Genomic DNA, 94734 nt, shown 5'->3' on the forward strand with positions numbered 1-94734 from the left:
GACTGCGCCGACACCGGCCACGCCACCGGCCCGGCCGGCTCCAGCACCGCCACCGCCCCGGCCTCACCGGCCGGCTCGTCCAGGGCCTCCGCCTCGTCCGCGTCCTCACCGGAGGGCTCGTCCGTCCCCGTGGACTCGCCGTCCGCGGTCGGAGCCTCCTCCAGGATGATGTGGACGTTGGTACCGCTCATCCCGAACGACGACACGCCGGCCCGGCGCACGTGCTCGCCGGTCGGCCAGGCCGCCGCCTCGTTGAGCAGCCGGACCTCCCCGGCCGCCCACTCCACGTGCGGCGTCGGCACGTCCGCGTGCAGCGTCGCGGGCAGTTGCTCGTGCTGGAGGGCCAGCACCATCTTGATCACACCGGCCACACCGGCGGCCGCCTGGGTGTGCCCGATGTTCGACTTCACCGAGCCCAGCCACAGCGGCCGGCCCTCGGTCCGCTCCTGGCCGTAGGTGGCGATCAGCGCCTCGGCCTCGATCGGGTCGCCCAGCGTGGTCGCCGAACCGTGCGCCTCCACCACGTCGACCTCGTCGGCACGGACCCCGGCGTTCGCCAGCGCGGCCCGGATCACCCGCTGCTGCGCCGGACCGTTCGGCGCGGTCAGACCGTTCGACGCACCGTCCTGGTTGGCCGCCGAACCACGCATCACGGCCAGCACCCTGTGCCCGTTGCGCCGGGCGTCCGACAGCCGCTCCACGACGAGCACGCCGACGCCCTCGGCCCAGCCGGAGCCGTCCGCCGACTCGGCGAAGGACTTGCAGCGCCCGTCCACCGACGTGCCGCGCTGGCGGGAGAAGCCCACGAAGACGGACGGGCTGGAGATCACCGTCGCGCCGCCGACCAGCGCCAGCGAGCACTCACCGGAGCGCAGCGACTGGGCGGCCAGGTGCAGCGAGACCAGCGACGAGGAGCAGGCGGTGTCGACCGTGACGGCCGGGCCCTCCAGGCCGAGGGTGAACGCCACGCGTCCCGAGGTGACGCTGGTCGCGATGCCGGTGAGGAGGTGGCCCTCCGAGCCGCCGGTCTGCACCGCCGGGTCCGTGCCGTAGCCCTGGGTGTAGGCGCCGGCGAACACGCCGGTCCGGCTGCCGCGCAGCGAGGCGGCGTCGATGCCCGCCTGTTCGAGCGCCTCCCAGGACACCTCCAGCAGCAGGCGCTGCTGCGGGTCCATCGCGACCGCCTCGCGCGGCGAGATGCCGAAGAAGCCCGCGTCGAACTCGGTGGCGTCGTACATGAACCCGCCGTGGCGCGCGTACGAGGTGCCGGGGTGGTCCGGGTCGGGGTCGTAGAGGTTCTCCAGGTCCCACCCGCGGTCCTGCGGGAACGGGCCGATCGCGTCGGTCCCCTCGGCCAGGAGCCTCCACAGCTCCTCGGGGCTCTGCACCCCGCCGGGGAAGCGGCAGCCCATGCCGACGATCGCGATCGGCTCCTGGTTCCGCTCCTCGACCTCAGCCAGGCGACGGCGGACCTGGCGCAGATTAGCCGTCACGAGCTTGAGATAATCGCGGAGCTTTTCTTCGTTCGCCATGTGAATTCCGCCATCCCTGCTTGCCGAGGATATGCCAGTTCTGATCTGCACAGCCGCGGTGCGGGATTACCGCGGAAATTAGGCAAAATCGAGAGTTCTCAATACCTGCAAATGATCGAGCCCACCATCAACAGGAACGTATCCAGCCCCTGTTGGGCGGCGCAACGTGGCAGTTGAACACTTGAACCACGCCCGGGAATCGAGGAATCCAGCACTCGTTCCACCGGTGCGCGCGGGTACCGGACACCATTGAATACCATCGCCCGGCTATTCGGGTCCAGGGCGATGCGTGCGCGCTCGCACACCTTCCTCGCACAACGCAAGGGGCGGTGGCCGGCTCCTCCGAGCCGACCACCGCCCCCACCGGGACCACCGCCCCTCGCCGGACCGCGGTCCGACCGCTACCTCAGAGCGCGCTCTCCCCGCGCATCCACTGCCCGAGCGTCCGCCGCGGGTACCGCACCACCACGTCGCCGCCGCGCACCCGCCCGGTCACGTTCACCCGGAGCTCCGTCGGCTCGTTCCAGGCCGCCTTGGGCACGCGGACCTTGAGGTCGCCCACCCCGACGGCCAGGTCGTGGGTCGCCACCACGATGCCGGGCCTGACCACGATGACCAGGTCACCGCCGATGCTCAGGTAGACGTCGAGGTCGAGCGTGTCGTGAGTGATCACCGCCTGGGTGAAGTCGAGCTTGACGTCGCCCCCGTGCATGCGGACGTCCAGCCGGCGCGGGACCTCCCAGGGCCCGGACCGGCGCAGGGTGCCGAAGCGCTGGTTGATCTCCACGACGTCCTTGCCCGGCGGGCCCGTCCGCACCGGGGGCGCGGGAACGGGCGCGGGCGCGGGGACGACCGGAGCGAGGGGGGCGACCGGCAGATCGCGGGTCAGCCCGGCCAGTTCACCGAAGGTGCGGGCGTTCAGCGCCACCGTGAGGCGCTCGTCGAGTTCCTCGGCCGTGAGCCGGCCGTCCGCCGCGGCGTCGCGGAGGATCTCGACGACCTCGTCCCGGTCGGCGTGCGAAGCCCTGATGTCCTCCGCGGACACGTCCCCGGCCTTGCGACCGTTCGACGCCGTGTCATCCGTCATGTCTCCGGCCTGATCCTTCTCTGGGGAGTCACCTCGAATCGACGGTACATGACACCGGTTTGTCCCTTCGACCGCAAGCGGAACATTCGGCCGTGTTCAACTGGTGGCCCCCGCGCGCCGGACCGGATCCCCGGGCGCCGCCCGGCCCCGAACTCCCGTCTCGCGGCGGGGCAGTTGAACGACGCGACGCACGGCGCCTCCCCGCATTACCGTCGGCCGAACGAACCGTCATGCGCAACCTGCCGTCTAAGCCTAGGAAGTGAACGGGGCCATGGAAACGTCGCTGGTGAGTCTTGTCATGGGATCCTTGACGTCCGCGACGGTCGGCGCCGCGGCTCGGCTGGGTGTGGCCGACGCCCTCGCGGACGGGCCGGCCACGGCCGCCGAGCTGGCCAAGGCCGTCGACGCGGACCGCGACGCGCTGGTCTCCCTGATGACGGCCCTGACGGCGCTGGGGATCTTCGCCCGGGACGAGGACGGCCGCTACACCAACTCGCCGCAGTCCGAGCTGCTCCGCACCGACCACCCCGACTCGATGCGGCACCTGACCGCGCTGCTCTGCGGCCTCTACGCCCAGGCCGCCGCCGGCGGCCTGGCCGAGGCGGTCCGGACCGGCACCTCGGTCATGCCCCACGCCTTCGGCGTGTCGCTCTACGAGTACCTGGAGAAGGACCCCGAGACCGCGCGGATCTTCGACCTCGCGATGCAGGACTGGGCCCGGCCGATCGGCAAGATCCTGGCGGAGCACGTCCCGTTCGAGGACGTCCGCACGGTGATCGACGTCGGCGGCGGCAACGGCACGCTCCTCAAGGCGATCCTCACCGCCCACCCGCACCTCAAGGGCGTCTGCGTGGACCGTCCGGACACCTGTCGGCGGGCCGAGGCCGACCTCCGCGCCTCGGGCGACGCGGACCTCGCCGGGCGACTCACCTACCGCCCCGCCGACATCCTCCGCGAGGTGCCCGAGGGCGGCGACCTCTACATCCTCAAGAACGTCCTCCACGACTGGAGTTCCGAGAGCGGCATCCAGATCCTCGGCAACATCCGCCGCGCCATGAGCGCCGGCGCCGACGGCTCCCCGACCCTCCTGGTCATCGACCCCCTCGCGGAGCACGACTCCGGCGCCGCCTTCCGCAACGTCATCAAGATGATCGTCGGCGAGCCCAACACCCGCGAGCGGACCGAGGCCGACATGCGCCGCGAAGCCGCCGCCGCCGGCCTCCAGGTCGTCTCCCTCACCCCCTGCCCCGCCGACCTCACCGTCACCACCTGCACCCTCGCCTGACCGTCCCCCGGCCCGTTGGGCCGCCTCCCCGGGGAGGCGGCCCAACGGGCCGTCCCGGCCTCGTCCCCGGCGACACGACGACCACGGCGCGAGCGGAGTGACGGACTCCGGACGCGCTCCGGCAGGAGGCTGCTCTCCGGGCCGGTGCCCCGCGTGGGGGAGCAACTAGACTGGGGGCTCGGTTCGCGAGAGGTCGATCCGCGCACGGACGACGCGTGCGCCCGGGGTGAGGGAAGAGGTGTGCCGTGCCCGATGCGGACTCCGGTGCGTCCACGCTCGCGGCGAAGCTGGACCGGCTGTTCGACGTGGTCCGCCGTCCCGACCGTGAGCCGTACAGCCACGAGGAGGTCGCCCGGGCCTGTCGGGAGGCGACCGGCGAGAGCTTCTCGGCGACGTACCTCTGGCAGCTCCGGACCGGCCGCCGGAACAACCCGACGAAGCGTCACCTCGAAGCGCTGGCGCAGTTCTTCCAGGTGCCGCCGACGTACTTCTTCGACGACCGGCAGAGTGCCAGGATCGCCGAGGAGCTGGCACTGCTCGGTGCGCTGCGCAACGCGGGCGTACGGGACGTGGCGCTGCGCGCGGTGACGCTCTCCCCCGAAGGGCTCGGCACGATCAGCGACATGATCGAGGCGATCGCCCGCCGCGAGGCCGGCGGCCGGTAGCTGCCGCGACGGCTCCGAGATGGTGAAGCGGATTCCCTCGGCCTTGCCGCGTCCGTAGTATCACCTCCCGGTCGACCGCCAGGGGGGCGAATCGTGGGGTATCCGGGTGGGGTTGAGCAGGGGCTCTGGCAGCGATGTCGGGGGGTCGCGGAGTCGATACCGATTCCGGAACCGTTCGGCATACCGGCGCTGACCGAGGCGCTCGCCATGCGGCGCGGCAGACCCATCGAACTGATGCCGCTCTCCGGTCCGGAGCACTCGCCGTGCGGCGTGCTGATCACCACCGACCGGGCGGACTACATCGGTTACCCGGCCGACACCACGGCGCTGCACCAGCAGCACATCGTGCTGCACGAGATCGGCCACCTCCTCTGCGGGCACACCGGCGGCCCCGGGGCCGCCCCGGCCGTGTCGCCCGCGCTGACGACGCTGCTGCCGGAGGACCTGGTGCGCCGGGTGCTCGGCCGGTCCGGCTACACGCAGCGGATGGAGCAGGAGGCGGAGCTCGTCGCCTCCCTCGCGTTACAGCGCGCGCTGCACCGGCCGCGCTCCACCGCCGTCGGCCAACTCGCCGACCAGGTCGTCCGGTTACGGTACGTGTTCGGCCGGCCGCTGCGGCCCGGCGCGGCCCGCCGTGGGTGACCAGCTGGCCAACGCCGCCGGGTACTTCGCCGGTGCGGTCGCGCTGCTGGGCACGGTCTGGAAGATCCTGACGGACCGGGGACGCCGGTCCGATCCGGCGCTCCACCACGGCTACGCCTGCGGGGCGCTGATCGGCGCGGGGATGGCGGTGAGTGCCCCCGCCACCGGTCCGGCGCTGGCCGCCCTGCTCCCCGATCCGAGCCACCTCACCCTGCTGGCTGACCAGTTGAAGGTCGCGGCCTCCGGCGCGCTGGCCATGATGGCGTACTCCACCCGGCCGGCCGCGGCGGCGCGGCGCGCGGTACGGCGGCAGGCCGCCCTCACGGCCGGCACCGTCCTGCTGGGCGTCGCCCTCTTCCTCGCCGCCTCGCCCGTCCGACAGGGCGCCGAGGTCGGCGTCGACGCCGCGGGCCGGCCCGTCCTGGCGGCCTACGTCACGTTGTTCGCCCTCCACACCGCGTGGTGCCTGGCGGTCTTCGGCTTCCTGATCGGGCGCTGCGCGCGGTGCCTGCCGCGCGGAGTCCTCCGGCTGGGCCTGCGCCTGATGGCACTGAGCGCGCTCGCGGGCCTGCTGTGGACCGCGGACACCCTGCACGACCTGGCGAACATCCTCGCCACGGGCCACGAGAACGGCGCGGAGAGCAGGGTGTCCGCGCTGGCGGGCGCCGTCTGCGTGACGCTCGGCTTCGCCGGTGCGACCGCGTCCGGCTGGGCGGACTGGGCCGGACGCGTCCGGGCCTGGCACGATCACCGCAGGCTCGGTCCGCTCTGGTCGGCGATGCGGACGGCGCTACCGGAGGTCGAACTCGCTGCCCAGACCGGGCTGTTCGGCGGCGCCGGCGGGCCGCGTCGCCGCGACATCCAGTTCGCGCTGTACCGGCGGATCATCGAGATCCGCGACGGCCAGCTCGCCCTCCGTCCCCATCTGCATCCCGAGGTGCGGCACTGGGTGGCGGAGGCCGTCGGCCCCGCCGAAGCGGAGGAGTTGGCGGCCGTGGTGGAGGCGGCCGCCATCGCGGCCGCCCTGGAGGCGGCCCGGGCCGGGCACCGGTTCGCCGGGCACCCCGGCGAGGGGTGCGTGCCCCACCCGGTGGCGGCCGGCATCCACGAGGAGGCGGCCTGGCTGGTCCGGGTGGCCGCCGCCTACACCGGCTCGCCCGCCGTGGCGCACGTCCGCGCCCGGGTGCGCGACGAGCTGGGCCGCGCCGCGCTCCGGCACTGACGGCATGGGGCCGCCCCGCCGCCCGGCGTCCGCGGCGGGGCGACATCGGTGGGCGGGGCGGCATCTGCGGCCGGGGCGTCATCGGCGGGCCCGCTCAGGAACGGGCCGGATCAGGAACGGGCCTGCTCAGGAACTGGCCCGGCGCAGACCCGGCCCCGCTCAGACCCGGCCCCGCTCAGACCCGGGCCAGGTCGGGCATCAGCTCGTACACCTGCTCCGCGGACCCGGGGTCGGCCTCCAGGCAGGCGAGCAGGTCGGCCCTGGCGGTGTCCGCCCGGTCGAGCCCGATCAGGCAACGGGCCCGCTGCAAGCGGGCGTCCACGTCCTCGGTCGCGCCGAGCACCTCGTCGAGCAGCCCGAGGGCCTCGCCGTAGCGTCCGGCGTCGTGGTGGACCACGGCCAGGTTGAACCGCATGCCCGGGTCCGCCGAGAGCTCGACCGCACGGGCCAGGTCGGCACTCGCGCCGTCCAGGTCGCCCTCCTCGTAGCGGAGTTCGCCGAGCAGGGCCCACGCCTGGGCGTACTCGGGGTCGGCGGCGAGCGCGGCCCGCCAGGCCTCGGACGCCGCCGCGGGGTCGCCCTCGGCCGCCAGCAGCTGACCCTTCAGGCACAGGAGTTGCGGGCTGTCCGGAGTCGCCGCCAATCCGGTCCCGACCTCGCCCAGGGCACGTTCGTGCTCGCCCGCCTCGAACAGCAGGGCGGCCCGGTTGAGCCGGGCGTCGGCGAACGCCGGGTCGAGCTCCAGTACGTAGCCGAAGTCCGCCGCGGCCGCCTCGGTCTCGCCGAGCTCGGCCAGCACGTCGGCCCGGTTGAAGTACGCCTCCGGGAACGGCGGCGACAGCCGGATGGCGCGGTCGTAGTCGGCCAGCGCCTGCTCCGGACTGCCGAGGTCGCGCCAGAGCATGCCCCGGTCGAAGTAGTACTCGGCGTAGTTGGGGTCGCACTCGATCACCGCCGTGTAGTCGGCGACGGCGTCGGTGTGGCGGCCGAGGCCCGCGTACACCTGCGCGCGGTTGTAGCGCAGCACGGAGCGGTGCAGCGCGTGCTCGTGCTCCTCCAGGGTCTCGTCGAGCCGGGCGATGCAGGCGTCCAGCAGCTCCAACGCGGCGTCCAGGCGGCCCTGGTGGACCTCGATCAGCGCGAGGCCGTTGCGGTTGAACACGACCCGCGCCTCCCGCTCCTTGGGTTCGGGGTGCCACTTCGCGAAGGCGATCGCCTGGTTGACCCAGCTCCGGGCCAGCTGGTGGTCGCGCCGGTCGGCGCCGAAGTGCCGGGTGTGGAGCATGGCCGTGGCGTACGCGGCCTGCATGTGGACCTCGGGCGAGGAGCTGAGCGCCCGGGCCTCGTCGTACAGCGGCAGCGCCTGCTCGGCGAGGCCGAGCGCGGCGAAGGAGGTGGTCATCTTGGTGGTGAAGGCCCACCAGTGGGTGGGGTGGCTCTCGTGGGTGACCAGCCGCCGGCCGCGCTCGCCGAGGTCCAGGACGGCGTGGTAGTAGCCGAGGTCCATGCAGTGGTCGAGCGCGTGGCGCAGCGTGTCCGCCCCGACGCCGGACGGGTCGCTGCCGTGCTCCGCGTGCCAGGCGATGGCGCCGAGCCGCAGCGAGGACTCCCCGGCCGTCTCCAGCTCGGCCCGTCGCAGGTCGTGCAGCCGGGCTCGCTCGGTGGGCGGCAGGGCCAGGTAGGCGGCGAGCTCGTCCGGGTCGTCGCCCACGCCGTCCCCGTCGATGTGCCGGCGGCCGAGCACGGCGGCCGACGGCGTCCCGGCCGGGCCTCCTTCGCTCACCGCACCCGCCGGCCGCCCCTCGTCCGGCGCGCCGCCCTCCCCCGCCGGGGCGACCACCGAGGCCACCACCGGGCCGACCACCGTGCAGTGCGCGGCCAGCGCGGTCGGCAGGTCCTCGCTGCCGAGGCCGGCCGGGCTCGCGGGCGGCTCGGCGCCGGTGGTGACCACCACGGTGAGCAGCGCCGGATCGACGCGCCGCAGCAGGACGGCGAGGAACTCGGCGTCCGTGGGATCGGCCGCGTGGGCGTCGTCGACGATCAGCGTGCGCGGGGCGGAACCGGCCGCGCGCAGGTACGCCTCCAGGAACTCGACCAGGCCGTGGGCGATCCGCAGGGTGCGCAGCGCCGAGTAGAAGCGGGTGCGCTCCTTGGGCACCGCGAGCGAGGTCAGCGTCTCCCGGGTGGCCGGCACCAGGTCGCGCAGCTCCGGGGTGGTGGAGAGGATCTCGATGTCGTGCCCGGTGACGGCCTCGGGGCAGCGGGCGAGCGCGTCCGGGACGATCGCCCGCAGGATCGCGCCGACGGCGGTGTAGGGCCCCCGGAGCCGGCGGTTGGCGTTCACCAGGGCGAGCACGGGCGGCAGGTCGAGCCGCTCGCGGGCGTCGGCGCGGGCGGGACGCCCGGCGGCGCGGACCCAGTAGTGGCGGTGCTCGGCCATGACACAGCTGCCTTTCGTGCGGTGGCGCAGGAGAGAGGGGTCGGTTCGGGCGTCGGGCCGGGGCGGCGAGCCGCGCACGGGCGGGGGCGGGCGTCAGGCCGAGGCGGCGGCCCGCCGCTCGCGGGCGGCGAGCACGAGGACGGCCACCGTCTGCGCGGCGCTGAGCAGCATCAGGGCGAGCGAGTCGAGCCGGCCGGCGAGCGAGGCCTGGCCGGTCAGCCGCAGCCACATGTCGTGCAGCAGCCGGTAGGCCGTCGGCACGACGACCCCGGCGAACATCGTGAGCGTGAACACGTAGCCCGCCAGCATCAGCCAGGCGTACCAGCGCGCGACCCGGCGGTCCACCGGGTGGTGGACGGACAGGTCCAGCGGCGGCCGTCCGGTGCCGCGCCGAACGGCGTTGCGCAGCACGTCGGCCGCGGCGGCGTGCAGGTTCACGCAGCCCAGGACGGTGCTGAGCAGGACGTAGAGGTCGGTCCGCAGGTAGAAGAACCCCTGCCAGGCGAGGCGCAGTACGGTGGCGTAGGCCATCGCGAGGCAGATCGACGCGACGACGGCGTTCGCGTCACGGGTCAGGTCCGCGACGAGGGTGAGCACGGCGATCGCCAGGGTGTCGGCCAGCATGCCGGCCATGATGGGCAGGTAGCGCTTCCGGCGCTCCACGCCGACTAGCCCGTCGAGGGAGGTCTCCAGGACCAGGTAGACGAGCCGGCGTCCGACGGAGAGCCGCGAGCGCAGGCCGAGCCGCCGTCCGGCCAGCGCGTGGAAGGCCTCGTGCAGGGCGAGCAGCGGCACCTGGCCGACGAACAGCATCAGCACGACGAGGGTGTAGGACGAGCTGAAGAAGATGTGGTCGACGCGCGGGACCAGCCGGGGCACCCGGATCATCTCGGCGACGGCGAGGGCCGTCACGAGTGCGTAGCCGACGAAGGCCGGTCGGCTGAACACGAGCCGGCCCAGCCGCTGCCAGCGCACCGGGGTACCACCGCCCGCCGGTCCGTCCGGTCCCGCCGGTTCCCCGGCGGAGCGGACGAGGTCGAGCTCGACGAGGGCCTCGACCAGGTCGGCGATGTCGACGCTCTCGCCGTGCGCGGCCTCGTAGCGTTCGGCGGCCTCGCGGGGCGTGCGGCCGTCGGCCAGCATCCGGACCAGTTCGGCGCCGTCGGGCGGGAAGACAGCGTAGGTGTCGGTCTCCGGGCTGCCGATGGTGACTTCGTCGGCCTCCTGCAGATAGACGAGGCGACGCAGTGGCACCGCACGGTCCAGGTCGACGCCCGGGGCGGCGGAGCCGCTGTCCGTGGAGGAGTGCACGGATCCTCCTGCGGGAGGTAGGCGGAGGGGCGAGGCGGAGCGGTGCCGGCCGGCACGTGGGTCCGGCCGGCACCGTGTGCCCCCTTGCCCGGGGGGATGGATCAGTTCTGCACGGCGCAGGACCACGGCAGGTACAGCGCACGGGCCGCGCTGGTGAGGCGAACCGGGCCGGCCTTGCGGACGACGATCTTCTTCATGGCACACACCTCCTTCGATGACTGGCTGGCAACAACGCCATCAGCTGAAATGAATGACCATAAGTCAGTCGTCCACACCAGCTCGGCGATGGGCCAAGAGTGGTGACGTTGTGCCGATCGTGTCAAGGGACCGGACTCGACTGGCCGGAACGGTGGAGAAGGCCGTCGGACGGCCCGCCCGCCCGGCCCCGCAGGCCACCTCCGACCCGCCCGCCGCCGCTGGCCACCCGGCGTGACCGGGACCGCCCGGCCGGTTCGCCGGACGCCCCCGGGGCGCAGTGCGCGGGGGCGCACGACGGCGCATCGAGCGTGTACACCGCACTGTTGCCAAGAGATGTCTGAATCGTGTCCCAAACCGCGCCGCCCTTCCCGCGATCACCTTGCCGACCTGCCCGTTCGCCGTACGGCCCGGGCACCGCCGACTCCTCGCGGAGATGTCACACCAGCCTCGTGAATCCCTCCAGCACCACATCGCTCCCGTCGCGAGAAATTCGGCCAAATTCCTCCTCCGGCAGGTCTACGATCTCCCAACGTCGGAGCGGATCAAGACGGTTGGTGAGGACCAGGAGGTGACATGGGTCTGCTCGGCGGCGACCAGCCCTTCGCCCGAACACTCACCGCCCACGATCTCGAAGCCCTGGTCTCGCTCGGGGCCGAGCGGACGTTCCGGCCGGAGCAGCACCTGCTCTCCGAGGGCGACCGGTCCACGCACGTCCTGCTGGTGCTGGCCGGCTGGTCCATGGTCTTCACGGCCATCGACCGGGGGGCGACCCGGCTCGTGCTCGGCCTGCGCGGACCGGGTGAACTCATCGGCGAGCTGGCCGCGTTGGACCAGCGACCGCGCAGTGCGACGGTGCAGGCACTCGGGCCCGTCAAGGCCCTGGTGATCCCCGGCGACAGCTTCCGCCGGTTCCTGGCCGAAAGCCCCCGGGTCGGCAGCCAGGTGATGACCCAACTGGCCTCCCGGCTGAGGGACTCGGACCGCGAACGGTCCGCGCTCGCCTCGCTCACCGTGGTCCAGCGACTCGCCCGCCGCCTGGTGGAGCTCTCCGGCACCGACGCCACCTCCCGGCCGGGCCGGGACGGCGCCGCCGCGGTCGTCCACCTCGCCCAGGAGGACCTCGCCGCGACCGTCGGCGCCACCCGCGAGGCGGTGGCCAAGGCGCTCAGACTCCTGCGCGACCAGGGCCTGGTGCGCACCGGCACCCGGCAGGTCGAGATCCTCGCCCCCGCCCCGCTGCTGCTGCTCGCGCGGGGACCGGCCGAGCAGCGGCCGGAGGCACGACGGCGCACATGAGGCGCGGCCGGGCGTCACCGCACGGCGCATGTAAACGGTCACAGACAACCCGGCGCGCGGCAGGCAATTCTGACGGTGCGGCAGAGACAACCATGGGGGTGGACGTGGACGACCAGGCAGTCGACGCGGTGTACGAGCTGGTCGTGGGCGTGGACGTCCGGCGGTCCGGGTCCTACGACGACCAGGGCAAGACCCGGATGCGCCGGCAGCTCTACGCCGTCCTCGACCGGGCGTTCGCCCGGGCCGGGGTGCCGGCCCGGCTCGTCCACCGCGAGGACCGCGGCGACGGCATCCTGGCGGCCATCGCCTCGACCGTCCCGCCGGCCCGGATCATCGGCGTCTGGGTGGCCGAGGTGCACGAGCAGCTGCGCCAGGACAACCGCGACCTGCGGATGCCGCTCGGGCTCCGGATCGGCCTGCACGTCGGCCCCGTCACCCACGACGCCCAGGGGATCAGCGGCCACGCCGTCGACCTCGCCTGCCGGCTCACCGACTCGGACGCCGCGCGCCGGCTGCTCGAACGCGACCGGGCCGACCTGGTGGTGGTCGTCTCCGACTCCCTGTACCGGGAGGTCGTCTGCCACGGCGGCCGCTTCGTCGACCCCGAGCACTACGCTCCGGCGCGACTGCGGCTCAAGGACGGCGGGGTGCACGCCTGGCTCCGGCTGCCGGGCAGGCCACGGCCCGTCCCGGTACCCGAGGGCGGCGGCACGACCGCCGAGGGGCCGCCCGCCGACGAGCCGACCACAGGGGAGCCGGCTCGCGGCGGGACGGCCGCCGGCGGCACGACGGGCGTACCGGACCACGCGGCCGGGAGCGCCCCGCACCGGACCGAGCCCCGCCCCGGGCCCGCCGCGGACCCGGTCGCCGCCGGTCTGCCCCACGGCACCACCGTCGCCGGGGACCTCTCGGTGCACCACGACAACACGTACCAGGCGCCGGTCCACATCGGCCGCACCACCGAGGGAGACCGCCGTGGCTGAGCCCGCCGGCACCACCGAGGCACCCGCCGAGCGCAGGGCGGAGGAGCCGCGCGAGCGCGCCGCCCGGCGGCCGGAGCCCCGCCCGGAGCCCCGGGCCGGCGGGCCCGAGAACCGCGGGCACCACGACCGCGGCCGCGAGCCGGGCGACCGGGACCGCCGCGGTGAGCACCGCCCCGGGCGCGACCGCACCGACCGGGAGCGCCCCGGGCCGGACCGCCCCGAGCGGGACCGCGGGCCGCAGCCGCCGGCCGGCGACGAGCCGGTGCGCACCGGGGACGAGCCACCGCGCGCCGAGGCGGACCGGGAGGAGCCGGGGCGCGCCGAACAGGACGGCGAGGAGCAGGAGCGCTCCGAACGCGAGCGCGCCGCCGGCCGCTTCCGCGAACGCAGCCGCGACCGCCTCCTGGACGAGCAGGAGGACGAGGGCGGCGCCGCCACCGGGATGGCCGCCACCTCCCGCGCCCACCGCTCGGCCCGGTCCTCCTACCAGGTCGGCGGCGACCACAACCTCTTCGACCGCTCGGTGTTCCACCGCGCCCACATCGGCGACGTCCACCTCAGCCTGGACGGCCGGCAGGCGGTCGGCGCGGTCAGCGGCCCGGTGCCGGAGGCGGAACTGCGCCGGGTCCGCCGGATCTACCGCGAGCCGGAGGGGTACGTGGGCCTCCAGCGGGCGCTGCGCCGCCAGCGCGTGCTGGTGCTCGCCGCCGCCCCGGGCACCGGCCGGACGTGCACCGCGCTGGCGCTGCTCGACGAACTGACCCAGGCGGGCCCCGCCCAGCCCGCGGCCGGGGCGGAGCCCGGCGGGGCGGCCGGCGAGAAGCCGCCCGCCCGGGTCTCCCGGATCGCGCCGGACACCCGGGTGCCCCGGCTGACCACCGTGGTCGCCGAGGGCGAGCACCGCGACCGCGGCTACCTGCTCGAACTCCCGTCCGGCGGGGGCCGCACGGTACTGCCGCCCGACGAGTTCGAACTCGACGCGCTCGCCGCTGCCCTCGTCGCCCGGGACTCCTTCGCGGTCCTGGTGGTCGCCGCCGGCCCCGCCGCCGCCCCGCTGCTCGCCGGGCGGTACGGCCTGATCTGCCCGCCGGCGCCCACCGAGGAACTGCTCAGGGCCCGGCTGGCCGAGCGCCTCGCGGCGGAGCCCGCCGGGGCGGGCGGCGAGCACCCGGACGCGGAGTCCGACGCCGGGTCCGCGGCAGGGTCCACCGGGTCCACCGGGTCCGCGGCAGGGTCCACCGGGGAGCCGTTCCGGACCGACCCCGACGCGTTCGGGCGTGCCGAGGAACTGGTCGACGACCCGGAGGTGCGCGCCGCCGTCGGCCTGGAGGACCTCCGCCCCGCCGAGGCCGAGCTGCTCGCTGACCTGGTCTCCGCCCACGTGCTCGGCCGGCTCACCCGCCAGGACCTGCTGGACGGCTGCGCCAGCCTCGCCCCGCAGCAGGCCCAGCAGTGGTTCGCGGGCGCCGACCGCGAGATCGCCGACACCGCCGGGGACCACGGACGCTCGGCCGCCACCGTGCTGCACCCCACCGCGTCCCGGATCGCCCTCGCCGTCCTGAACGGCTCGGCGCACAGCACCGTCGCGGAGGCCGCGCACCTGCTCACCTGGGAGTTCGCGGTCGCCCGCGATCCCGCCAACGCGCCCGCCCGGCCGCTGTTCTGCGACGACCCGGCCTCCGACCTCGCCTTCCTGCGGGCCGAGTTGACCGACGGCGAGGTCGAGACGGCCGGTGTCGGCGCACCCGCCCGGGTCGTCCGCTACCGGGGTGCCGCCCTGCCCGCCGCCGTCCTCGCCGAGGTCTGGGACCGCCACCACCCGGCCCGCGAACCGGTGATCCGCTGGATGCGGCTGCTCGCCGACGACCCGCGCCCCGAGGTCTGGGTCCGGGCCGCGCTGGCCTCGGGCGAGCTGTGCTCCCGGGACTTCGCCACCGGCTACGAGAAGCTGGTCCGCCCGATGGCCACCGCCCCCGCCACCCAGCGCCGCGCCTTCGCGGCCACCGTGCTCGACCAGACCGCCCGGCACGAGAGCCACCGGCCCGCCGTCCGGGCCCTGGTCCGGGACTGGACGAGGGCCGACTCGGTGCGGCTGCGCTGGACCGCCGCGATGGCCCTCGGCTTCGGCCACATCTCCCCGGTGGAGGAGGCGCTGGACAGGCTGGCCCGGATCGGCACCGACGAGCACGACGACCAGGCGCCGCTCGTCTCGCACAGCGCCGTCCGGCTGCTGTCCGGCCCCGACGACCGGGCGGTCCTGCGCCGGATCGCCGACTGGACGGCCGACCGCCGCGTGCCGCACCAGGACCTGGGGCTGCTCACCATCGTCCGGCTGGCGGTGACCACGGTCGGCGAGGTCTGGGACGGCGAGGCCTCGCCGGACCTCGCGGACCACCTGGACTGGCCGCTGCCGCTGGCCCTCGCCGTGACCCGGCCGGACCGGGTCCGGGCCCTGGCCGACCTGATGTGGACGGCGCTGCGCACCCCGCGCTCCCACGAGGCCGCCACGGACTGCCTGGAGTACTGGTTGCGCGGGGCCGTCCCCGAGGAGGACGGCGGCCTGGAGGGCGGGCCGGACACCCGGCGGGGCCTGGCCGCGCTGCTGCCGTCACTGCTCGGCGCGGACCGCGAACGGCAGCTCCTGGACTGGTTGTTGCGCCGGATGATGAAGGATCCCGACGCCCCGCTGGACAAGGCGGCGGCCCGCCGCCTCTGGCACCTCGCCACCGAGGGCCGCCCCGCCCCCGAGGCCCGGCCCGCCCCCGTCGGCCGTCCGGACCGGAGCCGCACCGCCCCCGGCCCGAACCGCACGGACCGGCGGCACACGGACGAACAGCGCACGGACCGGCAGCGCAGGGACACCGAGGAGGACGAACGATGACGGACGACCCGAAGGCGGGCCGGAAGTCCCCCGGCCGGGGCGGCGCCTCCTCGGTGCACCCGGCAGGCCCGCTGCTCAAGGAGTACCCGCGCCCGGAGGGCGGCCTCCCGCAGCCCGGTGCCGGCGTCGCCCAGGTGCTCTTCTACCGCAACGGCGGCCACAGCATCATCACCGCCCGGGGCAGCGAGCACGTCGGGCGCCCTTTCATGGCCCGCCCGGTGACGGTCTGCGAGGTGGCGCGGGGCACCCATATGACCCGGGTGTCGCTGCAGGTCCCGGCCGCGGGCGGCACCACGTTCTTCGAGGTCGAGGCCGACATCCAGTGGACGGTCACCGACTACCTCAAGGTGGTGGACGAGCAGGTCACCAACGTCGCCGTCCGGCTGCGGGCCCCGCTCACCGAGCGCCTGCGCGGGGTCTGCGCGGGCTACCCGATCACCGCCGCGACCGAGGCCGACCGCGCCGTCAAGTCCGCCTGCCGCAACGGTCAGTGGGACGACCTGGGCTACGACCTCGGCCTGCGGGCCGAGTTGTACATCCGCTTCACGGTGGACCGCAAGGCGATCGCGCAGGCCGAGCAGGTCCGGGACGACGACCACCGGGGGACGATGGCCGAGCGGGAGCACGCGCACGACCTGGCCGGCGAACACCACAGCGGCGAACTGCTCCAGCTGCGGATGCAGAAGTTCCGGGTGATGCTCGAAGGCGGCGAGTGGAGCCAGATCTGCTTCATGCTCGCCGACAACCCGGCGGAGGCCCGGGCCTTCATGGAGCTGCTGCGCCAGGAGGCCCGCCAGGACCGGCGCGAACTCCTCGACCACACCCTGGACCTGGTCGAGAAGGGGGTGATCCAGTCCGCCGAGCTGGAGAGCCAGGTCCGGGAGCTGCTGGGCACCGGGGCGTACCGGGTGGAGGGCAGCTTCGGCCGACCGCCGGTGCGGCCCGCACCGCCGCGCCGCGAGCTGCCGCCCGGCCGGCAGCACGACGACGGCCCGGACGACCGCTGGGACGAGCACCGGGACGACCGGTCGGACCGGTCGAACCGGTCGAACCGCCGGCACGATCGCGACGGCAGCCGAAACGACGACCGGAACGACGACCGGAAGGACGACCGGAACAGCGACTGGAACGACGGCTGGAACGACAGCCGGTGGGACGAGCGCCGCAGCAGCTGGGACGACCGGTCGGACCGCCACGACGACAACCGCCGCGACGGCCACCGGAGCGACACCAACCGGAGCGAGCGCCACCGGAACGACCGCCGGGACGATCGGATCACCAGGGCGGACGGCCCCGGCGACACCCGGCACGAAGGGGCCGCGCACCGGAACGACCGCCGTACGGAGCAGCGCGAGAACCGGTGGTCCGAGCCGGACGACCGCCGAACCGACCGGACGGACCGTCCGGGCGGCCAACGCCCCTACACGCCCTCCTGGTTGGAGGCCGACGCGGCTCCGCCGCAGCGGCCCGCCGCCGACACCCGGCTTCGACGCCGGCCCAGCGAGGCCTTCGACGACTGGGAACCCGCCCCGGCCCGCGACGCCCCCGGGCCCCGGACCGGCTCCCCGCGCACCGACGACCACGGCCCGGACCGCGACCGCGACCGGGGCCGGCGCCGCGATCACGCCCCCGACCACGCCCCCGACGACGACCGGCCCTGGTCGCCGAACGGCGGGTGGTGAGCCGTGCCCGACCCCCGCACCACCACCGTGCCCCCGATACCGCCCCCCGCCGCCACCTCGACCACGTCCCCGACCCCGACCGCATCCCCGCCCCCGTCCCCGCAGGCACCCGCCCCCGACGAGGCCCGCTTCGTCGCGGACCGCCTGCTGGCCGCCGTCCGCGAGGACATCGGCCGGGCCGACACCAAGGCCTCGATCCTGCTCACCGCCGCCCTCGGCCTGCCGGCCCTGCTGCTCGGCCGCAGCTGGCCGGACGGCCGGCCCACCGGCCTCGCCGCCGTCCTGCTCGCCCTCGGCGGCGCGCTCTGGGCGGCCGGAGCCGTGGCGCTGGTGCGGGCGATCCTGCCCCGCACCGGCACCCAGCGCGATCACGAGGGCGTCACCTACTTCGGTGACCTGCTGCCGGCCGTGGGCCGGACGGCGCTGGCCGACCGCGTCGCGGCGGCGGGCCGCGACCCGGTCGGCTGGCTGCTCGTCCAGGCCGTCGACGTCAGCACCATCCTCGCCGCCAAGTACCGCTGGATCCGCTGGGGCGTCGGCTGCCTCGCGCCCGGCGCCGCCCTCACCACCGCCGGGCTGCTGCTCGCCTGACCGCACCCTCCTGCCCCCACCCGCCGACTCCCCGGCCGGCCACACCCGTCGGCCGGGAGCACGCACCCTGATCCAGAGGAGATGACGGTGCACCACCTGTCCCTCGGGCCCTCCCGCAGGCGCGCCACGGCCGCCGCGGCCCGGCCCCGGCGGCCGCGCCACCGCCTCGGTCGCGCCGCGGCCGTCGTCGCGGCGGCGGCCCTGCTGACCACGGGCCTGCCCGCCGGTCCGGCCGCCGCCGACGATCCCCCGCCCGCGGCCGCGCCCGGCACACCGCCGGCGTCCATCGGCCCGGTCAACTACGCCGTCGCCGTCGACGAGTCCGGCAGCCTCAAGCCCGCCGACCTCGAACGCGAGCGCGCCGCGGCCGTCCGGATCGCCCTCGGCGAGGTGCACCCCGCCTCGACGGTGGGCGTGTTCGGCTTCGCCAGCGCGGACAACGCGGGCCAGCACCCGGTGGACGAGGTCTGCCCGCCGACCGTCCTCGACGCCGCCGGCCGCGACCGGATCGGCACCTGCATCGCCAAGCTGCACAGCCGCGCCCCCGACGAGGGCCAGGGCACCGATTTCCCGAACGCCGTCCTCCAGGGCGTCGGCCGGCTCGGTGACGGCACCGACCCGGCCGTCCCCCGGGTCCTGTTCGTCCTCACCGACGGCAAGCTGGACGTCAGCGACAGCCCCGCCTACGGGGACCCGGCGCACCGGGCGGCCGCCGGCGAGGAGGCGCTGACCAGGGCACTGGCCGCCGCCAAGGCCGCCAACATCCAGATCTGGCCGCTCGGCTTCGGCGCGGAGATCGACCGGGCCGCCCTGGACCGGATGGCGGCCGGCGGCTTCCAGGAGGGCTGCGTCAGCCTGCCCGGCGCCAGGCCCCGGGCTTCGGTGGTGCAGGACTCGGGCGCCGTCGGCACCGCGCTGGAGGCCGCCTTCGCCGCCGCCCACTGCCTGCGCGCCGAGCCCGGCAAGACCGGCCGTCCGCCGGCCGACCTGCCGGTGCGGATCTCCCCGCTCGCCACCGTCGGCAGCATCGTGGTCGACAAGGGCGACCCGCAGGTCACCGCGACGTACTTCGACCCCTCCGGGAAGCAGATCACCGGGCCCCAGTCCGACCCCGACTCGACGTTCGAGTTCTCCGGCCGCGACCAGAGCGTCGAGTCGCTGCGCATCACCGACCCGGTGCCGGGCGACTGGCGGGTCCACCTGGACGCCCCCGAGGGGCACCGGGACCAGCTGGCCAGCGTCAGCGTGCTCTGGCGCGGCGCCCTGAACAGCTCGATCACGCTGACCCCGCCGTCGCCGCGGGCCGGCGAGAAGGCCGTGGTGACGCTCAAGCTGCAGACCCGCAAGGGCCTGGCGATCACCGACCAGCAGGACCTCAAGGACCTCGGCGTCACCGCCGTCCTGGCGGGCGAGGGCTTCCCGTCCGTCCCGGTCCCGCTGGCCGACGACGGCGCCGCCCCGGACGCGAAGGGCGGCGATGCCACGTTCACCGGCACCGTCACCGTCCCCGCCGGCGCCACCGGCCGGATCACCGCCTCCGGCACCCTGACCGCCTCCGGCCTCGCCGCCGACGAGAACCGCCCGGCCGCCTCGGTGGTCTCCCCGGCGGTGCCGCTGGTCACCGCGTCGTTCTCGCTGGACGGGGGCGCCAGCGCCCACCCCGGGGACGGCGTCGGGGGCACCCTGACCCTGCGCAACGACGACGCGGTGCCGCACACCCTGCGCCCGGCCGTCACCGACCTCGCCGCCGGCCTGCTGACGGTGTCCCCGGGCTCGGTCACGCTGGCGCCCAAGGAGTCGCGCACGGTCGACGTCACCCTGACCGTGGGCAGCGCCAAGGCGTTCGGCCGGCTGCTCGGCGACGACGGCGTGACGGTGGGCGGCAAGGTCACCGTCGTCGACACCTCCGACCGGGACCGGGTGCTGGTCGACAGCCCGCTCTCCCTCACCGTCACCCCGCCGCCGACCTTCCTGGAGCGGTGGTGGTGGGCCCTGGCGCTCGCCGGCGCCGTCGTGGTGCTGGCCGTGCTGGGCCTGCTGGTCCGTCGCCGGATCACCCGCGACCGCAGCACCCCGGCCGGGCTGGAGCTGCTCCTGCTCGACGACGGCGGGCGCGAGATCGGGAAGCACACCGCGTCCGCCGGCTCCCGCGGCTGGTACGAGTTCGAGGTGAGCGGTGTCGGCGGGCCGCACCCGCGCATCGTCCGCCGGCCCGGCGGCACGTACCGGGTGCAGCGCAGCCAGGACGGCGGCGCGGTGCTGGAGATCCGCCGCCGGTCGCCCTCGCGGCTGAGCGCGGACACCCCCGTTCCGCTCGCCGACGGCCTGAGCCTCGGCCTCGGCGCGGGCCGCCGCACCGGGCCGACCCCGCCGCCACCGCGGTCCGACGAACGGCCGTTCGCGACGGGACCGTCCACGCCGTCCTCCGACTACCTCTGACCCGGGCGCCCGCCCCAGCCACGCCGACCCCGACCCACGCCCGACCCACGCACGTCCACCTCGCCCCACCCCACACCCGAACCGGCCGCACCGCGCGGCCGGATGGAGGCGGAACACATGAAGATCTTCCAGCCGATGCTCTTCGTCGGCCTGGGCGGCACCGGCGGCCTCGTCGGCGCCGAGCTGGACCGGCGGCTGCGCGCCGAACTCTGCGGGCCGGACGGCACGGCCCTGACCGGCCTCGGCGCCATGGCCCCCTACCAGCTGCCGGACTGCCTGCAGTTCGTCTACGCCGACTTCAGCGAGACCGACCTGTCGAGGCTGCCGCACGCCTCCGCCGCCCCGGCGCTGCGTCCCGTCTTCAGCCGCACCTCGCGCTCCACCCACGACCTGCTGCCGAACTTCGACAGTTCGCCCGACGTCACCAAGATGCTGCGGGCCAGCCTGCCCGACGAGACGGCCGCCTGGCTGCCGCCCCGCAACAACGAGCCGCGAGTCGTACCGCTGAAGAACGGCGCCGGCCAGCTGCCCACCGTCGGCCGCGCCGGGCTGTTCGGCACCCTCCGCGGCGGGCTGGACCCGGTCCTGGAACCGCTGATGCAGGCCATCGACGCGCTCGCCCGCTCCGGCGGGGTGCTCAGCCAGCTCGGCGGCGGCCCGGTCTCCGGCTGCGACGTCTTCGTGGCGTTCTCCGTCGCGGGCGGCACCGGCGCCGGGATCTTCCTCGACTACCTGTACCTGATCAACCACGCCTTCCGGGAGAAGGGCTTCGACGGCGTCAAGATCTACCCGCTGGTGGTGATGCCCTCCGCGTTCCCGGCGGCGAGCGGCGGCGGCCGGGAGGCGGAACTCAACTCGGCCCGCGCCCTGGTCGACCTCTTCCGCCTGGTCGACGAGCAGAACGCCCCGGTCGAGGGAGCCGAACTCGGCGACCTGGACGAGGACCTGACACTGCGCGTGCGCTACCCGCACACCCCCCCGATCCGGCTGCGCACCGGCATCCTGCCGACGGCCTTCCTGTTCAACCGCACCGCCGGCATCCGGCCGGACGACCTGCGCCGCTCGATGGTGTCGCTGGTGATGTCGCTGATCGGCACCGAGCTCGGCGACGGCCGCACCGCCCGCACCCGGGCCGACGACGACTACCAGACCTTCGCCGCGAGCTTCATCAACCGCGGCACGCAGCGCGCCGCCACCGCGCCGTCCGGCATCGGCCGCCGCGGCGTCTCCACCAGCCTGGTCGCCTCGATGACCGCACCGGTGGACGAGCTGGCCTCGCTCGTCTCCGGCCGCATCCTGCGCGCCTCCGTCCAGCAGCTCGACGACCGCACGCACCGCCCGGGCCACTCCGCCGAGGAGCTGGTGAAGCAGATGTTCACCGACTCCGGCCTGGAGGAGCTCCTGCTGCGGCCCGCCCTGGAGATCCAGCCGCCGTCCCCCGAGCCGCGCGGCAGCTCGGCCATCGAGGCCGGGCTGGCCGCCCGGCTCGGCGACATGCAGTCCGAACTCGCCAACCTGGCACGGCAGGTGGCGGTCCGCACGGCCGAGATGGCCAAGGACTTCGCACCCCGCAGGGCGGTGGACCGGCTGCTGGCGAAGGTCGACCCGTTCACCGTGCAGCGGATCGTGCGGGGCGTGCCGCAGGACGGCAACGACCTCGCCCGCCTCGGCTTCCTCGGCCTGCTCGACCAGCGCACCCACACGCCCCCGCTGCCGCCGGGCACCCGGGAGCAGCCGCCGTCCGCCCCGAGGATCCGGCGGCGCATGGGCGGGCTCGCCCAGCCGCGCTGGGGCGACGACGAGGTCCAGGCCGTGCTGCGGGCCCAGGACGCCTGGTACCGCTGGCGCAGCCGGCAGCTGTGGCACGAGGGCTGGAAGAGCCAGCAGCAGCGCTGGGAGCCGACCGCCCGCGCGCTGGAGGCCGAGGTCGGCCGGCTCGCCACGGCCTTCCGCAACCACGCCCGGGACGAGCCGAGGGCGTTCGCCGAGCAGTCCCAGACGCTCTACGAGGACCGCACCGGCGTCTCCTACCTGCTGCCGCCGCAGCGCGACCTCAAGCACTTCTACGACGACCTGGTGACCCGCCTCACCGCGCGCGAGGGACTGCCCGAGACCGAGGACGAGGCCGCGCTACTGATGCGCCTGGTCGGCGGCGAGGAGTGGCGCTCCGCCAACGCGCTCAGCCGGCGCAACCCCGGCAACGCGGTCGGCGAGGTGAAGACCGCCGTGGAGGCGGGCGTCAAGCGGCTCTTCGCGGAGAGCGGCGAGCAGCTGGAGGAGCGCCCGCTGCTGCCCGCCATGGGGGTGCTGCTGGCCGCGGCGGCCGGGAGCACGGAGGACGCCGAGCAGGTCAGCAAGGAGGCGCTGGAGCAGTTCGGCCGCAAGCTGGCCGGGCTGCTGCCGGCCGGGTTCGTGCCCGAGGGCACCGGCCCGCTCAAGGCCCTGGTGACGTACCCGCGGGTGAAGTCCGCGGACGAGGTGGAGGACTTCCTGCGCAAGGCGCTGCGGCTGCCGAAGGACGCCCGGGCGGAGTTCCGGGGCGTCGAGACGCAGTCGATCACGGTCGTGCTGTTCCGCAGCGAGATGAGCCTCACCCAGGTGCCGGAGGCCCGCAAGATGCTGCGCCAGTGGGCCAAGGCGAAGGAGAACGAGCAGAGCGACGACGTCCTGCGCTGGCGCCAGCGGCTCGGCCACCGCGACGACTGGCTGGTCTCCACCGAGGCCGACCGCCGGCTCATCCTGCACCGGCTGCTCAGCCTGCTCTGGAACGGGCAGGTGGACGTGCTGGAGGGGCCGGAGGACTCCCCGCACCTGATCCGGCTTCGGCTGTTCCGCGACCGCGGCGTGGACGTGCCGGGCGTGCGGCTGCGGCTCGGCGAGCAGCAGAACGGGGTCTCCAGCTGGGCCGAGCTGCTGCGCGCCTACGAGCGCTGGACGGTGCTGGACGACGAACGGACGGTCGAGGACTACTGCAGCCGGCTGATGGCGGCCCGCCCGGCGGGGCTGACCCGCTCCGCCAGCCGGCCGGACCCGCTGTTCGTCCGGCTGGTCGAGCAGATCGCCCCGCAGCAGCTGCGGATGCTCCGGTCCCGCCGGGAGATCGGCGGGGAGCGGGTCGACGGCTGGTTCCGCCCGCTCTGGCAGTTCTGGGCGGACACCCTGCCGGCCGCGCTGAAGCTGGAGTTCGGCGACCAGCGGGCCGTCCAGCCGAACCTGGAGGCGCTGCTGGACGTCATCCAGCGCGGGGAGCTGTCCCCGCGCGCCGTCGAGGACACCGAGGAGGACGCCTACGGCACCCGCGTCCCGCCGGTGCGGGAGGAGGACGACTTCGGCACCGCCCGGCCGGCCGACCGGCCCGACGGCCGGGGCCGCGCGCGCGGCTGGGAGCCCGCCCCGAAGCGCACCGGCGGCGAGCGGGACCCGTACGACGACGACCGCCACGGCACCGCCGGCGGCGAGCGGGACCCGTACGAGGACCGGGCCGACCGCGCCGACCGGGCCGGCCGCTCCGGGGCCGCGTACGAGGACCGGGCCGACCGGGCCGACCGGGCCGGCCGCTCCGGGGCCGCGTACGACGACGACTGGACGAAGCCCTCCCCCCGGCCGGCGGACCGGCGGGAGGAGCCCGCCCCGGACACCGGGTTCATGGGACGCCCCGACCGGGACACCGGGTGGGACACCGACCGCAGCGCCGACCGCAGCGCCGACCGTGGCAGCGACCGGGACACCGGGTGGGACACCGACCGCAGCGCCGACCGGTCCGCCGCCCGGGGCGAACCCCCGTGGGAGTTCCCCGACGAGCCGCGCTCCACCTCCTGGTGGGACGAGCCGGGCGAGCCGGGCACGGAGCGCCGGGGCGGTGAGCCCGCTTGAGCACTCCCCTGTCGCAGTCCGCGCCGGTCGTCCACCTCGATCTGCGCACCGCCGAACTCGCCGGCGAGGACCCTGCCGTGCTGCGGGCGGCCGTCTCGGCCCGGCTCGCGGCGCAGGGCCTGGTCCAACCGCACGACCAGCGCTTCCTGGTGGTCGACACCCCCGCCGGGCTGGACGAGCACCGCACCCGGTTCGAGCAGATCATGGGCTACCGCACGCCCGGCCGGGTGCGGGTGCTCTGCCTCCTGGTCGGCGGGCTCCCGGCCCGCTCCGACGAGGACCTCCCGGCGGAGCGCCGGCTGGTGCGTCCCGCCACCCTGCGCGCCCCCGAGGCGGGCCTGCTCTGGGCCGGCGACCTCCAGGCCGGTCACGGCGCCGCCGACCAGGCCGGGCCCGCCGACCCGCAGGCCCTGGCCGTCCTGGTCGACGTCCTCGCGATGCCCGAACTGTTCGACGAGACACTGGAGTTGCTCGGCTCGCTGCCCGACGGCGTGGCCGCCCCGGCCCTGCGCGTCCTGGAGCACGGCCTCTCCCCCGAGGTCCGCGGCCAGGCCTGGAGCGAGGCGCTGCTCCGCTTCGCCGGCTCGCCCACCTCCGGTCCGACCGTCCTGACCGGCGCCACCCTGCCCACCACCCTCGCCGGTCTGGTCGCCGGTTCCACCACCGGCGCCCCGGGGCGGCCGGTCGACGGCGGCGAGACCTCCCGGGTGCGCCACGAGGTCGTCGACGCGCTGGCGGACGCCGAGGCCGAACTGGTCACCCTCGGCAGCCCGGCCGGACTCGTCAACGGGGCCGGCCGTCGTGAGCTGGAGTCCGCGCTCGACCGGGCCCGGTCGGCGCTGGACCGCTACGGCAGTCTGATCGGCAAGGTGCTGCGCAGCGACGGCGGCACCGTCGGCGCGCAGTCCGCGGCCGAGTCCGCGACCAGGCTCGCCCGGCTGGGCGTCGCCGTGGATCCCGCCACCACCACCGGCGAGCAGATCGGCGAGAGCCTGCGCAGCCTCGCCCTCGGGCTGCTGCGCGACGGCCTGTCGCTGCGCTCGGTGGAGCAGCAGTTGTCGCTGCTCGCCGAGCAGGTGCAGCCGCTCTCCAACGCCCCGCGGATCGCCGAACTGGACCGGCTGCGGGAGGCCGCGCCACCCGACCGTCCGCTGCCGCCCGACCCGCCCGGCTCCGGCGTGCTGGCCCTGACCGGGCTGGCCGGCGCGCTCGGCGGGTTGTGGACCTGGCCGGCGCTGCCGGCCGCGCTCACCGTCCCGGTGCTGCTCGTGCTCGGCATGCTGCGGGCCGTCACCCGGCTGCCCGGCGGCCCGGGCCGGGCCTCCGACGCCGGCCGGTTCGGCGTGGCCGCCCTCCTCGGGGCCGCGGTGGCGGCCGCGGCCGCCGGCGCCGCCGGACTGCCGGTCTGGGCGGGCGCGCTCGGCCTGCCGGCCGGGCTCGGGCTCGGAGGCTGGCTGCTGGTGCGCACCTGGCACGACCACGCCCAGCGCTGGGGCCTGGAACGCGGGGTGACACCGCTGCAGGACGGACTGAACGGCCTGGACGAGCTCCTCGCCCGCGCCCTGCGCGAGTTCTGGGCCGTCGAGGAGCGCCGGTACTGCGCTGACGCGGCGCTGTCGGTGGTCGGGGTGCTCCGCGCCTCGGTCACCGCCGCCGAGGAGGAGGCCACCCGCGACCTCGGGGCCGACCCGCCCGAGGCCATGGCGGAGAGCGACGACGACTGGCTCGGCCGCACCGCCGACGACGATCCCGGGAACGACACGTCCACCCCGTACGGGCGGGGCGACCACCACCAGGGCGACGAGCCGGACGAACCCGACGAGTACGACTGGACCAGCGTCCCCTCCGGAGCCGGCAGCGAGCGGCGGGAGGAGGCCCGGACGGCCGACCCCGTCCGCCCGGCGGGGCCCCTGCCCGGCACCGCCGCCGCGGGCCCGCGCTGGCTGGAGCGCGGGGAGGCCAAGGGCGGTCCCGACCTGGTGCCGACCCTGGCCGGCGACCTCACCGACGCCACACTGACCGCCCTGGAGCCCTACTGGGGCGCGGTCGAGCGCGGCCACGCCGGCGACGCCGCCCAGGAGCGGATCGCCGAGCGGGTGCGCGAGCTGCTCGCGGTGGCCCGTGACCACCTGCGGCGCAACGACGTCCTGCCCGCCCCGCCGTTCGCCGCGCCGCACCGGGCCCGCAGCGGCCCGGCCGGGCTGCTCGGCATCGACATCCGCCGGGCCGCCGACGCGGCCGGCCCCGACCAGGACGGCCAGGGCCTGCTGCAGCTGAACTCGGCCGAGCAGTTGGACCTGCTCAGCCGCAACCCCGACGCCGTCGCCCTGATCCGGTTCGCCCCGGAGGCCGCCCAGGACGGCTCCGGCGGGCACCGGACCTCGCCCGGCCGCCCCGAGGTCCGGGACGTCCGGACGGCGGCCGGCCGCTACGCCGGGCAGCTGCGGCTCACCGCGCTGCGGGCCGGCGTCGTCGAGACCGTCCGGCAGCGGCACGTCTCGCTGCCCGAGGAGGAGGAGCAGTGGTGAGCACCACCGGGCCCGTCCGGCCGCGGAGCCCCGGCGACCCCGGCCGCCCCAAGGGCGTCGACCTGCCCTACCTGACGCCCGCCGGGCGACGTCTGCTCGCCACCGCGAGGTTCGGCCCCGACCCGACCGGGCCGGTGGTCCGCGACGCCCCCCTGATGCGGAACACCCTGCTCGACGGCGCGGTCAAGTGCGTGCAGGTCCGGGCGGCGGCGCCCCCCGGCACGGGGGTCACGGACGCCGCCCGCGACGCGCTCGACACCGAGGCGGCGACCGCCCTGCGGCTGCACCGCACGTTCGGGGACACCGAGTTCGCCCGGCTCTTCCCCGTGGTGATCGGCTACGACCTGGACGTCGCCGAGCCGTTCGTGCTCTACCGGCCGCCGCGCGGCACCCCGGCCGAGCGGCTGCACGGCCTCGCCGTCACCCAGTTGCGCACCGTCGAACGGGACCTCGTCGACGCCACCGCCCTGCTCGCCGAACTCGGCCTCGTCCACCACGGCATCACCCCCGCCGCCGTCCGCTGGGACGGCCGGGCCGTCCAGCTGTGGGGCCTGGACGCGGTGGCCCACACAGGGCGGCCGCGCACCCCGCGCGGCCCCGCGCCGTACGCCTCGCCGGAGGTGCGCGGCGGCACCGGGCACAGCGACCCGCGGGACGCCCTGTGGAGCACCGCCCAGGTGATGTACCGCCTGGTCACCGGGCGGCCCGGCGACCCGGACCGGGAGCCCGCCGACCTCGCCGACCACCGCTCGCTCGCCCACACCATGCGGTCCTCCTTCGCCCCCCGCGCCGCCGACCGGCCCGCCCCGGCCGCGCTCCTCGGCCTGCTCGCGCCCGACCGGCGCCCGGGCGCGGGCCGCACCGCCGGCGGCGACGGCCTCGGCCGGCACCGCGCCGAGTTCGACCGGGCCGTCGCCCTCAAGCACCCCGGCGACACCGGGCTGCCCGGGTACGCCACGCTCCCCGGGTACGGCGCCCCGGCGGCCGCCGACCAGGACGCGACGGCCGGCCCGGACGGCGCGCCGTACGGGTACCCGGCCGCCGACCCCGGCGGCGTGCTCTGCCCCTACTGCCTGGAACCCATCCGGTTCGACCCGAACGCCCTCTACGTGCCCGACGCCGTCCAGGACCTCCAGCCCTACCGGTTCGCCGACCAGCAGAACCCGCGGGTGCTCGCCGACGAGCTGCGCGGCGCCTTCCAGCTCTGCGAGGGCGGTCCGGCGACGCCGCCGCACCACATCCCCGTCCCCTACCTGACCAACGGGCGTCCGCTGACCGTCGCCATGATCGGCCAGTCGAACACCGGGAAGAGCCACCTGCTGACCCAGATGATCGCCGAGATCGCCGACGACCGGCTGAAGCCCTACGGCGTCAGCTGGCAGTCCGTCAACCCGGAGCAGCACGCCAGCTTCCTCAACGACCGCGTGGTGCCGCTGCGCGACGGCAACGTGCTCGCCCACACCGCCGGGCTCGGCGCCGGCGACTCCGCCCGCTTCGTGGAGTCCCTGCTGATCACCGACGCCCGCGGCCGGGTCCGCCCGCTGGCCTTCTTCGACCTCGCCGGCGAGGACCTCCTGCGCACCGACGCGCTGCTGCGGTTCCTCCTCGGCATCGACGCCCTGGTCTTCGTCGTCGACCCCACCCTCGCCATGCCGCTGCCGCAGCTCGACGAGATCCGCACCGCGCTCGGCCTGCACGTCAACCGGGACGGGGACCCGGCGTTCGCCACCGCCCTGGACCGCATCCCCCGCAACGGCCCGTACCTCACCGTCCCCTCGGCGGTCGTGGTCGCCAAGGCCGACCTGCTGCGTTCCGAGCCCCCCGTGGACCGCTGGCTGACCGAGCCCGGCCACCTTCCGCTGAGCCGCCGACGGCTCTTTGAGGAGAGCCGCGACGTGTACGCGCTGCTGCACCGCCACGCCGGGAAGGCCTGGCTGCGCCCCTTCGACACCGCCCTGCACTGCACCCTGCACATCTCCTCCGCCACCGGCGGGCGGCAGGAGGACAGCCGCTACCCGCGCGGCGTCCGGGCGCAGCGGGTGCTGGAGCCGCTGATCTCGCTGCTCGCCATGCACGGCATCATCGAGCTGGCCGACGGCCACGCCCCCGGGGAGGTGACCCGATGAGCGCCCCGGGCGCCACCGCCCCGGACAGCACCGTCGACCAGATCGTGTTCCGCTGGCAGGGCAATCTGGGGCGGCGCGGCGCGGGCATGGCCGCCGCCGCGTGGTCCTGCCCGCCGGAACGCGCCGAGGAGCTGGCCCGCGAGCTCGCCCCGCTGCTCAGGGTGGACGGCGCGCTGCGCCCCAGCCTGGTCCGGACGGTCACCAAGCGCGGCGAGGCGGCGGTCATCCGGCGGTGGCCGACCGCCGACCTGGGCGGGCGGCCCAACACCGCCTGCCACCTGCTGCTCGGCCACCAGGAGGTGCTCGGCGCCCGGCTCTCCCTGGCGCTGCGCGACTGGTCGTTCGGCACCAAGCGGTTCGCCGAGGAGGCCACCGACCACTGCCCGCCCGTCTCCCGGGCCCTGCTGCGGGACAGCGCCGAACAGACCTGGGCCGACACCCCGGCCCGGATCGCCGGGGTGACCGACGCGCTCACCGTCGCCACCGCGGCCCTGCTGCGCCGTCCTCGGCACCGCCTCTCCCTGCGCAGCGACGCCCTGCCGGGCTGGCCCGAGCGGAACCCGTCCGCCGCGGTGATCAGCGGCCTGCACGAGATCTTCGGCCACACCTGGCTCCAGCAGCCGTGGACCTTCGCGACCTACGACGTGACGGACCGCCACGACCTGCTGGTCACCTGGGTCGCCGACTGGGCGACCGACTCCGGGCAGCAGCAGCCCCGCTCCCGGGTGGACCCGCGCCGCCCCGAGGCCGACCTCGCCCACGAGCTGGCGGCCCGACTGGTCGAACGCTGTCTGGAGACCACCGGCCGCCGGGCGGCCGGTCTGCCCGAACTGACCGGCGAGCTGCGGGACGCCGCGACCTGGCCGGCCGAGGAGCGCCTACGGCGCCTCGCCCGCACCCTCGGCGTCCGGGCGGCCAGACCGGATCCCGCGCCGGGCCCCGCCCCAGTCCCCGACCCGGATCCCACCCCGGACCCCGCCCCGGACCCCGACGACCAGCCCGTCTACGCCCCGCCCGAGCGCCCCGCCCCGCCGGCGGTGCCGCCCACCGAAGAACTGCGCCGGGCCCTGCTCCGGCCCGGCTCGACCAACGACCTGCTGCCCTACCTGCTACGGCTCACCGACGGCATCGGCGACCGGCCCCTGCTCGACATCCTGCGCGAGGAGGACCTCCCGGACCCGGCCACCCGCCGCCTGCTGCTCGTCCTCCACCGCCGCAGCCCCCAGCGGCACCCGGAGGACGAACACCGCCTCTGCGCGGAGGTCCTGCACCAGCGGCTCTACCTCTACCGCACCGACCGGGGCCGGCCCGACCCGTCCGCCGAGTCCACCACCGAACTCGCCCGCCGCGCCGCCTGGCTGTTCCAGTGGGCCGTCACCCCGCACGTCCGCGACCGGCGCCACGCACCGGCCCTCGACGCCCTGCTGAGCGCGCTCCTCTACGAGGGCACCGCGGTCGAACACGAGCTGCTGCGCCACCTCGTCCCACCCCCCGGCGCCAAGGCCGCACCCCCCGACCTCCCACCCCGACTGTGGCAGCGCCTCCTCCACGAACTCCCCCCCGGCACCCTCACCCCACCCACCGACCCCCCACGCCCCTCCGCCCCACCCGACCCCCCACCACCCGACCGACGCCCCACCCCGCCCCCGGTCCCGTCCCCACCCCGCCGGCCCCCTCCGCCCCCACCCGACCCCCAGAGCCGGAACATCCTCATCCTCTGCGGCTCCGTGCTCGGCCTGGCAGTCATCCTCGCGGTCGCGATCTACCTCATCCTCTGACCCACCCACACCCGGCCGGAGCCCACCACCCCGACCCCACCCCGGGACGAGGCGCTCCGGCCACCCCGGGTCCGACAACCAGGTAAGCCGCCCACCGCGCTCAGCCCGGCGCATCCATCGGAGCACCCTGGTCCCCCAGGCCCATAGGGGCTCGCGAGGGGCTGCCTCTGCCCATTGCCATCGATCTCAGCCGGACCGGTCAGCCGTCTACCCGGCGCCGCCACGGGCGAGGCTGAGATGGACCGCTGGCCTGCTCAATCCGTTTGCCCGTCGATCTTTCGCTTGTAACAAAGATCAGGCGCGGGATGGGTCGGCTCATTCGCACGAGCGCGTGCCCAGAACTGGCCGTCCAGAGAGAACTTCGGTCGCTCATCGTCAGGTGAGACAGGAGCAAGGCGGGTGGAGATCCACTCACCTTTGACCGGTGCTGGCAGTTCGAGCGCACGGGCGACGTGCGGGTGCGAGCCCTGATGACCCAGGACGACGATGCCTTCCGGACGAAGATCATTGCGTGCGTCGCGGGCACGCTTAGGCGAGTCGTCCTGCTGGCCGACGGTCAACACGGTCTGTCGGCCGACAATCCGGTCCTGCACCTCGCGAAACAGCTGGTTCAGCCGCTGCTGGCCCGACGACGGCCGACGCGGCAGCGACGCTGCGAGGATTCGCTCGCGTGTACCGATATCCAGGCGGAGCAGCAGGTTCGTCGGCAGATCTGTCTGGAGGCCACCCCACAGCCAATACACGTCAGACTTGGCGTTGTCGGCAAGCTTGCGCTTGTTGTCCCGGTTGTACGCACGAACGCGGTCGCCGTTCGCATCCAGCCCCCTCCTCCAGCGCAGGCGCTCATCAGTGATCCGTACGATGCCCGCGGCCCACTCACTCGTGTCGTCGTTCATCCAGGTCACCAGTGCAGGATGGTCGGCGCGGCCGCCCCGCTCGCCGTGGTCAGCGCACTGGTACATCTCCATCGGAATCTCCCAGCCGCCGAGATCCTTAGAGAACTTGCAGTCAATGTCGACGTCGGCGATGGACCAGTCGAGGTCTTTGCCGTTGGCTATGTCGAACTCCTTCGTGAGGTTCACCTCGACGGCGGTCCCCAGATACGTCTTCTCGGTCTTCGTCAGGTGCTGGTACGCCCAGCGCCCCGTCCGCTGACCGTCGAGCAGCTCATCGAGGGAGTCGCGCAACGCCCATCGGAAGCGCTCCCGTGCCTCTGGCTGGCCGTCGAACCACCCGACGAACTCGGCAAGGTCATCGGGGACCTGCTGCACAATGCCGGGCTGAATCCGCCACTCACGCGGTGTCTTGCTCATGTCGTCACGCGGGACATCCCAGCTGCGGAACGTGTCGCGGCGGGAGTGCTTCGCTGCCAACGCCCGCGACTCCTGCATGCCAGCCTGAACAGCGTCCTTCGGGAACGGCAGACCCTCTTGTATCGTCACGCGCTGCAGTCTGGCATCAAGCACAGACAGCCTCAGCAAGGCGGCTGGCATCAACCCAGCCGTCGCCCTGCCTGCGTGTCCGGGTTATCCGGAGTGGAACGTGCGGAACTCGCCCCGGGCCGATTGCGGGGTACGGCAGAAGCGGTAGCGGGAGTTCTGCCCGGACGGCCGGAAACGGCGAGCTGCCGTCAGCGCGCCGCAAGTCACGCAAGCGACGGAAGAAGGCCAAGGTCCAGGAGGCCGGAGACGCCAGCCTGAAGACGCGCCCGTCTAATCACACCAACCAGCGGCACGCAGACGGTCACAGTCTCATGAAGTCGAACGGAATGGACTGGTCAGAGCACCGCTGCTGCTGCTTCCTCCTGTGGCTGGGGCAGACCGAAGGCCGCCGCAGCCACGTGCGCGGCTAGCAGCGGCGGGACGGCGTTGCCGGCCTGCTCATACTGCTTCGTCTGTGTTCCCCGCCAGGGGTAGTCCGCCGGGAAGGACTGCAACACGCCGGCTTCCCGGACGGTGATGCGCGCTGCGTCCGACGCGGCGATGCGGTTCTTCCACGCACCGCGTTCCCGGGATACGTCCAGGGCGCGGCGTGCCTGGGTCGGAAAGGGCTCGGCGCCGCCGGTCTTACCACCGCCAGCGGTGACGGTGGGCGCGGGCCGGTCGGTGGCCCCCCAGCCAACGCCCTCTGCCATGGACACCCAGCGGGCGCGGGACTCGCCGAAGAGGTTCCCTTCCTCGCCGTGTTCGGTGTGGGTGGGCTCGGGGGGCTGGGCAGTACGCACGCAGGACGCGATGAGGAGCGCTCGCCGCCGGCTCTGCGGCACACCGAAGTCCGCTGCGTTCAGGTTGCCGCACCAGACGCTGTAGCCCCACCCCCGGAGGATCTCCCCGTAGTGGCGGAACAACGGCAGTGCGTCGGGTACCTCCTCCATGACAGTGTCCTCGGGCCGCAGGGCATGGAGGTAGCGCATCGGCTCGGCAGCGAGCAGCGAGCGGGGATCCAGGCATTCCGCCAGCAGTTCCGCACGGGTATCCCGGCCGCGGGCGAGGTCGTCGATCACCTGGTGAACGTGGGGCTGGTCCTGCAGTCCTAGCTGCTTGCCTGCTCGCGACCAGGCCTGGCAGGGCGGGGAGGCGATCAGACGGCGGATGCGGCCGAACATGGGCGCGGTTGCGATCTGGGCCACGTCCGCGCGGACAGTCGGATGCCCCGCGGCAGCCCGTGTCTGGCAGGCGGCAGCGTCCCACTCGATGCCAATGTCAGTGAGGCCGTGGTATCGGCGCAGGCCTTCGGACCAGCCGCCGGGGCCGGCAAACAAGTCCAGGGTGTCGGGAGCGCCGGCGGTCGGCATCAGTCCTCCGTGTCAAGAGTGCGCGTACATGGCGAGGTCGGAATCGCCGAGTCCTGCCCGGCTGGCAGGGATCAGCAGCCAGCTCAAACGACCTTACAGGCGCGGACCAGCCGACCGCGGAGGCCTGGCACCGAGCACACCGCAATGACCGTCCGATCCTCCGAGCCGCAGCTCTCGCCGCCCGGGGGTCGACCTCCGCCACATGCGGCACGCCCGGAGAAGCGCAGAGGCCGGGTCCCGGAAGGCTGACCACCAGGACTCCCGGCCGCAGGCTCGCAGAGGCCCTCTCCAGCCAGCCTGGGTTGTCTCCGGGCAGCAGCTGCTGCGCGTGGCCCTGATGGCTGCGGCCAGCGCCACTGGCAACCCAGTGCCACCAGGCCCCCGGCGAGGGCCCACCGTCGCCCCCAGTGTCCTGCAGCCTGATCCGGGGGTCCAGGCAAGATCGAGACTTAAGCCCCAGAACCCGGCCGTCGCCGTATACGTGGATGAGTCCGCCCGCTACCTCGCCACGGCGGCCTTCGGGGGCCTACCGTCGTTCCCGCCCCGCGTCCAGGGCGACCCGGAAGGGCGTCGGCGGCTACTCGGTGCTCGCCGGACGGGACACGTTCCTCGACCGGCCCCACGCGTGCATCCGCGCGAGTGTGCCGAAGGAGCGCCGCGGGCAACGAACCGGCCCTGTCGGAACGATTGCCTACCGCCCTGCGCGCGGTTCCGGTCGAGGATGTGGCCGCGGCGGGCGACGCACCGTTCGGCCATGCTGAACTCACCTGCGTGGAGCTCAGCGACATCGAGCAGACAGCCGTCACCGACCGACGCGATCGCCCCGGCGCCGGACAGCGGCGAATCGCACCGTCCCTGACCGGCTGCCGATGCCCACGCTCCGGCTCAGCCCGGGCGAGGGCCTGCTGCCATGTCCGAGAACGGTTGCCTGGCCCGCGATCCGACCTGGCGGGCTCCGACGGTGAGGGCCTGGAGCCCGGCGCCAAGTGCCGACCGAGTGCCCCCGGACCCTCCCGGGACGGTGAGAGCCGTGTCCGCCTGGCACCGCTACCGGGCCAGGGAAGTACCGGCCCCTTGTCCGTCCGGCCGGACAGCCACGATATCGGCGGTGTGGTCCCGTCACCTGGCGACCAGCGCGTCCCTACCCAGTAGCCACTTCTTTGTGCGTACTGGGCAGCCACATGCAGCGCCACGAGACTGGTGCCCAGAAGGGGACGAAGGGAGATGACCGAAAGGTCAGGAGACCGGCAGTTCGACCTCTCCTACCTGCTCGGCCTGCTCGGCCGCCATCCGGTCGAGCCGCTCGTGGCCCAGGTCGGAGATCGGGCCGAGCGCGTCGGAGAGTCGGCGGCCGAAGTCGGTCAGGGAGTAGACCGTCTTCAGCGGAAGGACGTCGTACACCTCGCGGTGCACCAGGCCGTCGGACTCCATCTCGCGCAGGGCCTGGGTGAGGACCTTCTCACTGAGGCCGGGCAGCAGTCGGCGCAGTTCGGCGGGGCGCTGCGGGCCTGCCTCCAGCAGCCAGAGCAGAGATGTCTTCCACTTGCCGTCGATCACGGCGACCACGGCGGTCACCCCGCACACGTTCGGGTCCACGGCCTGACCGCGCGTCATCTCTTCCCCCCGGAGTCGTCGCTGTCCACCACCATGTCTACAGGAGATGAAGTATGTCGACCAACCTCACCCGGCCCACCGTCACCGTGCTCGGTCTCGGGCCGATGGGACGCGCCCTGGCCGGCGCCTTCCTGGACGCCGGCGCCCACACCACGGTCTGGAACCGCACCCCGGGCCGGGACGCCGCACTGGTCGCCCGGGGCGCGGTGAGCGCGACCACGCCCGAGGAGGCCGTGGCCGCGAGCGACCTGACCGTCATCTGCGTGGTGAACTACGACGCCTCGGACGCCGTGCTGCACCGCGAGGAGGTGGAGGCCGCGCTCAAGGGCCGGACGCTGGTCAACCTGACCGCAGACTCGCCGGACCGCGCCCGGGCCACGGCCGCCCGGGCGGCGCAGCACGGCATCGGGTACCTGGACGGCGCCATCATGACGCCGGCCCCGAGCATCGGCACACCGGAGGCGGTCTTCATCCACAGCGGGCCCGCCGACCTCTACGAGCGGTACGCGCCGGTGCTGGCGGCGCTCGGCGGCACCCACACCCACCTCGGCGAGGAGATCGGCCGGGCGGCCGGCTTCGACATCGCCCTGCTGGACATCTTCTGGACGGCGATGGCCGGCTTCGTGCACGCGCTGGCGCTGGCCAAGGCCGAGGGCATCGCCGGGCGGGACCTGGCGCCGTTCGCCCAGGGAATCGGTGCGATCCTGCCCCCGCTGTTCGCCGAGTTCGCCGAGGACTTCGACAGCGGCAGCTACTCGGGCGCGATCAACCCGCTCACCTCGGCGGTCTCCACCATGGCCCACGTCGTGCACACCGCCGAGTCGCACGGCATCGAGTCCGGACTGATGCGCGCCGCCGAGGGCCTGGTCCGCCGCACCATCGCCCTCGGCCACGGCACCGACGGAGTAAGCCGCCTCGCCGAAATCCTGACCCGCACCTGACCCCGACCGGCAACGGCCCGGTCGCCGGCACCCACGACGACGGCACCACAATCGCCGACCACCTGTCGGCCCATCAACAAAAAGGCTGCTGGCCTGGGATCGCTCCCAGGCCAGCGGCCTTCCGACATCACTGTCGGGACGACAGGATTTGAACCTGCGACCCCTTGACCCCCAGTGAAGGGGTTTGACTATTGTCGACATCCGAGGCCGAGCCTCGGCTCTTCTGTTGCTCAACTGCGCTCAAAACATGGGAAGTTGATGCTCATCGTGGAGAGAGACCTGATCCCGGCGTTCGGGCGCTGCCGGCTGCTGGACCTTCGGCCGAAACAGATCGAGGACTGGACGGCCGCACAGCGCAGGGCCGGCCGGGGCCGGGTCACGCTGTACCGGGTCGTCTCGACGCTGCGCAACGCGCTGAACCATGCGGTGCGGTCGTGGCGGCTGAAGTTCAACCCGGCCGAGCAGTGCGTGCCGCCCACCTGTCCGGCTGGACGCCGGTCAGGTGGCTTGCGTGGCAGCGTAGTTACTCAGGTTGAACCTGTGAGGCGCGTAACGCGCCCACGCACACCAGGGCTCCGCGCAGAGCGGGTCAGCTGCCCGGGTGGGAGCCCGCCCAGCCGTGTTCGAGCAATGCGAAGGCCTCGTCGGCGGCGCGGTTCGGCTCGGCGTGCCGCAGGATGAGGCCGCGGGCCTCAAGGGCGAAACGGGCCAGTGCGGCGCAGCTGATGTCGTCCTCGGGGGCACCGACAGACTCGGTGATGGCTCGCGCCAGGGCCGCTTCGTGGCGCGTCCACATGCGGTGGGCGTAGTCGCGCAGCGCGGGGGTCTCCTGCACCATGCGCGTGAAGTCGGCGAACCGCGGGTCCGTGGTGTGGACGGCGAACTGGGTCTGTTTCAGCAGGATGTGCTCGCGCAGCGCCTGGGGGATCGACTGGCCTGGGGTGCGGTCGCGCACGGCGGCGACGAGCGCCGCTTCGAGGTCGTCGTCCTGGTCGAAGACCAGGGCTTCCTTGCTGGGGAAGTGCTTGAACAGGGTGGTTACCGAGACGTCCGCGGCGTCGGCGACGTCCTTGACGCCGACCTGGTCGTAGCCGCGGTCGAGGAAGAGTTCGAGTGCGGCGTCGGCCAGGGACTGGCGTGTCTGGGCCTTCTTGCGCTCGCGGCGCCCGGTCGGTTCGGTCACTCGCCCATGATATCCCAAGATGCAGCGACTTCGAAAGTTTAGTCATTGCGCTTATTTTGCGAGTGTGCTTTCTTGATGATGCCGGCCCCCCGGCGGCTCACCCACCTCCCGAGGGACACACCCATGAACTCTGCTCGTGATCCCCGCATCGCGATCGTCGGCGCCGGCCTGGGCGGCCTCGCCTGCGCCCGAGTCCTGCAGCAACACGGCCGCTCCGCCACCGTCTTCGAACGCGAGGCCTCCGCCGACGCCCGCCCGCAGGGCGGCACCCTCGACCTGCACGCCGACACCGGCCAGACCGCCCTGCGGGCGGCGGGGCTCCTCGACCCGTTCCACGCCCTCGCCCGCCCCGAAGGAGAGGAGTGGCGCGTGCTCGACTTCACCGACGCCGCCCTCCTGGCGCACCAGGGGCCTTCCGCCGCCGGCGGCCGGCCGGAGATCGACCGCGGCCAACTGCGCGAACTGCTCCTGGACTCACTCACCGAGGGCACGGTGCGATGGGACCGCGCCGTCAGCACGGTCACCCCCCTCGCGGACGGCACCTGCCGACTGCTGTTCGCTGACGGCGCCGCCGAGGACTTCGACCTGGTGATCGGCGCCGACGGCGCCTGGTCGCGCGTCCGCCCGGCCCTGTCGCACGCCGCACCCCGCTACACCGGCGTCACCTTCCTCGAGACCGGATTCGACCACTGCGACACCCGCCATCCCGACCTCGCGCGGCTGGTCGGCAACGGATCGATGCTGGCGAAGGGCGCCGGCAGGTCCCTGGTCGCCCAGCGCAACAGCAACGGCCACATCCGCGCCTACATCGCGCTCCGCACGCCGCAGGACTGGCACACGGCCGCCGGTATCGACCTCGGCGACCAGCGGGCCGTACGCGCGCACCTGCTGAGGATGTTCGACGACTGGGACGAGAGCCTGCGCTACATCCTGCGCAACAGCGACAGCGGGTTCGTCAACCGGCCCCTGTTCGTCCTGCCCGCCCCGCACACCTGGCAGCACGTTGCCGGCGTCACGCTGCTCGGCGATGCCGCGCACCTGATGCCCCCGGCCGGGCTGGGCGCCAATCTCGCGATGCTCGACGGCTCCGACCTCGCCCACGCCCTCGTCACCGAACCCAGCATCGACGACGCCGTCCGCGCCTACGAGAGCATCATGCTGCCGCGCTCGATCGAGGCCGCGACGAGCAGTGCGCAGGGACTCGACCACCTCGTTCCCGCAGTGACTTCCTGAGCAGACTCCACCGCCCCCGGCCGCCCGCGGCCGTTGTTGCCCTCGTGCTCGTCCGGTACCAGGCGTCCGTCGCCGAGCTCGTCGGCGTCGTCGTACGCCTCGTCGGCCAGGATCGACAGCGCGGTGTGGAGGAGGTCGGATACAGACCACCCTTGGCCCGCTGATCACAGCGGGCCAAGGGCGCCATCACCTCAGCCGCGAACTCCTCCGACCACCCCCGCCACAACGCAAGGTCCCCGGCCCTCCTACCAACGAAGAACTACCGATGACACGATGCGACAAGCCTCCCGACAAAGCACTGCTAGCGGGGACGCGACCCGCTGTAGAGGTCCAGGTAGCCCACGTACAGCATCAGCTGCTGCAACGTGTAGAACGTCTGACCACCGGCAACGACGGGCGGGGTGCCGGCATTGTTCATGACCCGGTAGACCCAGTTCGAGATCCCGGCCCAGTTCGTCTCCAGGTTGACGTTGTCCCGGCCGATCTGGGCGAGACCGTGGTCGCGGATGTTGCCGCGGATGTTGTCGAAGATCCGCCCGAAGCGCGCTGCCTCCGAGGTGGCCTGGATCATCATGATGAGGGAGTCCGCCAGGACGGCGCGCCCGCTGGCGGAGTTCTGGAGAGCGGAGATCTGACGGACCTGCCGCAGGGCGTTGTCGAGCCTCGGCCCGTTGATCTGCTGGTTGTACCGAGTGTCACCACCGGGCAGGCCGTTGTAGTTGCTGGACCAGGGGAGGGTGCTCGCCTGGACGCCCAGCACCCGGTTGAAGCGCTCCCTCGACGCGTTGCCGTCGTTGAAGACCCAGTGCGTGCCCCCGACCTGGTAGAAGCCGGCCAGGTACAGGTTGTGCGGCCAGAAGTAGATGGCCCCCTGGTAGGCGCCGCTCTGGAACAGGCTGATCTGGATGAGCTGGTCGTTGTCCGCCACGACGGTCTCGTCCAGGTCGGTCCTGAACCAGTCGTGGCTGCTGAGCGAGTGGAGCTGGGCGATCACGTCCCAGTACCGCTGGTGCGCCTGAGCGCCGCCGCCGCTCAGGTCGCTGATTTCCCAGTTGATGTTGCTGAGACGGTTGTTCGTGTCGGCGTGCGCCGCGGGCGGCGTCATACCCATGAGCCCGACCGCCAGCGCCAGGGCGACCAGTGAGCCGACCAGCCGTCGGCGCACGCGTACCAGCGCACCGGGTCCGTTCATTGTGAGCATGCGGGAATCCCTCGATCGTGTAACGACAGGTCGTCAGCGCGCCCGCCCGGCCAGCGGCTTCCGCACACGGCGAGCATCCACGGCGCGCTGTCGGCACGCTAATCGACCCCGTGATTCACTGATGTTCCGTCAGGGCTGCGGCTCTTGACCAGCAGTGCACTGCCGCGGAACTCTTCGGCACCTCACCCGACGAGGCGGGATCCCAAGCGGCGGACAGGCGGACCTTCGAGGAACGTGACCGCAGGATCGTCGCCCGGCTCGCCACCGGACACAGTGCGGTCGCCGAGTCGACGAACGCCACGCCGCAGGCACGCGCACGACTCATCGCCATCGCCATCGCCATCGCCATCGCCATCGCCAGGCGCTTCAACGCCCCAGTGACCGTGCTGCGATTCAACCCGGACGTCACCGGCCTCCTCCACGAGTACGAACATGCGATCTGATCAGGGCGGATGAGGTTTTCGGCAGGAGCAGGTAGGCGCAGCCGTCGGAGGGTGAAGCCCTCCGGCGGCTGTTCGCGCACAGGCCAGAACCGGGGCACGGATGGACCAGCCGGCTATGACCGGCGGACGTACGGTGACGACCGGAGTCGACCTCGCCTGCCCGTGCAGCCCGGTCCATGCCCCACTCGCCCCGTAGGGCGCGCCGCGGCCTCCGCCTTCCCCGGCGGAGGCCCGGTGGATGTCGACGAGCAGCGGCCAACCGCCCAGAGCGCTCCGCCGTGCCGTCGGTGGCACAACGCCCCTCGGGCTCATCGGGTGGTGCGGCCGGGACCAGAGGAGAGAACGACATGACGGACGACCACGGCCTCCCGCGGGGGTTCGCCCGCTCCGAGACCGCCCGTGCGGAGGCGTTCAGCGACGGCGTGCTGGCCATCGCCGTGACCATCCTGGTCCTCGGGCTCACGGATCCGCCCCACGAACCGGGCGGACTCGGGCGGGCCCTGCTCCGCCAGTGGCCGGTCTACCTCGGCTACCTCGCCTCCTTCAGCTATGTGGCGGTCATCTGGCTGAATCACCATCAGGCCTTCGTGCGGATACGTGTCATGGATCGCGGGTTGCACGCGGCCAATCTCCTCCTGCTCTTCACCACTGCGGCGCTCGCCTTTCCCACCGCGGTGCTGTCGGGCGCGCTGCAGAACAGCGTCATCGACAGCGACGCTCGCGTGGCCGTCGCGCTGTACGCCGGGATCGCGGCAGGCATGTGCGGCAGCTGGATCGTGCTCTACGGCCATCTGGACCGGCGCCCGGAACTGCTGCACCACGCTGTCGAACCCTCCTACGTCGCTCACGGCAGGCTCCGCTCGTGGGCCGGCGTGATGGCGTATCTCCTCGCCGGCGCGGTCGGCGCGCTTACCGCCCCGGTCGTCGCACTCGCCGTGTTCGTCGTGCTGCCTGTCTTCTACTTCCTGACCAGCGAGGGGCTGCGGCTGCCCGGTCGCGGCCGACCGGAAGCGAATCGCCAGGAGTAGGCGGGAGAACCGGTGAGCCGTCCGGCCGGCACACCTGGTTGCATGCTTGGGGGCCTTCCACGGATGAGATGCACCGTGGGAGGCCCCCGCGTCTATGTCGAGGAACCGGTCCTCGCCGAGCAGGAGCCGGCCGTCCAGGGTGAGTTCGGTGGAGGTACGGGCACTCGGGACGGGTCGCGATCTGCCGAGCAGGGGCATCCCCGGGTGGGCGGGCCCTGGATCGACAGCTGCGCGCACGTCTTCCCGGTCACGAGTGTCGACCCGGCAGGCCCGAGGACCCTTGACGGCGTTCAGACCAGGAACCGAAGCCGGCTCGGATGTCCTGACAACGCACCGGCACCCGATGGGAAGTGCGCCACCCGCCTGGCGCGGAGCAGTGCGCTGTGGTGCCAATTCCTGAGCACAGAGGGAGGATTCGGCCGATCGATCCGACCGTAGTTTCGGGGTGTGCCGAAGCCGCGACTGCGGTGAGCACCCTACCGATTGCTCCGAAGGGATCCCTCATGTTCGACATCACCAAGGTTCAGGCCGCCCCGAGCTCGGACCTCCTCACGCCCGACAACGCGGTCATGCTCTTCGTGGACCACCAGCCGCAGATGTTCTTCGGCACCGGCAGCGGTGACCGCACCGCGATCATCAACAGCACCGTGGGGCTCGCCAAGGCGGCTCGGGCTTTCGACGTGCCGGCCGTCCTGACCACGGTGGCCGCCGAGTCCTTCTCCGGGCCTCTGCTGCCTCAGCTCGCCGAGGTGTTCCCCGAGCACGAGATCATCGACCGCACGAGCATGAACGCCTGGGAGGACGAGGCCCTCGTCGCCGCCGTCAAGGCGACCGGGCGCAAGAAGATCATCCTCGCCGGTCTGTGGACCGAGGTCTGCCTGGTGCTGCCCGCGCTCTCCGCGCTGGAGCAGGGGTACGAGGTGTACGTCGTCTCGGACGCCTCCGGTGGCGTCAGCCCAGCCGCCCACGAGCACGCGCTGCAGCGGATGCTGGCCGCCGGCGCGGTGCCGGTGACCTGGGTGCAGGTGCTCCTGGAGCTGCAGCGCGACTGGGCGCGCCAGGAGACGTACGGCGCGGTCATGGAGATCGTCAAGGCCCACGCGGGCGCGTACGGCCTGGGCGTCGTGTACGCGCAGAGCGTCATCGGCGCGCACGCCGCGGGCTGACGCCCGTGGACACCGGCATTCTGATCCTTCGTCTGCTGGCGGGCCTGCTCGTCGCCGGACACGGCGTGCAGAAGATCAGCTCCCACCTGGGCGGCAAGGGACTCGAGGGCGGGACGGAGGAGTTCCGCGCCGACGGCTTCCGCGGCGGTGTCGTCACCGCCCTGGCGGCGGGCGGCGGCCAGATCGGCTCCGGTCTGCTGCTCGCCGCCGGCTTTCTGACCCCGCTCGCCGCGACCGGCGTCATCGGGGTCATGACGGTCGCGCTCACCGTGAAGTGGCACCACGGACTCTGGGTGCAGAACGACGGGTACGAGTACCCGCTCGTCCTCATCGGCACCGCCGCCGCTCTCGCCGCCACCGGCCCCGGCGCGTGGTCCTTCGACGCGGCCCTCGGCCTGACTCCGTACCCGCTGTGGTGGGCCGCCGTCGCCCTCGTGGCCGGCCTCGGCAGCGGGCTGCTCACCCGGCTCGTACTGCACGGCCGGGCCCCGGCGGCGGCGCGGACCGCGGCCCCCGGCGGCCGCTGAGCACGAGCCGCCACAGACCGGGTCCGGCCGCCCTGCGACCCCCGCGCGGGCGGCCGGGCCCTCCCACCTTCCACACCAGGAGTACCGATGGAAACCGCGACCACCGCGACCACCGCATCCACCACCGCACCCTCGCGCGGCGGCGGTCAGCCGCTGCTGCACCAGAAGGGCGGCGAGACCCAGACGTTCGGCACGCTGAAGCAGCTGCCGATCGGCCTCGGCCACGACACCCGCATGTACGCCTGCCAGCGCCTCAACCGCGTGCTGGCCGATACGCAGATCCTGTACTCCCTCTACAAGAAGCACCACTGGCTCATGCGCGGGGCGACCTTCTACTCGCTCCACCTGATGCTGGACAAGCACGCGGAAGCCCAGCTGGCCGTCGTGGACGCGCTGGCCGAGCGAATCCAGAGCCTCGGCGGTGTCGCGGTCGCGGACCCGCGCCACGTCGCGGAGCTGACGGCCATTCCGCGACCGCCGAACGGTGTGGAGAAGGTCCCCGTCATGCTGTCGCGGCTCCTCGACGCGCACGAGCGGATCCTGATCGACGCGCGGGACGCCGCCGCCCGGATCTCGGCGGAGGGCGACGAGGGCAGCACCGACCTGCTCGTCTCCGAGGTCATCCGCCCCGGCGAGGCGCAGGTGTGGTTCCTGGCCGAACACCTCGTGGACACCCCCCTGGTACAAGGCTGATGAGGACAGGCACGAACGGGAGATCCACAGCATGAGTACAACCTCCCCCTCCACCACCGGCGGCGCCGACGACGTACAGGGCAGCCGGCCGGACGGTCCCCCGGAACGCCGCTTCGAACCCGACCTCCGGTCGATGACCCGGATCAACCTCCGCCCCATCGCCTCCCCCATGCCGCTGGGCTTCTTCACGGTGGCGATCGCCTCCGTGATGACGGGGTGCATGCAGCTCGGGCTCTTCGACACGGAGGCCCGCGGCGCCGTCGCCCTGTGCGTGCTGCCGGCCTTCGCGCTGCAGTTCCTGGTGAGCATCCTGGCGTTCGGCGCCCGGGACGTGATCGCGGCGACGCTGATGGGCGTCTTCGCCGGCAGTTGGCTGGCCTACGCGCTCGTCATGTTCAGCGGCTCGGCCGACGGTCTGCGCGTGCTGGGCGTCTTCAACCTCGCGCTCCTGGTCTTCGGGGCGCTGATGACCGCCGTGACACGGCCCAAGCGCGCGCTGTGGCTCGTCGTGCTGGTCTCCCTGCCCCGCTGGGCGACCACCGGTCTGTCAGGTCTCACCGGCGCCGAGTGGCTCACCCGCACGTCGGGTGCCCTCGGCCTCCTGGTGGCGATCGTCGCGATGTACACGGCCTTCGCCCTGATGCTGGAGGACATGCGCAGTGAGGAGGTCCTGCCCATCGGCCGCAGCGGGCCGGCCCGCAACGCTGTCGAGGGCGGCCTCGCGGTGCAGCTCCGCAACCTGGAACGCCAGGCCGGCGTGCGACGAACGCTCTGACCGTCCCGCGCCCATGAACACCGCAACCGCACCGTCACCACGACCGAACAGGAGCTCCCCCATGTCCCGATCCGCCGAACCCACCGTCGTGCTGGTCCACGGCGCCTTCGCCGACGCCTCCAGCTACGCCCGCGTCATCCCGGAGCTGACCGCCGCGGGCCTGAAGGCAGTGGCTCCCGCGGTGCCCAACCGCGGCCTGGTGGAAGACGCCGCGTACATCGCCTCGGTGATCCGTGCCGTCGACGGCCCCGTCGTCCTGGTCGGCCACTCCTACGGCGGCGCCGTCATCACCCTGGCCGGCGTGGAGGAGAACGTCCAGGCACTCGTCTACCTGGCGGGCTACGCGCTGGAGGAGGGCGAGAGCCTGGGCGAGCTGCAGGGGCGTTTCCCCGACTCCGGCCTCGCCGACGCGCTCGTCTTCACGCCGTTCCCCGTGGCCGGATCCACCGAGGCCGGCACCGACGTCTCGGTGGATGTCGAGCGGTTCCCCGCCCTCTTCGCCGCCGACGTCGACCCCGGACTCGCCGCGGTGCTCGCCGTCTCCCAGCGCCCCCTGGCCGCGCGGGCCTTCTCGGAGGCAGCCCCGGTCGCGGCCTGGAAGAGCAAGCCGTCGTGGGGCCTGGTCGCCACCTCCGACCGGACCATCAACCCCGACGTGGAGCGCTACGGCTACGAGCGGGCCGGCATGACCACCGTCGAGGTCGAATCCTCGCACCTGGTCATGCTCGCCCGGCCCGAGGCCGTGGCCGCACTGATCCAGGACGCGGCCCGGTCCGTCACCCGCTGACCCGCCCGTGCCGCCGGTGCCCGTGCCCGTGCCGAGCCCACCCCCGGTGGGGGCTCGGCACGGGCGCACGAGCCTCTGACCTCGAACGATTGGTTGATTATGTTCGAACGCTGATAGCTTCGGTCCGCCCCCGGGAACACTCGGCGGGCGAACGGAGGAAGCACAGCCATGAGGTTCGGCGCGAGGCTCGCGCTCGCCGTTATCGCCATCGTCGTCACGGCCGCCGCATGTGTCGCCCCTCCCAGCGCTTCCTCGTCCGGCGAGGCCGGGGACTGCGGGCCGTACGCGCGGTACGGCAGCCACCCTGGAACCCACGTCACCGTCTACGCGCCCAGCCGGGACCGGGAAGCAGACCTGTTCGAAGAGACCTGGGCCGGCTTCGCCGCCTGCACGGGGATCGACGTCCAGTACGAGGGGAACGGGGAGTTCGAGGCCCAGATCCAGGTGCGGGTCGAGGGCGGCCACGCTCCCGACGTGGCGTTCTTCGCCCAGCCCGGGCTCCTGGAACGTTTCGCGCGCGGGGGAAAGCTCGAACCCGCGAGCGCGGAGCTCGTCTCCCTGGCCGAACAGGGCTGGTCGGCGGACTGGAACAGCTACGCGACCGTGAACGGCACCCTCTACGGCACTCCGCTGGTCGCGAACGTGAAGTCCTTCGTCTGGTACTCGCCGAAGCTCTTCCGCGACAGGGGGCTGACCGTCCCCCGCACCTGGGCCGAACTGATGGACCTGACGGAGAAGGTCGCCGCATCGGGGGTCAAACCGTGGTGTGCGGGCCTCGAATCCGGCGAGGCCACCGGTTGGCCCGTGACGGACTGGATCGAGGACGTCCTGCTCCGCCAGCAGGGGCCGGACGTCTACGACCAGTGGGTCTCCCACCGGATCCCGTTCAACGACCCGCGAGTGATCCGGGCCATGGACACGGTGGGGTCCGTCCTCAAGAACGACCGCTATGCCAACGGCGGCTACGGACCGGCCCGCTCGATGGCCTCGATCTCCTACCAGGACGGCGGCACGCCGATCCTCTCCGGCGACTGCGCGATGCACCGCCAGGCGTCGTTCTACGCCGAGCACTGGCCGAAGGGCACCCGGATCGGACCGGACGGGGACGTGTTCGCCTTCCTCCTTCCGGGGGCGGACACCACCAGCAAGCCCGTCCTGGGCGGAGGGACGTTCGCCGCGGCATTCTCCGACCGCCCCGAGGTGCGGGCCTTCCGGGAATACCTGGCGAGCGCCGACTTCGCCGACGCGCGGATGAAGAAGGGCCCCTTCGTCTCCGCGAACAAGGGAGTGGATCCGGCCGACGCCGCCGGCCCGATCGACAAGCTCTCGATCCAGCTGCTCCAGGATCCCCGGACACAGTTCAGGTTCGACGGTTCCGACCAGATGCCCGCGGCAGTCGGCGCGGGCACGTTCTGGAAGGGGGCCGTCGACTGGATCGGCGGCAAGGACACCGAATCGGTGGCGGCGGCCGTCGAACGGTCCTGGCCGAGCCACTGATGCCGTTCGACGTCGTCGCTCAGCAACCCAAGCTGGCCCACCTTCTCCAGGGCGTCGCCGCGTTCTCGGCCGTGGTCGGCCTGATCCTCCTGGCGCTGCACCGGGGGCCGGTACGGCGGCGGGGCGCGGCCTTCCTGCTGCTGGCCCCCGCCCTGCTGCTGCTCACCGTCGGCCTCCTGCTGCCCGGCCTGCACACCCTGGGCCTGTCGTTCATGGGCGACGAAGGGGACACCTGGGTCGGCGTCGACAACTACGTGTGGATGTTCACCGACCCCGAGGCGCTGATCGCGCTCCGCAACACCCTGGCGTGGGTGGTGCTCGTGCCCCCGCTGGTGACGGGGATCGGTCTCCTCTACGCCGCGGCCGTCGTACGGGCGCGGTTCCGGGCGCTCGCCCTGTCCCTCGTCCTGCTGCCGATGGCGATCTCGTTCGTCGGCGCCGGCCTGGTCTGGAAGTTCGTCTACGCCTACCGGCCGGCCGGCGCGGAGCAGATCGGGCTGCTGAACGAACTCGTCGTGGCGTTCGGCGGCGAGCCGAGACAGTGGCTCGTGGACTCCCCCTGGAACATCCTGTTCCTCATCGTGGCGATGGTGTGGAGCCAGGCGGGCTTCGCGGCCTTCCTGCTGGCGGGCGCGATCACGGCGGTTCCCGGCGAGATCGTCGAGGCGGCCCGGCTGGACGGCGCGTCACCGCGGCAGATCTTCCGGCACATCACCGTGCCGTCGATCAGACCCACGCTGCTGGTCGTCGTCCTCACCGAGGTGATCGGCACCTTCAAGGCGTTCGACATCGTCAAGACCATGACCGCCGGGCAGTTCGACACCGGTGTCATCGCCCACGAGATGTACGACCAGTCCTTCCGCTACGGCCGGACCGGCCACGGCGCGGCCCTCGCGGTGCTGCTCTTCCTCCTCGTCACCCCGGTCGTGGCCTACAAGGTCCGTGCGCAGCGGAGCGCGGCGTGAACGGCGTGAGCGGGGAGCGTGGCGTGCGCGGTGTCCGGGAGCGGCTGTCCTCCCGCGTGTTCTCGCTGGCCGCCGTGGTGATCGCGATCCTGTGGACCGTGCCGACGCTCGGTCTGTTCCTCTCCTCGTTCCGTCCCGAGGCCGCGATCAAGACGACCGGCTGGTGGACCGTGTTCGGCTCGCCCCACCTCACGCTCGCCAACTACCGCGAGGTGCTGTTCGGCACCGGGAACGCGTCGGGCCGGCTCGCCGACCACCTCGTCAACTCGATCGTCATCACGCTGCCCTCGGTGCTGTTCCCGCTCGTCCTGGCGTTCCTCGCCGCGTACGCCCTGGCGTGGATCGACTTCAGGGGGCGCGACGCGCTCGTCGTCGGCATTTTCGCGCTCCAGATCGTGCCCCTCCAGATGGTGCTCGTCCCGTTGCTGCGGCTCTTCTCCCGTGGATGGCTGTTCCTGCCCGCCTGGAACGCCACCGGAGCGGCTCGGTTCAGCCAGGTGTGGTTCGCCCACACGGTGTTCGCGTTGCCGGTCGCGGTGTTCCTCCTCCACAACTTCCTGGCCGGACTGCCCCGCGACCTGATCGAAGCGGCCCGGGTCGACGGCGCGTCGCACGCGACGCTGCTGCTCCGGATCGTCCTGCCGCTGGCCCGCCCGGTCCTGGTGACGTTCGCGGTCGTCCAGTTCATCTGGGTGTGGAACGACCTGCTGGTGGCGATGACGCTGTCGGGCGGGACCGCCGGGACCGCTCCGGTGACGGTCGCACTGGCGGCCATGGCCGGGACGCGCGGCAACGAGTGGCAGCGGCTCACCGCGGGGGCGTTCGTGTCGGCGTTCGTCCCGCTGCTCGTGTTCCTCCTCCTCCGGCGGCACGTCGCCCGGGGTCTGCTCGCGGGGTCCGTCAAGGGATGACACCGGAGGAGACGAGCACGGGCGCCCGGCTGAGCCGGCCGGGTCTGCGCGGCCGGGAAGCCGAGCTGGAACAGCTGCGCGCCATGGTCGAGGCGGTGCGCGACGGCGACGGCAGTGGGATGGCCCTGCTCCTCGGCGAGCCGGGGATCGGGAAGACCGCCCTGCTGGAGGAGACCGTCTCGATCGCACGCGCCAGCGGGTTCACCGTCAGCCGGGGGCGCGCCGAGGAACTGCACGAGCTGGCACCGCTGGCGTCGCTGGCCTCGGGCCTGCTGCACGGCGACCCGCCGCTGCTGGCCGCGGAGGACTTCGCGCACCTCGCGGGCCACCACGACCAGCGGGTCTGGCTGGTGGAACGGCTGGCCCGGCTGATCGAGGAGCGCTCGACGGGCGCGCCCGCGCTGATCGCGATCGACGACGTCCAGTGGACCGATCCGCTGAGCCGCTTCGCACTGAACGTCATGCCGGCACGGCTGCTGGCCTCCCCGGTCCTCTGGCTGCTCGCGGGAAGGGAGAACCCGGACCTGCGCGGGGGCGCCACCCGGACGGCGACGCTCGCGCTGCGGCCGCTGTCCGGTGCGGCGCTCGCCGAGGTGGCGCGGGACGTACTCGGCGGGACGGTACCGGATCGCGTCACCGGGCTGCTCGACACGGCCGGCGGTAACCCCTTCCTCGCGGTGGAGGTGCTGGAAGGCATCGCGGCGTCGGGTGCGGACGGGGCCGAGCCGCCGGAGCGGCTGGTGCTCGGGGTCCGCGGCAAGCTGTCCGCGCTCCGACCGGGCACCCTCGAATTCCTGCGGATCGGCTCGGTCCTGGGCCGCGCCTTCCACCTCGCCGACGCCGCCGCCCTGTGCGGCAAGCCGGCCTCGGGCCTCATCGGCGAACTGCACGAGGCGATCGGCGCCGGGCTCGTCGAGGACGACGGCGAACGCCTCGTGTTCCGCCATGATCTGCTCCGGCAGGCGGTCTACGCCGACCTCGCGCCCTCCGCGCGGCGGGCACTGCACCGGGAGGCGGCGAGTCGGCTCGTCGCGGCGGGCCGGACCTCGGCCGACGCGGTCCCGCACCTGCTCAAGAGCGCCGAACCGGGTGACCGGGAGGCGATCCGGCTGCTCGGCCGCGCCGCCTCGGACGTGCTCACCGTCATGCCCGACCTCGCCGCCGATCTGTCCGTGCGCGCCATGGAACTGGTGCCGCCCCACGATCCCGCGGAGTTCGACGTGGGTGAACGGGCCATCACCGCCCTCACCCGTGCGGGCCGGTACACCCGGGCGCGGGAGATCGGCGACGTCCTCCTGGCCCGGCAGCCCCCGTTGGACGTCTTCGCCCGTCTGCAGTCGGTCCTCGGGGACACGCTGTGGCACCTCGACGACATCCACGAGCTGTCCCGCCGCTCGACGGCCGCCCTGGGCGTCGTCACCGACCCGGCGGTCCGCGCCCGGCTGACCGCGCGGCTCGCGCTCGCCCAGTCCCGCGGCCGCGACCTCGGCAGCGCTCGCGGGACCGCGGAACGGGCGTTCGCCGAGGCGGAGTGCGCGCAGGACCGGGAGGCCCGCGTCGTCGCGCTGTGGGGCCTGGGCGAGATCGCCCTCAACGCGGGCGAGTGTGCGTCCGCCGTCGACCACCACACGGCGCTCAGCGCGTTCGACGCGGCGTTCCTGCCCGAGGAGGTCGTCGCCCGGGTCCACCTGGACGACTTCGACACGGCCCGGCACCTGCTGCGGACGGCGGGCGACGACCCGCTGCGACCCGCGATGCTGATGTGGGCGCAGGGAAGCCTGAATCTGGGGCTCGGGCGGCTCGACGACGCGGAGGCCGACCTCGTCACCACCGAGCGGCTGGAGGCGGACATCCAGGTGCCCGCGAACCTGGTCAACATTCGCGTCCACCGGGGCTGGCTGGCACTGCTGCGTGGCGATCGCGAGGCCGCGGAGGAACACGTCGAGGTGGTCAGGGCGGCGGTGGCCGGCCGGCCGAACCCGGGGAACCACGCCGCCCACCAGTACCTGGAGGCCCTCCTCGCCGACACCGACGGCGACCACGCGGCGGCGGCCGAACGGTTGCGATCCGCCCAGCGGGACCACCCCTTCGTCCGCTGGAGGCTCCTGCGCACCCGGTTCGTCGAGGCCGTGCAGATCGCCCTGCGGGCCGGAGACCGGGCCCTGGCCGTGGACCTCGCGGCCCAGGCGGCCGACTACGCCTCCCACAACCCCGCCGTGCCGACGGCACAGGGGACGGCCACGCACACGGCGGCACTGGTGAACGCCGATCCCGGCCTCCTGGAACGGTCCGTCCGGATCCTTCTCAACGGGCCCCGGCCGCTGCACCTCGCGGCGGCCCGCGCCGACCTCGGCCGCGCGCTGTCGGCCGTAGGAGACGCCGCCGCGATACCCGCCCTGACGTGGGCCCACGAGGCGTACGCCCACGCGGGGGCCGGCTTCGCGGCCGACCGGGTCCGGGCGGAACTGGACCGGGCCGTGACGGGCTCCGGCCGGCGTCCGGCCCGCCTCCGTCCCAGCCAGGGGTGGGGCGCGCTCACCGCTTCGGAACGCAAGGTCGCCCGGCTCATCGCCGCAGGACACACCAACCGGTCCGCCGCTGCCGCCCTGGTCGTGTCTCCGCACACGGTCAGCACGCATCTGACGTCGATCTTCCGCAAGCTCTCGGTGAACTCCAGGGTCCACCTGACCCGGCTGGTACTCGCGCAGGCCGAAGTCGAGGCGGCTGGCCCGGCCCTGTCCGCGCACTCTGCGCCCGGGGGCAAGGCCCGGGGCGCCGCACGACAATCGGCGGCGCCTCCCCCGCCATAGCGTGACGGCATTCCGCGCCGCGACGACGCGCGGACCAGCCGAACCGAAGCGAGGAAGACACAGCCATGCCGTACATCACCGTGGGCCAGGAGAACACCACCGCCGTCGAGGTCTACTACGAGGACCACGGCACCGGCCGGCCGGTCGTGCTCATCCACGGCTTCCCCCTCGACGGCCACTCCTGGGAGCGCCAGAGCGCCGCGCTCCTCGACGCCGGCTACCGCGTCATCACCTACGACCGCCGCGGCTTCGGCCGGTCCTCCCAGCCGACGACCGGCTACGACTACGACACCTTCGCGGCCGACCTGAACACCGTGATGGAGACCCTCGACCTGAACGACGCCGTCCTCGTGGGCTTCTCCATGGGCACCGGCGAGGTCGCCCGCTACGTCTCCGCGTACGGCACCGCCCGCGTCGCCAAGGTCGCCTTCCTCGCCTCGCTGGAGCCCTGCCTGCTGAAGAGCGACGACAACCCGGACGGTGTCGCCCCGCAGGAGTTCTTCGACGGCATCGTCGCCGCGGTGAAGGCCGACCGCTACGCCTACTACACCGCCTTCTTCAACGACTTCTACAACCTCGACGAGAACCTGGGCACGCGCATCAGCGAGGAGGCCGTCCGCAACAGCTGGAACACCGCGGCCGCCGGCGGTTCCTTCGCGGCCTCGGCGGCGCCGTCGACCTGGTACACCGACTTCCGCGCCGACATCCCGGCCGTCGATGTCCCCGCCCTGATCCTGCACGGCACGGCCGACCGCATCCTCCCGGCCGAGAACACCGCGCGTCCCTTCCACAAGGCGCTCCCGTCCGCCGACTACGTCGAGATCGACGGCGCCCCGCACGGCCTGCTGTGGACCCACGCGGAGGAGGTCAACGCCGCGCTCCTCGCGTTCCTGGCGAAGTGAGGCCGCTCCGGGCCGCCCACCCGCAGTGAGCCCCCCACCCGCGGTGAGCCCCCGCCCGCGGCAGCCGGAGGTCCGGCCGCCGCGGGCGCCGGCGCCGGACGATCAGGACTCCTCCGGCCACGAGGCCCGCGACCACCGCATCCAGACAGGTTCAGGAGAGCAGAAGCACCATGCAGTTCGGCATCTTCACCGTCGGGGACGTGACACCCGACCCCACCGACGGCCGCGTCCCGACGGAACACGAGCGCATCAAGGCGATGGTCGCCATCGCCCTCAAGGCCGAGGAGGTCGGCCTTGACGTCTTCGCGACCGGGGAGCACCACAACCCCCCGTTCGTCCCGTCGTCCCCGACCACCCTGCTCGGACACATCGCCGCCCGCACCGAGAAGCTGGTCCTGTCCACCGCCACGACCCTGATCACCACCAACGACCCGGTGAAGATCGCGGAGGACTACGCGACGCTCCAGCACCTGGCCGACGGCCGGGTCGACCTCATGCTGGGGCGTGGCAACACCGGACCGGTGTACCCCTGGTTCGGCCAGGACATCCGCCAGGGCATCGACCTCGCCAGGGAGAACTACGCGCTGCTGCGCCGGTTGTGGCGTGAGGACGTGGTGGACTGGGAGGGCAGGTTCCGCACGCCCCTGCAGGCCTTCACGTCGACACCGCGGCCGCTGGACGGCGTCGCGCCGTTCGTCTGGCACGGGTCGATCAGGTCGCCCGAGATCGCGGAACAGGCCGCGTTCTACGGCGACGGTTTCTTCCACAACAACATCTTCTGGCCCGCCGACCACACCAGGCGCATGGTCCAGCTGTACCGGCGCCGGTACGCCCACCACGGCCACGGCCGTCCGGAGGACGCCATCGTGGGGCTGGGCGGCCAGGTCTTCATGCGCAAGAACTCGCAGGACGCGATACGGGAGTTCCGTCCCTACTTCGACAACGCGCCGGTCTACGGCCACGGCCCGTCGCTGGAGGAGTTCACCGAGCAGACCCCGCTGACCGTGGGCTCTCCCCAGCAGGTCGTCGAACGGACCCTGTCCTTCCGGGACAGCGTGGGCGACTACCAGCGCCAGCTCTTCCTGATGGACCACGCGGGTCTGCCCCTCAAGACCGTCCTGGAGCAGCTCGACATCCTCGGCGAGGAGGTCGTGCCCGTGCTGCGCAGGGAGTTCGCGGTCGGACGTCCGGACGACGTGCCGGACGCCCCCACCCACGCGGCACGGGTCACGGCCGCCGCGACCGCGCGGGAGGTGGGCGCCGCGTGAGGCTGGTCGCCGTTTCCGCGGGGTTGAGCACCCCTTCCTCCACCCGCCTGCTCGCGGACCGGCTGGCCGAGTCGGTCCGCGACGAACTCGCCGTCCAGGGCCGAGCCGTGTCGTCCGAGGTCGTGGAGCTGCGCGAACTGGCCGGCGATGTCGCCAACCACCTCCTGACCGGCTTTCCGGCACCGCGCCTGGCCGCCGCGATCGACGCGGTGACGGGAGCCGACGGCCTGATCGTCGTCACCCCCGTGTTCACGGCCTCCTACAGCGGCCTGTTCAAGTCCTTCTTCGACGTGATCGCCCCGGACGCCCTCGCCGGCACACCGGTCCTGATCGCGGCCACCGGCGGTACGGCTCGCCACTCCCTCGTCCTGGAGCACGCCGTGCGACCGCTCTTCGCGTACCTGCGCGCCACCGTCGTCCCCACCGCGGTCTACGCGGCGTCCGCGGACTGGGGATCCGGAGGAGACCAGTACGCGGACGGCCTGCCCGCCCGCATCCGCCGCGCGGGCGGCGAGCTGGCCGCGCTCCTGGCCGACCGCCCGACCCGGGCCGAACCCGAGGACGACGTCACCGCCCTCGAACGGCAGCTCGCCGACCTGCGCTTCGACTGAAGCCGGTCGCTCCGAGGCGCCGCCTGCCCGGGCGGACCAGCCGTGCCGCATACTGATCCGCCGTACCGCATGTGGACAGCTCTCGTCCCGTGCGGCCCCGGCCGGCGGAGTGAGTGTGAACCGATTGACGACATGGCCCTTCCCCGAGGACGTCGAGGGCGGGGGGACCCCGGTCCGCGGCAGGGAGAAGGAACTGGCGTTCGTCGAGGCGCGGCTCGACGCCCTCGCCCGGGGGGCAGGCGGGATCGTCCTCGTCGAAGGCCCCGCGGGAATCGGCAGGTCGAGGCTGCTCGTGGAGGCCTCGGCCGCCGCGGAACGGCGCGGGACGAGGGCGTTCCGGGGTGGCGCCGACCCCGACGAGCAGTTCGTGCCGCTCAGCCCGTTGCTGGACGGGCTGTTCGCGGGCGAGGAACCGCTCGCGGGCGCCGACCGGCTGCGGGACCTCGCCGCGACGCCCGGCCAACGGTTCTGGCTGCTCCAGGAACTGGGGGACCGCCTGCGGGAGGCCGCTCGGAGCGGGCCGCTGCTCATCGTCCTCGACGACCTCCAGTGGTGCGACGAACTGACGCTCCTCACCTTCCACACCCTCGCGGCCGCACTCGCGCCGCACCCGATCCTGTGGCTGGTCGCCGTACGCCGCGGGAGCGTGCCTCCCCGGGTCCGCACGACGCTGGACAGGATCCGGCAGGCCGGGGCGCACGACTTGGTCCTGGGGCCGCTCGGTGACGCGGCGGTCGCCCGGATCGCCGAGGACGCCCTGGGCGCGGTTCCCGACTCGGGCGTCCTCCGTGTCGTGCGCCGCGCCGAGGGTGTACCGCAGTTGCTCAAGGACCTGCTCGACGCGATACGGGACGAGGGGCTGGTGACGATCGAGAACGGCACGGCCCGACTGTCGGCCGGATCCCTCCCCCTGCCGCGACTGCCCTCCGTCGCGGGCCGGCTGACCCGGCTTCCCGCCCCGGCCCGCGAACTCGTGGAGACGGCGGCCGCGGTGGGACGCCCCGTCACCGTGGACCTGCTGGCCGAGCTGCTCGGCAGATCACCGGCGGCGCTGATCGGCGCCGTCCAGGAATCCCTCGACTCCGGTCTGCTCGTCGAAAGGGACGACCGTCTGGAGTTCCGCCACGAGCTGGTCCGTGAGGCCGTGGAAGCCGGTCTCCCTCCCACCTTGCGCGCCACCCTGCGGGGTCATGCCGCCGAGGTGCCACCGGCGCGTACGGCGCGCGCGCCGGTGCCCGTGGGTGGGCGGCTCGGCGACCGGACGGCCGTCGAACGGCTGCGTGCCGCCGCGGCCGATCTCGCGGCCACCGCGCCCGGAGCGGCGGCGGAGCTCAGCCTCAGAGCCCTGGAACTCACCATGGAGGACCCGGCGCAACGGCCGAGGGTCATCGCCGAGACGCTCCCGCTGCTCTGGCAGATGGGGCAACCGGCCCAGGCACACGACCTGGGGACGTCGGCCCTGGCCGCCGGTGGTCTCGGGCCCGACGACGAGGCGCGAATACGCCTCGCCATGGCGCGCCTCGCCAGTCACTTCGATTTCGCCGAGGCCGTCCGCCAGGCCCGCGCGGGGGCGGCGCTGCCCGGGATCCCGGCCGCACTGCGGGCCCGGCTGCTCGCCCTGTTGTGCCTGGGCCTGTCGCTGGCGGGTGACCCCGAGGGTGCGGAGCAGACCGCTGCCGAGGCGCGGGAGGCCACCGATGCGGCCCGGGACGGCATCGCCCAGGCCACCATGATGGTGGTCGACTCGGCCCTGTGCTTCTACCGGATGGACTGGAACGAGGCGCTCCGCCGGGCGAGCCGGGCGGCCGCCCTGGCGGCCGGACTGGGCATCACCCCTTCGGTCTGGATTCCGGAGGCGCTGTGGCAGTGCCTGCTGCTGACCGTGGCCGGCCGCACCGCGGAGGCGCTCGCGCTCGCCGAGGCCGGGGTCCACGACACCCGCCACCGGGGCCGGGCGGCGGCCGCACGCATGTGGCTCATGCACCGCGCCCGGGCGCTCCTGGACGCCGGGCGGCTGGCGGAAGCCCGGGCCGATGCGGAAGCCGCCGCCGACATGAGGGGTGCGTTCGACGGCGGAGACCTCGCCGAACTCATGCTCCTGTACACGCTGACGCGAGTGGCGATCCACACCGACGACCGCGAAGCCGCCCAGCGGTGCGCGGCGCAGGCGCGGCGCGTGCGGGGTACGGGCGCACCGCTCGCCCGTAGCGTCAGTGCCTGGATGCTGGTACAGCTGGCGGACTTCGACGGCCGGCCCGACCGGGCCCTGGCGGAACTCCACGAGGTGCTGGCGGCGCTCGCCGAGGAACGGCCGGCCCTGGTGAGCCCGGTCGACCCGATGGACACTCCCGCCCTCGTCCGCATGGCCCTGCGCGCCGGCGCATCCGACCGGGCCGCCCCGGCCGTCGAGGTGGCCGAGCGGCGAGCCGCGCGCAACCCGGACTTCACGATCCTCGCCGCCAGTGCCGCGCACGCCCGCGGGCTGCTCGACAACGATCTGGCGCACCTCCGGCACGCCGCCCGGCTGTACGAGGGGTGCTCACGCCCGATCGCCCGGGCGTCGGCACTGGAGGACGTCGGACGCAAGCTCGCGACCACCCGCAGGCCCGAGGCGGTGCCGTACCTGGACAAGGCGCTCGTGCTCTACGGCCAGGCAGGCGCCGAGCGGCACGTCGCGCGGGTCCGTCGACGCCTGCGGGCCGCCGGAGTGCGCCGACGCCCCTCGCCGGCCGGATCGGCCAAGGAATGGCCCGAGCTGACGGCGTCCGAGCTCCGGGTGGCGCGGCTCGTGGCCCAGGGGCTGACGAACCCGCAGGTGGCCGCAGAGCTCTCCGTGTCGCCCCACACGGTGGGCTCGCACCTGCGCCGCGCCTACACCAAGCTCGACATCGCCTCCCGCGCGGAGCTGGCCCGACTGGTGGAGAGGCGCGACAGCGGAGAGTGATCGCTTCGCATCCCCTGTCGGCGCCGTACCTATGGACCCTTCATGCGATGTGCGGACATCGCCGTCTCCTCAAAATGATCAACAGCTGCGGAAAGGAAGCGTTCCGCGGGGAACAGTTGGTCGAGAGAGGAACAGCGCATGACCGCAAGGCTCCAGCGAGCCCGCCCTGGCAGCCCTGGACTCCAGGCGCTCGTCGACGAACTCGCGGAGCAGCTCGGCCGGTCCGTCGCGATCGATGATCCGCTGGTCCGGGTGGTCTGCACGAGTCGCCATTTCGGCGACGAGGACCCGGTACGCATCGGCACGCTGCTCCAGGGCCGTGCCGACAACGCGACGATCCGCTACGTGCTCGCCCAAGGAGTGACCCAGTGGCCCAGGGCCGGATTCATCGAGGGCCGTGACGACCTCGGGCTCCTGCCCCGCTACGTCGTGCCGCTGCGCGAGCGCGGACACCTCCTGGGGCTGCTCATGGTGGTGGCGCCCGAGATGACGCTCGAACCGAAGGAGACCGAAGCCATCGGACGGGCCGCCGGCCTGATGGCCGCCCAGATGTACGTCGAGCAGCTCGGCGCCGACACCCGGAAGACCGACGAGCAGACCCTGGTCCTGGAACTCGTCGACACCAACGTCGTCACCCGCACCGCCGCGCGCCGGCGGGCCGTGGAACTCGGGCTGCTCGGGGAGGCCGAACACGTCCTGGTCACCCTGGTCAAGCTGCGCCGCGGCACGGAGCCCGTGCGGCAACGCGAAGCGGCTCTGTGGGGGGCGCTGGAGGGCTTCCGGCACACACGTTCGGCGCACGGCGCCCTCGCGGTCGACCAGGACCGGGCGGTCCTGCTCCACGTGCGTGAGCGGCCTCCCACCCCGCCCGAGGTCGCCGCCCAGTCGGCCCGCATCCTCGACGAACTCGCCACCTTCCTGGAGCCGTCGGCGGCTCCGGTCATCGGTGTCGGCGGGCGTCACCCGGGCCTGCAGCACGCCTGGCGGTCGTACGAGCAGTCCCTCGTCGCGGCCCGGGCCGCGCGCCGGATCCCCTCGCTGCGAAGCATCGGCGACTGGGACCTGCTCGGCGAGTTCGCCGTGCTCCTCCAGCTCCCCGAGCACGCGCTGAACTCCTCCCTCGTCCCCGAGCCACTGCGCACCCTGAACGAGGCCCACGGCGACGACCGGCTCCGGGACACCTTGCGCTGCTTCCTCGAACACGCCGGATCGATCCCCAGGACCGCCGAGGCGCTGCGGCTCCACCGCACCTCGCTCTACTACCGCCTGCGCCAGATCCAGGAGATCACCGGCCTCGACCTCGACGACGGCGGTCACCGGCTCACGCTGCACCTGGGGCTCAGGATCGAGGAACTCCTCGCCACCGGGGACGACCGGGCCGCCTGATCCCCCGCCGGCCCCTGCCGGCCCCCACCGGTCCCCGGGCGGCCCCCACCGGTCCCCCGCCGGGCCTCGCCGCTTCGACAAAGCGAGAAGGATCCGCGACCCGATTCCTACAGCGCGCGGTGGTGGCGGCGAAGGGCCGTGATCGAAGATGTGAGAGACGGCGCGGGCATGACCACAGGCCCGTGGCCAGGGAAGGAAGAGGTCATGAAGGAACTGATCACCACCGACGGGATACGCCTCGCCTACCGGGACACCGGTGGCGAGGGCATCCCCCTGGTCATGCTCCACGGCTGGGGCCAGACCCAGGCGATGTTCCGCCACCAGGCCGAGAACCTGTCGCCCGGCCGTCGCGTGATCACCGTCGACTTCCGGGGCCACGGGCTGTCCGACAAGCCGAAGCACGGCTACCGCATCGCCCGGTTCTCCCGCGATGTGCTCGAACTCGTCGACCACCTCGGGCTGGCGCGGTTCGACGCCCTGGGGTGGTCGATGGGCGTCTCGGTCTGGTGGAGCTTCATCGACCAGTACGGCACCGGACGCATCCGCCGCCTCGTCGCCGTCGACCAGCCGGCGGCCGTCGCCGCCGTCCCCTGGACGACCGGGGAGGAGCAGCAGCAGTCCGGCGCCATCTTCGACGTGTCGCAGCTCCTCGAACTGCTCGCCGCGCTCGCGGCCCCCGGAGGTGACGTGGTCCGCGGCGACTTCGTGCGCGGCATGTTCTCGGGCGAGCCGGACCCGGAGATCCTCGCCTTCGTCGCACAGGAGATCACCTCGACGCCCGCCTACGCCGGCGTCCCCCTGCTGTTCGACCACTGCGCCCAGGACTGGCGCGACGTGCTTCCCCGGATCGATGTGCCGACCCTGGTGATCGGCTGCGAGGGAAGCCATGTGAACCCCGAGTCGCAGCGCTTCATCGCCCGCCAGATTCCCGGCGCCCGAATCCATGTGTTCACCTCCGAGGCGGCGAATTCGCATTTCCCGTTCCTCGAGAACCCGGCGGCCTTCAACGCGGTGGTGGAGAAGTTCCTCGCCGAGGAACCGGACCTGAGAGCGTAGACCGCCTCCGTGTCCGTTCCGGCGGCCGCGCGAACGGCTGCTCCACCGCGAAGAACCGTAGGCCTGGAGGTCTCATGACCCAGTCAGTGATGTCACGCGCGCCGGAAAGGGAGGAACACCGACCAGCCGCTCTCCGGCCGGTTTCCTCCTCCGAATGGCTCGTCGAGATTCGTTCCGGCATACCGAGCGAGGGGGACGGCAACTTCCTCTATCTCGGGATGCACGTCCGGGGGTCGGCGACCAGCGTCCGCGAAGGAGTCAGAACGGCGCTGGAGCCGCACGACCTGGTCTTCTGCGACCCGGCGAGGCGCCACCTCCTGCAGTTCGGCGACGACTGCCGCATGATCTTCTTCCGGGTGCCCCGCGGCTATCTGGGAGTCACGAAGTCGGAGCTGGACCAGGTGGTGGGTGTTCCCGTGCCCGGCGGCGACGGGCTGGGGGCGCTGGTGTCGGACTTCCTGTCCGCGCTCGCCGACAAGGCCGACTTCCGCCGGTCCAGGCCCGGGGACCGGCTCGCCCGTACGGCCGTCCACCTCCTGTCCGTCCTGCTCATGGAACTCCTCGGGACCGGGGCGGAGGGCGAGGAGGCCGAGGCACCGACGATCGGCAGCGAGATGCTGTCCCGGATCCGGTGCTACATCGAGGAGCACCTCATGGACCCGGACCTCTCGCCGGAGTCGATCGCACGCGCCCACCACATCTCCGTCCGGTACCTGCACAAGCTCTTCCAGCACGAGGGCACCACGGTGAGCCAGTGGGTGCGGCGACGCCGGCTGGAGTCCTGCAGGGTCGAGCTGAGCCGGTCCAACCGCCGGTTCACCGTGGCGGCGGTGGCCCACCGCTGGGGCTTCAGCAGCCCCTCGCACTTCAGCCGCACCTTCCGGGGCGCGTACGGCATGACCCCGAGCGAATGGCAGTCCTTGGCGACCTCGGCCGTCGCCGGCGCCCCGCACGCGGCCTGACACCGAGAAGAGAACCGCCATGACCACCCCCACCGTCGTCCTCGTACACGGCGGCTTCGGCGACGCAGCGGCCTGGATAGGCGTCATCTCGGAACTGCGCAGCCGCGGCATCCCGGTGATCGCACCGCCGAACCCCCTGCGCGGCCTCGCCTCCGACGCCGCCTACGTCACGTCCGTCGTCTCCCAGATCGCCGGCCCCGTCCTTCTCGTCGGCCACTCCTACGGCGGTGCGCTGATCACCGTGGCCGGCGCCGCGGAGAACGTCGTCGGACTCGTCTACATAGCCGCGTACGTGCTCCACGAGGGCGAGTGCCTCGGCGATCTCGAGAGACGCTTCCCCGACTCCTCACTCACGGGCAATCTGAAGAGGTGGACCTACCCGCTCGTCGACGGCGATTCCGCGGTCGAGGTCACCATCGACGAGGCGGCCTTCCCCGCCGTCTTCGCCGCGGACGTGACGGAGGAGGTCGCCGGGGTCCTGGCAGCGGCCCAACGCCCGGTCGCCACTGCGGCCTTCACCGAGACGGCATCCGCCGCCGCCTGGCAGCTGAAACCGTCCTGGGCCCTGGTGGCCGGAGCCGACCGCGCGATCAACCCGGAGGTCCAGCGCTTCGGCGCCGAGCGGGCCGGGTCCGTCGTCGTCGAGCTCCCGGACGCCTCCCACGCCGTCGCCCTGTCGGAGCCCAAGCAGGTCGCCGATCTGATCCGGGACGCCGTGCGGGCGACGAGCTGACCGAAACGCACCGAGTGGCGCGCACGAATCCCGGTTCGTCCGCGCCACGTTGCTTTTCGAATCGCGTGCACCAGAGGTCAAGAACGCGTGCGTGGAACGGCTCGACGACATCCGGAACACCGGTAATTTCAATGAAGGCGAAAGGAACCGCAATGCAGCTCCCCCTCGAAAAGACGATCAGCGCGAGACTGATGACAGCAGCGTGCGAATGGCATGACATGACCTTGCGCATGAGGCATTCACCGGACGACGCACTGGCAGTCCGAATGGACCTTTTCGCAGCCGAGGACGATCCACCGGCCGCGACCTGGGTATTCGGCCGGGATCTGCTCGCCACCGGGCTCATCCTGCCGACGGGCGAGGGAGACGTACGCGTCCGGCCCCACGGCGAGGACGAGACGGACGTCGAGCTCATCTCGGGGCAGTCCTGGTGCGTCGTCAGGATGGCCTCGGCCCATGTGCGCGACGTGGTGGCCAGGACGCAGTGCGCCGAGGAGCGCTGGGAGGACAAGGCGCAGGCCGAGCTCGACGGGGTTCTGGCGGAGATCCTTGCCAGCGGTATCAGGAATGCGGATTCCTAGGCGTCAAGGACCGCCCGGGCCCGCGCCGAAACGCTGACCATCCGCGTTCGCACAGCCGCTGCCCCGCCACGCCCCGGCTGCTCCCCGCCCCGTACTGGCACAGCCCCGCCCGGTCCGCACCGCCCCGCCCGGTCCGGCCGGGAGAACGACAGGCCGGCGTCTGATCCGGAACTGCCCGGACGAGCCAGAGCCGGTGCGTGCAGAGGAAAGCCGCCTCCCCCCGGCTCCCTAGATTCGTCCGTACCGCGTCCGCACCGTGCCGGCCTTCCGATGTCGGCAGGACCACACCTGCACGGAGTGCACCCATGCCTTTCCTCCCCGTCGACGAGGAGAACTCCAGCGTCATCAACCTGTACTACGAGGACCACGGCACCGGTCGGCCCATCGTGCTCATCCACGGCTGGCCGCTCAACGGCGCGTCCTGGGAGAAGCAGGAGGCCGCGCTGCTGGCCGCCGGCCATCGCGTGATCACCTACGACCGCCGCGGCTTCGGCGCCTCCGACAAGCCGTCCTTCGGCTACGACTACGACACCTTCGCGGCCGACCTCGACGCCGTACTCACCCACCTCGACCTGCGCGACGTGGTGCTCGTCGGCTTCTCCATGGGCAGCGGCGAAGTCACCCGCTACCTCGGTACCTACGGCTCGGAGCGCATCTCCAGGGCCGTGGTGCTCGGCGTGGTGCCTCCGTTCCTGCTGAAGACCGAGGACAACCCGGACGGTGTCGACGGCATCGTCTTCGAGGAGATCCAAGGCGCCATCCGCGCCGACCGCCCCGCCTTCATCGCCGGATTCCTCGCCGACTTCTACAACGTGGACGTGCTCGGCGGCGACCGGGTGAGCGACCAGGTCGTCCAGTACAGCTGGAACATCGGTGTTTCGGCCTCCGCGAAGGCGACCGTGGACTGCGTCCCGACCTGGCTCACCGACTTCCGCGCGGACCTGCCGAGGATCGACGTCCCCGTCCTGATCATCCACGGCGACGCCGACCGCACCCTGCCGCTGCGCTCGACCGCCGTCCCGCTCTCGAAGGCCATCGCGGGCGCCCGCCTGGTGGTGCTCGAAGGCGCCCCGCACGGTCTCATCTGGACGCACGCCACCGAGGTCAACAAGGAGGTGCTCGCTTTCATCGGCGAGTGATCGACCGCTCCCCCGCGCCCTCCTCCGCCTTTTCCTCCGCTCCCCTCTTCCTGCTCCCCGAAAGCGAGATCGCATGTCGAGCATGCCCGTCGCCGGGATCCGTCCCGGCCCCTCGGCCCCCGACGCCTCCCCCGACCACACCGCCGACCTGGTCGTGCGCAACGCCAAGGTCTACACCGGCGACCCCCTGCGCCCCCGGGCGAGCGCGGTCGCGATCCGCGCCGGACTGATCACCGCCATCGGCGACGATGCCGACGTCCTGCCGCAGGTCGGCCCGCGCACCCGCGTGGTCGACGCCCTCGGCCGGCGAGCCGTCCCCGGCCTCAACGACTCGCACCTGCACGTCATCCGGGGCGGCCTCAACTACGTGATGGAGCTTCGCTGGGACGGCGTGCCGACGCTGCGCCAGGCACTGGCCATGCTGCGCGCCCAGGCCGAACGCACCCCGCCGGGCCAGTGGGTGCGGGTGGTGGGCGGCTGGTCCGCCGACCAGTTCGCCGAGCGCCGGCTTCCCAACCTCGCCGAACTCAACGCCGCCGCCCCCGACACCCCGGTGTTCGTGCTGCACCTGTACCAGTCGGCGCTGCTCAACCGGGCGGCACTGCGGGCCGCGAGCTTCACCCGGGACACCCCCGACCCGGTCGGCGGGCAGATCGTGCGCGCGCACGACGGTGAGCCGACCGGCATGCTGCTGGCCGCCCCGGGCGCCCTGCTGCTGTACTCCACCCTGGCCAAGGCACCGACCCTGGACGAGGCCGACAAGGCGACCTCCACCCGGCACTTCCTGCGCGAGCTCAACCGCTTCGGGCTCACCTCCGCCATCGACGCGGCGGGCGGCTTCCAGAGCTTCCCGGAGAACTACGGCACCGTCACGGAGCTGGCGAAGAACGGCCAGCTGACACTCCGGATCGCCTACCACCTCTTCCCGCAGACCGCCGGGCAGGAGCTGGACGACCTGCGGCGCTGGGTGGAGACCGTCCGCCCCGGCGACGGGGACGAATGGCTGCGGCTCAACGGGGCCGGGGAGAACCTCACCTGGGCGGCCGCCGACTTCGAGAACTTCTCCGAACCGCGCCCCGAGCTCGGCCCGTACGAGGCTGGGTTCGAGCAGGCGGTGCGCCTGCTGATGGAGCACGACTGGGGCTTCCGGCTGCACGCGAGCTACGACGAGACGATCCGCCGCGATCTGGCGGTCTTCGAGCGGCTGGCCGCCGAGGGCCTGTTCCCCGGTGGGAACCGCTGGCTCTTCGATCACGCCGAGACGGTCTCCACCGCGAGCCTGGACCGGATCGCGGCGCTCGGCGGCGCCGTCTCGGTGCAGAACCGGATGTCCTTCCAGGGCGAGGCGTTCGTCCGACGCTACGGCGCGGCCGCGGCCGCCGACGCCCCGCCGGTGCGGGCGATGCTGGAGCGCGGCCTGACGGTGGCCGCCGGCACCGACGCCACCCGGGTCTCCTCCTACAACCCGTGGGTGGCCCTGCACTGGCTGGTCTCCGGACGGGCCGTCAGCGGACGTACGCTCCGCCCGGCCGAGGGCCGGCTGAGCCGCGAGGAGGCGCTGGAGCTGTACACCCTCGGCGGCGCCCGACTCACCGGCGAGGAGGACGTCAAGGGCCTTCTCCGGGTGGGAAGTTACGCCGACCTCACGGTGCTCAGCGCGGACTACCTCACCGTCCCCGAGGCGGACATCCCGCACATCGAGTCGGTACTCACCGTGGTCGGCGGCCGCATCGTGTACGGCGCCCAGGAACACGAGGGCCTCGCCCCGGAGTTGCCGGCCGTGGTCCCGCTGTGGAGCCCGGTGGCCCGCTTCGGCGGCTACCAGGCCACCCCGGCGCCGAGCCTGTCCGGTGTCCGGCAGGCCGAGCGGCTGGCCGAGGCGGCGGCCGACTCCGACGAGCAGCGCGCCTGGCGCGCGGCCCGCGGCCAGTGGGTGCCCGGACAGGCCGGCGGCGCCGCGCTCGACGACCCCTGCTTCCTCTGAGCCGCCCGTTCCGAACCACCCGCTTCCGGGCCCGACAGTTTCAACGCCGTGCGCCGCCAGGCCTTGCCGCTCGGGCGGCGCACGGCGCTGCCCGGCGCGAGCCGCGGAAGGGCCGCCTTGCGACGTCCCTCGCCTCCCCCGCCCCGTCTCCGTACCCGCCGCGCGGATCCATGACCGCCAAGGGCCGCCCGCGACCTCCTCGACGCCGAGCACGCCGGACAGCCGCACGACCCCAGCCGCAGCCACTTCGCCCGGCTCGTCCGCGAAGCCGCGGCCACCCACCGCGACCGACTGATCTGACCGCCTGCCGCACCACCCGCCCACGGATTCCCCGGACTTCCGCCTGCACCCGGGCCGGCCGGCGCCCACAGGACACCCACGGCCGACACACCTGGCCCGACACACCTGGCCCGACATTCAGTGACACTACGTAGCCGCATCGACGGCAGGAGACGTCCGACGGCCATGCCGAACGCTCCCGGAGGAGCCAGTCCCCATATCACGAACGTGAGTATCCAGAAATAGTACCCCCCCTGATACCCCACCATGGCCCCCAGCTCCAGACCCGCAGGCGGTCACGTACCGGGCCACCTGACCTGGGACGTCGCCAGAGCCACCGTGAACACCATCGAAGCAAGGCTCCACCTCGTCGAGGCCCGCACCCAAGGCGGCCGGGACACTACCGACCTCGACGTCGGCTCGCCGAACCCGCTGTTCAGCCACGCGGCCTGACCCACGCACTCCTGAGGTCGGCTCAGCGTTCCGAGCCGCTCCGGCCTCCGGGGCCGACAAGCACCCGGAATTCCCGACCCACAGCTGACACCCGATAAACGTGCAGCCCGGCGCGACAGATGACGCCGCAGGTTCTGTCCGGCATGCCCATTTCCTGCGAATCCGGGCCCACTTCAGCGCCGAAGAGGCGACCGGCCCGCGATCGACGGCACTCGAATGCCCGATCAGATGAACAAATGCCCCGTCACGACCAGGACAGAGGGGCCCATCCTACAGAAACGCACTCAGCAGACCGACGTGAACGAGCGTTCGCGACCGCCTTGCGACCACCAAAGGAAAAGGCCGTTCTTATCATTTCGATAAGAACGGCCTCCGACCTGCGAAAACGCTGGTCGGGACGACAGGATTTGAACCTGCGACCCCTTGACCCCCACTTAAGGGGTTCAACTATTGTCGGCAGCCGAGGCCTTCAGGCCTCGGCTTTCTTGTTGCTCAACTCCCTTGAGGCAAACGTGAATTGGGACTTTCCGGCGGCGCTGGCCCATACGAACCACTGACGGTTACTCAGTGTTTACTTTGCACACAAGTGTCCGTTTCGGATCACCGTCGTCCATGGACGCTCATCAGGGGTGGTCCCAAAGTGGTCCCAAGGCCGGCCACCCCACTGCTGTCACTGCCCGCGACCGGAATCTGTCGGCCATTCAGCAGGTGGCATCACGCGAGCTCGACGACCGCCCTTTCGGCGGCGTCGGCCAGCCCGCAGAGCGGGCGCCTGCGGGCGGATCAAGCTCGCCTACCCATCGACTGCGGACTGTGATCTCCCGGGCGGTGTGTCGTCTTGAGCGTGTCGTCGCCGTCTGGTTCTGAGTGCCTCGCGCACCGCCCCGCACGCTCTGCCGCCACACCCGACACAGCAGCCACTCTTGCCCCAGGGGAACCACTCAGCCCGGGAGAAAGGAAGCTCATGGGACAGCGTGCGCAGCGTGGTCGGGTCTATCGGCGGTGTGGTTGTAAGGGCGGGGGAGGGAAGCAGCTGGGGCCGTGGTGTGTGCGGCTGCTGGACGAGGCGGGTCACGGGTCGTGGACGTACTGCGTTGACCTGGCCCCGGAGGAGGGCAGGCGTCGTACCCGTCGGCGGGGCGGCTTCGCCAGCCGAGCGGAGGCGGCCCGAGAAATGAAGGCCGTACTCGACCGTGAGCTGTGCGGGGTCTACGAGAACCGCCGCACCACCGTCGCGAGCTACCTGCGGGAATGGCTCGCCACGAGGAAGGCTCATCTCGCGCCGAACACGTACGCCGGCTACGCCGCGTGCGTCGAGCGCGACCTCATCCCCGCTTTCGGCCGCCTCCGGCTCCTCGACCTGCGCCCGGAGCACGTCGACGCCTGGGTCTCCGGCCAGCTGGAGGCCAATCGCGGGCGCGTCACCGTCTACCGGGCCGTGTCCACGCTGCGCAACGCGCTGAACGCCGCCGTGCGCTCCTGGCGGCTGCGCTACAACCCGGCGGAGCACTCCGTGCCGCCCAAGCCCCGCGCAGCCGAGCGCACCTGCTGGACCCCCGAGCAGGCAGCCACCTTCCTGCAGCACAGCGCCGAGCAGTACGCCGACCAGCTGACCGACCTGTTCGAGGTCATGCTCGGCACCGGCATGCGCCGCGGCGAGATCCTCGCCCTCCACTGGTCCGACGTCCACCTCATGGACCGCAAGCTCTACGTCCGCTGGACCCTGACCGCCATCGACAACGGGAAGATCCACCTCCGCGAGCCCAAGACCGAAGCCAGCCGCGCCTGGATCAGCCTCTCCCCCAGAGTCATCGCAGCCCTCCACCGCCAGGCCGCGATCCAGATGGCCGCCCACCCCGACGCCCGGCTGGAGGGCCTGGTCTTCGCCCGCCCCGGCGGAACCCCGCTGCGGCCCCAGTGGGTCCTCGACCAGCTCCGTAAACGCACCACCGAACTCGGACTCCCCAGGATCGGCCTGCACGACCTACGCCACACCGCCGCCAGCATCATGATCGCCGAGAACATCCCCGTCGCCGTCGTGTCCAAGACCCTGCGGCACGCCACCTTGGCCACCACGATCAACCTCTACGGCCACCTCCTCAAAGACTCCGCCGACGAAGCTGTCAGAGCTCTCTCCGCCGCCCTCGACCGAGCCAACGCCAGTCGTGTGCAAGCAGCCCCCGCCTCGGAACTGCGCTCTGCGGCTTGACGGGCACCAGCGATGTCAGCGGCCGGCTCCACTCACCTCGAGGCTGACTGCTGCGTCCGCGGCATCCTGCGGTCCAGGTTGCCGTGGCACAGCGTGGTCCGCCGACGGAGTGCTGCCCCTCAACAGCTCCTGAACATTGGCGAGGAGCTGAACGAGGAGGGCAGGCGGACCTCCCTCTGCAGTGCTGGCGGCCTCCCGATAGGTGGGGGCGTTCTTGCCGGAGAATCCCTCACCTGAATCGACGAGGTGCTTGAGTCGCGTACTCCAGGCGGGCCAGTTGCCCTTGAGGTACTCCTCCAGGTTGTCGTCGAAGACCGTGAAGGTGAGGTTGGACGCAGACTCCGGCCAGGGGACTCTCCTCTTGGCCCCCAGGTATCCGAGCAGGTCTGCGTTCCTCCGGGCTGCATGCTGGGCAGCTTCGGTGATCTTCTTCCTGGCCTTGATCTGGTCGTCCGCGGTCTGCTCCTGGATCGAGGCCAGTTTGCGCTCCTCCATCCCGCTGTCTCCGTCGAAGACGACGTGGCACGGTACGCCGAGGGCGGTGAGAATGGCGTGGGCGAGAAAGAGGTTGTCCTTGCCATTGACGTGAATGACGCTGATGCCCTGTGCTCCGAGGCTCAGGTTCATCTTCTGCGCACAGCCGATGATCAGGCCGGCGTCGGTGTCGCCCTCGACGAGGACGGCGGCCAGGGCGAAGAGGCCTTCGGCGAGAGTGTCTGCGCAGCGGAGGCCTGCTTGACGGTGGATGCTGTCCGGCTTGACGTAGCCAGCGAGCGCCTCGCAGAGGTCGTCCACGGTGACTTGGCTGGTCCGGGTTGTCGGGTGGTTGTCGACGAAGTCGCGGCGCAGGCGGCGTACCTGGTGGAACGCTCGGTGGTCGATGAAGACTGTGCTGTGGGTGGCGTATGCGACCTGGATCCGGCTTCCCTCGGCCGCGGTCAGGTCACGCAGGACATCGGCGAAGGTCTGTGCCTGCGCTGGATGCTGGAAGAGCTCGGGCTCTTCGATGGCCAGGCAGAGGGTGCGTGTCTCCTGGCTGGGGTTGCGGGTCTCGGCGAGAAGCTTGAGCGCGGCGATGATCAACGCGCGCTGGAAGCCGTGGCCCTGGCGTCCGACTGAGGTCTCGGCGGCGCCGTCCCAGATGCTGATCTTGAAGCTTGTCTTCGCCGGCTTCGGGGCGTGGACAACCGGCGCGAGCGCGACGCCCCGTCCGGTGGTGAAGTGTGCGAGCTCTCGGGAAAGGTCAGCCGAGATCTTAAGGAGGACCGGGGCGTAGGCCTTTGTCTGGATCTTCAGTCGCTCCTCGTGGGCGCCCTTCTCAAGTACGTTGAGAGTCTCGATCTCCGCCGTGCGGTTGACCGTGTAGTCGAGGATGCGGCCCAGCGCGGAGGTCTTCTGGTCGTCGGCCTCCTCGGTGGCCCGCAGGTCTGCGGAGACGAACACGAAGTCGATCAGCTCGGCGAGCTTACTCTGCCCCGCGAAGCCGAAGAAGTGGGTGGCGTTCCGATCGGTGTGAAGCAGTTGGTCTCGGTGCTCGCGCTCCCACACCAGGAGCGCGTCGAGGACTGCGGCCTCTGATCCCGCCGCCGGCAGACCCAGGGCCGGCTGCTGATCGCGAAGCTCACCGTAGGCCTTGCGCTTGGCCGTCGCGGTCGGTACTGCCCTGACCGTCTCAAACGGAGGGTAGGCAAGAGCCTTTCCGCTGATCTTGTCCTCGCCGTCCTCCCAGGTGCGCCAGACGATCACGGTGTCGACCTCGGGTGGGGCGTAGCTGCCGAGTACGCCCCGGTCATGCTCGGTGAGCTCGTTGAACTCGACCTCGACCGTGATCCGGCGACTGTCTGCAGCGGAGTGGAGGTCGTGCTCGTCCAGGGAGATCGTCTTCTCTCCATTGAAGAACCAATCGAGTGCGCGCAGGACGGTGGACTTCCCCGCTCCGGTCGGCCCGATGAAGCACGTCGTCGCGTCGAATTCGATGTTCACCTCCCGCAAGCTACGGAAGTTCTGGATACGTGCGCGCTTGATCTTCATCGTTACCTTGTGCCATACGAGGAGGGTGAGGAGGCCGAGACGGTCAGGCCCGGAGTTATGCTAGTGGATGAAGTGATGGCCAGTCAGATCATTGTGCTCTCCAGCCTGGTAGCGCTGCCACGTCTACTGCTGTCGCTCTGGCTGCGCCCTCGTGGTGGCGTGGGTGCTGCCTTCGGCCTCCCTCGAGGTTTGACCTCGGCTTCGAGCACCTGCGGCAGAACCTCAAGCAGCGGTCAGCACTCCTTGCGGCCTTGTGTCATACCGGGACTCCAGTGTGGCCCTGCCCAGGACCTGCCTTCTGATTTCAATCGATCCACCGGTTTTTGACAGGAGGAATTTTGTTCATCGGCGAGTACTTGAACGGGCAGGAGGGCAATGTGATCGTGCCATTCGAAAACCGACGCCACAACCAGCCCGTCCGAGGAATGTGCAAGGTGCACCGATGGTTCGCTCCGGGAAGAATTCGGTGCACGTTCTGCGGCGTTCGGATCTACTGCCCCTGTGGCCAAGCCGAGTTGGAGCCGGCTGTCCGAGAGGGCTTGAAACTGGAGGACGTCTACAGGCGACGCGCCACGCTCGATCACGTGAAGGCTCGGGTTCTGGGCGGCCCGACCAGCGCCGCCAACCTCGCAGTAGCTTGCCTATCGTGCAACTGCAGCAAGGCGGACAGGAGCTTTCCCGGCGAATGGGTACCGAACCGCGACGCGAACACTTTCGTTAAGCCTGGCAGGCTTCCGGATATCGCTTCCCTCAGTCGCACCGCGCGTCGCATCGGGGCGGCAATCGAGCAGCGCGATTCTGACGGGCCGGTGATGACAGTCGCGGACTTCGCGCAGACGGGCGGGTGGAGACCCGAAGTTGTCCACCGTGCGCTGGAAAGCCTTCTTCGCTCCGGCGCCCTCTGCGTGTTTGCATATCCGTGCGGTCCTTCGAGCCGCCACTTCCTTCCTGTGGAGAATCCATCCGACGCCTTCGCCGGTGTCGTATGGGTCGAAGGGTGGTCGTAGCTGGCGTGCAGGACCGGCGGCCGGCAAATTCACGCGTCTGACGGCAAGGCCAGGCCTGCGGCAGCGGCGGCCGGGTACGTGCTCGCTCGCCGTGTGCGCCTGGCCAGGCGTTCTCTTCGCCGGATCGTCCCGTGGCCAATCACGCGGCAGGATAACCGGTTTGCCCGTCATCGCAGTTCCGTCATCGCGTGTTCGTGGCGTCGCGGCCAATGAAGCCGAACCGATCCCTCTGCCTCGTGGCGGCTGTCAGACCGGCCTGCCATGCTTTCTGGATGGCAGGCCAGGGCAAAGTGCGACGTAAGCGGGTTCAATCCACCGAGGCTGTACAGCAGGCCAACGCGGCCAGCGGATCCGCCGAGGGCCTGTGGAAGGCGACCCGATCGGGGGCTCTGGCCGGACGCGGATTCCATTACCAGGACGCTGTTGGGGTGTGGCTGTGCGGCCGTGTTCTGTCCGGCGTCCTGGAAGCTGATCGCGTCGTCCCGGAAGGGCTGGAGGACCTGACCGTTGAGGGGGCAGCCGCCTGGCACGTGCAGGTGAAGTCCCGCCAGGAACGGATCGGCGGCTTCACCGCTTCCATGACGGCCGGGCACCTCCTCGCCATGGCCCTGGCTCATGCGAAGCGCGAAGAGGCGGGGATACCCGGCCGGTCGGTCCTCGTGATCGAACAGCCCGTAAGTGGTGAGTCGTTCACTCACTGGGGTCGTCCGTTGAGTGCACTCCCACATGATCACCCAATCCTGATGGCGCTGGAGGCGAAGGCCCTGAAGGCTGGCCTCGGCAAGGACGCGATCAGCGCGTGGTGCGAGGCCGCCAGCTTGTACGTTCTGCCATGGCATGTCGCAACCGATGACACCCGCACCGCAGTGGCGCAGCACCTCGGGTTGCTCCCCGCTGCGGCTGAGGTGGCTGTCAGGGCCCTCGGAGACGCGGTGGTTCGCCGCTCGGACGCGAATGCGGCGAGGAGCTTGGCGGATGCCGCTGGACTGAGCCGAACGGATATCGGGCGTGTCGTGACCGAGGTCGCGGAAGCCATCGACTTCGCCTCGTTGGAGGAGGCCCTGGCCGCGGGAATCTGCGAGCCGGTGGACTTCGACCGGCCGTTGCAGGCTGCCGGCTTCTACGAGGGTGTCGAGGTTCAGCCCGGTCATGTCGCCGCAGGCCTGGTGGCTCCGAGACCGGCTCTGACCGGTCAGGTCGCGGATGCGGTCGGCCGGGGGCAGAGCGTCCTGGTGACCGGTCCTTCCGGGGTCGGCAAGTCCGCCGTCATGTGGATGTCGGCCAATGTGACGAGGCATGTGCTCTGGTATCGAATCCGGCGTCTGCAGGCCGAGGACACCGCCGCGCTCGTGCGTCTGGCCAAGGCGGTGAAGCCATCCACGCGGTCCCCGGTCGGATTCGTCGTGGATGGCATCGGGATCGGCACGGCCGAGGCGTGGGACGCCCTCCACCGTGAAGTCGCACCGATTCCAGGTGTGCTGTTGCTCGGCTCCGTCCGCAGCGAGGACCTCCTGCCCCTTCGAAGCCGGGCCGAGTGCGCCCAAGTGGTGGTGTCGCTGGACGAGGAGGTCGCGGAGCAACTCCATGCAGGACTGTCCGCTTCTGGCGCCACGACCGCGCCTCATTGGCGGGAGGCGTACGAGGCTTCAGGTGGACTGACCTTGGAGTTCACACACCTCCTCACCCGTGGGCGGCGGCTGTCGGACGTCCTGTCGGAGCAGGTTGAGCGGCGGGCTGTCGAGGGGCGGCAGGCGGAAGTCGAGATCCTGGCCAGGGTGTCGGTTGCCCATCGCTGGGGTGCGGACCTGTCAGTGCGGCAGCTTCAGCAGCAGTTGGAGATAGGGGATATGGACTTTCGTGTCGCGTTGTCCCGATTGGCCGACGAGCATCTCGTCCATGAGCGGATGGGTCGCCTGTCAGGGCTGCATCAGTTGCGCTCGGGGCGATTGGCCGACGCCGTGCACGCGGTGCCGCCTCCGATGCTGGACGAGACCGTGGTCGCGGTGATGCGACTGCTGTCGGACATGCAGTTGCAGCCGTTCATCGCCGGGGTGCTGGCCGAACACCCCGAACTGGATTCCGTCGTACTGGGTCAGATCGCTGTCGAGCTCGAATGCAGGCCGGATCCCGGGGTGCTCGCCGGTGTACTGCAGGCGCTTCGGTTGGTCGATGTCACGCGCATCGCCGACGACTGGGCGGTGATCTTCGAACAGCACCAGGTACCACCCGCGCTGCGGCGTACCGTTCTGCAGTTCACGCTGATGGGCGGGGATCCGCATTCGTGGCTGGCACCCGAGGTCGCCTCCGTCATGACCGAGATCAGCGCGGCCGGATCATCCGGTTCGCCACTGCGTGATGCGCTTGCGGAGCGTCTCGGGGCAGCCGCGCTCGGCACTCGCCTTGCCCAGTGCGCAGACCCCTACGACGTACAGAGACTTCTGACAGTGCTCGCCGGGACAAAGGTGGACCTCGCAGGTTGGCTGGCGCTGGTGTCGGACTCGCCATGCGGTCGGCTGCTCGCAGGCCTTCCGGCCGAATCGCTCGGGGAGGTCCTCGCTACGGCCCGCACCGTATCGGTGGCCTTGGCCGAAGGCCTGCTGGACATCACCGGCGGCGAGGAAGCCATGCTGAGCAGGCTCAGGGCGCACTCACCATGGGTGACGGAGGTGTCTGTCGTGGAACGGGACGGCGGCCTGGTCGCCTACGCCCGCCTGCTGCACGTGTCCGACCAGGCCCAGCCTGACGTGGAACGCTACGTCAAGGCCTTCGGACGAGTGCTTCTGCGGTGCCTTCCCCGGTGCGAGAGCGTGGATGTCCAGGCCTTGCTCCCCGGCGGAATCCCCATGACGTTCGGTGATTTCACGGGCGGGATCAGCCTCCTGCTGCGAGAGAACGACCGCTCGCCGGGTCAGGTGGCATGGATTCGCACCCAGGCCCTGATCGGTGCGGCAGCGGCCGGGACTACCGGCTGGACCGCTCGGGCCGCCGCAGCGGTCACCGTTCTCCCCACTTTGCACATCTATCTGGCGGACTTGACCCGGATCTGGTGCACGGGCCGCAGTCGGCCGCAGGACATCGCAGAGCTCCGCGCAAGGCAAGCCACGCTGCGAGACTGGGCCAATTCGCTGACTCTGCCCGGCGACAACGCCATTCTGTCCGCGCTGCCGGTCGGCGACACCGTTCCAGGTGGGGGCGTCGACCACCTGCATCAACTCGTCGACGGAATCGCCAACAATCTGACGCAGCGGCTTGTGGAACCCCAGGGCTACCGGGCACTCGCAGGCCACGTCCGTAGTCATCTGCGGGGCCTGACGCTGCGTGTACGGGACGAGGAACGCTGGCACCTCATCGGTCAGGAGCCGCCGGTTGTCCTCGATCAACTGGCGGAAGTCCTCACAGACCTGCACGCCGTTCTCGCGGCACTCTCCTGGAACACGCTTGAGCTGAAGCTGCTCAGGGCAGAGGCGCGTTCAGGGCCCTCCACGCGGGCGCTGGCCCGCGCCGCAGACCTCGCCCGTCGGGCCGCCAGCGCACGGGCAAGCGCGGTCCCACGGAAGATCCAGGAGGATGCCAGGGCTTTGGGGCTTCGCGTCCACCTCTACACCCGGCCAGTGTCCGACGCAGACGAAGCGGAGTGGCCGGCCGTAGAGCTGGCCGTTGGCGCGGAGCTCAGCGACCTCACGCAGTGGCCGGATGTCGCGGCGCAACTGGGTACGTTGATGGGACGCGGTCCCGGATCACCGAACTACCACGGTGCCACGCTTCTTCTACCACTGGTCGGTGGCAGACCGGTAAGGCTTCGGGCCCTGAAACTGCTTCCGAGTTCGCGCTGGCCGGATACCCGTCTCTTCGACAGCTGGAGCACAACACTTCCCGAGGCATGCCCGACCCCGCTCGCCGATGCCGTCATCGATGCCCACAAGGCGCTGCAATGTCTCTCGGGCCTGACCCACCTGGTGACCTTGAGGGACGCGGACCAGCGGCATCAGAGCATCGCCGACCACGCTGTGGAACAGTTCCGGCACGCCCACCTCCTCATCGAACAACTCGGGTCCGGAGACCCCTCAACCGGTGAGGTCCTAGACGCTCTCGACGCCCTCGCTCACCGTGTGGAGGACGAGACAGCCGAGGGCGCAGGTCGCGTCGGCGACGGCGTACCGAACCTTGCGGTTGCCATCGCTCAAGGTCTCACCGGCCGGCCGACGGACGACTACCTGCAGTTGGACGACCTGATCACGACAGCCCTTCAACGGGACCTCAGCCCCGACCGTGCAGTACAGCTTCTCCCCGAGGCCGACCGTTGAGGCTCTCCCGGCTCCGGAGCCACCCAAGAGCCATCACCCCGACCACCACTGACGATGCGTCAAGCAGGGAGGCGAATAGACGTGCGCGCCATCTGACACCACTGAAACCCTTGCGCAGGGAATGTGAGATCAAACTAACCGGCCTGCGCCTCACCCTCCTCGACCCCAAACGCCCCGCCCGCGACCTTCTCGAAGACCCCCTCGCCGGCATCCACGGCTGTTGGCTCCCTCCACAGCGAGTACGACGAACTCGATGACGACGAAGTCCTCGGCGACGCCAAGGACTGGGACGACGAACAGGCCGAGGAACAGCAGAAGCGCAGCCGTGAACGCTTTGCCCGGCTCATCCGCGACACCGCCACCGCGAACCGCTACCGCCTCGTCTGACCGAGCCCCGGGCAACAGCACACTCGGCCAAGCCCGGCGGCCGACCGGTTTCCCCTTTGCCGCTGCTCAAGGGAGAACCGCAGGTCAGTCGGCATCTCCGTGGCGGGTGGTCGTACGGTGATCGCCCCGGCGGGCGCACACTGGAAGAGGAACGCTCCGCGCGCTCGACCCTTCGAGGCGATCACCATGCGCTGCTCACCCACCCCCAAGTTCGACCGAGGGCGCGTCTACCGGCGGTGCGGCTGCCGCGACGGCCGCCGCCACCAGCTCGGTACCGCCTGCCCCCGCCTTGCCGCCGACCCGCACCACGGCACTTGGGTCTTCGCCGTCGACACCCCGCCCGTCGGCGGCCACCGCCGTACCGTGCGCCGTGCCGGCTTCCTCGACGAGGTCGACGCCCACACCGCGCTGCGGCGCTTGGTGCCTAGGGGCCAATCTTTATACTTTGCGACCAGTTGACTCATCCGGGCGAGCTGTAGCCGTCCAGGAGAGTAGAGCTTGAACAGGTTGCGTTTGTCGTGGAGCGATTGGAGGAAGACGGCCTCCAGATCGGAGTGGCCGCGGCGTTCCAGGAAAGAGGCAGACCTCAGTCACCACAGGTATGGGTGCCAGGAGCGACTGCCGGCACCGATGACCTCGGTCAGCCAGGTCCGGCACCGTCTCATGCGGAGCGCGAACGGCGGCCTGGTCAAGGATCGGGAGTGGACCGCGTCATCGATCGACGGGGTTGCGGCAGCGGCACCCTGACCGACCTTCCGCTGATACAGGGGCCGGCGGCATTGCCGGGCACCTACTGATCCGCCACCGTTCGCGATCACGCCATCTAGGAGTCGCGCCTCGAACTGGCGAGGCCCCACTTCGCTGATTTCGATCCATCCGTACGTTCCTACGCTGGTGTCCACGCTCACCCGTTTGGGAACTCCGTTGCCAGCGGGGTACCACATCGCAGGCAGCCGTTCGCATGGTCGTCCTGGCAGACGTAGCCGATGGCACCTTCCACGCACCATTCGGCGGCCTCCTCGGACAGCAGGTCGGGCCCGGCATGGAGCAGCCGACGAAATTCCGTGGTGTCCGCAATGTCGGCCGGGCGGCTGGTGAACCACTCGTCGAACCAAGGCTCGTCCCGGTGCATGCGCCAGTGCACATTCTCCCGGTCGTCGACAGCCGTAAGGAACCGATCGACGATGCGCCCCCAACTCGGTGCTCCGAACCAGCCGTTGTCGAACGCGCAGAGGGACTCGATCATGGTTCGCAGGCCGAACTCCTTCTCGTGGAGGCGGTACCTTCGCCCCCATGAGATCGCGCCCTGCGCCATCTCCGCGAGCTCTCCTCGCGGATCAACCTCATATGCCGGGTCGTCAGGGTTGTGGCAGGCCAGCCCGAGCTCGAGCACGGACTGCCCGGTCGGTAGAACCCGAGACGGGTTGACGATCGCCAGACCGGCAGCGATCCAGTCGACATGCTCGAACGACAGCATCGAGCGCACGATCCGGGTGGTTGCCGCGTTGATCCGCATCATCGTGCCGTCGCGCAGCGGACTCTCCCCGGCATGCCAGTTCTCGACGGGCGAGTTGCGCCACACGGCGAGCGTGATGCGGGTGGCGGCGAGCCAGAGCAGTGCGTCGTCGTCAAGGTGTCCGTACCGGTCGGCGCACTCCTGGGCGCCGTAGCGGATCAACTCTCGCGGGTTCGGCAGCGTGTAGCTGTCAGACCCCTCAGGCTCAGGCACATACTCGTAGTCGCCGGCGTACTCATCGAGTCTCGCTCAACTCGGCTGCGCTGTGGACCTCGTTGTACTCGGAGCCGTCCGGCCCCTCGACGGTGTACATGTCGTGGCCCCATGACACATACACGTCGTCCCAGAGCACGACGTCGTCGCACTCTGTGGCGTTATCCGTCACAACCGGCCTGATGGTGATCGGCGCAGTACGCCCGTCGGTTCGCTCGCCGTCCTTCTTGGCGGCCCATTCGGTGATGGCCCCGAGCGGCTTCGGAAGGAGAGGGCCGACCTCGGTGATGCTGAACGGCTCGTCGTCGTCATCGGTGTCGAACCGGCTGTTGACGAACGCGACCGCCTCGGACGGCGTGCTGACGATGGACTGAGTACCACTCTCGTTGTCGACCACTCGCCACAACGCGCTGTTCTTCACGATGCTCTCCGATCGCGGTGAGTGCACCCGGGGCGGGTACGATGCGCCGGGTCGCTCGGCGCTGACTCCAATTATGAGCTGATCAACCCATCCGTAGTCCCGCAGGTGCTTGGCGGCGACGACGCTCGGGACGTTCGTGAGCAATCTGCTCTTCGCGGCCGCGCCGGCGTGGCCGAGATCATGCAAAGTGCAACAGCGTTTCCCCGCAACCTGTGCTGCACGCCAACAGGAACTGTTGGGCCTCAGCTTGACTCTGTCGGGGGTCTTGGTGATCCCCGGCGGGGCAGCATGATCAACGGACACGCTCGGTTCTGTTCAAGAACCGATGCAGTCGTCGAGATGCCCGCTGTCGCTTCACGCCCGTTACGCGCTGGCCATGGAGCTGGACGATCCCGGCTTCCACCACAGTGTGCTGGCCGACTTACGCGGACGCCTCGACCGAAGAAGCACCTCCGTCCCGGCCGCCGACTGCCTTCTAGAACTTCCTGGACCAGCGCGGGATCCCTCGGCCGAGGTCTTTGTGGTCCGCCAGAGGCTGAGCAGACCACAACAAGATCACCGACAGAGTCAAGCTCAAGGCTGGCCGGCTTGGGCGGATCGGGCCCGGAGCAGCAGCCCTCGGACGATCTGGCGCCACCGGCCGGAGTCCTCGCTGTAGGAGTGGTCGTCGGCGTCGGGGTCCCACTTCTCGAGTTCCAGGAGCTGTTCCACCAACTGTCCGAGACGGCCGGGGGCGTATCCGCCGCGGCCGGGGTCCAGTTGCTGTGCGATGTCGTGGAGCCGGTGGGCGGCGCGGTAGTGGGCGAGCTGGGTGTCCGTCAGGCGGCGGATCGCGTAGCCCCCGCATTTGCTGCACCAGTCGAACTTCGTGTCGCCGAGCAGGTCCGCGACGGTGAGCAGGTCGTCGTCTGCGGTGACACCGCGTTCGCGGACGTGGGAGCAGAACGGCGAGTGCCCCTTGCCCTGGTAGCGGGGGTCGGCGTTGACCGCGTAGACCTGGACCTGAGCGAAAACCCCCAGCGGGATGCCGCTCCCGCTGCGCTTCCAGGTGCCGGTGTCGGGTGCTTCGAACGGTTCGAGGTCCAAGTCCTGGCCGTGGGCGAGGAGTCCCTGCCACACCGCGCGAGGAAGGCTGCGCGAGCGCCCGGCCCGGTCGTAGCCGGAATACAGAGTGCGCAGGTCGGGCACGCCGCGGGCCATCGCGAGCAGCCGCAGGTTGAACTCCCGTACCCAGGGCCGGTCCATGGAGACCAGCCAGGCGGCGCGCTCGGCACCGGCTTCGAGACCGAGCCGTTCGCCGAACAGCAGGTCGTCGGGTTCACGCATCCGCTCCCGCCACACGGCGGACGGCTCCTCCGGGCGCTGGCCGATCGCCTCGGACCAGGGCTCGATCAGTGCCGCGGGCAGGTCGGCGGAGCCGGCGAGCAGGACACCTCGCCAGCCGCGGGCCGCCCGCCGCTCCAATTCCTTGAAGGGCACCACCTCCGTCCCGGCGTCGGTGGAGAACACGGTGTACAGCTGGTCCTCGGCGCGCGGCGCGGTGCCGAGCAGCCGCAGGTGCTCCGCGGTGAGGGGGCGGCGCTGGTGCACGGGCGTGTCGTCGAAGACCCCCGGCCCCAGGGGACCCGCTTCGTCGGCAGCCGTCGGGGCGCCGGGAGGCTCGGGCTCGCACCGCACGAACGCGGTGCGAGCCAGGAGTTGGTCGACGACCAGCTGAGGTGCGCGGAAAGTGAGCCTGCGCCGGCCCCAGTCAGCGCTGGTCAGGTAGGTGAGCAGGACGCCGATCGTCCAGTGGTTGAGGCCGCCCAGCAGCGTCCGCTCACGCTGCTGCGAGTAGGGCTCCTCACCCCGGGGTTCCTGCAAGTGTGCGGTCAGCGTCACCATCACGCCCAGGTCCGAGAGGCGGGCGACCCGGCGTGCCTCCTCCTCCCAGGAAGCCAGCAGCCGGTCGGCCGCACGGCGGGCTTCGCTGTACCCCTTGCGCCGTGAATTGATTCCCCCGATGGCGTGATACGTGACCAGGTGGTCGCCCGGGAGCTCCCACGCGTCCGCCGCTGAACCCTGCCAGCGGGACCACATCGACCGCAGTCGGCCGGCGATCTCCTTGCGGTCGCCGATGGCGCTGAACGCGTCGTTATCCGCAGGGAGTTCTGGCATCTCCAGGCTCGCGGCCGCCGCTGCTTCCACCAGTGCGGCCGCATCGACGAACAGTCCCGCTCGTTCACGCAGCGCCTGGAGGTACTCCTCCTTCAGTGCCACCTTCGGCCGCGCCCAGTCAGCGAGCCAGGGAAACCTCGCGACGACGCTCTCGGCGAGGTGAAGGCTGTCCGCGGCGTCACGCCACCTGGACAGGACCAGATCCCGGAGGCGCTCCGCGTCGTCGCGGGCATCGCTGTCCTCGTCGTAGGTCTCGTCCTCCTCGGAAGCCGGTTCGGCGCGCAGAACCTCCGCGGCGCCTTCTGCTTCCTCCTGCATCACCTCGTCGTCCGGATCCGCCTCCGTGTACTCCTGCAGTTGGGAGAGCAGCCCGCGGTAGCCGCCGAGCGCGCGCAGGAAGAGACCGACACCGCTGTCCGGACGGTCCCAGTCCCCGTGATGTGCGCAGGCGGAGCACATACGGGCGATGGTCGCGGCGTTCAGCAGCGTCTCGGAGGCCACCGCTCCGTCCGCGCGAAGCCGGGGGCATCGCAGGTGTGCGTGCAGCTTGGAGGCTCTGCCTTTCGCCGCGAAGACAGGGACGAGGTGGCCGTCGAACGGGCCGAGCGGAACGTCAGCAGTCAGCACAGAGTCGCGCACGTAACTCCCCTATCAGTCTCGACCGGTGAGCATATCCGGGAGCACGGACACCGGCCCCGCGAGCGCGTGTTCCGGGCGAACCGCACCACAACGGAGCGCGTCCGTGGTACCCCGGCACGCCCACTCCGAAGAGAAGCCAATCCAGCGCCGCGCGTCGTCCGGCTCCTGCTCCTCGTCGCCGCGAGATCGACGGGCTCGGTAGGCCGTAGAGCGGCGACCGCCTTCGACCTCCTGCTGCTCCTCAATCCCATCGGGATCGGGAGCAGCCGCTGCAGGCCGACCGGGATGAGACTCATGGACGGATCTACGCTCTGCCCGATCCGGCCTTGTGGGACCAGCCTCTGCACGAGGCTGTGCCACCGGGTAGTCGCCATGCCCTGGCGCCAACAGGGGCACCAATAAGTTACTCGAACAAAAAGGCGATAAGGAATTCCGAACGAAACTAGTACGAGCAGATTGACGGTGCGGCATGCTTGGACGATTCTGCAGGCCTGCAAGAGTTTCGAGCATGCCTGCGTCAATCAAGGGCGAGGGGTGCCTGCTTGCTTACCGGTATATCGATCCGCAACTTCCGGGCATTTCGCAGCTTCGAGCTCGGGTTCGATCCCACGGTGAACATCCTCGTGGGCGACAACGACGCCGGTAAGTCAACGATCCTGGAAGCCATCGGGCTCGCTCTGACCGGTCGACTCCGAGGCAGGGTCTTCTCGCAGGAACTGTCGCCCTTCCTGTTCCACCAGGGGGCAGTGAAGGATTACCTCCACGCGCTCCGGAACGGCGCCGTCGATGCCCGGCCACCGGAGATCATCATCGACCTCTTCCTCGCGGACACACCCGAGTCCGCAGCGCTCCGAGGCACGAACAACCTGCGCAAGGCCGACCATGCCGGGGTCCGCATCCGGGCCTACCTGAACCCCGACTTCGCCCCGGAGTACGAGGAGTTCATCAAGGACCCCAGCCAGGTGCAGCTGATTCCCACCGAGTACTACCGGGTGGACTGGCTGGGGTTCTCAGGAAACGGCATCACCTTCCGCAGCGTGCCGGCCACCGCGTCCTTGATCGATGCTTCGAACATCCAACTCCAGAGCGGCGTCGACTACTACCTCAACCGCATCATCAGCCAGAACCTGGAAGCCGGTCAGCGGGTCGGCCTCACCCGGGCGTACCGCAACCTGCAGCAGGAGTTCACCAACGACGACGCGATCCGCAAGATCAACGAGGAGCTGCGGGGCGCTCCGCGGGAGGTCAGCGATCGGGAGCTGACTCTCGGCATCGACCTGTCGCACAGGGCGAGTTGGGAGAACAGCCTGGTCCCGCACCTGGACGAATTGCCGTTCCAGTACGTGGGCAAGGGCGAGCAGAGCACACTGAAGATCCTGCTCGCACTCAACAAGCAGGTCACTGACGCCCACATCCTGCTCGTCGAGGAGCCGGAGAACCACTTGTCCTTCCCGAACCTCGGCAGGCTGGTGAAGAAGATCGGCGACAAGTGTGCCGGCAAGCAGGTCTTCATCACGACCCACAGCTCGTTCGTCCTGAACAAGCTCGGCCTGGACAACCTGGTCCTGCTGACGGCCGACGGCGGGTTCCGGCTCGACCAGCTGCCCTCCGACACCCGGGACTACTTCAGGAAGCTCTCCGGCTACGACACCCTGCGCGTGGTCCTCGCCCGCCGGTCGATCCTGGTGGAGGGGCCCTCCGACGAATTGGTGGTCCAGCGCGCCTACCTGGACCGGCACGGCTGCCTTCCGATCGAGGACGGCGTCGACGTCATCAACATCCGCGGCCTGTCGTTCAAGCGGTTCCTGGACATCGCCGCACTCCTCCCCGGGAACCAGGTGGCGGTGGTGACCGACAATGACGGCAAGAACGCGGCCGTCGTGCGGGGGAAGTACGCCGCGTACACGAGCAAGCCGAACATCAAGGTCTGTGTCGGCGAGGACGAGGCTTTCAAGACGTTGGAACCACAGCTCCTCAAGGCCAACAATCTCGTCCTGCTGAACCGGGTCCTCGGGACGGCCTTCAGCAGCTCACAGGACCTGCTGGACTACATGAAGAACAAGAAGACGACGGTGGCCCTGGCCGTCTTCGACGGCGAGACCATCACCATGCCGGAGTACATCCGTGACGCCGTCGCCTGACAACCTCGCGGTGATCGCGGCCGCCGGATCCCGCAAGACCCAGCAGATCGTGGACAGCATCCTGGCGGACCGGACGAAACGCGTCCTGGTGACGACGTACACCACCGAGAACCTGGGCCAGATCACCGAGCGACTCAGCACCGCGGCAGGCACTCTACCCGTCCACGTCACCGCGATGGGCTGGTTCACCTTCCTACTCAACGAGTGCGCCCGGCCCTACCAGGCAGCCGTCCTCGACGAAGTGGGACTGATCCGCGGACTGGACTTCGTGGCAGCCCGACCCCGGTACGCACCGCGAACCAAACCGCGGCAGTTCTACATGGACCGCCACCACGACATGTTCCGTGACGGCCTCTCGGACTTCGCCGTCCGAGCGAACACCGCCACCCGTGGCAAGGTCGTCGCACGCCTCGCGGCCATGTTCGACCACATCTACATCGACGAGGTCCAAGACCTTGTCGGCCACGACCTCGAACTACTGGACCTGCTGTTCCGGTCGCCGATCGGCATCACCCTGGTCGGCGACCCCCGGCAGTTCACCTACGCGACCAACAACTCGGCCAAGAACAAGGCGTACAAGGGCGGCGGCATAGTCGACTGGCTGAGGAAACGGGCCGACTACTGCACCCTGGAGACACGCTCCGAGAGCTACCGCTGCAACCAGCTGATCTGCGACTTCGCCGACGGCCTGTTCCCCGAGCTCGAACCGACGGTCTCAAAGAACACCGAGACCACCGGCCACGACGGGGTCTTCGAGATCAAGCCCCACGAAGTACACGAGTATGCCCGCCGGTACTCACCGACGGTGCTGCGCTACGACAAGCGCGCCGACACGCTCGGGCTGGCCGCGATGAACATCGGGTTGTCGAAGGGAAGCACCTTCGAACGCATCCTGCTCTTCCCCACCAAGCCCATGATCAAATACTTGCGGACTCGCAACCCTGCTGAAGCCGGCAGCCGCGAGAAGCTGTACGTGGCGGTCACCCGGGCGAAACATAGTGTCGCCTTCGTGGTGCCCTGGCTGTAGGGCCAGGCAACCGGCATTGTCGCGCCCTGCGTCTCCGCAGCACCTTCGAGCGCGCCTCACCCGCCCCCACATGGAGGTGGCCGGCGAACTCGCCGCCGTCGGCTACCCGGCTGAGCGGGCCTCCAAGGAGATCCCGTCGCGCTCAGGACCGCGACCATCAGCCCGGTTCCGCCTTCATGATCCGAGAAGTTAACACGCCTACAAACGGTATCGGGCCTGGGAGCGGCGCCCGCCGCGCGGGCCTCCGCCTCGACAGGCCCGCGCGGTTCCGAAAAGCAGGGGCTCGGATCAGGCAGGTCCGCTGCACCGCCGGCAGTCCCGTTCCGGGAGCACACGTAGGGCGAGGACGGATCCGTCCGGGTGGATGGAGACGGGGCCGTCCCAGTCGTCGTCCCAGGTGGCGGTAGGCCACGAGGCTCGGCGGGCGTGGGCCTCCTCGCGGTAGTGGGTGAGACGGCGCTCGACGAGGTGCTCGAAGAGGTCCTCGGCCACGCCCGAGAAGGCCTCCACCCGGGTGCGGTTGAGGCGCAGGACGTGATCGGTGCCGACGAACGGGATACCGAGGAGTTCGTGGTCCGCGTCCTGGACGCTTCCGATCGCGGCGTGCGAGATGCCCTCGTGCCGCTTGCGGCCCTGCCGGCCGGTCAGGTAGGGGACGGTTGCTTCCGCGTCGCCAGCGAAGGCCGTCAGGCCCGCCGCGCCGGTGCGGGCGAGGGCGTGCTGGAACCAGGCGAACTGGTCCGCTTCGATGTGGAAGCCCGGGACGGGTTCAGGGGTCTGGCCGTCCTGTGCGGGCGGCAGGATCCCGGGGAAGATGTTGTCCTGGTCAAGCTCCAGGTCCAGATCGCGGGCTTTGCCGGCCGGGTGGGTGAGTGTGCCGCCGTTGCCGCGCGCGTGCAGCAGGTGGACGGTCAGCGGCCCGTCGACGGGAAGTTCGGTGCTGAAGATCAGGGCCGGGGTGTCCGTCCATCCGCCGATGTGCACGGCTTCGGCGTGGACTGCGGCCGAGGCGAGTTGGGTGTGGGAGGCGGAGGCGCCGCTGTGGTTGCCCTTGCAGGCGATCGGAAAGACCCGCGAAGGCCGGCCCGGCTTCCACACCTCCGCGAGGTACTGGGGGCGGTAGCGGTAGCCGACGGAGACGCCGCTGTCCCGGCCGGTCACGGCGAAGCCGGCTCGCAGGGCGGCGTCTGCGGGGACGATCGACACGCTGTGGTCCGGATAGCGCCTGGCCAGCACGTGCTTGGCCACGACCAGCGCGAACCCGACGCCGAGTTCGTCGGACTGCAGTGCCTTGTAGTAGTCCGCCGTGTCGCGGCCCTCGGCCGACAGTGCCATGAAGGTTCCGAGGGTCCCCTCCAGCGCCTGGCTGTACTTGAGGCAGCCCCAGTGCTCCGCGAGCCCCCGCCCGGCACCGCGCCGCGCGAGTGCGGTCGCGCGCCCGAGGGTGTGCAGCACGTCCCAGGGCGTCAGCTGGACACTACCGAGTTCCCTGGCCGGAACGGCTCCCAGGCCCGGCTTGCGCCGCAGCGCGTCGAGTTCGTGCTGCTCCCGTTCCTCATCGTCCTTCGTGGCGACGGCTTCGACCTCGCCCAGCAGCTTGTCGCTGGAGTGGACCGCGACGTTCGACGGCTGAGCGAGCTGCTGAAGCACCTCGCGCACGTTCTTCGGCTCGTTGCCCTCCATGGCGTTCCCCCAACTCTCCAGTCCCACAGCGCAGATGCCGCACCTTAAGCCGCACGTTCGGGGCGCGTGCCAGGGGCGTACGCGAGCACTGCTGAATTCGCCGGCGTCAGCTTCGTGCTGCCACTGATGTGCGTCGGCAGGTGTAGCCGGGGATCTCCCACCTACCTTCGGGCAACGCACGGCCGACCGGGTCGCCACCCACGATGTCCTACCCGATGAGCAGGGCCGTCCGGAGCCCGGGTTCGCGGAGGTGGGTGAGGAGTTGGGGGTCGTCGTCGAAGAGGATCTCGGCTGCGGGGTCGAGGGCCTGGTGCAGCATGGCCTGGACGACGTCGGCCATCGGCTGTTCGTTGACGACCGCGGCCCAGCGGGCGGCGTCGTCGTGGTCGCCCTTGGCGGTGGCGTCGGCCCACTGGGCGACGCAGGCCTTGGTGACGTGGAATGCGTTCACCCGGCCCTTGGCCAGCAGGCCGCGGTTGAGGTCGAACAGCTTGACGGTGGCCTCGCCCCTGGGGGTGAGCGGGTGGTACTGGCCGACCGCCAGGACCAGGCGCAGGTGCGGTGTCGGGTCCTCGGCCGTGGGGTCGATGAGCAGCAGCTTCCCGCCGTCGTCGAGGGGGAAGGCGGCGCCCTTCAGATGGCTGTTGCACAGCGAGCAGGCGAGGACGTGGTTGGTCCAGTCGAAGGCGCGCATCGGGTGCCGGTCGATCGGCTCGAAGTGGTCGATGTCGGTGCCCTGGTTGTCCCCGCAGTACATGCACCGCTCTCGTCCGGCCGCCATGTCCGCGAGGAGGTCCCGAAGCGGCGTGTGCACGTTCCGTCGCACCGTGGTGTGCTTCCAGAGCTCTCGCGCCCGCGTCGCGGGTTTCTCGGCGAGCTCGATCTCGCAGGTACATTCGGCCATGCGGGAGCGCGGCGGCTCCGTCAGGGGGAGCCGGTGGATCCGGATCACGCGACGTGCCCGGTCAGGGCGTGCAGGTGGGCGGCGACCTCGTCGACACGGGCGGACGGCGAGCTGGTCAGGGTGCGCTTCAGCTGTCGGTAGCGTTCCCGCTCCTCCTCGCTCGCCCCGCCGGCCACGATCTTCATCTCCAGTGCGACCAGGAGTGCGCGGGCTTCGTCCGCGCGCTGCGAGTACGGGGTGTCGAGGCCGAAGAGCTCGGACAGCACCGCGTCGTCGCCGCTGCCGAACACCACCCGGTCGTACAGGTCCGTCCCGACGACCTCCGGGGCCTCGTCGACGTCCGGCCCGGGCAGCCGGATCAGCCCGGCGGGGTCGGCGGCCTGGCAGATGTACGGGCTGTGGGTGGTGACGAGGAACTGCACCAGCGGGAAGTGCTGCTTGAGCCAGCCCCCGATGCGCTTCTGCCAGGACACGTGCAGGTGCGCGTCGATCTCGTCGATGATCACGACATCGGGGACGGTCACGACGGGATGGCCGCTGTCGCGATCGACGCGCAGGGCGCCGTAGGTGTCGTGGAGCTGCTTGAGGATGTCGACCACGAGCGCGGCCACTGTTCGGTATCCGTCGCTCATCTCCCGCAGGGGGAAGGAGCGGCCGCCGTGCGCGACCCACAGGCCGTCGGAGTCCACGTTCCCGATGGTGTAGTCGTCGGGCAGGAGCTCGTCACCGAGGATCTCCAGCGCGACGAGCTTCAGCTCCGCCGCCCCGGGGCGGTTCTCCAGGGACCGCAGGTGCTGCTCGATGAGCCAGCTGACACCCTCGGCCAGCGAGGCGTCCTCGTGGAAGAGGCTGGTCAGCCGGGCCACGGCACCCGCCCCGGCCATGCGCCGCTGGACCTCCCCCGAACCACCGACGAGCCGGCGGAACGGACCGTAGCCCGCGCAGAACCAGCCCACCGGGTTGTCCGCCCACGGCCCTCGCTGGGCAGCGGTCGGCGCCTTCCTGTACTCCACCGTGCTCAGGGCAGGCTGGGCATGCCGACCGGTGGCGACGGCGGCGTCCGGCGCGGTCCACTGCAGGCCCGCCCAGAACACGTCGGCCGGACGCTTGCCCGTGGTGAATCTGTCCTCCGCCGCATCAGGCTGCAGGCAGACCTCCGCGAACGCCTCCGACCTCTCGTCGCTGATCCACGAGTCGAAGCCGGTCACCAGCCCGCGCGCCGCGCTCGGACCGCTGACCGCCAGCGCGACGGCGCGCAGCAGGGTCGACTTCCCGAGCCGTTGCAGCCGGCCAGCACCGTCCATCCGGCATAGGAGCCGTCGGGCCGGGTCAGGTCGAGGTCCACCTCACGGGCGCCGCGGAAGCCGCGTACGTTCCGCACCCGCACATTCTTGAGGTACATGCCCCGTCCTCCAGCCCGTTTCCTCCGTTGCACGTCCCGGTCCTGGGCCGCTGCGTCGACTCTATCCGTGCGGGCGTCTTCCTTGTCGGTGTCGGCTGTCAGGTGTGCCGCCCCGGCCCGTGATCGATGTCGAGGACCTGGTAGAGGTGCTGGCCGGCGCCCCAGCGGGCGAGGCGTTCACGGTCGACGAGGTGGAGGCGCTGCTGGGTGGCGAAGGCGGCAGCGGGTTCGGTGAAGCCGTTGAGCGCCACGACGACCGGGACCGCGGCGCCGTGGACGGGTCTTGCGGTCCCGTTGAACCTCTGGACGGCCTCCGACCCCAGCGGGGCCGAGTGTCGCTTGCACTGCAGCACCACCCGTCGCCCCAGACCGTCCACGGCGACGACATCGGCACCGAGGTCCCCGGCACCGCCGACCCGTACGGCGTCGATGAACCCGTCGCGTTCCAGCAGTTCGCGGCACATCTCCTCGAACCGGGTCGGTGTGGCGGCCTGGAACGCCTCCAGGGTGTGGTCGAGGGAGCGCCGCGTGTAGGACGCGTCGGGTTCCGTCGGCCTCTCGTGGCGCACCGGCCGCTGGGCCCACTGCTCGATGCGGCCGGTGACGGACGCCGCGGCTCTGGTACGGGCGAGCGTGAATCGCGTGGCGACGCCGGTTCGGACCAGGGCCCACAGCGGTCTCAGGAATCGACGCACCGGTGGGCCGAGGGCGGTGCGTCGACGTGCCGCACGCAGGGCGACGAGCACTGCGGCGGCGGCGCCGAGTGCCGCGGTGGCGGCCAGCGGATGGCCCCACAGCCAGGCTGCGGTCTGCACGATGATGCCGAGTGCGAGGAAGCCCGTCAGGAACGCGGGACCGCTGTCGCCGTCCGGACCCGTGCTGTCCTGCCGCCGCGGGCGTTCGTCGCCGGAGGTCATACCTGTCACCGTTTCCTTCCCGTCCGACGAGAGGTTAGGGCCCAGCTGCGGTCCCGGTTCACGCTTCTGATGAATCTCCGCAATCGGGCGGCCTGTTCACGGCTTCGACGGGCCGGTGGACGACGTGCCGCCGCTGACGGGCCTACGGCGCGAACGCCCGACTCGTGCGCCCCCGGCGTACGCTGCCGGTTTTCGCCAGATGCCATCGAGGACGCCACCGCGCCGCGCCGGCCGGGCATTCGTCCAGCTGACAGACGGTTCGCGGGGGCAGGCCTTAGCTGCGGATGCTTCGTTCCTCACAGGCACCGCTGTGCCGGGCGCTTCGGCGACCTGGGCCGAGGCCGTCGGCCGGCCCTGCCGGGACGCCGGCATCGGCACGAGGCCTGTGCCCGAAACCCTTCGCGCCCTGTGATCGATTGCCGACTTTCCGTCAGTTCGTGTCGGAGGGCGCTGCTACATCAGAGGGCGGAACGGGCCGCGAAGGGCGCGGCCCGCCGACGGAAGAGGAGTTGCCCGGTGCCGGTGCCCGATGGATACCACACGGTCCGCAGCCACATCCGCCGCAACCCGCGGCCGAGCGCGAAGAAGACGAGCGGCTGGTCGATCATCGGCGTCTGCGCGCTGGTGTGGTTGTGGAGCCATTTCATCGGCTTCGGCGACACCGGCACGGTCACGCCGAACAATCCGGCCCCGACGGCCGCCTCCGCACCGGCGGCGCCGTGATGGCGCGCAGGCGACGCCGGTGGCTGCGTCGGCCCCGGGGATCCACCGAGCACATCGCGGCCGGTGTCACCGCCCTCGCGGTGGCCACCCTGCTCGCCCGAGCCACGACCGCCGGCGCCCGGGCCGCCGCCGAGCACTGGCCCGTCCTCGCCGCTCTCGCCGCCGCGGCCCTCGTCGGCATGGCAGTGCGCCGGGTGCGGCGCGGCACCGCCGATAGGGCCCGCGCGGCGCGACTGGCCGGTCTGCGGCTCAGCCTGAGCGGCATCGACGCGCTGGACGACCAGGAGTTCGAGTTCGCTTTGCGGGACCTGCTGGTCCGCGACGGCTGGACGGCGCGGAGGGTCGGCCGGCAGGGCGACCAGGCCGCCGACGTGATCGGTCAGCATCCGGCGCTGGGCCGGATCGTGCTGCAGGCGAAGCACACCACGGTCGGCGGAAAGGTCGGCTCCCCGGTGATGTACCAGGTCAAGGGCACCGCCGGCCCCGTCCACGGTGCCGACATCGCCGTCGTGGTGACCAACGGCTCCGTCACCCGTGACGCCAAGTCCTGGGGCGACAAGCACCAGGTGCGCTGGGTCGACCGCGAGAGGCTGCGTCTGTGGGCCGAGCACGGCGTCGCCCTCCATGAACTGCTGCACCTGGCGGCCCGAAGGCCCCGGCGGGGAGCAGGCCCCGTAGCCCGGCCGTTCCGACGCTGGCACCCCGAGGCACAGGAGAGGCCGCACAGTGCGCCATGACGGCACCTTCGATCCGCTGCTGAAGGCCATCGCCTGGGCGGTACTCGCCATCGCCGTCGCCAAGGTGGTCTGGCAGTGGCTGAGCACCTCCTTCTGGCGCTGGCTCAGCGTCGACGTCTGGGGCTGGATCACCGATCACCCCTGGTGGTCGGCCCTGATCGCCGCCCCGCTCGTGCTGGTTCCCGCCCTGCTCGCGGCCCGCTTCCTCGCCCCGCGCAGGTACGTACGGTACCTGGACGACGACTTCGACGACGAGGCCCCGGCCGTCCTGACGTACGGGATGCAATATCTGGACGCGCTGGAGGCCACGGAGTTCGAGCGGGCATGCGCCGCCCTGCTCGTCCGCGACGGCTTCACCGGAGTCCAGCACTCGGGCCGCGCCGGCGACCTCGGCGCGGACGTCATCGCCTGGGACCACCTCGGCCGCAAGGTGGTCGTGCAGTGCAAGCACTACGCCAAACCCGTCGGCTCCCGGGACGTCCAGACCTTCAACGGCACCGCCCGCCCCGAACACCACGCCGACGTACCCGTCATGATCGCACTCAACGGCTTCACCCGGGACGCCCGCGCCTTCGCCGCCCGCCACGACCTCATCCTCGTCAACCGGCAGATCCTCCACGACTGGGCCCAGGGCACCTACCTCTACGACGCTATCGACGACGAAGCGGACCGCGCCGCCGCCTGAGCACCCGCCGGCGCCCTGTCGGCGAGGAGACATGCCCTCGCCCCCCGCTGAAGCCGCGCAAGCCGAGGCTGAGCACATCATCACGGGCACGGGACGACCCAGTACGGCGGATCAGCCGGCACCCGGACGACCGGTCGTTGGATCACCGTGTAGTCGACTTTGCCGTATGGCGCCGGGTCGGTTAGGGCAAGGTGGTAGTGGCACACGAGCTATGAGCACGAGGAGGGCCAGTGGCGGGAGGGGCGGCGCGTCCGAGGCGGCAGCCGGACTATGCGGCGCAGGCACGGCGGGCCGAGGCCGAGCAGCGCAGGCTCCAGCAGCAGGCGGAGCGTGAGCGGAAGGCCGCGGAGACCCGTGCCAAGCAGGCTGAGCGGGAGCAGCGTGCCGCCTACGCAGTGGCGCGGGCGCAGGAGGCGGTGGACCTGACGAGCGTGGCGGAGGACGATGCCGAGAAGCTGCGAACGCTTCTCGCCCGGTCGGTCCAGCAGGCGGCTCCATTGTCGTTCAGCGCGCTTCGCCAGCAGTTCACGCCTGCTGTGTTCGTGGCCGGCAGGTTGGACCGTGCGGCGCCGGCACCGCGGTGGGAGGACTTCGAACCGCCCGCTCGGCGTGGCCTGCTGGCCTCGCTGGGTTTCGCCAGCACGCGTCACGAGGCAGCGGTCGAGGAGGCCCGGCGGCGTTTCGAGGAAGCGCTGAGCGAGCACGCCCGAGGAGACGAGAAGCGGGTAGCCAAGCTCGCGGAGCGCCGGGCCGCGCACGACTCGAAGGTCCGAGAAGCCGCCGATCGGGTCCACGCGTTCAACGCCGCCCTGGCCGAGCGGGAAGCGGCGTACGGGGCCGGAGACGTCGAGGCCGTGGAATGGTTCGTCGACCAGGTGCTGGCCGCGTCTGTCTATCCCCACGACTTCCCGAAGCGGCACCAGGTGTCCTACCAGGCCGACACCGGTGATCTCCTGGTGCAGTTGGACCTGCCGCTGGAGGACGTGGTGCCGCCGGCCCGCGCCTTCAAGTACGTGAAGACGCGGGACGAGATCGTTCCTGTGCCGCGGCCCGAGAAGGAGCGTAAGGAGCTGTACGCATCGGTGCTCGCCCAGAGCGCGCTTCGCACTCTTCACGAGGTCTTCGCCTCCGACCCGGACCGGGTCATCCGGTCCATCGCCCTCAACTGCCATGTCGACACCATCGACCGCGCCACGGGACGCGGTGTCCATCCGTGCCTGATCACCCTGCAGGCGAGCAGGGAGAAGTTCGAGGCCCTCGTTCTGACCAAGGTGGAACCCCGACTGTGTCTCCAGCGGCTCCGGGCGCTCGTCTCCCCGAACCCCTACGAGCTGGAACCGGTGCGCCCGCTGGTGACGTTCGACCTGTCGAAGTTCAGGCTGATGGACAGCATGGACGTGGTTTCCGGCCTTGACAGCCGACCGGTACTGATCGACCTTTCGCCTCTCGAGTTCGAGCACCTGGTCCGCCAGCTCTTCGAAGCCATCGGCATGGAAGGGTGGAACACGCAGCCGTCCAAGGACGAGGGGGTCGACGCCGTCGTGATGAACACCGACCCGGTGATGAAGGGGCTGTGCGTCATCCAGGCGAAGCGCAGCCGCAACGTGGTGCCCTTCGAGACCGTCTCAGCCCTGGCGGGCGTCGTCGAGCACAAGCGGGCGGCGAAGGGCATCCTGGTCACCACCTCGTGGTTCGGCAGAGCCAGCCAGGCATTCGCCCAGGACCACGGCCGACTCGAGCTCCTCGACGGAGCCAACCTGGTCCACCTCTTCAAGGAGCATCTGAATCTCGAAGTCATCCCCGGTCCGGTTCCCCCCAAGCGTCGTTCCTAGAAGCGCTGTTCGCTCCACTCCAGGCGGGCGCTCGGCGGGGCGGGAGTTCGCGGGTTGACTCGCGCGCAGCCGGGACGAGGATGTATTCGATCACGCCCGGACAGCGCCTGTGCCGTAGGTGCGGCTGTATGCGGCGTCACCTCCGGCCAGGAACCGAAGTCCGGCTCCTCAGGGGTGACCTCGCTGCCGACGCCGCCGGCGTGGAGCCTGCCGGGACGTCCAGCAGCTGCGCACAGGCCGTCTGCCAGCTCCATGGTCCGGCCATGGTCCTGCCCAACACCGCGCCGGAGGCGCCCAGGAGTTGTCCTCCACGGGGCCGATGCGCCGCTCTCGGAGTCGTTCGCCCCCAGATTGTCCGACCGATGGAGCAGGATGGGCTCTGACGAGTCACCTGGGAGAGGGAAGCAAGGAATGGCCACCGACGAAACCCGGCTGCCTGTGGAGTTCCTGACCTCTGTCGCGGCCGGTGCCGATTTCGGGTCTGCGGCGGCCCAGATGGCAGCCGAACAGGCCCGTGGCGTGGCCGACAGCCAGCAGGGCGGGCCGCTCCTCGCGGCGCTGCTTGCCAGGCCCTACCGGGATTCGGCACCCGCCTGGCTGCTGGAGGCCGCGGTGGCGAACGGGCTGCGGCAGAGCGAGAGCGAGTACGAGTACCTCACCGGGTCAACGTCGCTGGTGGTCCTCGCGCTCATCCACCCCGACTGCGATCCGGCTCTGCGGGCCGACGCGTTGCGCCGCTGCTCCGACCGCCGGCTCGGCTCCCTCGGCATCGCCGACCGGCCGGCCGACCTCTGCGCGGCCGTCGCCGACGAACTGCGCAGGCGGGTACCGCAACCAGCGCACATGACGCCCGAACTGCTCAAGGAGCCAACGCCCGCACAGGTGGTTCTGCGTACGGGACGCCTCCACGACACCGTGTTCGAAGCCGCCGTCGCCCTCCTGCCCGACGGCCTCGACCGCACGCGTCTGGAGGACGAGGATTCCGGCGCCTGGTCAGACCGGATCAGGGCAGCGGTCGACGCGTGGGGCCGCATGTGGTCGGCCGTACTCGAACGGCACTCCGACCGGCACTCCCAGCTCATCGACAGGACCGCCGGCACCACGGCGAACCGGGTCATCCGCAACCAACTGCTCGGCAGCGTGCCGTGGACGGTCGAGCCGAAACTCCTCAGGCAGATCGCACTGGATGACCTCTCCAGGTTCGACACCGCCATGCTCACGACCCGGATCTGCGGCTTCCTCCAGGACGGTTCCTCGAAGGAGGAGGCCCGGCAACGCTTCGCCGCCGAGCTCTCCGCCCTGGACGAGATTGATCGAAGGGACATCGAGTTCCTGTACCTACGGGACGACGGCTTCGACACCACCTGGGGCATCGATTCCGCCGTCTCCTGGGTGAGCCACGCGGCCGACGGACAGTGGCGCCTCGTCCTGAACCCCGCCGAGGCCAAACCCGCCTACGGCGATCCCCACACCTGGCGAAGCCATTCGGATGAACTCGCCGACTTGGGGCGGCGCTTCGCCGAAACGGCCGTGCAGGCCCTCCGGACCTGGAAGCCGAAGGACCTCTACGGAATCAGCACAGCTTCCGACCTACGCTGGATCCGCGACATGCTGGTCCACCTGCCCGAGCTCACACCGGCCGTCGAAGCCACCGTTCGACTGGTGATCCGCGACGCCCGCCGCGGCCGGTCCGGTCCCCAGTCGTACGACTACAAGTCCCAGCAGGACCGGCGGCAGTTCGACGAACTCTTGGACGCGATCACGCGGATCGTCGCCGACCCCGCCCCTCAGCCGCCCGCGACCCGTCGCACGGCCCTCGGCAACCCCGAAGAAGTGACGGTCCGGAGCCTGTCCACCGTCACCGCGGAGGTGCTCAACGCGTACCTGGACCGGCACACCGGTCACGACGCACTCGTGGAGAAGGCACTGCTGTCCTTCGCCTGGCACGGCCACCGCAGTGATCCGCCATTCGCCTCGGTCCTCGCCCGCCACTCCGATCCACACCACAGCGTCCATAGGCTCACCCGTGAGCTTCGCCGCAGGCTTGGCGGCGGCCCCAGCAACCGCGAAGCGTGGGCCCGGGAGATCCTCGCCCTACCCGACTGCCCCAGCGAGACCATCCTCGCCCTGCCCGCATGGACAGCTCTCAAAGCACGCGGACACCACTACAACAGCACGCACCCCACCGTGATCACCCTGGTGGAATCAGCGCTCGGCGACGCCCCCCAGGCCTGGCAGCGATTCGCCGACAGCCCGATCAGCAACTCCGGCCCCAACGCCTGAGCGTGTCAGAAAGTTCGTGTAAGCCCGTGATCTGGGAGGCTGGCCGGGGCCCGGCTGAGGGCTCTGGCCGGCCGGAACGGACAGGACATGG

Annotated in this window: 65 protein-coding genes and 1 pseudogene; 48 read left to right on the forward strand and 18 right to left on the reverse strand. The window is 71.7% G+C overall.

From position 1 onward, the window contains the following. Both ABT263_RS20295 and ABT263_RS20300 read right to left on the reverse strand, forming a co-directional pair. The coding region (locus ABT263_RS20295; RefSeq protein ID WP_352291830.1) for a type I polyketide synthase at positions 1-1532 on the reverse strand (1532 nt) is incomplete at its 3' end. Positions 1533-1938: 406 nt separating this feature from the next. Further along, on the reverse strand, positions 1939-2619 hold the full coding sequence (locus tag ABT263_RS20300; RefSeq protein WP_352291832.1) for a DUF1707 domain-containing protein: 681 nt from the start codon (positions 2617-2619) through the stop codon (positions 1939-1941). Between the two features lie 298 nt (positions 2620-2917). Here ABT263_RS20300 and ABT263_RS20305 point away from each other — a divergent pair, with 298 nt between their 5' ends. From ABT263_RS20305 to ABT263_RS20320, 4 genes are all read left to right on the forward strand, one after another. Beyond that, positions 2918-3904 carry a methyltransferase gene (locus ABT263_RS20305; protein WP_502885829.1) on the forward strand — a complete coding sequence of 329 codons (987 nt, stop codon included), beginning with the start codon at positions 2918-2920 and terminating at the stop codon, positions 3902-3904. Positions 3905-4149: 245 nt separating this feature from the next. Next, positions 4150-4569, forward strand: a complete 420-nt coding sequence (locus ABT263_RS20310; protein ID WP_329490229.1) for an XRE family transcriptional regulator — start codon at positions 4150-4152, stop codon at positions 4567-4569. A gap of 207 nt (positions 4570-4776) precedes the next feature. Then, a complete protein-coding gene (locus ABT263_RS20315; protein WP_329490228.1) occupies positions 4777-5211 on the forward strand; it encodes a ParH-like protein in 435 nt (144 codons plus the stop codon). After that, positions 5204-6433 carry an MAB_1171c family putative transporter gene (locus ABT263_RS20320; RefSeq protein WP_352291836.1) on the forward strand — a complete coding sequence of 410 codons (1230 nt, stop codon included), beginning with the start codon at positions 5204-5206 and terminating at the stop codon, positions 6431-6433. The genes ABT263_RS20315 and ABT263_RS20320 overlap by 8 nt, the downstream gene beginning before the upstream one ends. A 175-nt stretch (positions 6434-6608) precedes the next feature. Here the strand turns inward: ABT263_RS20320 and ABT263_RS20325 are convergent, their stop codons facing one another. Both ABT263_RS20325 and ABT263_RS20330 read right to left on the reverse strand, forming a co-directional pair. Further along, positions 6609-8873 (reverse strand): tetratricopeptide repeat protein, encoded by a 2265-nt coding sequence (locus tag ABT263_RS20325; protein WP_352291838.1) that lies wholly within the window; start codon positions 8871-8873, stop codon positions 6609-6611. A gap of 93 nt (positions 8874-8966) precedes the next feature. Beyond that, positions 8967-10184: a hypothetical protein gene (locus ABT263_RS20330; protein WP_352291840.1), complete on the reverse strand. Its 1218-nt coding sequence runs from the start codon at positions 10182-10184 to the stop codon at positions 8967-8969. A gap of 771 nt (positions 10185-10955) precedes the next feature. Between ABT263_RS20330 and ABT263_RS20335 the strand changes: the two genes are divergently transcribed. The 10 genes from ABT263_RS20335 (at position 10956) to ABT263_RS20380 (ending at position 30559) form a co-directional block, all read left to right on the forward strand. Next, positions 10956-11678: a Crp/Fnr family transcriptional regulator gene (locus tag ABT263_RS20335; protein WP_352291842.1), complete on the forward strand. Its 723-nt coding sequence runs from the start codon at positions 10956-10958 to the stop codon at positions 11676-11678. A gap of 104 nt (positions 11679-11782) precedes the next feature. Then, positions 11783-12661, forward strand: coding sequence for a nucleotidyl cyclase domain-containing protein (locus tag ABT263_RS20340; protein WP_352291844.1), 879 nt, complete (start codon positions 11783-11785; stop codon positions 12659-12661). After that, positions 12654-15542: a hypothetical protein gene (locus tag ABT263_RS20345; protein WP_352291846.1), complete on the forward strand. Its 2889-nt coding sequence runs from the start codon at positions 12654-12656 to the stop codon at positions 15540-15542. The genes ABT263_RS20340 and ABT263_RS20345 overlap by 8 nt, the downstream gene beginning before the upstream one ends. Continuing rightward, the gene (locus tag ABT263_RS20350) at positions 15539-17224 is read left to right on the forward strand and encodes a hypothetical protein (RefSeq protein WP_352291848.1); all 1686 of its coding nucleotides are present in this window, start codon (positions 15539-15541) and stop codon (positions 17222-17224) included. The genes ABT263_RS20345 and ABT263_RS20350 overlap by 4 nt, the downstream gene beginning before the upstream one ends. A 3-nt stretch (positions 17225-17227) precedes the next feature. Beyond that, positions 17228-17815 (forward strand): Pycsar system effector family protein, encoded by a 588-nt coding sequence (locus ABT263_RS20355; protein WP_352291850.1) that lies wholly within the window; start codon positions 17228-17230, stop codon positions 17813-17815. Between the two features lie 87 nt (positions 17816-17902). Next, positions 17903-20254: a VWA domain-containing protein gene (locus ABT263_RS20360; RefSeq protein WP_352291852.1), complete on the forward strand. Its 2352-nt coding sequence runs from the start codon at positions 17903-17905 to the stop codon at positions 20252-20254. A 117-nt stretch (positions 20255-20371) separates the two neighbouring features. After that, entirely contained in the window at positions 20372-24127 is a 3756-nt protein-coding gene (locus ABT263_RS20365) for a tubulin-like doman-containing protein (RefSeq protein WP_352291854.1), read from the forward strand. Continuing rightward, a complete protein-coding gene (locus tag ABT263_RS20370) occupies positions 24124-26655 on the forward strand; it encodes a hypothetical protein (protein WP_352291856.1) in 2532 nt (843 codons plus the stop codon). The genes ABT263_RS20365 and ABT263_RS20370 overlap by 4 nt, the downstream gene beginning before the upstream one ends. After that, a complete protein-coding gene (locus ABT263_RS20375; protein WP_352291858.1) occupies positions 26652-28781 on the forward strand; it encodes a protein kinase family protein in 2130 nt (709 codons plus the stop codon). Before ABT263_RS20370 ends, ABT263_RS20375 begins: the two co-directional genes overlap by 4 nt. Beyond that, complete coding sequence (locus ABT263_RS20380) at positions 28778-30559, forward strand: hypothetical protein (protein WP_352291860.1); 1782 nt, start codon at positions 28778-28780, stop codon at positions 30557-30559. Before ABT263_RS20375 ends, ABT263_RS20380 begins: the two co-directional genes overlap by 4 nt. 254 nt (positions 30560-30813) lie before the next feature. On the opposite strand, the gene ABT263_RS20385 is transcribed toward ABT263_RS20380, so the two are convergent. The 3 genes from ABT263_RS20385 to ABT263_RS20395 all read right to left on the reverse strand — a co-directional run bounded on the left by ABT263_RS20385 (position 30814) and on the right by ABT263_RS20395 (position 34967). After that, positions 30814-32001, reverse strand: coding sequence for a NaeI family type II restriction endonuclease (locus ABT263_RS20385; protein WP_352291862.1), 1188 nt, complete (start codon positions 31999-32001; stop codon positions 30814-30816). Positions 32002-32336: 335 nt separating this feature from the next. Beyond that, positions 32337-33353, reverse strand: coding sequence for a DNA cytosine methyltransferase (locus ABT263_RS20390; protein ID WP_352291864.1), 1017 nt, complete (start codon positions 33351-33353; stop codon positions 32337-32339). A gap of 1236 nt (positions 33354-34589) precedes the next feature. Beyond that, positions 34590-34967, reverse strand: coding sequence for a winged helix-turn-helix transcriptional regulator (locus ABT263_RS20395; protein ID WP_352291866.1), 378 nt, complete (start codon positions 34965-34967; stop codon positions 34590-34592). A gap of 53 nt (positions 34968-35020) precedes the next feature. Between ABT263_RS20395 and ABT263_RS20400 the strand changes: the two genes are divergently transcribed. Continuing rightward, complete coding sequence (locus ABT263_RS20400; RefSeq protein ID WP_352291868.1) at positions 35021-35908, forward strand: NAD(P)-dependent oxidoreductase; 888 nt, start codon at positions 35021-35023, stop codon at positions 35906-35908. 589 nt (positions 35909-36497) lie between these two features. Here the strand turns inward: ABT263_RS20400 and ABT263_RS20405 are convergent. Then, a complete protein-coding gene (locus tag ABT263_RS20405) occupies positions 36498-37091 on the reverse strand; it encodes a TetR/AcrR family transcriptional regulator (RefSeq protein ID WP_352291870.1) in 594 nt (197 codons plus the stop codon). Positions 37092-37214: 123 nt separating this feature from the next. Here ABT263_RS20405 and ABT263_RS20410 point away from each other — a divergent pair, with 123 nt between their 5' ends. After that, positions 37215-38324, forward strand: a complete 1110-nt coding sequence (locus ABT263_RS20410) for an FAD-dependent oxidoreductase (protein WP_352291872.1) — start codon at positions 37215-37217, stop codon at positions 38322-38324. A 301-nt stretch (positions 38325-38625) separates the two neighbouring features. On the opposite strand, the gene ABT263_RS20415 is transcribed toward ABT263_RS20410, so the two are convergent. Together ABT263_RS20415 and ABT263_RS20420 are read right to left on the reverse strand one after the other, a co-directional pair. Beyond that, the gene (locus tag ABT263_RS20415; RefSeq protein WP_352291874.1) at positions 38626-39525 is read right to left on the reverse strand and encodes a ribosome-inactivating family protein; all 900 of its coding nucleotides are present in this window, start codon (positions 39523-39525) and stop codon (positions 38626-38628) included. Between the two features lie 115 nt (positions 39526-39640). Then, positions 39641-39934, reverse strand: a complete 294-nt coding sequence (locus tag ABT263_RS20420) for a hypothetical protein (RefSeq protein ID WP_352291876.1) — start codon at positions 39932-39934, stop codon at positions 39641-39643. A 381-nt stretch (positions 39935-40315) separates the two neighbouring features. On the opposite strand from ABT263_RS20420, the gene ABT263_RS20425 reads away from it, so the two are divergent. From ABT263_RS20425 to ABT263_RS20535, 23 genes are all read left to right on the forward strand, one after another. Further along, the gene (locus ABT263_RS20425; RefSeq protein WP_352291878.1) at positions 40316-40996 is read left to right on the forward strand and encodes a TMEM175 family protein; all 681 of its coding nucleotides are present in this window, start codon (positions 40316-40318) and stop codon (positions 40994-40996) included. Positions 40997-41499: 503 nt separating this feature from the next. Continuing rightward, entirely contained in the window at positions 41500-42162 is a 663-nt protein-coding gene (locus ABT263_RS20430; RefSeq protein ID WP_352291880.1) for a hydrolase, read from the forward strand. Positions 42163-42167: 5 nt separating this feature from the next. Next, on the forward strand, positions 42168-42689 hold the full coding sequence (locus ABT263_RS20435) for a DoxX family protein (RefSeq protein WP_352291881.1): 522 nt from the start codon (positions 42168-42170) through the stop codon (positions 42687-42689). Between the two features lie 87 nt (positions 42690-42776). After that, positions 42777-43382, forward strand: coding sequence for a Dps family protein (locus ABT263_RS20440; protein ID WP_352291883.1), 606 nt, complete (start codon positions 42777-42779; stop codon positions 43380-43382). Between the two features lie 31 nt (positions 43383-43413). Next, complete coding sequence (locus ABT263_RS20445; RefSeq protein ID WP_502885830.1) at positions 43414-44157, forward strand: acetate uptake transporter family protein; 744 nt, start codon at positions 43414-43416, stop codon at positions 44155-44157. Positions 44158-44218: 61 nt separating this feature from the next. Continuing rightward, the gene (locus tag ABT263_RS20450; protein WP_352291885.1) at positions 44219-44944 is read left to right on the forward strand and encodes an alpha/beta fold hydrolase; all 726 of its coding nucleotides are present in this window, start codon (positions 44219-44221) and stop codon (positions 44942-44944) included. A 168-nt stretch (positions 44945-45112) separates the two neighbouring features. Then, entirely contained in the window at positions 45113-46441 is a 1329-nt protein-coding gene (locus tag ABT263_RS20455) for an ABC transporter substrate-binding protein (protein WP_352291887.1), read from the forward strand. Beyond that, positions 46441-47406, forward strand: a complete 966-nt coding sequence (locus ABT263_RS20460) for a carbohydrate ABC transporter permease (RefSeq protein WP_352291889.1) — start codon at positions 46441-46443, stop codon at positions 47404-47406. Before ABT263_RS20455 ends, ABT263_RS20460 begins: the two co-directional genes overlap by 1 nt. Continuing rightward, on the forward strand, positions 47403-48317 hold the full coding sequence (locus tag ABT263_RS20465) for a carbohydrate ABC transporter permease (RefSeq protein ID WP_352291890.1): 915 nt from the start codon (positions 47403-47405) through the stop codon (positions 48315-48317). The genes ABT263_RS20460 and ABT263_RS20465 overlap by 4 nt, the downstream gene beginning before the upstream one ends. Beyond that, on the forward strand, positions 48314-51127 hold the full coding sequence (locus ABT263_RS20470) for an ATP-binding protein (protein ID WP_352291892.1): 2814 nt from the start codon (positions 48314-48316) through the stop codon (positions 51125-51127). Before ABT263_RS20465 ends, ABT263_RS20470 begins: the two co-directional genes overlap by 4 nt. Positions 51128-51192: 65 nt before the next feature. Further along, positions 51193-52029 carry an alpha/beta fold hydrolase gene (locus tag ABT263_RS20475; protein WP_352291894.1) on the forward strand — a complete coding sequence of 279 codons (837 nt, stop codon included), beginning with the start codon at positions 51193-51195 and terminating at the stop codon, positions 52027-52029. 170 nt (positions 52030-52199) lie between these two features. Then, a complete protein-coding gene (locus ABT263_RS20480) occupies positions 52200-53297 on the forward strand; it encodes an LLM class flavin-dependent oxidoreductase (RefSeq protein ID WP_352291896.1) in 1098 nt (365 codons plus the stop codon). After that, positions 53294-53908, forward strand: coding sequence for an FMN reductase (locus ABT263_RS20485; RefSeq protein ID WP_352291898.1), 615 nt, complete (start codon positions 53294-53296; stop codon positions 53906-53908). Before ABT263_RS20480 ends, ABT263_RS20485 begins: the two co-directional genes overlap by 4 nt. A gap of 115 nt (positions 53909-54023) precedes the next feature. After that, complete coding sequence (locus ABT263_RS20490; protein ID WP_352291900.1) at positions 54024-56852, forward strand: helix-turn-helix transcriptional regulator; 2829 nt, start codon at positions 54024-54026, stop codon at positions 56850-56852. A 138-nt stretch (positions 56853-56990) separates the two neighbouring features. Then, positions 56991-58238 carry a PucR family transcriptional regulator gene (locus ABT263_RS20495; protein ID WP_352291902.1) on the forward strand — a complete coding sequence of 416 codons (1248 nt, stop codon included), beginning with the start codon at positions 56991-56993 and terminating at the stop codon, positions 58236-58238. 204 nt (positions 58239-58442) lie between these two features. Next, positions 58443-59294, forward strand: a complete 852-nt coding sequence (locus ABT263_RS20500; RefSeq protein WP_352291904.1) for an alpha/beta fold hydrolase — start codon at positions 58443-58445, stop codon at positions 59292-59294. A gap of 89 nt (positions 59295-59383) precedes the next feature. Next, positions 59384-60256, forward strand: coding sequence for a helix-turn-helix transcriptional regulator (locus ABT263_RS20505; protein WP_352291950.1), 873 nt, complete (start codon positions 59384-59386; stop codon positions 60254-60256). A gap of 19 nt (positions 60257-60275) precedes the next feature. Next, positions 60276-60989 (forward strand): alpha/beta fold hydrolase, encoded by a 714-nt coding sequence (locus ABT263_RS20510; protein WP_352291906.1) that lies wholly within the window; start codon positions 60276-60278, stop codon positions 60987-60989. A gap of 152 nt (positions 60990-61141) precedes the next feature. Continuing rightward, positions 61142-61570, forward strand: coding sequence for an SsgA family sporulation/cell division regulator (locus ABT263_RS20515; protein WP_352291908.1), 429 nt, complete (start codon positions 61142-61144; stop codon positions 61568-61570). Positions 61571-61875: 305 nt separating this feature from the next. Further along, positions 61876-62709, forward strand: a complete 834-nt coding sequence (locus ABT263_RS20520) for an alpha/beta fold hydrolase (protein WP_352291910.1) — start codon at positions 61876-61878, stop codon at positions 62707-62709. A gap of 73 nt (positions 62710-62782) precedes the next feature. Further along, positions 62783-64693 (forward strand): amidohydrolase, encoded by a 1911-nt coding sequence (locus tag ABT263_RS20525; protein WP_352291912.1) that lies wholly within the window; start codon positions 62783-62785, stop codon positions 64691-64693. A gap of 546 nt (positions 64694-65239) precedes the next feature. Next, positions 65240-65425: a hypothetical protein gene (locus tag ABT263_RS20530; protein ID WP_352291914.1), complete on the forward strand. Its 186-nt coding sequence runs from the start codon at positions 65240-65242 to the stop codon at positions 65423-65425. A 1174-nt stretch (positions 65426-66599) separates the two neighbouring features. Continuing rightward, positions 66600-67634, forward strand: a complete 1035-nt coding sequence (locus ABT263_RS20535) for a tyrosine-type recombinase/integrase (protein ID WP_352291916.1) — start codon at positions 66600-66602, stop codon at positions 67632-67634. Positions 67635-67649: 15 nt separating this feature from the next. Here ABT263_RS20535 and ABT263_RS20540 read toward each other — a convergent pair whose 3' ends face one another. Then, positions 67650-69665: an ATP-dependent nuclease gene (locus ABT263_RS20540; RefSeq protein ID WP_352291918.1), complete on the reverse strand. Its 2016-nt coding sequence runs from the start codon at positions 69663-69665 to the stop codon at positions 67650-67652. 425 nt (positions 69666-70090) lie between these two features. On the opposite strand from ABT263_RS20540, the gene ABT263_RS20545 reads away from it, so the two are divergent. Both ABT263_RS20545 and ABT263_RS20550 read left to right on the forward strand, forming a co-directional pair. After that, positions 70091-70672: an HNH endonuclease gene (locus ABT263_RS20545; RefSeq protein WP_352291952.1), complete on the forward strand. Its 582-nt coding sequence runs from the start codon at positions 70091-70093 to the stop codon at positions 70670-70672. Positions 70673-70944: 272 nt separating this feature from the next. Further along, entirely contained in the window at positions 70945-74976 is a 4032-nt protein-coding gene (locus ABT263_RS20550) for a hypothetical protein (protein WP_352291920.1), read from the forward strand. Positions 74977-75558: 582 nt separating this feature from the next. Here the strand turns inward: ABT263_RS20550 and ABT263_RS20555 are convergent. The 3 genes and pseudogenes from ABT263_RS20555 to ABT263_RS20565 form a co-directional block, all read right to left on the reverse strand. Further along, positions 75559-75765: a hypothetical protein gene (locus ABT263_RS20555; protein ID WP_352291922.1), complete on the reverse strand. Its 207-nt coding sequence runs from the start codon at positions 75763-75765 to the stop codon at positions 75559-75561. Positions 75766-76267: 502 nt separating this feature from the next. Next, positions 76268-77489, reverse strand: a pseudogene (locus ABT263_RS20560) (hypothetical protein). A 597-nt stretch (positions 77490-78086) separates the two neighbouring features. After that, entirely contained in the window at positions 78087-80171 is a 2085-nt protein-coding gene (locus tag ABT263_RS20565; RefSeq protein WP_352291924.1) for a hypothetical protein, read from the reverse strand. 680 nt (positions 80172-80851) lie between these two features. Between ABT263_RS20565 and ABT263_RS20570 the strand changes: the two genes are divergently transcribed. Together ABT263_RS20570 and ABT263_RS20575 are read left to right on the forward strand one after the other, a co-directional pair. Continuing rightward, on the forward strand, positions 80852-82450 hold the full coding sequence (locus ABT263_RS20570; RefSeq protein ID WP_352291926.1) for an ATP-dependent nuclease: 1599 nt from the start codon (positions 80852-80854) through the stop codon (positions 82448-82450). After that, positions 82434-83477, forward strand: a complete 1044-nt coding sequence (locus ABT263_RS20575) for a UvrD-helicase domain-containing protein (RefSeq protein ID WP_352291928.1) — start codon at positions 82434-82436, stop codon at positions 83475-83477. The genes ABT263_RS20570 and ABT263_RS20575 overlap by 17 nt, the downstream gene beginning before the upstream one ends. A gap of 288 nt (positions 83478-83765) precedes the next feature. On the opposite strand, the gene ABT263_RS20580 is transcribed toward ABT263_RS20575, so the two are convergent. The 4 genes from ABT263_RS20580 to ABT263_RS20595 all read right to left on the reverse strand — a co-directional run bounded on the left by ABT263_RS20580 (position 83766) and on the right by ABT263_RS20595 (position 88383). Beyond that, a complete protein-coding gene (locus ABT263_RS20580; RefSeq protein ID WP_352291930.1) occupies positions 83766-85187 on the reverse strand; it encodes a hypothetical protein in 1422 nt (473 codons plus the stop codon). Between the two features lie 181 nt (positions 85188-85368). Then, positions 85369-85941, reverse strand: coding sequence for an HNH endonuclease (locus tag ABT263_RS20585; RefSeq protein ID WP_352291932.1), 573 nt, complete (start codon positions 85939-85941; stop codon positions 85369-85371). Between the two features lie 167 nt (positions 85942-86108). Continuing rightward, complete coding sequence (locus ABT263_RS20590) at positions 86109-87368, reverse strand: AAA family ATPase (RefSeq protein ID WP_352291934.1); 1260 nt, start codon at positions 87366-87368, stop codon at positions 86109-86111. Between the two features lie 196 nt (positions 87369-87564). After that, a complete protein-coding gene (locus ABT263_RS20595; RefSeq protein WP_352291936.1) occupies positions 87565-88383 on the reverse strand; it encodes a restriction endonuclease in 819 nt (272 codons plus the stop codon). A gap of 516 nt (positions 88384-88899) precedes the next feature. Between ABT263_RS20595 and ABT263_RS20600 the strand changes: the two genes are divergently transcribed. From ABT263_RS20600 to ABT263_RS20620, 5 genes are all read left to right on the forward strand, one after another. Next, on the forward strand, positions 88900-89106 hold the full coding sequence (locus tag ABT263_RS20600; protein ID WP_352291938.1) for a hypothetical protein: 207 nt from the start codon (positions 88900-88902) through the stop codon (positions 89104-89106). After that, positions 89106-89843: a restriction endonuclease gene (locus ABT263_RS20605; protein WP_352291940.1), complete on the forward strand. Its 738-nt coding sequence runs from the start codon at positions 89106-89108 to the stop codon at positions 89841-89843. Before ABT263_RS20600 ends, ABT263_RS20605 begins: the two co-directional genes overlap by 1 nt. Continuing rightward, positions 89833-90528 carry a restriction endonuclease gene (locus ABT263_RS20610; RefSeq protein ID WP_352291942.1) on the forward strand — a complete coding sequence of 232 codons (696 nt, stop codon included), beginning with the start codon at positions 89833-89835 and terminating at the stop codon, positions 90526-90528. Before ABT263_RS20605 ends, ABT263_RS20610 begins: the two co-directional genes overlap by 11 nt. Before the next feature lie 230 nt (positions 90529-90758). Further along, entirely contained in the window at positions 90759-92360 is a 1602-nt protein-coding gene (locus tag ABT263_RS20615) for a restriction endonuclease (RefSeq protein ID WP_352291944.1), read from the forward strand. A 372-nt stretch (positions 92361-92732) separates the two neighbouring features. Continuing rightward, positions 92733-94643, forward strand: coding sequence for a hypothetical protein (locus ABT263_RS20620; RefSeq protein ID WP_352291946.1), 1911 nt, complete (start codon positions 92733-92735; stop codon positions 94641-94643). Positions 94644-94734 lie beyond the last annotated feature (91 nt).

The organism is Kitasatospora sp. NPDC001603 (assembly GCF_040298365.1).
Classification (GTDB): domain Bacteria; phylum Actinomycetota; class Actinomycetes; order Streptomycetales; family Streptomycetaceae; genus Kitasatospora.

Coding starts and splice junctions, on each gene's coding strand:
- ABT263_RS20300 (WP_352291832.1), bottom strand. CDS start 2,619: ATGACGGATGACACGGCGTCGAACGGTCGCAAGGCCGGGGACGTGTCC.
- ABT263_RS20305 (WP_502885829.1), top strand. CDS start 2,918: ATGGGATCCTTGACGTCCGCGACGGTCGGCGCCGCGGCTCGGCTGGGT.
- ABT263_RS20315 (WP_329490228.1), top strand. CDS start 4,777: ATGCGGCGCGGCAGACCCATCGAACTGATGCCGCTCTCCGGTCCGGAG.
- ABT263_RS20325 (WP_352291838.1), bottom strand. CDS start 8,873: ATGGCCGAGCACCGCCACTACTGGGTCCGCGCCGCCGGGCGTCCCGCC.
- ABT263_RS20335 (WP_352291842.1), top strand. CDS start 10,956: ATGGGTCTGCTCGGCGGCGACCAGCCCTTCGCCCGAACACTCACCGCC.
- ABT263_RS20350 (WP_352291848.1), top strand. CDS start 15,539: ATGACGGACGACCCGAAGGCGGGCCGGAAGTCCCCCGGCCGGGGCGGC.
- ABT263_RS20365 (WP_352291854.1), top strand. CDS start 20,372: ATGAAGATCTTCCAGCCGATGCTCTTCGTCGGCCTGGGCGGCACCGGC.
- ABT263_RS20380 (WP_352291860.1), top strand. CDS start 28,778: ATGAGCGCCCCGGGCGCCACCGCCCCGGACAGCACCGTCGACCAGATC.
- ABT263_RS20390 (WP_352291864.1), bottom strand. CDS start 33,353: ATGCCGACCGCCGGCGCTCCCGACACCCTGGACTTGTTTGCCGGCCCC.
- ABT263_RS20395 (WP_352291866.1), bottom strand. CDS start 34,967: ATGACGCGCGGTCAGGCCGTGGACCCGAACGTGTGCGGGGTGACCGCC.
- ABT263_RS20400 (WP_352291868.1), top strand. CDS start 35,021: ATGTCGACCAACCTCACCCGGCCCACCGTCACCGTGCTCGGTCTCGGG.
- ABT263_RS20410 (WP_352291872.1), top strand. CDS start 37,215: ATGAACTCTGCTCGTGATCCCCGCATCGCGATCGTCGGCGCCGGCCTG.
- ABT263_RS20415 (WP_352291874.1), bottom strand. CDS start 39,525: ATGCTCACAATGAACGGACCCGGTGCGCTGGTACGCGTGCGCCGACGG.
- ABT263_RS20425 (WP_352291878.1), top strand. CDS start 40,316: ATGACGGACGACCACGGCCTCCCGCGGGGGTTCGCCCGCTCCGAGACC.
- ABT263_RS20430 (WP_352291880.1), top strand. CDS start 41,500: ATGTTCGACATCACCAAGGTTCAGGCCGCCCCGAGCTCGGACCTCCTC.
- ABT263_RS20440 (WP_352291883.1), top strand. CDS start 42,777: ATGGAAACCGCGACCACCGCGACCACCGCATCCACCACCGCACCCTCG.
- ABT263_RS20445 (WP_502885830.1), top strand. CDS start 43,414: ATGAGTACAACCTCCCCCTCCACCACCGGCGGCGCCGACGACGTACAG.
- ABT263_RS20450 (WP_352291885.1), top strand. CDS start 44,219: ATGTCCCGATCCGCCGAACCCACCGTCGTGCTGGTCCACGGCGCCTTC.
- ABT263_RS20455 (WP_352291887.1), top strand. CDS start 45,113: ATGAGGTTCGGCGCGAGGCTCGCGCTCGCCGTTATCGCCATCGTCGTC.
- ABT263_RS20460 (WP_352291889.1), top strand. CDS start 46,441: ATGCCGTTCGACGTCGTCGCTCAGCAACCCAAGCTGGCCCACCTTCTC.
- ABT263_RS20470 (WP_352291892.1), top strand. CDS start 48,314: ATGACACCGGAGGAGACGAGCACGGGCGCCCGGCTGAGCCGGCCGGGT.
- ABT263_RS20475 (WP_352291894.1), top strand. CDS start 51,193: ATGCCGTACATCACCGTGGGCCAGGAGAACACCACCGCCGTCGAGGTC.
- ABT263_RS20480 (WP_352291896.1), top strand. CDS start 52,200: ATGCAGTTCGGCATCTTCACCGTCGGGGACGTGACACCCGACCCCACC.
- ABT263_RS20495 (WP_352291902.1), top strand. CDS start 56,991: ATGACCGCAAGGCTCCAGCGAGCCCGCCCTGGCAGCCCTGGACTCCAG.
- ABT263_RS20500 (WP_352291904.1), top strand. CDS start 58,443: ATGAAGGAACTGATCACCACCGACGGGATACGCCTCGCCTACCGGGAC.
- ABT263_RS20505 (WP_352291950.1), top strand. CDS start 59,384: ATGTCACGCGCGCCGGAAAGGGAGGAACACCGACCAGCCGCTCTCCGG.
- ABT263_RS20510 (WP_352291906.1), top strand. CDS start 60,276: ATGACCACCCCCACCGTCGTCCTCGTACACGGCGGCTTCGGCGACGCA.
- ABT263_RS20515 (WP_352291908.1), top strand. CDS start 61,142: ATGCAGCTCCCCCTCGAAAAGACGATCAGCGCGAGACTGATGACAGCA.
- ABT263_RS20520 (WP_352291910.1), top strand. CDS start 61,876: ATGCCTTTCCTCCCCGTCGACGAGGAGAACTCCAGCGTCATCAACCTG.
- ABT263_RS20525 (WP_352291912.1), top strand. CDS start 62,783: ATGTCGAGCATGCCCGTCGCCGGGATCCGTCCCGGCCCCTCGGCCCCC.
- ABT263_RS20530 (WP_352291914.1), top strand. CDS start 65,240: ATGGCCCCCAGCTCCAGACCCGCAGGCGGTCACGTACCGGGCCACCTG.
- ABT263_RS20535 (WP_352291916.1), top strand. CDS start 66,600: ATGAAGGCCGTACTCGACCGTGAGCTGTGCGGGGTCTACGAGAACCGC.
- ABT263_RS20540 (WP_352291918.1), bottom strand. CDS start 69,665: ATGAAGATCAAGCGCGCACGTATCCAGAACTTCCGTAGCTTGCGGGAG.
- ABT263_RS20545 (WP_352291952.1), top strand. CDS start 70,091: ATGTGCAAGGTGCACCGATGGTTCGCTCCGGGAAGAATTCGGTGCACG.
- ABT263_RS20550 (WP_352291920.1), top strand. CDS start 70,945: ATGGCAGGCCAGGGCAAAGTGCGACGTAAGCGGGTTCAATCCACCGAG.
- ABT263_RS20585 (WP_352291932.1), bottom strand. CDS start 85,941: ATGGCGGCCGGACGAGAGCGGTGCATGTACTGCGGGGACAACCAGGGC.
- ABT263_RS20590 (WP_352291934.1), bottom strand. CDS start 87,368: ATGGACGGTGCTGGCCGGCTGCAACGGCTCGGGAAGTCGACCCTGCTG.
- ABT263_RS20595 (WP_352291936.1), bottom strand. CDS start 88,383: ATGACCTCCGGCGACGAACGCCCGCGGCGGCAGGACAGCACGGGTCCG.
- ABT263_RS20605 (WP_352291940.1), top strand. CDS start 89,106: ATGGCGCGCAGGCGACGCCGGTGGCTGCGTCGGCCCCGGGGATCCACC.
- ABT263_RS20620 (WP_352291946.1), top strand. CDS start 92,733: ATGGGCTCTGACGAGTCACCTGGGAGAGGGAAGCAAGGAATGGCCACC.